The 114580-nt window shown below is 73.0% G+C and carries 90 protein-coding genes, 4 pseudogenes and 1 riboswitch (1 of these 95 only partly in view); of the genes and pseudogenes, 40 read left to right on the forward strand and 54 right to left on the reverse strand.

What is annotated here, in order from left to right; genetic code table 11:
- The 4 genes from ACFWZ5_RS00530 to ACFWZ5_RS00545 form a co-directional block, all read right to left on the reverse strand.
- Positions 1 to 638: the 5' portion of a hypothetical protein gene (locus ACFWZ5_RS00530; protein WP_384786922.1), read on the reverse strand. It extends 376 nt beyond the left edge of the window; only the first 638 of its 1014 coding nucleotides appear in the window; it begins with the start codon at positions 636 to 638; the stop codon falls past the left edge of the window.
- On the reverse strand, positions 635 to 1204 hold the full coding sequence (locus ACFWZ5_RS00535; RefSeq protein ID WP_384786925.1) for a hypothetical protein: 570 nt from the start codon (positions 1202 to 1204) through the stop codon (positions 635 to 637). The genes ACFWZ5_RS00530 and ACFWZ5_RS00535 overlap by 4 nt, the downstream gene beginning before the upstream one ends.
- A gap of 174 nt (positions 1205 to 1378) precedes the next feature.
- The gene (locus ACFWZ5_RS00540; protein ID WP_384786928.1) at positions 1379 to 2173 is read right to left on the reverse strand and encodes an alpha/beta fold hydrolase; all 795 of its coding nucleotides are present in this window, start codon (positions 2171 to 2173) and stop codon (positions 1379 to 1381) included.
- Position 2174: 1 nt separating this feature from the next.
- Positions 2175 to 3674: an acyl-CoA synthetase gene (locus ACFWZ5_RS00545; RefSeq protein WP_384786931.1), complete on the reverse strand. Its 1500-nt coding sequence runs from the start codon at positions 3672 to 3674 to the stop codon at positions 2175 to 2177.
- A gap of 189 nt (positions 3675 to 3863) precedes the next feature.
- Here ACFWZ5_RS00545 and ACFWZ5_RS00550 point away from each other — a divergent pair.
- Positions 3864 to 5237, forward strand: a pseudogene (locus ACFWZ5_RS00550) (penicillin acylase family protein); the annotation flags it as partial.
- Between the two features lie 495 nt (positions 5238 to 5732).
- Complete coding sequence (locus ACFWZ5_RS00555) at positions 5733 to 6272, forward strand: hypothetical protein (protein WP_384786934.1); 540 nt, start codon at positions 5733 to 5735, stop codon at positions 6270 to 6272.
- A gap of 35 nt (positions 6273 to 6307) precedes the next feature.
- Here the strand turns inward: ACFWZ5_RS00555 and ACFWZ5_RS00560 are convergent, their stop codons facing one another.
- Positions 6308 to 6589, reverse strand: a complete 282-nt coding sequence (locus ACFWZ5_RS00560) for a transposase (RefSeq protein ID WP_384786937.1) — start codon at positions 6587 to 6589, stop codon at positions 6308 to 6310.
- Positions 6590 to 6591: 2 nt separating this feature from the next.
- Between ACFWZ5_RS00560 and ACFWZ5_RS00565 the strand changes: the two genes are divergently transcribed.
- Together ACFWZ5_RS00565 and ACFWZ5_RS00570 are read left to right on the forward strand one after the other, a co-directional pair.
- Positions 6592 to 7026, forward strand: coding sequence for a hypothetical protein (locus tag ACFWZ5_RS00565; protein WP_384786940.1), 435 nt, complete (start codon positions 6592 to 6594; stop codon positions 7024 to 7026).
- A 345-nt stretch (positions 7027 to 7371) separates the two neighbouring features.
- Positions 7372 to 7539 carry a hypothetical protein gene (locus tag ACFWZ5_RS00570; protein ID WP_384786943.1) on the forward strand — a complete coding sequence of 56 codons (168 nt, stop codon included), beginning with the start codon at positions 7372 to 7374 and terminating at the stop codon, positions 7537 to 7539.
- 18 nt (positions 7540 to 7557) lie between these two features.
- Here ACFWZ5_RS00570 and ACFWZ5_RS00575 read toward each other — a convergent pair whose 3' ends face one another.
- Positions 7558 to 7890: a hypothetical protein gene (locus tag ACFWZ5_RS00575; protein WP_384786945.1), complete on the reverse strand. Its 333-nt coding sequence runs from the start codon at positions 7888 to 7890 to the stop codon at positions 7558 to 7560.
- 7 nt (positions 7891 to 7897) lie between these two features.
- On the opposite strand from ACFWZ5_RS00575, the gene ACFWZ5_RS00580 reads away from it, so the two are divergent.
- The gene (locus ACFWZ5_RS00580) at positions 7898 to 8188 is read left to right on the forward strand and encodes a hypothetical protein (RefSeq protein ID WP_384786951.1); all 291 of its coding nucleotides are present in this window, start codon (positions 7898 to 7900) and stop codon (positions 8186 to 8188) included.
- A gap of 417 nt (positions 8189 to 8605) precedes the next feature.
- Here ACFWZ5_RS00580 and ACFWZ5_RS00585 read toward each other — a convergent pair whose 3' ends face one another.
- The 6 genes and pseudogenes from ACFWZ5_RS00585 to ACFWZ5_RS00610 form a co-directional block, all read right to left on the reverse strand.
- Positions 8606 to 19411, reverse strand: coding sequence for an amino acid adenylation domain-containing protein (locus tag ACFWZ5_RS00585; protein ID WP_384890052.1), 10806 nt, complete (start codon positions 19409 to 19411; stop codon positions 8606 to 8608).
- Positions 19412 to 19414: 3 nt separating this feature from the next.
- Positions 19415 to 27643, reverse strand: coding sequence for an amino acid adenylation domain-containing protein (locus ACFWZ5_RS00590; RefSeq protein ID WP_384786961.1), 8229 nt, complete (start codon positions 27641 to 27643; stop codon positions 19415 to 19417).
- Entirely contained in the window at positions 27640 to 32400 is a 4761-nt protein-coding gene (locus ACFWZ5_RS00595; protein WP_384786964.1) for a condensation domain-containing protein, read from the reverse strand. The genes ACFWZ5_RS00590 and ACFWZ5_RS00595 overlap by 4 nt, the downstream gene beginning before the upstream one ends.
- Before the next feature lie 85 nt (positions 32401 to 32485).
- Complete coding sequence (locus ACFWZ5_RS00600; protein WP_384786967.1) at positions 32486 to 34390, reverse strand: amino acid adenylation domain-containing protein; 1905 nt, start codon at positions 34388 to 34390, stop codon at positions 32486 to 32488.
- A gap of 109 nt (positions 34391 to 34499) precedes the next feature.
- Positions 34500 to 35522: a 3-oxoacyl-ACP synthase gene (locus tag ACFWZ5_RS00605; protein ID WP_384786970.1), complete on the reverse strand. Its 1023-nt coding sequence runs from the start codon at positions 35520 to 35522 to the stop codon at positions 34500 to 34502.
- 383 nt (positions 35523 to 35905) lie between these two features.
- Positions 35906 to 36265: pseudogene (locus tag ACFWZ5_RS00610) on the reverse strand (alpha/beta hydrolase); the annotation flags it as partial.
- A 23-nt stretch (positions 36266 to 36288) separates the two neighbouring features.
- Here ACFWZ5_RS00610 and ACFWZ5_RS00615 point away from each other — a divergent pair.
- The 3 genes and pseudogenes from ACFWZ5_RS00615 (at position 36289) to ACFWZ5_RS00625 (ending at position 38885) form a co-directional block, all read left to right on the forward strand.
- Positions 36289 to 36507, forward strand: a complete 219-nt coding sequence (locus ACFWZ5_RS00615; protein WP_384786972.1) for a helix-turn-helix domain-containing protein — start codon at positions 36289 to 36291, stop codon at positions 36505 to 36507.
- Positions 36508 to 37200: 693 nt separating this feature from the next.
- Positions 37201 to 38103 (forward strand): annotated as a pseudogene (locus ACFWZ5_RS00620) (penicillin acylase family protein); the annotation flags it as partial.
- An 86-nt stretch (positions 38104 to 38189) separates the two neighbouring features.
- Positions 38190 to 38885, forward strand: a complete 696-nt coding sequence (locus ACFWZ5_RS00625) for an MBL fold metallo-hydrolase (RefSeq protein ID WP_384890054.1) — start codon at positions 38190 to 38192, stop codon at positions 38883 to 38885.
- Positions 38886 to 38944: 59 nt separating this feature from the next.
- On the opposite strand, the gene ACFWZ5_RS00630 is transcribed toward ACFWZ5_RS00625, so the two are convergent.
- Positions 38945 to 39637, reverse strand: a complete 693-nt coding sequence (locus tag ACFWZ5_RS00630; protein ID WP_384786978.1) for an NAD(P)-dependent oxidoreductase — start codon at positions 39635 to 39637, stop codon at positions 38945 to 38947.
- Positions 39638 to 39712: 75 nt separating this feature from the next.
- On the opposite strand from ACFWZ5_RS00630, the gene ACFWZ5_RS00635 reads away from it, so the two are divergent.
- The gene (locus tag ACFWZ5_RS00635; RefSeq protein WP_384786981.1) at positions 39713 to 40366 is read left to right on the forward strand and encodes a TetR family transcriptional regulator; all 654 of its coding nucleotides are present in this window, start codon (positions 39713 to 39715) and stop codon (positions 40364 to 40366) included.
- 38 nt (positions 40367 to 40404) lie between these two features.
- Here the strand turns inward: ACFWZ5_RS00635 and ACFWZ5_RS00640 are convergent, their stop codons facing one another.
- Together ACFWZ5_RS00640 and ACFWZ5_RS00645 are read right to left on the reverse strand one after the other, a co-directional pair.
- Entirely contained in the window at positions 40405 to 41955 is a 1551-nt protein-coding gene (locus tag ACFWZ5_RS00640; RefSeq protein WP_384786984.1) for an acyl-CoA synthetase, read from the reverse strand.
- A 128-nt stretch (positions 41956 to 42083) separates the two neighbouring features.
- On the reverse strand, positions 42084 to 43202 hold the full coding sequence (locus ACFWZ5_RS00645) for an NAD(P)H-dependent flavin oxidoreductase (protein WP_384786987.1): 1119 nt from the start codon (positions 43200 to 43202) through the stop codon (positions 42084 to 42086).
- 185 nt (positions 43203 to 43387) lie between these two features.
- Between ACFWZ5_RS00645 and ACFWZ5_RS00650 the strand changes: the two genes are divergently transcribed.
- Positions 43388 to 44632 carry an FAD-dependent oxidoreductase gene (locus ACFWZ5_RS00650; RefSeq protein WP_384786990.1) on the forward strand — a complete coding sequence of 415 codons (1245 nt, stop codon included), beginning with the start codon at positions 43388 to 43390 and terminating at the stop codon, positions 44630 to 44632.
- Positions 44633 to 44650: 18 nt separating this feature from the next.
- On the opposite strand, the gene ACFWZ5_RS00655 is transcribed toward ACFWZ5_RS00650, so the two are convergent.
- The 3 genes from ACFWZ5_RS00655 to ACFWZ5_RS00665 all read right to left on the reverse strand — a co-directional run bounded on the left by ACFWZ5_RS00655 (position 44651) and on the right by ACFWZ5_RS00665 (position 49020).
- Complete coding sequence (locus tag ACFWZ5_RS00655; protein ID WP_384786992.1) at positions 44651 to 45916, reverse strand: amidohydrolase; 1266 nt, start codon at positions 45914 to 45916, stop codon at positions 44651 to 44653.
- 86 nt (positions 45917 to 46002) lie between these two features.
- The gene (locus tag ACFWZ5_RS00660) at positions 46003 to 47790 is read right to left on the reverse strand and encodes a ribosome-inactivating family protein (RefSeq protein ID WP_384786995.1); all 1788 of its coding nucleotides are present in this window, start codon (positions 47788 to 47790) and stop codon (positions 46003 to 46005) included.
- 213 nt (positions 47791 to 48003) lie between these two features.
- Entirely contained in the window at positions 48004 to 49020 is a 1017-nt protein-coding gene (locus ACFWZ5_RS00665) for a YihY/virulence factor BrkB family protein (RefSeq protein WP_384786998.1), read from the reverse strand.
- A gap of 132 nt (positions 49021 to 49152) precedes the next feature.
- Between ACFWZ5_RS00665 and ACFWZ5_RS00670 the strand changes: the two genes are divergently transcribed.
- From ACFWZ5_RS00670 to ACFWZ5_RS00680, 3 genes are read left to right on the forward strand one after another with little or no spacing between them, the layout of a single operon-like run.
- Entirely contained in the window at positions 49153 to 49785 is a 633-nt protein-coding gene (locus ACFWZ5_RS00670; RefSeq protein ID WP_384787001.1) for a hypothetical protein, read from the forward strand.
- A 2-nt stretch (positions 49786 to 49787) separates the two neighbouring features.
- Positions 49788 to 50192 carry a phage holin family protein gene (locus ACFWZ5_RS00675; RefSeq protein ID WP_384787004.1) on the forward strand — a complete coding sequence of 135 codons (405 nt, stop codon included), beginning with the start codon at positions 49788 to 49790 and terminating at the stop codon, positions 50190 to 50192.
- Complete coding sequence (locus ACFWZ5_RS00680) at positions 50168 to 50722, forward strand: DUF3618 domain-containing protein (protein ID WP_384787007.1); 555 nt, start codon at positions 50168 to 50170, stop codon at positions 50720 to 50722. The genes ACFWZ5_RS00675 and ACFWZ5_RS00680 overlap by 25 nt, the downstream gene beginning before the upstream one ends.
- 42 nt (positions 50723 to 50764) lie before the next feature.
- Here the strand turns inward: ACFWZ5_RS00680 and ACFWZ5_RS00685 are convergent, their stop codons facing one another.
- From ACFWZ5_RS00685 to ACFWZ5_RS00695, 3 genes are all read right to left on the reverse strand, one after another.
- Entirely contained in the window at positions 50765 to 51337 is a 573-nt protein-coding gene (locus ACFWZ5_RS00685) for a hypothetical protein (RefSeq protein WP_384787010.1), read from the reverse strand.
- Positions 51338 to 51405: 68 nt separating this feature from the next.
- Complete coding sequence (locus tag ACFWZ5_RS00690) at positions 51406 to 51672, reverse strand: hypothetical protein (protein WP_384787013.1); 267 nt, start codon at positions 51670 to 51672, stop codon at positions 51406 to 51408.
- A 124-nt stretch (positions 51673 to 51796) separates the two neighbouring features.
- Entirely contained in the window at positions 51797 to 53023 is a 1227-nt protein-coding gene (locus ACFWZ5_RS00695; protein ID WP_384787016.1) for a cytochrome P450, read from the reverse strand.
- Between the two features lie 227 nt (positions 53024 to 53250).
- On the opposite strand from ACFWZ5_RS00695, the gene ACFWZ5_RS00700 reads away from it, so the two are divergent.
- Positions 53251 to 53655: a hypothetical protein gene (locus ACFWZ5_RS00700; RefSeq protein ID WP_384890056.1), complete on the forward strand. Its 405-nt coding sequence runs from the start codon at positions 53251 to 53253 to the stop codon at positions 53653 to 53655.
- 83 nt (positions 53656 to 53738) lie between these two features.
- Complete coding sequence (locus ACFWZ5_RS00705; protein WP_384785873.1) at positions 53739 to 54422, forward strand: DUF6766 family protein; 684 nt, start codon at positions 53739 to 53741, stop codon at positions 54420 to 54422.
- Between the two features lie 14 nt (positions 54423 to 54436).
- Here the strand turns inward: ACFWZ5_RS00705 and ACFWZ5_RS00710 are convergent, their stop codons facing one another.
- The 6 genes from ACFWZ5_RS00710 to ACFWZ5_RS00735 all read right to left on the reverse strand — a co-directional run bounded on the left by ACFWZ5_RS00710 (position 54437) and on the right by ACFWZ5_RS00735 (position 61466).
- The gene (locus ACFWZ5_RS00710) at positions 54437 to 55063 is read right to left on the reverse strand and encodes a TetR/AcrR family transcriptional regulator (RefSeq protein ID WP_384785875.1); all 627 of its coding nucleotides are present in this window, start codon (positions 55061 to 55063) and stop codon (positions 54437 to 54439) included.
- A gap of 94 nt (positions 55064 to 55157) precedes the next feature.
- On the reverse strand, positions 55158 to 56759 hold the full coding sequence (locus ACFWZ5_RS00715) for a phytoene desaturase family protein (RefSeq protein WP_384785878.1): 1602 nt from the start codon (positions 56757 to 56759) through the stop codon (positions 55158 to 55160).
- Between the two features lie 118 nt (positions 56760 to 56877).
- Entirely contained in the window at positions 56878 to 59154 is a 2277-nt protein-coding gene (locus ACFWZ5_RS00720) for a tetratricopeptide repeat protein (RefSeq protein ID WP_384785881.1), read from the reverse strand.
- Positions 59136 to 60071 carry an oxygenase MpaB family protein gene (locus tag ACFWZ5_RS00725; RefSeq protein ID WP_384785884.1) on the reverse strand — a complete coding sequence of 312 codons (936 nt, stop codon included), beginning with the start codon at positions 60069 to 60071 and terminating at the stop codon, positions 59136 to 59138. The genes ACFWZ5_RS00720 and ACFWZ5_RS00725 overlap by 19 nt, the downstream gene beginning before the upstream one ends.
- A gap of 22 nt (positions 60072 to 60093) precedes the next feature.
- Entirely contained in the window at positions 60094 to 60534 is a 441-nt protein-coding gene (locus ACFWZ5_RS00730) for a hypothetical protein (protein ID WP_384785887.1), read from the reverse strand.
- A 92-nt stretch (positions 60535 to 60626) separates the two neighbouring features.
- Positions 60627 to 61466, reverse strand: coding sequence for an ArsR/SmtB family transcription factor (locus ACFWZ5_RS00735; RefSeq protein ID WP_384786269.1), 840 nt, complete (start codon positions 61464 to 61466; stop codon positions 60627 to 60629).
- 201 nt (positions 61467 to 61667) lie between these two features.
- On the opposite strand from ACFWZ5_RS00735, the gene ACFWZ5_RS00740 reads away from it, so the two are divergent.
- A complete protein-coding gene (locus ACFWZ5_RS00740) occupies positions 61668 to 62078 on the forward strand; it encodes a VOC family protein (RefSeq protein WP_384785890.1) in 411 nt (136 codons plus the stop codon).
- Positions 62079 to 62088: 10 nt separating this feature from the next.
- On the opposite strand, the gene ACFWZ5_RS00745 is transcribed toward ACFWZ5_RS00740, so the two are convergent.
- Complete coding sequence (locus tag ACFWZ5_RS00745; RefSeq protein ID WP_384785893.1) at positions 62089 to 63267, reverse strand: acyl-CoA dehydrogenase family protein; 1179 nt, start codon at positions 63265 to 63267, stop codon at positions 62089 to 62091.
- A gap of 176 nt (positions 63268 to 63443) precedes the next feature.
- Here ACFWZ5_RS00745 and ACFWZ5_RS00750 point away from each other — a divergent pair, with 176 nt between their 5' ends.
- A complete protein-coding gene (locus ACFWZ5_RS00750) occupies positions 63444 to 64265 on the forward strand; it encodes a YoaK family protein (RefSeq protein ID WP_384785896.1) in 822 nt (273 codons plus the stop codon).
- Between the two features lie 147 nt (positions 64266 to 64412).
- Positions 64413 to 65354, forward strand: a complete 942-nt coding sequence (locus ACFWZ5_RS00755) for a hypothetical protein (protein ID WP_384785899.1) — start codon at positions 64413 to 64415, stop codon at positions 65352 to 65354.
- Positions 65355 to 65376: 22 nt separating this feature from the next.
- Here ACFWZ5_RS00755 and ACFWZ5_RS00760 read toward each other — a convergent pair whose 3' ends face one another.
- A complete protein-coding gene (locus ACFWZ5_RS00760; protein WP_384785902.1) occupies positions 65377 to 66825 on the reverse strand; it encodes an FAD-dependent monooxygenase in 1449 nt (482 codons plus the stop codon).
- Positions 66826 to 66900: 75 nt separating this feature from the next.
- Here ACFWZ5_RS00760 and ACFWZ5_RS00765 point away from each other — a divergent pair, with 75 nt between their 5' ends.
- Positions 66901 to 67560, forward strand: a complete 660-nt coding sequence (locus ACFWZ5_RS00765) for a TetR/AcrR family transcriptional regulator C-terminal domain-containing protein (RefSeq protein ID WP_384785905.1) — start codon at positions 66901 to 66903, stop codon at positions 67558 to 67560.
- Positions 67561 to 67629: 69 nt separating this feature from the next.
- Here the strand turns inward: ACFWZ5_RS00765 and ACFWZ5_RS00770 are convergent, their stop codons facing one another.
- The 5 genes and pseudogenes from ACFWZ5_RS00770 to ACFWZ5_RS00790 all read right to left on the reverse strand — a co-directional run bounded on the left by ACFWZ5_RS00770 (position 67630) and on the right by ACFWZ5_RS00790 (position 73469).
- On the reverse strand, positions 67630 to 68106 hold the full coding sequence (locus ACFWZ5_RS00770) for a VOC family protein (protein ID WP_384785908.1): 477 nt from the start codon (positions 68104 to 68106) through the stop codon (positions 67630 to 67632).
- 101 nt (positions 68107 to 68207) lie between these two features.
- On the reverse strand, positions 68208 to 69179 hold the full coding sequence (locus tag ACFWZ5_RS00775) for a universal stress protein (protein WP_384785911.1): 972 nt from the start codon (positions 69177 to 69179) through the stop codon (positions 68208 to 68210).
- 25 nt (positions 69180 to 69204) lie between these two features.
- Positions 69205 to 71592, reverse strand: a pseudogene (locus tag ACFWZ5_RS00780) (phosphoketolase); the annotation flags it as partial.
- A gap of 249 nt (positions 71593 to 71841) precedes the next feature.
- Positions 71842 to 72711: a universal stress protein gene (locus tag ACFWZ5_RS00785; protein WP_384785914.1), complete on the reverse strand. Its 870-nt coding sequence runs from the start codon at positions 72709 to 72711 to the stop codon at positions 71842 to 71844.
- 197 nt (positions 72712 to 72908) lie between these two features.
- Positions 72909 to 73469: a GNAT family N-acetyltransferase gene (locus tag ACFWZ5_RS00790; protein WP_384785917.1), complete on the reverse strand. Its 561-nt coding sequence runs from the start codon at positions 73467 to 73469 to the stop codon at positions 72909 to 72911.
- A gap of 75 nt (positions 73470 to 73544) precedes the next feature.
- Here ACFWZ5_RS00790 and ACFWZ5_RS00795 point away from each other — a divergent pair, with 75 nt between their 5' ends.
- Both ACFWZ5_RS00795 and ACFWZ5_RS00800 read left to right on the forward strand, forming a co-directional pair.
- The gene (locus ACFWZ5_RS00795) at positions 73545 to 74138 is read left to right on the forward strand and encodes a TetR/AcrR family transcriptional regulator (RefSeq protein ID WP_384785920.1); all 594 of its coding nucleotides are present in this window, start codon (positions 73545 to 73547) and stop codon (positions 74136 to 74138) included.
- 96 nt (positions 74139 to 74234) lie between these two features.
- Positions 74235 to 74513 carry a hypothetical protein gene (locus ACFWZ5_RS00800; RefSeq protein WP_384785923.1) on the forward strand — a complete coding sequence of 93 codons (279 nt, stop codon included), beginning with the start codon at positions 74235 to 74237 and terminating at the stop codon, positions 74511 to 74513.
- A 52-nt stretch (positions 74514 to 74565) separates the two neighbouring features.
- Here the strand turns inward: ACFWZ5_RS00800 and cobN are convergent, their stop codons facing one another.
- A complete protein-coding gene (gene cobN, locus ACFWZ5_RS00805) occupies positions 74566 to 78201 on the reverse strand; it encodes a cobaltochelatase subunit CobN (RefSeq protein ID WP_384890058.1) in 3636 nt (1211 codons plus the stop codon).
- A 46-nt stretch (positions 78202 to 78247) separates the two neighbouring features.
- Positions 78248 to 78360: riboswitch (cobalamin riboswitch) on the reverse strand.
- Between the two features lie 96 nt (positions 78361 to 78456).
- Between cobN and cobG the strand changes: the two genes are divergently transcribed.
- Genes cobG through ACFWZ5_RS00820 form a run of 3 tightly spaced genes read left to right on the forward strand, consistent with a single transcriptional unit; the run spans position 78457 to position 81934 of the window.
- Entirely contained in the window at positions 78457 to 79764 is a 1308-nt protein-coding gene (gene cobG, locus ACFWZ5_RS00810) for a precorrin-3B synthase (protein ID WP_384785929.1), read from the forward strand.
- Positions 79761 to 80450 (forward strand): precorrin-8X methylmutase, encoded by a 690-nt coding sequence (locus ACFWZ5_RS00815; protein WP_384890060.1) that lies wholly within the window; start codon positions 79761 to 79763, stop codon positions 80448 to 80450. Before cobG ends, ACFWZ5_RS00815 begins: the two co-directional genes overlap by 4 nt.
- Positions 80447 to 81934: a precorrin-2 C(20)-methyltransferase gene (locus ACFWZ5_RS00820; RefSeq protein ID WP_384785936.1), complete on the forward strand. Its 1488-nt coding sequence runs from the start codon at positions 80447 to 80449 to the stop codon at positions 81932 to 81934. Before ACFWZ5_RS00815 ends, ACFWZ5_RS00820 begins: the two co-directional genes overlap by 4 nt.
- A 114-nt stretch (positions 81935 to 82048) precedes the next feature.
- Here ACFWZ5_RS00820 and ACFWZ5_RS00825 read toward each other — a convergent pair whose 3' ends face one another.
- A complete protein-coding gene (locus tag ACFWZ5_RS00825) occupies positions 82049 to 82813 on the reverse strand; it encodes a cobalt-precorrin-6A reductase (protein ID WP_384785939.1) in 765 nt (254 codons plus the stop codon).
- 18 nt (positions 82814 to 82831) lie between these two features.
- Here ACFWZ5_RS00825 and ACFWZ5_RS00830 point away from each other — a divergent pair, with 18 nt between their 5' ends.
- The gene (locus ACFWZ5_RS00830; RefSeq protein ID WP_384785942.1) at positions 82832 to 84022 is read left to right on the forward strand and encodes a cobalt-precorrin-5B (C(1))-methyltransferase; all 1191 of its coding nucleotides are present in this window, start codon (positions 82832 to 82834) and stop codon (positions 84020 to 84022) included.
- A gap of 46 nt (positions 84023 to 84068) precedes the next feature.
- Here ACFWZ5_RS00830 and ACFWZ5_RS00835 read toward each other — a convergent pair whose 3' ends face one another.
- From ACFWZ5_RS00835 to ACFWZ5_RS00850, 4 genes are all read right to left on the reverse strand, one after another.
- Positions 84069 to 84614, reverse strand: coding sequence for a GNAT family N-acetyltransferase (locus tag ACFWZ5_RS00835; protein WP_384785945.1), 546 nt, complete (start codon positions 84612 to 84614; stop codon positions 84069 to 84071).
- Positions 84604 to 85353: a precorrin-4 C(11)-methyltransferase gene (cobM, locus tag ACFWZ5_RS00840; protein ID WP_384785948.1), complete on the reverse strand. Its 750-nt coding sequence runs from the start codon at positions 85351 to 85353 to the stop codon at positions 84604 to 84606. The genes ACFWZ5_RS00835 and cobM overlap by 11 nt, the downstream gene beginning before the upstream one ends.
- A complete protein-coding gene (gene cbiE / locus ACFWZ5_RS00845) occupies positions 85350 to 86618 on the reverse strand; it encodes a precorrin-6y C5,15-methyltransferase (decarboxylating) subunit CbiE (protein WP_384785951.1) in 1269 nt (422 codons plus the stop codon). The genes cobM and cbiE overlap by 4 nt, the downstream gene beginning before the upstream one ends.
- Before the next feature lie 177 nt (positions 86619 to 86795).
- The gene (locus ACFWZ5_RS00850) at positions 86796 to 87254 is read right to left on the reverse strand and encodes a nuclear transport factor 2 family protein (RefSeq protein ID WP_384786272.1); all 459 of its coding nucleotides are present in this window, start codon (positions 87252 to 87254) and stop codon (positions 86796 to 86798) included.
- 226 nt (positions 87255 to 87480) lie between these two features.
- On the opposite strand from ACFWZ5_RS00850, the gene ACFWZ5_RS00855 reads away from it, so the two are divergent.
- From ACFWZ5_RS00855 to ACFWZ5_RS00880, 6 genes are all read left to right on the forward strand, one after another.
- The gene (locus ACFWZ5_RS00855; protein ID WP_384785954.1) at positions 87481 to 88062 is read left to right on the forward strand and encodes a TetR/AcrR family transcriptional regulator; all 582 of its coding nucleotides are present in this window, start codon (positions 87481 to 87483) and stop codon (positions 88060 to 88062) included.
- 358 nt (positions 88063 to 88420) lie between these two features.
- Positions 88421 to 88699 (forward strand): hypothetical protein, encoded by a 279-nt coding sequence (locus ACFWZ5_RS00860; RefSeq protein WP_384785957.1) that lies wholly within the window; start codon positions 88421 to 88423, stop codon positions 88697 to 88699.
- Positions 88700 to 88768: 69 nt separating this feature from the next.
- Entirely contained in the window at positions 88769 to 88912 is a 144-nt protein-coding gene (locus ACFWZ5_RS00865) for a hypothetical protein (RefSeq protein WP_384785960.1), read from the forward strand.
- A gap of 10 nt (positions 88913 to 88922) precedes the next feature.
- Positions 88923 to 89324, forward strand: coding sequence for a hypothetical protein (locus tag ACFWZ5_RS00870; protein WP_384890062.1), 402 nt, complete (start codon positions 88923 to 88925; stop codon positions 89322 to 89324).
- A gap of 9 nt (positions 89325 to 89333) precedes the next feature.
- Positions 89334 to 89630 (forward strand): hypothetical protein, encoded by a 297-nt coding sequence (locus ACFWZ5_RS00875; protein WP_384785965.1) that lies wholly within the window; start codon positions 89334 to 89336, stop codon positions 89628 to 89630.
- Complete coding sequence (locus tag ACFWZ5_RS00880) at positions 89617 to 90807, forward strand: ATP-binding protein (protein WP_384785968.1); 1191 nt, start codon at positions 89617 to 89619, stop codon at positions 90805 to 90807. Before ACFWZ5_RS00875 ends, ACFWZ5_RS00880 begins: the two co-directional genes overlap by 14 nt.
- Before the next feature lie 99 nt (positions 90808 to 90906).
- Here ACFWZ5_RS00880 and ACFWZ5_RS00885 read toward each other — a convergent pair whose 3' ends face one another.
- The 5 genes from ACFWZ5_RS00885 to ACFWZ5_RS00905 all read right to left on the reverse strand — a co-directional run bounded on the left by ACFWZ5_RS00885 (position 90907) and on the right by ACFWZ5_RS00905 (position 94154).
- Positions 90907 to 91314 (reverse strand): hypothetical protein, encoded by a 408-nt coding sequence (locus ACFWZ5_RS00885; RefSeq protein WP_384785971.1) that lies wholly within the window; start codon positions 91312 to 91314, stop codon positions 90907 to 90909.
- A gap of 99 nt (positions 91315 to 91413) precedes the next feature.
- A complete protein-coding gene (locus tag ACFWZ5_RS00890; protein WP_384785973.1) occupies positions 91414 to 91587 on the reverse strand; it encodes a hypothetical protein in 174 nt (57 codons plus the stop codon).
- A gap of 128 nt (positions 91588 to 91715) precedes the next feature.
- Positions 91716 to 92459 carry a uracil-DNA glycosylase gene (locus ACFWZ5_RS00895; RefSeq protein ID WP_384785976.1) on the reverse strand — a complete coding sequence of 248 codons (744 nt, stop codon included), beginning with the start codon at positions 92457 to 92459 and terminating at the stop codon, positions 91716 to 91718.
- A 9-nt stretch (positions 92460 to 92468) separates the two neighbouring features.
- Positions 92469 to 93392 carry an NAD-dependent epimerase/dehydratase family protein gene (locus tag ACFWZ5_RS00900; protein ID WP_384785978.1) on the reverse strand — a complete coding sequence of 308 codons (924 nt, stop codon included), beginning with the start codon at positions 93390 to 93392 and terminating at the stop codon, positions 92469 to 92471.
- A gap of 120 nt (positions 93393 to 93512) precedes the next feature.
- Positions 93513 to 94154 carry a GntR family transcriptional regulator gene (locus tag ACFWZ5_RS00905; protein ID WP_384785981.1) on the reverse strand — a complete coding sequence of 214 codons (642 nt, stop codon included), beginning with the start codon at positions 94152 to 94154 and terminating at the stop codon, positions 93513 to 93515.
- A 162-nt stretch (positions 94155 to 94316) separates the two neighbouring features.
- Between ACFWZ5_RS00905 and ACFWZ5_RS00910 the strand changes: the two genes are divergently transcribed.
- Positions 94317 to 96716 (forward strand): collagenase, encoded by a 2400-nt coding sequence (locus ACFWZ5_RS00910; RefSeq protein WP_384785984.1) that lies wholly within the window; start codon positions 94317 to 94319, stop codon positions 96714 to 96716.
- 110 nt (positions 96717 to 96826) lie between these two features.
- Here ACFWZ5_RS00910 and ACFWZ5_RS00915 read toward each other — a convergent pair whose 3' ends face one another.
- Positions 96827 to 97552, reverse strand: coding sequence for a P-loop NTPase (locus ACFWZ5_RS00915; RefSeq protein ID WP_384785988.1), 726 nt, complete (start codon positions 97550 to 97552; stop codon positions 96827 to 96829).
- Positions 97553 to 97606: 54 nt separating this feature from the next.
- A complete protein-coding gene (locus tag ACFWZ5_RS00920; protein WP_384785991.1) occupies positions 97607 to 98593 on the reverse strand; it encodes a MarR family transcriptional regulator in 987 nt (328 codons plus the stop codon).
- A 236-nt stretch (positions 98594 to 98829) separates the two neighbouring features.
- Here ACFWZ5_RS00920 and ACFWZ5_RS00925 point away from each other — a divergent pair, with 236 nt between their 5' ends.
- The 3 genes from ACFWZ5_RS00925 to ACFWZ5_RS00935 all read left to right on the forward strand — a co-directional run bounded on the left by ACFWZ5_RS00925 (position 98830) and on the right by ACFWZ5_RS00935 (position 101046).
- Entirely contained in the window at positions 98830 to 99801 is a 972-nt protein-coding gene (locus ACFWZ5_RS00925; RefSeq protein ID WP_384785994.1) for an ABC transporter ATP-binding protein, read from the forward strand.
- Positions 99798 to 100706 (forward strand): ABC transporter permease, encoded by a 909-nt coding sequence (locus ACFWZ5_RS00930; protein ID WP_384785997.1) that lies wholly within the window; start codon positions 99798 to 99800, stop codon positions 100704 to 100706. The genes ACFWZ5_RS00925 and ACFWZ5_RS00930 overlap by 4 nt, the downstream gene beginning before the upstream one ends.
- Before the next feature lie 127 nt (positions 100707 to 100833).
- Positions 100834 to 101046: a hypothetical protein gene (locus tag ACFWZ5_RS00935; protein ID WP_384786000.1), complete on the forward strand. Its 213-nt coding sequence runs from the start codon at positions 100834 to 100836 to the stop codon at positions 101044 to 101046.
- 42 nt (positions 101047 to 101088) lie between these two features.
- Here ACFWZ5_RS00935 and ACFWZ5_RS00940 read toward each other — a convergent pair whose 3' ends face one another.
- The 5 genes from ACFWZ5_RS00940 to ACFWZ5_RS00960 form a co-directional block, all read right to left on the reverse strand.
- Positions 101089 to 102318 carry a DUF1015 family protein gene (locus ACFWZ5_RS00940; RefSeq protein WP_384786003.1) on the reverse strand — a complete coding sequence of 410 codons (1230 nt, stop codon included), beginning with the start codon at positions 102316 to 102318 and terminating at the stop codon, positions 101089 to 101091.
- An 84-nt stretch (positions 102319 to 102402) separates the two neighbouring features.
- Positions 102403 to 103695, reverse strand: coding sequence for an MDR family MFS transporter (locus tag ACFWZ5_RS00945; RefSeq protein WP_384786006.1), 1293 nt, complete (start codon positions 103693 to 103695; stop codon positions 102403 to 102405).
- On the reverse strand, positions 103692 to 104783 hold the full coding sequence (locus tag ACFWZ5_RS00950; RefSeq protein WP_384786009.1) for a PLP-dependent cysteine synthase family protein: 1092 nt from the start codon (positions 104781 to 104783) through the stop codon (positions 103692 to 103694). The genes ACFWZ5_RS00945 and ACFWZ5_RS00950 overlap by 4 nt, the downstream gene beginning before the upstream one ends.
- Before the next feature lie 128 nt (positions 104784 to 104911).
- A complete protein-coding gene (locus ACFWZ5_RS00955) occupies positions 104912 to 105376 on the reverse strand; it encodes a hypothetical protein (protein WP_384786012.1) in 465 nt (154 codons plus the stop codon).
- A 269-nt stretch (positions 105377 to 105645) separates the two neighbouring features.
- Positions 105646 to 106062, reverse strand: coding sequence for a hypothetical protein (locus tag ACFWZ5_RS00960; protein WP_384786015.1), 417 nt, complete (start codon positions 106060 to 106062; stop codon positions 105646 to 105648).
- Between the two features lie 396 nt (positions 106063 to 106458).
- On the opposite strand from ACFWZ5_RS00960, the gene ACFWZ5_RS00965 reads away from it, so the two are divergent.
- On the forward strand, positions 106459 to 107088 hold the full coding sequence (locus ACFWZ5_RS00965; RefSeq protein WP_384786018.1) for a hypothetical protein: 630 nt from the start codon (positions 106459 to 106461) through the stop codon (positions 107086 to 107088).
- A gap of 78 nt (positions 107089 to 107166) precedes the next feature.
- Positions 107167 to 107823, forward strand: coding sequence for a DUF3105 domain-containing protein (locus tag ACFWZ5_RS00970; protein ID WP_384786021.1), 657 nt, complete (start codon positions 107167 to 107169; stop codon positions 107821 to 107823).
- A gap of 452 nt (positions 107824 to 108275) precedes the next feature.
- On the opposite strand, the gene ACFWZ5_RS00975 is transcribed toward ACFWZ5_RS00970, so the two are convergent.
- Together ACFWZ5_RS00975 and ACFWZ5_RS00980 are read right to left on the reverse strand one after the other, a co-directional pair.
- Entirely contained in the window at positions 108276 to 108962 is a 687-nt protein-coding gene (locus ACFWZ5_RS00975; RefSeq protein WP_384786024.1) for a restriction endonuclease, read from the reverse strand.
- A 574-nt stretch (positions 108963 to 109536) separates the two neighbouring features.
- On the reverse strand, positions 109537 to 110106 hold the full coding sequence (locus ACFWZ5_RS00980; protein ID WP_384786027.1) for a TetR/AcrR family transcriptional regulator: 570 nt from the start codon (positions 110104 to 110106) through the stop codon (positions 109537 to 109539).
- Between the two features lie 208 nt (positions 110107 to 110314).
- On the opposite strand from ACFWZ5_RS00980, the gene ACFWZ5_RS00985 reads away from it, so the two are divergent.
- From ACFWZ5_RS00985 to ACFWZ5_RS00995, 3 genes are all read left to right on the forward strand, one after another.
- The gene (locus tag ACFWZ5_RS00985) at positions 110315 to 111622 is read left to right on the forward strand and encodes a flavin monoamine oxidase family protein (RefSeq protein WP_384786030.1); all 1308 of its coding nucleotides are present in this window, start codon (positions 110315 to 110317) and stop codon (positions 111620 to 111622) included.
- A 681-nt stretch (positions 111623 to 112303) separates the two neighbouring features.
- A complete protein-coding gene (locus ACFWZ5_RS00990; protein WP_384786033.1) occupies positions 112304 to 113290 on the forward strand; it encodes an ankyrin repeat domain-containing protein in 987 nt (328 codons plus the stop codon).
- A 532-nt stretch (positions 113291 to 113822) separates the two neighbouring features.
- Positions 113823 to 114419: a hypothetical protein gene (locus ACFWZ5_RS00995; protein ID WP_384786036.1), complete on the forward strand. Its 597-nt coding sequence runs from the start codon at positions 113823 to 113825 to the stop codon at positions 114417 to 114419.
- The last annotated feature ends 161 nt before the right edge of the window (positions 114420 to 114580 follow it).

The following is a 114580-nucleotide window of genomic DNA, read 5'->3' on the forward strand; positions in this document are numbered from 1 at the left end:
GCGCCGACCATCGACTGCGCCGTCGAGGGCGCGAGGCCGAGCCCCTTCAGGACGTACCCGAAGACCAGGCAGACGGCCGCGGTCGCTCCGGTGAAGGCCAGCGCGAGGACCCCGACCACCGCCGCCACTCCGGCCTCCTCCCTCGGGCCGGCCGCCCGCCCGCGCCCCGCCGCCGCGGCACGGCGCGGTGCGGCCTCACGGGCGCCGACGCCCAGGACCGCGGCGAGGAGGCGACGCCAGAAGGGCAGCCGACGCAGCCGGTTCCGGCTCCGGGTACGGGTCCGGTCCGCCGGGCCGACGCGGGGCTCTACGCCCAGTACGGCCCTCCGGACGCGCCGGCCGGACCCGTCCGCGCGCGGTCCCGGTCGTACCTCGGCGGCCGGTTCCCGACGACGGGGAGCGCCGAGGAGCGCGACCTCGCGCGCCTGCTCACGGAGCAGCACGAAGTCCTGGTACTCGGCCGCCGCCGCCCCCGTGATCAACGCGAGGGCGTTGAGCGCCATGGTGCGCAGCTGTTCCCGGTTCAGCCGCGTTCCCGTCGTTCCCCGTCCGGGCCGCCCCTCCACGGAGCGCAGCGCCTCGTCGAGGATCCGCTCGTACTCGTGGCGGTCCTCGGTCAGCAGGTGGGCGCTGTTCACTGGGTGCCCTCCTCACCTACGGCCGGTCGTCGCGGCAGCCGTCGCGCGCCGCGGCCCGGTCCGGGCGCGGGGTCGGCGGGCCTGCCGTTCGGCTGCGGCTCCCGCGCGGGGTCGTCGGGCGGCAGGCCGAGGGTGCGTACGTCGGCGATCGCGGGCCGGGCGGGGGCCGGCTGCGGGAGCTGCGCCGGAGGGGGTGGCGTCGCGTCCGCGGTCTGCGAGCCGCCGGTGACGGCGTCGCTCACCGACTGGATGCGGCCGAGCTGGGTGAGCAGCAGGGGCGCCGAGATCCCGACGACGAGGGCGGCGTACGCGCCGCTGATCTGCCCCGTCGTCCCGAAGAGCACGGCGGCGCCCGCGCCCATCACGCTGTGCACGCCCGCCGCGATGGGGTCGGCAACGGGGTCGAAGTGATCCTGGAACCGGGGTGCCGGGCCCGCCTGTTCGGCGGAGAGCTGCCGGTGGAGGCGGCGGTCCGTCTGCCAGTCCACGAAGCGCGTGTAGACGTCGAGGACACCGCGCAGCAGACCGCCCGCCGCCCCCAGCAGAACCAACGTCCACACATCCACGATTGCCCCCGGTAGCACGGCCGCGCCGGATCCGGGCGCCCGAGCACCGCACGAGCGTAGGGCCCGACGCGAGCTGGAGGGAAGGCCCACATCCGGCAGGAGACGGCGTTCAGCACCGAACCAGGGCCGCGTTCAGCCCCGAACCAGCCGCCTTCAGACCCGGACCAGCCGCCTTCAGACCCGAACCAGGAACGCACGGACCGCACCCGCAAAGCCCTCCGGGTCGGCCTCGTGCACGCTGTGCCCGGCGTCCAGCTCGACGAGCTGGACGTTCGGCCGCCGCGCGGCCATGGCCCTGGCCTGCCCGGCGCCGAGCACACGGCTGCGGAGGCCCCGCACGAGCAGGGCCGGACAGTCGCTCGCGAGCCAGTCCCGCCAGTGGTCGCCGTTCAGCCGACGCTGGGAGGCGACCATGTCCTCGGGCCGGAAGGCGAGCCCCCAGCCGTCGGCGTATTCCCGCACCGCACCGATGACATGCGGGCCGGACGCGCCGAGGGCACGCAGGAGGGCGGCGCGGGTGGGTGTCCGGCGGGGCCACGCAAGGGCGAAGGACAGGTCGCCGTCGGGTGCGGCGACGCTGTCCTCGATGACCAGGGCGCGTACGAGGTCCGGGTGCCATGCGGCCAGTTGGTAGGCGTTGACGCCGCCGAGGGAGTGCCCGAGGACGACGGCGTCGGTCACGCCCAGATGGGCCAGGAGCGCGGCGATGTCGTCGACGTATCCCCGCCGCGTGTAGTCGTCGGACCGGTCCGAGCGTCCGTGCCCGCGCTGGTCGGGCGCGATGACGCGCCACTCGCCCGCGAGTGCCGCGGCCAGGGGCGCGAAGGTCCTGCCGTCGCCGAAGTGGCCGTGCAGCGCCAGCAGGGCCGGGCCCGGGCCGCCGAAGTCGAGGTAGGACAGGCGGCGTCCGGCCAGGGTGAGGGCGGCGCGGGTCGGCTCGGGGCCGGATGAGGGGAGCCGCGAGCTCATGTCACGCGTCGCGGAAGCGGTCGCGGAGTTCTCTCTTGAGGATCTTGCCGCTGGCGTTGCGGGGCAGTGACTCGACGAAGACGACCCGCTTCGGGGCCTTGAAGGCGGCGAGGCGTTCGCGGGTGTGGGTGATGAGGTCGGCCTCCGTGACGTCCTGGGAGGGGACGACGACGGCGGTCACGGCCTCGATCCAGCGGGCGTCGGGCAGGCCGATCACCGCGGCCTCGGCGACCGCCGGGTGCTCGTACAGGGCGTCCTCGACCTGGCGCGACGCCACCAGCACTCCCCCGGAGTTGATGACGTCCTTCACGCGGTCGACGACGGTGAAGTAGCCCTCGGCGTCGCGCACGGCGAGGTCGCCGGAGTGGAACCAGCCGCCACGGAACGCCTCGGCGGTCTCCTCCGGCTTGTCCCAGTAGCCCTCGCACAACTGCGGTGAGCGGTAGACGACTTCGCCCTGCGTGCCGTCGGGCACCTCCTTGCCCGACTCGTCGACGACCCGCGCCTCGACGAAGAGCACCGGCCGCCCGCACGAGTCCATCCGCCCCTCGTGCTCGTCGGGACCGAGGACGGTGGCGAGCGGGCCGATCTCGCTCTGCCCGAAGCAGTTGTAGAAGGCGAGCCCCGGCAGCCGTGACCGCAGCCGCTCCAGGACCGGCACCGGCATGATCGACGCGCCGTAGTAGGCCTTGCGCAGCCCGCTCAGGTCCCGCGTGGCGAACTCCGGATGGTTGGCCAGGCCGATCCACACGGTCGGCGGCGCGAAGAGGCTGTCCGCGCGGCCCGCCGACACCAGGTCGAAGATCCGGTCGGCGGCGGGCGCGTCGAGGATCGTGTTCTCGGCACCGACGGCCAGGTACGGCAGCAGGAACACATGCATCTGCGCGGAGTGGTAGAGCGGCAGCGAGTGCAGCGGCCGGTCCGACGCGCGCAGGTCGAGGGCGTGCAGCGCGCTGACGTACTCGTGGACGAGGGCGCGGTGGGTCATCATCGCGCCCTTGGGCAGGGCGGTGGTGCCGGAGGTGTAGAGGAGCTGGACGAGGTCGTCCGCGCCCGGCTCCTCGCCGTCGTACGGGGCCGCCGCGGCCAGCCGCGACAGGAGCGAGTCGTCCGCGTCCCGCAGCGCCAACGCCCGGACGCCGTCCGGGAGTCGCCCCGCGATGTCGGGGTCCGCGAGGACGAGCGCGCTGCCGGACTGGCGGACGATGTACGCCAGGTCGGCGCCGGTGAGGTTCTGGTTGACCGGCACGTGGACGAGGCCCGCGCGGGCGCAGGCGAGGAAACCGATGAGGTAGGCGTCCGAGTTGTGGGCGTACGCGCCGACGCGGTCGCCCCGGGCCGTCCCCGCCTCGCGCAGGACGCGCGCCGCGCGTGACACCGCGTCGTCCAGTGCGGCGTACGTCCAGGAGCGGTCGCCGTAGCGCAGGGCGGTGTGGTCCGGTGTGCGGCGCGCGCTGCGCCTGAGGACCGCGTCGACCGTGTTGCCGCGTACATCCGTCATGGCGGTGATCCTGCGGTGCGCGCCGCACGCGGTCAAGAGCCGTGCCACCTCCCGGACCAGGGTGCTCACCCAGGCTGTACACGACGCCAGCCCCCGCCGCTTTCCGGCCACCGCCCCCAGCACACCCCCGGACAAGCCACATACCGCTTGGTACGCTCCAACGGCCCCTGCTCTCGCGCCACTTGGGAGTGGGCGCAGGCCGCCGACCAGGTGTGCACCCTCGCGGAGGGCATCGTCACCGTGCGCGGCGAGCGGTCGCGGTACTTCGGGCCCGACGGCGACCCGGGCGGCGACCTGTCGTCGGCGAAGACCAACCTCTCGAGCGATCTGTACTTCCGCGGCGTACGCGACGCGCGCACCGTCGAGCGGCTGATCGAGCAGCCCGCGCCCCGCGGTCCGAGCCACGCGTCGAAGGAGCTCATGCGCGGCTTCGCCGCGGGCTACAACGCCTGGCTGAAGAAGAACCGCATCACGGACCCGGCGTGCAGGAACGCCGACTGGGTACGCCCGGTGTCGACGCTCGACCAGGCGCGGCTCGGCTACGCGATCTCCGTGCTCGGCGGGCAGGGGCGCGGCATCGACGGCATCACCGGCGCACGGCCACCGGCTCCGGGGCCGGCTCGGGGGGACTCCGGCGCACGCGAGTCCGCCGGTCCGGCGGGCGCCGCCACTGCGGCCCGCACCGCCACAGCGACACGCACCGCCGCGGCGGCCCGCGCGATGTTCTCGCCGGACAACGCCGACATGGGCTCCAACGTCGTCGCCTTCCGCGGCACCACCACGGCCAACGGCCGCGGCCTGCTGCTCGGCAACCCCCACTACCCGTGGCACGGCGGCCGCCGCTTCTGGCAGTCGCAGCAGACCATCCCGGGCGAGCTGAACGTCTCGGGCGGCTCGCTGCTCGGCACCCCCGTGATCAACGTCGGCTTCAACAGCGACGTGGCGTGGAGCCACACGGTCGCGACCGGCGTCCCGTTCAATCTGCACGAGCTGACCCTGGACCCGGCCGACCCGACGACGTACCTCGTCGACGGCAAGCGCGAGCGGATGACCCGGCGGACAGTGACAGTGCCGGTCATGGGCGACGCCCCGGTGACCCGCACCCAGTGGTGGACGCGCTACGGCCCGGTCATCACCTCGTTCGGCAGGCAGCTCACCCTGCCCTGGACCGCGCGGACGGCGTACGCCATCAACGACCCGAACGCCGCGAACCTGCGCGCCGCCGACACCGATCTCGCCTCCTCCCGGGCCCGTTCCACCAAGGGCGTCGTGCGCGCGCTGCGCGAGACCCAGGGCCTGCCGTGGGTCAACACCGTCGCCGCCGACCGGAACGGGCACACGCTGTACACCCAGTCGCAGGTCCTGCCCCGCATCACCGACGACCTGGCCGCGCGCTGCTCCACGGCGCTCGGCAAGCTCACCTACCCTGCGGCGGGCGTGGCGGTCCTGGACGGCGCGCGCGGCGACTGCGCCCTCGGCTCGGACAAGGACGCCGTGCAGCCGGGCATCCACGGTCCGGCGCGCATGCCCACGCTCAAAGACGCGCCGTACGCGGAGAACTCCAAGACCATGATCAAGGCATGATTATTGCGCGGCTTTGACGTGTAAGCAGCAGGTCAGGTCGGGTGCGGGCATGACCGGGTGCTTGCTGGTCCTCGAAGAGTGTGAGCTGCTTGGCCCATCAGACGGGCTCTGCTCGTCGGTCCGGAACGCCTCGCACGCACCGATGGTCCGGGTCGCACTTGGCCTGTGACTCCTCCGGCATAGGCCTCCGGCTCCGATCTCCTTTCTGTCTCCGGTACTCAATCCCGACTCGAGGCCAGCATGCGTACCGACGCAGCCCAGCACTGGAAGGTCCGCCCGGCTGGTGAGCATCGTCGACGAGGAAGGAGTTCCCCACAGCGCGTTCAAGGCGGTGTGGGAGCGGGCGGTCCCACACGCCGGCTACAAGCCGACCTGGCCCGATCCACTGTGGCCGCGTCGCGGCGGCGGGCGCCGATCGCAGGCTCCCTGGCCACCACAGCGGGAATCCGCGGGTGGACGTTCGGAATCCTCACCTTGATCGCGCTCTCCGTGGGACGGATCGAGCGATTCGGCCAGCAAGGCACTCAGGTTTCCATCGTCGGCTTCTTCACATTCTCCTCGGGCCAAGGACGCATTGACTACATCGGCTACCTGGCCCCCTCGATGGCCCTCGGCGCGCTCTGCGGCCTCACCGCCCACCTCGTCCTCGCGCCCGCCCGCCACGTCCCCCACCGGCAACAAGCCGTCGCCGACCTCTACGCCGCGATGAGCCGCCGTCTCGACGACCTGGCCGAACTCCTGGAAGGAAACGATCCTGATACCCAGCGCATCCGGCACTGGCGCCACGACTGGCGCAACCTCGCCGCGCAATGCGAACGCATCCAGACCACCATCGACACCGAGATCGAGAACAGCCGCCTCCACCCGCGCCGAGCCATCGACGGCGAGCCACCGGTAGTAGCCCGAGCGCGAGACCTGCAGAACCCGGCATATCCGCTGAACGCCGAAAGTCTCGGCGTGGGCGGGGACGAAGTCCCAGCGGCAGGCCTTCACTTCATCTCCCTAGCGAAATAGGCCGCCGCCCGGCGCAGGATCTCCTGCTCGAGCTCTCACTCCTTCTCCGCCTCGCGCAGCCGACCGTTCTCCGCGCGCAACCGGACCAGCTCCTCATCCCTGCTTACCCCGGCCGGCTCGCCGCGGCCGTGATCGCGGCCCGCATGTTCTTCGGCCTGGCGCACCCAGCCCCGCAGCGTCTCGCCGGTCACCCCGACATCCGCCGCGACCGCCGCATACGTGCGTTTGTGAGAACCGGGTTCGGGAGGTCGGAACTTCGGCCGATTCCGATCGGTGAAATCAATTGCGTTCATCGTAATTTGTTGCGCACGCTGCATTCATGAGTGTCTACGACGAGATCGCCGCGATCCTCCATCCGATGCCCGAGCCGGACGACATCGACCCGGAGATCTACAACGACGTCTGCCACGACATCGACGCCGCCCGCAAGGAGACGGCCTTCAACCTCGAAGCCGCCTCCGACAGCGACCCGGAGGAGAACGAGCCGCTGCTGTCGGCCATCGGCATCGCCCGATCCCGCAAGGAGCAGGCCGAGGCCGAGATCCGCCGCCTGGTCGCGTACGGACGGGAGTTCACCCGCCCTCGCCCCTACAAGCTCGCCGACCTCGCCGCCGCCTCCGGCATGTCCGTCTCCGGGGTCCGCACCGCCTACGGGCACCAGGAGGTCGCCGACGTCGAGCAGGCCACCGGTCGCAAGCCGCGCGAGTGGCGGGCGACCTCCCCGGACGATCCGCCCGAGGACGGCGCCGAGTGACCGCCCCCGCCGAGGAGGCGTTACCGCCAGCCTGCGTCTGCCCGCAGCCGTGGGCGGAGCTGGTCACCGTCATCGAGGGGCACCGGTTCGCCGCCCGCCCGGCCGCGAGCCTCGGGCCTGCCGCCGCGCTCTTCCGCGCCCACTGCGCTATCTGCAGTGCCGAGTATGCGGGGCCGTGGCGGCTCATCCCCGGCCAGCGCCGGGCCTCGTGACGGTTTGTCGGTGGGCGGCGGCATCATGAAGGAGATGAGCGAGGAGATCATCGGTGACCAGGACACAGTCCGCGACGAGGACCGGGATGCCGGCGGGGATGACGACGACGCGTACGACCGGGACCAGTGACGCATGCCCAGCTACCACCGGACCAAGGGCGGCGCCGCCCAGCTCGGCGTCGCACCCGGCGAGCCGGGCCCCTTCGGTACGTACGAAGAGGACCCGGCTCCCCAGGAGGCAGACCGGGGCGGGACTGTCACGGATCTGTCCTCCCGCCCCGGAGACCAGTTCGGCGGCTGACGTACGGCCGCCCCTTCGTCAGCGGTGGTGGGCGAGGAAGACGCGGGCGCGTTCGTCGAGTTCGGCCGCTACCCGTACGCCGCGGGACCGGTACGGACGCAGGTCTGAGCGCAGGGTCCGGACGGCCTTGAGCGTGCGGGTGGACTTCACCCCGGCCATGGTGTCGATCGCCCGGCCCCAGGTGGTGCACGCCTGCGCGATGCCGCCCTGCTTGGCCTGCTGCTCAGCCTGTGCCACCAGGTCGAGGGCGATGATCCGCGCGTACGTCGCCCCGGGCCGGCTCGCGGCGGCGGTCGCATAACTGCGCGCGGAGTTCCCCGCGGTCGCCGAGCGTCTCGAAGACTTTCGCACTGCGACTGTGAACAGTGGCGACGGGCGGGCCCCACACCAGGGCCCAGAACGGGACGTCGTCGGCCGCCGCGCCGACGGCGAGGGCTGCGTGGGCGCGGTCGACGTCGGCGAGCGCGGCCTGGCGCTGGCCGGTCTTGGCGAGTACGTGCGCGTGCGTGACGGCGAACAGCGCCTCGACCTGGGAGTCCACCCGGCCCTTGGCACGGTCCAGCCGGTCTCGGCGAGCGCCAGGCAGTGCTCGGGCCGGTGCAGTTTCATGCCCTGCTGCGACATGGTCCGCATCACGAACCCGTCCTGACCTGGGATTCCGGACTCCCGGGCGAGCCCCAGCGACTGCATGTAGTACCGCTGCGCGAGACCCTGCTCACCGCTGTCGTACGCCTTCCAGCCGCACAAGTGAGCTGCCGCGGAGGCGACGGAAAGCGCCTCGGCGCGGGCTTCCTCGCTGCTGAAGCGGGCCCGGCACAGGTCACGGACGTCGGTGATCAGGTACTGCACGAACGCGGCCCGGCCGTGCTGGCCGCCATGTTTCTCGTCCATGTCCATGAAGAGCTTCACCATGTCGCGTACGGCCGCGACGTCGGCGTGCCCGGCGAGCGCACCGCCTGCGCACCTTCGCACCCTCAGACATCGACATCTCCTCATCTCCCCACGGATGAACCAGATGACTCTCTGCCCGCACGTGCCGCCGATCCGCGCGTCTGCCCTTGCGGACTCACCCTGCAACGCTCGGCAGGTGGTCGTCGACATTTCTGGTCATCGCCGTCAGGGCGCGGGAGACCTCGGCGCTGATGCGTTCCGCTGTCGCCCGGTCGAAGAGCTCGGTGGCGTAGATGAGGGTGCCGGTGATGCCACCCAGGTCGGGCTGCTCCGAGAGCTGGAACAGCAAGTCGAAATCGGTATGGGGTACGGGCACCGGGCGGACCTGGGCCGCGAGTCCCGGAAAGCCGAGGGTCTCGTGACCGCGCAGCGCGGTGTACGTGACGGCGACCTGGAACAGCGGGTGCCGCGCGAGCGACCGCTCCGGGTTCACCAGCTCGACGAGCCGGTCGAAGGGGTACTCCTTGTGGTCGTGCGCGGCGAGCAGGCGGTCCCGGACCTGCCCGATCAGTTCGCGGTAGGTCGGACGCCCGGAGGCATCGGCGCGCAGCACCACCGTGTGCACGGCACAGCCCACGAGGCCGTCCAACGCCTGCGTGTCACGGCCGCTGACGACGACGCCGACCGGAATGTCCTGACCCGCTCCCATGCGGGCGAGCGCGGCGACGAGTGCGGCGTGCCAGATCATGTAGCCGCTGGCGCCACAGTCGCGCGCGATCCGGTGCATCCGCTCGTGGGTCGTGGCGGTCACGGAGAACGTGACGCCGGCGGCGCGCTTGTCGGCCACCGCGGCTCGGGGGCGGTCCAGGGGCAGCGCCAACTCGTCCGGCAGGCCGCTGACGGCCGCGCGCCAGTACCCGGCCTGGGACGCGGCGAGACTGCCGGGCTCGGCTTCGTCGCCCATGCGGGTGTGGAGCCACTGGGCGTAGTCGGCGTACTGCGGGGCGGGCGCGGGCCAGGTGGGGGGCTCGTCCTGGAGCCTGCTGCCGTAGGCGGCTGCGAGCTCCCGCAGGAGGGGGACCAGCGACTCGCCGTCGACGGCGATGTGATGCATGACGAGGAGCAGCACGTGCCGGTCGCGGGCGACGCGCAGGAGCCGGACGCGCAACGGCGGTCGGCTCAAGAGGTCGAAACCGGTTCGGAGTTGCGCCTCGATCGCGGCGTCGAGTCCGTCCTCGGTCACGTGGGCCCCCATCAGGTCGAGGGGGGCGGACTCGGGCGGCAGGATCCGCTGGACCGGGCCCTGCTCGGTGTACGGGTAGACGGTCCGCAGGATCTCGTGGCGGGCCACGACGTCCTGCAGGGCGGCGCGGAGTGCGGCCGTGTCGATTTCGCCGCGCAGTTCGAGGGCCGCGGTGGTGAGGTAGTCCGGCTGATGGCCCGCCAAGTAGTGGATGGTCCACAGACGTTCCTGGGCGGGTGACAGCGGGGCCTCGGTGGGACGGGGGCTCGACGGCGACCGGGGCGGGAGTGCGGGATGTGCGGTCGGGGTCTGTGGGGTGTCGGCGAGGCGTCGGTCCAGCGCGCCCACGGTGGGCGCGTCGAAGAGGTCGCGCATCGTGACGCGTGCGTCGAGTGCGGCGCGCAGACGGCTCACCAGCCGCATGGCGGCCAGTGAGTTGCCGCCCAGCGCGAAGAAGTCGGCGTCGGTGGCGACGCTGTCGACACCGACGTCGAGGGCTTCGGCGAACAGGGCGGCGATGACCTCCTGGCGTGGCGTGCGCGGCCCGTGAGCACCGTTGGCTGCGGGCGCGGGCAGGGCGGCCGTGTCGACCTTGCCGTTGGCGGTCAGGGGAAGGGCTCCAACCGTGACGATCGACGCGGGGACGAGATAGCCGGGAAGACGGGCGGCCAGCCGCGCGCGCAGCTCCGCCGGGTCGACGGCGGTACGGGGGACGACGTACGCGGTCAGTGTCTTGCCGCTGCCCGCGGTGTGGGCGGCCACGGCCGCGGCGGCGACCTCGGGCTCGCGGCACAGCGCCGCCTCGATCTCGCCGGGGTCGACGCGGAACCCGTTCACCTTCAGCTGCCGGTCGACCCGGCCGAGGAAGTGCAGTCGGCCGCTCTCGTCCCAGCGCCCGAGGTCGCCGGTGCGGTACAGACGGGAACCGGGTGCGCCGTGCGGGTCGGCGACGAACCGTTCCGCGGTGAGGGCGGGAGCGCGGTGGTATCCGGACGTGAGTCCGGCCCCGGCGACGTATATCTCGCCGGGGACTCCGGGCGCGACGGGCCGCAGCGCCGCGTCGAGGAGCGAGACGGACGTGTTGTCGATGGGCCTGCCGATGGGCAGTGGCTGGTCGTCGAAGGGCCCCTCGGGGATCGGGTGGCCCAGGGCGAAGGTGGTCGTCTCGACAGGACCGTAGTAGTTGATGACCCGCAGGCCGGGGTTGGCCTGCCGGGCGCGGCGGACGGCGGCCGGCGAGACGACGTCGCCGCCGGTGGACACCTGGCGCAGCGCGCCGAGGATGCCGGGTGCCTGTTCGGTGATCAGGTCGAACAGGCCGGCGGTGAACCAGGCGGCGGTGACCCGGCCCTCGGTGATGACGGCGGCGTAGTCGTCGAGGCCGAGGTCACCGGCGGGCGCGAGCACCACCTGGCGGCCGGTGAGGAGGGGCATCCACAGCTCGTAGACCACTGGGTCCCAGGTGTGGGAGGAGTGGAAGAGCACCCGCTCGTGCGCGTCCCCGCGAAAGGCGCGGTCGTGTGCGCGCGCCACGATGTTGCCGTGGGTGACGGCGACGCCCTTGGACATGCCGGTCGAGCCCGAGGTGAACATCAGGCAGGCGGGTGCGTCGGGCGGAACGTGCAGACCGGGGTCGGTCGCGGGCTCGGTGGCCGCCTCGGCTTCCGCGTCCGCCAGTCCGTCCAGGAGCAGTTCCGCACCGGCGTGGTGGAGCAGTTCGCGGACGGCAGTGGGCGGCAGGTCCTGGCGCAGCGGGACGCAGACCGAGCCGAGCTTGGCGAGGGCGAGGAAGGCGACGGCGACCTCGACGGAACGCTCCAGGCGCAGGCCGACCGGCGTGCCGGGGCGCACGCCGCGGCGGCGGAGGTGGTGGGCGAGCCGGTTAGCACGGGAGTTGAGCCGTCCGTAGCTGATCGGCCGGTCGGCCGTCCACAGGGCGGGGCGGCCGGGGTCGGCGTGGACGATCGCTTCGAATGCCTGCGGGAGCGAGTGGGACGGCACCGGGGTGGCCTGACCACGGCCTCGGGCAAGGAGGCGGCCGCGGCGCTCGGGGCCGAGCAGGTCGAGGTCGCGGACGCGGAGGGTGCCCTGCTCCGCCAATGCCCGACAGGCGTCGACGACGAGCCGCCAGATGTCCCCGATGTCGCCGATGTCGCCGAACCGGGCGAGGCGCTCGGGTCGGAGGTAGAAGCGGAAGTCGAGGCGGCCGGCGCGGGGCAGCACCGCGACGGCGAGGGGGTAGTGGGTGGCGTCGTGGACGTCGACTCCGGTGACCCGCAGGCCGCTTCCCTCCTCGCTGAAGTCCTGCGACTCCAGGGGGTAGTTCTCGAAGACGAGCAGGGTGTCGAAGAGGTCGCCGGTGCCGGCCGCCGCCTCGATGGCGGCAAGGCCGAGGTGCTCGTGGTCGAGGAGGCGTACGCGGGCCGCCTGGACGGCCGCGGCGAGGTCCTGGAGCGGAGCGGCCGCGTCGATACGGACCCGGGCGGGCACGGTGTTGATCAGCAGACCGACCATCTGCTCGGCCCCGTCCAGGCCGACGGGCCGGCCCGCGACGGTCACGCCGAAGACGACGTCGTCCCGTCCGGTGAGGTGGCCGAGGACCAGTGCCCATGCCGTCTCGACCACGGTGTTGACGGTGAGCCCGTGCTGGGCGGCCCGGGCGGTCAGCGCGGCGGTGGTCTCCTGCGGCAGGGTGAAGGTACGCGGCGTCGATGGCTCCGGACGGGCGTGCGGCTGGGGGCGGGTGTGCGCGCCCGCGCCACCCACTCGGGTCGGCTCGGCCCCGTCGAGCTCCCGCCGCCAGGCTTCCTGGGCGCGGTCGCCGTCCTGGGATGCCAGCCATGCCAGGTGGCGCCGGTACAACGGCGCCGGTGGCAGCGCCGTTCCGTGGTACAGCGCGAAGAGTTCATGGAACAGGATCGGTACGGACCAGCCGTCGAGCAGTACGTGGTGATGGGTGAAGGCCAGGGACCAGCTCCGGGCTCCCGTGCGGGCCAGCGTGAACCGCAGCAGCGGTGGCCGATGCAGGGGGAACGGCCGCCGGTCCTCGGTGAGGTGCTCGCGGAGCCGGTCGGCGGGCACAGGACCCGAGGCCGGGTCCAGGGTCCGCCAGGGCAGTTCGACCCGAGAGGGAATCACGCACAGCGGGTCACCGCCGTCGTCCATGCGGAACGCGCCGCCCAGATGGGGGTGACGGCGAAGCAGGGACTCGGCGGCCGCACGGAGGCGTGCGGGGTCGACGTCGCCGTCCAGGGTGAGGACGAGTTGGACGACATAGGGGTCGTGGTGGTCAGCGGCGTCCGTCGGGGCGGTGTGGTCCACGGCGCCCGTGGGAGCGCTGTAGTCCGCGGCATCCGTGGGTGCGGTGAGCGAGTGGAACAGCAGACCTGACTGCAGCGGCGCGGTGGGAAGCAGCTCGGCCAGGGGCCCCATCTCGGCTTCGAGGTGGTCGATGTGCGCCTGGGTGACGGAGACCAACGGGAAGTCGGACGGAGTGTGTTCGCCCTCGGCGGTGTCCGCGTAGTGCTCGACGAACGTGGCGAGCACCGCCCGCCAGGCCCGCGCCAAGCCGTCGACCTCGGTCCGGTCGAGGACTCCCCCGGCCCAGGTGCAGGCGAAACTGAAGTGCGGACCGTGGTCACCGGGCTCGACGAAGGCGTCGATCTCCAGGGCGTGGGCGACGGGCAGCGCCGCGTCGGCCTCCCCGCGCAGCGAACCCGGCAGCGGCTCCCAGGCACCACCGTCGGCACCGGGGCCGTCTCCGGTGTCGAAGCGGCCCAGGTAGTTGAAGCCGATCGACGCGGCGGCGGCCAGGCGGGCGCGGACCTCGGGATCGGGGCCGTAGCGCAGCAGGCCGTAGCCGACGCCCTTGTGCGGCACAGTGCGCAGCCGCTCCTTCACCCGCTTCGCCGCGGCATCCAGGCCCGTACCGTGTGCCGTCATGCCGTCCCAGTCGTCCACCCGGGCGTCGAGCGGCACCGGGTGGATGACGGTGAACCAGCCGACGGTGCGCGAGCTGTCGAGGTCGGCCACCTCGTCCAGGTCGAGGTCGCGGCCGTGGCCCTCGATGTCGACGAGGAAGGGCCCGTAGGCGGACTGGTCGGATCGGTGGTGCAGCGCTACGGAGAGGGCGGCGAGGAGGATCTCCGGGACGCCTGCGTGGAAGCGCTGGGGGACGGCGGTGAGCAGGGCCCGGGTGGCCTCCGGACCGAGGGAGAAGCGGAGGGTGGTGGTGTCGCCGACGGTGTCCCGGGAGGGGTCGAGGGGCCGGTGGCCGAGGGGGGTGCACACGGTGGCTTCGGTCCACCATCGGGTCTCCTCCTCGGACGGGGTGACCCCGGCCAGCCTCCGGGCCCAGGTGCGCAGCGGCGTCGGTACGGGTGGCAGTACGGCGGGACGTCCGGCGACGGCGGCGGCGTGGGCGGCCGCCAGATCGGGGAGCAGGATGCGCCAGGACACGGCGTCGACCGCCAGATGGTGGATCACCAGCAGCAGAAGCCCGCGGGCTTCGCCGTCCAGCCAGACCGCGCGCAGCAGGGCTCCCTGACGGGCCGACAGGCGGCGCCGGGCCAGGGCCCGCTGGCGTTCCAACTCGGCCTGCACGTCATCGGTGGGCACACGGGAGAAGCACGCCTCGGCACGGACCGCTCCGGGGGACTGGATCCGGAGGGTGGATTCGGTGTCCTGGACGTCGGGCGCGACGAGCCGCAGGGCGTCGTGGTGGTCGAGGAGTGTCTGAAGGGCGGTGAGCAGGGTGGTCTCGGTGGCATCAGAGGGCACTCGGCAGACGACCGACTGGGCGAAGGTGTCGCCGGGTTCGCCCAGTTCGGCGAGCCGGCGCATGATGGGCGTGCGCGGGAACTCGCCGACGGCTTCCTCCGGGGTCCCGGAACGGGCGGGCAGGGACGAGGGCTCGGCGGCCCGCGCGAGCGCCGCCGGGGTCGGCTGTTCGAAGACGTCCCGGGGGCTGATCAGGACTCCGGCCGCCCTGGCACGGTTGACCAGACGAATGGCGAGGATGGAATCCCCGCCGAGCCGGAAGAAGTCGTCGTCCGGGCCGACGCGTTCGGTCCCGAGGAGCGCGCCGAACAGGGAGACGAGCAGGTCGGTGCCCGGCGCTTCGGCAGCACGGCCGGACCCGGCGGGCCGCGTGGCGGCGAGCGGGGCCGGTGCGAGCGGCGTCGCTGTAGGCGTCACCGGAGCAGGAGACGTCACCGGAGCAGGAGACGTCGCCGCGCGCAGGGCGGCGCGTTCTTCCGCGTCGAGGACGGCGACGGAGTCGAACGGCCGCTGCGGGGCGTCCAGTACGGCGTCGACGAGGCGTCTCAGAACACGCAGGAAGAGCTCGACGGTCCCCCGCTTGTACGCGTCGGCGTTGTACTCGAGTACGCCGTCGAAGCCGCCGACGGCGTTCTGCGTGAACTCGAAGAGCAGGTCGAACTTGGCCATCGACCGGCTGAGTTCGACAGGGGTGCAGCGCAGCCCGGGGAGAGCGGGCACGGCCTGTTCCCCGGAGTGGAGCATCACCATGACCTGGAACAGCGGGTGGCGCCCGAGCACACGGGGCGGCTGCACGGCGTCGACGACGCGGTCGAAGGGAACCTGGTGCGCGAACGCGCTGAGATCGGTCTGCCGTGCCCGGTCGACGACGTCGGCGAAGCCGGGACTGCCGGCCAGGTCGGTGCGCAGCACCACCGTTTCGGCGAAGAATCCGATGAGGTCGTCGACGCCTGCGGTGTCACGGCCCGCGGTGACGGTACCGACGGGGATGTCGGTGCCCGCGCCGAGCCTGCTCAGGAGGCAGGCGACCGCCGCGTGCAGCACCATGAACGGGGTGGCGCCGCGCGCGGCGGCCAACGCGGTGATGCGGCGCCCCAGTTCGGGTTCCCACGCGAAGGTGACGGCGTCGCCCCGGTGAGCGGGAGCGGGCGCCGGCTCGTGGTCCATGGGCAGACAGAGCGCGTCGGGCAGGCCGTCGAGCGTCCGCCGCCAGTGGTCCAGTTCGGTGGCGAGTCTGCTGTCCGGCTTCTCGGCGCTGCCCAGGCGCTCGCGTTCCCACAGCGCGTAGTCGGCGTACTGGACGGCGAGCGGGGGCCAGGCCGGGGCCAGGCCCTGCGTTCTGGCGCCGTAGGCGGTGGACAGGTCACGGGCCAGGGTGCGCAGCGAGTGCTCGTCGGCGACGATGTGGTGCAGGACGGTCAGCAGTGCGTGCTCGTCGGCTCCGGTGGTGAACAGGGTGGTGCGCCAAGGGAGTTCGGTGGTGAGGTCGAATCCCCGGCTCGCCTCGGCGCGCAGCTCGGCGTCGAGTGCGGAGGCCGGTACGGTGCGCACCGTGAACGGGGTCGTCGGTCGCTCAAGGACCAGCTGGGAGGGTTCTTCCCCGGTGTCGGGGAAGAGGGTGCGCAGGCTTTCGTGCCGTTCTTGGATGTCGTCGAAGGCGGCACGCAGCGCCTCCGTGTCCACCGGACCTTTCATACGGACGGCCAGCGGGACCAGGTAGGTGGCGGCCCGGCCTTCCATCCGGTGCAGGAACCACAGCCGGCGCTGGGCGTAGGACGCAGGGACGCGCGTGGGGCGGGGTACGGCTGTCAGGGGGCGGGCCGCCGCTGCGGTGCCGCTGTCGGGGTGCCTGACCAGGTCGGCGAGGCCCGTCACGGTCGGGGACGCGAACACGTCGCGTACCGAGACGGGTGTGCCCGAAGCGTCGGCGAGCCGCTGGGCGAGCCGGTTGGCCGACAGCGAGTCCCCGCCGAGAGCGAAGAAGCTGTCGTCGAGGCTCACCGTGTCGCCGCCCACGCCCAGGACGTCGGCGAACAGCCCGTGCACGAGCGCGTCGAGCTCATCGTCCGGTGCCGGGGCGGCCCGTTCCGTTCGCCCCGGTCGCAGGGCACGCAGCCGCCGCTGGTCCAGCTTCCCGTTGGAGGTGAGCGGAAGGGCGTCGACGAGGTGCACGACGGAGGGCACCATGTGGGCGGGGAGCCGGGCCGCCACGGCGTCGCGGATCACCCGCGGGTCCGGGGCCGCCGATCCGGTGGCGTCGGCCACGACGTAGCCGACGAGGCGCCGGTCGCCCGGCAGGTCCTCCGTGGCCAGGACGGCCGCGGCCTTGATGCCGGGCAGGCCGCTCAGTGCGGCTTCCACCTCTCCCGGTTCGATCCGGAAGCCGCGGATCTTCACCTGCCGGTCGGCGCGGCCCAGGTACTCCAGCCCGCCGTCCTCGCGCCGTCGGGCCAGGTCGCCGCTGCGGTACATCCTCTCCCCCGGCGCCGCGAACGGGTCGGCGACGAAACGCTGCGCGGTCAGGCCGGGGAGGCCGTGGTAGCCGCGCGCGACGCCGGCGCCCGACACGTACATCTCACCCGGCAGACCGGGCGGTACGGGCCGCAGCGCCGCGTCGAGCACATGGACGCGCAGGTCGGGCAGCGGCGTCCCGATGAGGCTCCCCGCGCCTGCCGCGGCGGCGTCGACGCCAAGAGGCCTCGCGGTCACATGGACCGTGGTCTCGGTGATCCCGTACATGTTGACCAGGCGGGGCGCGGTGTCGGCGTGCCGGGCGTACCAGTTGAGCAGCCGCCACGGTTCCAGCGCCTCGCCGCCGAAGATGACGTACCGCAGCGCGAGCCGGTCCCCCACCGCCGGGCGCCGGGCGTCGGCCTCGGCGAGCTGGGTGAACGCGGAGGGCGTCTGGTTGAGTACCGTCACCTCCTCCCGGACGAGGAGGTCGAGGAACTCGTCCGGGGAGCGGGCGGTGTCCTCCCCTACGACGACGAGGCGGCCGCCGTGCAGCAGGGCGCCCCACAGCTCCCAGACGGAGAAGTCGAAGGCCGTCGAGTGGAAGAGGGTCCACACGTCGTCGGCGCCGAACCGGAATTCCTGTTCGGTCGAGGTCAGCAGCCGGGCGACGTTGCCGTGCGTGACGACGGCGCCCTTGGGCCGGCCGGTGGAACCCGAGGTGAAGATGGTGTAGGCGGGATCGTCGGGTCGGGGGCGGCGGGCCGGCTGTCGTTCGCTGTCCGGGGCGGACGGCTCGTCGAGGCGCAGCACGGGGATGTCCGGGGCCGGTGGCGCGTCGTGGCCGCGGGTGATCAGCAAGGCGGGCGCGGCATCGGTGAGGGTGGCCAGGAGCCGCTCGTCCGGGTACGAGGGGTTCAGCGGCACATAGGCGGCACCGGCTTTGAGGACGCCCAGGATCGCCACGACGAGGTCGAGCGAGCGCGGCAGCGCGATGGCCACGGACCGGCCGGGCCGCACCCCGCGCCCCGCGATCCTGCGGGCCACCTCGTTCGCCCTGTCGTCGAGCTGCCGGTAGCTCAGGGCCTCGCCGTCGTGGACGACGGCCGTCGCGTCGCCCCTGGCACGGGCCTGCCGCTCGAACAGGTCGACGAGGGTCTCGGACGGTCGTGCCGCGCTTCCGGTGGGGCGGGCGGGCGCGTCGGTGAACGCGAGGCGGCCGGTCGTCAGCGCGTCGGGCGCGTCGGCGACGGCGGTCAGTGCCGTGAGGAGGCGCCTCTGGTGGGCCGTGATGTCCTGCTCGGTGTACTGGGTGGCGGAGGCGTCGATGTCGACGCGCAGCGCGGCCTCGCCGTTGTCGTACACGCCGATGGAGAGTTCGTCGCTCTGCCCGGGTGAGCCCTCGTGGACGGTCGCCCGGTGCCCGGCGAACTCCAGGTCGGTGTCCATGGACATGAGGTTGACCGTGGGCCCGACGATCCGGCGCCCGTCGGCGAGCGCGCCGGCGTCGCGGACGATGTCCTCCAGGCGGTACCGCTGGTGCCGGAGCACGGCCGTGATCTCCGTGCTCGCGGCCCGCGCGAGGTCCGCCACCGGGCGAGCGGGGTCGACGGTGAGGCGGAGCGGCACCACGTTGGCGACGGTACCGAGTGCGGCGCGGGCCGCCCTGCCGACCCGGCCCGGCACCGAGAGGCCGAGGACGACATCGCGTTGCCCGCTGTCGGCGTGCAGCAGCGTGGCGGTGGCCGCGCACACCAGGGAGGGCCATCGGACGTCCCACGCTTCGGCCTTCGCCCGCAGCCGCGCCCACTGGTCCGGGTCGAGGCGGGCGGAGCGCCGGAGGTGGCCGGAGGAGCCGGGCGGCACCGGCCCCTGGGCCAGGACGGGGGCGTCGTCCAGGCCGGCGAGTTTCTCCGCCCAGAACGCGGCGTCGTCGCGGAAGCGGGCGGAGGCGCGGTAGCGGGCGTCCTCGGTGAGCAGGGTCTCCACCCGGTCGAAGACTCCGTCGTCTACGGGCCGCCCCGAGCACAGCGCGGTGTAGGTGTCGGCCACGCGCCGTATGAACGTGGCGGTTCCGGTGCCGTCGAACAGCAGATGGTGCAGGCGCAGGCACCACAGGTGGTCCGTCGGCGAAGCCCTGATCAGAGAGTGCTCGAACAGCGGCGCCACGGAGAGGTCGAACGGCTTCTCGTACTGTGCCTCGATGAACCGCGCGGCGGCCTCCATCGGCCGTTCGGCGCCCGAGACGTCGATGCGGCCCAATGCCCAGTCGGGCACCGCCTCGACGAACTGGCGGGCCCCGTCCGGGGTGTGGGCGAACCGCACGCGCAGGGTCTCGCTGCCGTCGACCACGATGTGCAGCGCCTGTTCGAACCGGTCCGCGTCGACGGGGCCGTGGATGTGGACGTACTGGCCGACGACGTAGCGCAGGCCTGTCGGGTCCAGCTCCTGCCCGAACCACAGGCCCGCCTGCGCCGCCGACAGGTTCCATCCCTCTTCGCTGTGCACGGCCTACTCTCCCTCCAGCAGGCCGATTTCACCGGCGAGCACCTTGCCCACCTCGGCCAGTGAGTCGGGGTTGCCCATGTCGGCGTGGAGGAACCGACTGTCGACGACGCGGATCCGGCCGTCCTGCACGTAGGGCAGCCATGAGTCGACGGTCATCGGGACCGACGCGTCCTGGCGTCCCGCGAAGAAGAGGACATCGCCCCGGAAGACGTCCGGCCGGAAGGTCCGGCCCAGTTTCAGGTTGTTGCTGTACACGCTTCCCATGCCGATCAGATGCCGCTCGGCGACGCCGGACAGCACGCTGTCGGTGCTCTGTACGAGCTCCAGGAACCGCTCGGTGGTCAGCTCGTCGACGCGCAGTCCGGCGGGATGGACGCCGGCGAACGACAGCAGCGTGGCGAACATCGCGCGCGCTCCGCCGAACGCGTCCTCCGGCGGCAGCGACGGGTGGTCGGCGACGACGTACGAGTCGAGGAGCGCGAGCAGCCCGACGCGTTCCCCCGCCGCCTGCAGCCTGGTGGCCGCGGCATGCGCCACCATCCCGCCGAACGACCAGCCAAGGAGGTGGTAGGGCCCCTTCGGCTGGATGCTCCTGATCTGCGCCACGTAGTCGTCGGCCATGTCCGCGATGTCGCCGGGCAGCGGCTCGTCCCCGCCCAGGCCGCGGGCCTGGAGCGCGTAGACCGGGTGATCCGCACCGAGTTGGCGCATCAGCACCGAGTACATCCAGCCGACTCCGCCGGCCGGATGCACGCAGAACAACGCGGGGCGGTCGCCGGTGCGGCGCAGCGGCAGGACGACGTCGAACGCGAAGCGTTGGTCGTCCGTTCCCAGTCGCTCGGCGAGGGCCGCCACGGTCGGCGCGACGAACAGGGTCGCGGTGTCGACGCCGCTGCCCCAGGTCAGCTCGATCCGCCTGGCCAGCTGGGCGGCGAGCAGGGAGTGGCCGCCCAGGTCGAAGAAGTTGTCGTCGATGCCGACGGCCGACAGGCCGAGGGTCTCGGCGAACAGCTCGCAGAGGTGCTTCTCCAGCACTGTTCGCGGTGCCCGTCCCGCCGTCGTGTCGGGTGCCTCGGGGTCCGGCAGCGCGGCGTGGTCGATCTTCCCGCTCCGTGTGCGGGGCAGGTCGGGCAGGACGACGACGGCGGAGGGCACCTGATGGGCGGGGAGCACCTCGCGCAGTCGTCGGGGCAGCTCGGTCGGCAGCGCCGCCGCGACGCCCGCCGTGGCCGGTTCGTGCACGGCGGGGCCGTCGGGGGCCGCGGTGGGGGCGTACACGTCGCGGACCGGGGCGGCAGCCGAGGTGGGCAACAGGACGGCGTCGAACCGGCCCGGCGCGGCGGACGGCGCGGCGAGCACGCGGTAGCCGGACCTCTCCGCCAGGTCCTCGATGTCGGCCGGGCGGACGCCCGGGTCGTCGGGCACCGTCAGGTCGAGGGCGCCGATCGTGGTCGCCGGCGCCGCGGCGTCGAGGGCGCGTGCCGCAGCGAGGTCCGCGGCAAGGCGGGCGTCGGGAATGTCGGTGATACGCAGCGGCGTCGTGCCGCCGGCCGAGGACAGCAGGGCGGACAGCTCGGCAGGACCGCGGACGTCGGTGCCCCAGACGAGGGGCATGGCCGAAGCCGCCGAGGTGCTGGGCACCGGCGCCTTGTAGAGGACGGCGTCGTAGCGGTAGCGCGTCAGCTCGTTGTCGTGGCTGCCGGACTTCAGGCGGATGTCGGCCGCGTCGCCGAAGCCGCCGAAGAACTCCGGCGCGACCGCGAGCTCCTTGTCGAGGAGCAGCCTCCGTCCGATGGCGAGCCGGGCCTGGGCCACGGTCGTCACCGCACCGGCGGCACCGACACCGGCCGCGGTGAACAGCACGGAGCGGCTCCTGACGTCCCGGACGTCGCCGACGAAGACCGCACCGCCGGGCGCGAGGAGGCGCAGCGCACCGGTGAGCACCCGCTCCAGGTAGGCGCGCGAAGGGAAGTACTGCACCACGGAGTTGAGGATGATCGTGTCGAAGTGGCCCTCCGGCAGCCCGGAGAGGTCGTCGGCGGTCTGTTGGCTGACGGTGACCTTGCCGCTCAGTGCGGGCGCCGCCGCCACGTGCCGGCGGAGGGTGTCGACGGCGGTCGGGGAGATGTCGGTCGCGTGGTAGCTCTCGCAGTGCGGCGCGAGCGGGGCGAGGACCGCTCCGTTGCCCGCGCCGATCTCGAGGACCCGCCGGGGGGCCAGCTCGCGGACGCGGTCGACCACGGCGTCCCGCCACTCCCGCATCGCCTCGCGGGGAATGGGGGAGCCGTCGTAGGAACTGTTCCAGCCGACGAAGGAGTCGCCGAAGGGGGCTTCGTCCGGGGACGGGGACTCCCGGTCGACGCCGCCCTCTCTGTCGTAGACGCTGTCGTGCACCGCCACCCAATCGGCGAGGACTTCCTCCTCCGGCACGGCGCCCGGTGCGGCGGACAGCTCGGGCACCACGTAGGCGACCAGGCGTGAACCGTCGTCCCCCGTCGTCCAGACCCGCACCGCCGCCTGGGCCACGGCCTCGTGTGCGAGCAGCGCGGACTCCACCTCGCCGGGCTCGATCCGATAGCCGCGGATCTTGACCTGACGGTCGGAGCGGCCGGTGAACTCCAGCTCGCCGTCGGCGTTCCAGCGGCCGAGGTCGCCCGTGCGGTACATCCGCCGGCCCGGCGCCCCGAACGGATCGGGCACGAACCGCTCGGCGGTGCGGGCGAATTGGCCGACGTAGCCGCGGGCGAGGGCGGGGCCCGACAGGTACAGCTCGCCCTCGCGGCCGGGCGGTACCGGGCGCAGCGCGGCGTCCAGGACGTGGATCCGGGTGGTGGCGACGGGGCGGCCGATGGTGGTGCTCGCGCCGGTCAGCTCGTCGCTGATGGTGGCGCAGGCGGTGGACTCGGTCGGCCCGTAGCCGTTGAGCATGGGATGCCGAGCGGCCCAGCGGGCCACCAGTTCGGCAGGCAGTTCCTCACCCACGACGCGGATCAGGCAGCCGTCGGGCAGGCCCGCGTCGGGATCGAGCACGGCGAGGGCGGACGGGGGAAGGGTGAGGGTGGTGATCCGCTCCTCGTGGGCGAGGCGTTCGAGCCCGCGGCCGGGCAGCAGCCGCTCCGGAGAGGCGACGACCAGGGTCGATCCGCTGCACAACGTCTCGAACATCTCGTAGAGCGCGGCGTCGAAGGCCAGGGAGGCGAACTGCAGCACTCGGCTGCCCGGGACGATCCGGGACTGTACGGCGGTGCTGCTCAGCATCGCCGCCACGCCGGTGTGCTGGACGAGGACGCCCTTGGGCCGCCCGGTCGAGCCCGAGGTGTGGACGATGTAGGCCGCATGCGAGGGCAGCAGGGGGCAGGTCCGCTCCGCGTCGGCCACGGGACGGCCGTCGTGTCCGGCGATGCGCTGAGCGGTGTCCGGATCGTCGAGAACGAGGAGGTCGGCGGCTTCGCTCAGGGCCAGCCGCATGGCGAGGGCCCGATCGGTGATCACAGTGGCGGGCCGGGTGTCCCCCAGGACGAGCCGGAGCCGCTCCTCGGGGTGGTCGGGGTCGATCAGCGTGACCGCGGCGCCCGCGGCGAACGCCCCGAACACCGCCGTCACGGTCTGCACCGAGCGCGGCAGTGCGAGCGCGACCACCTGTTCCGGACCGACGCCGCGGGCGATCAGTTCCCTGGCGATGCCGTTGGCCGCGGCGGACACCTCGCGGTACGTGAGGTCCGTGCCGTCGGGTCCGGCGCTGCGGACGGCGGGCGCGTCGGGCGCCGCCGCCACCTGCTCCTCGAACAGGGCGGTGATCGTGCGGGGGGCCACGTCGGCGTCGCCGCCGCTGTACGCGGCGAGGGCCGCTCGCTCGTCGTCGTCGAGCAGGTCGAGGTGGGACAGGCGGGTATCGGGAGCGGAGGCCATCAGGTCGAGGAGGCGCAGCGTTCTGGAGAGGAAGCGCTCGGCCGTCGCCCGGTCGAGGACGTCCTCGCGGTGGAGCAGATGCAGCAGCATGCCTCCGGTCACCTTCGGCGCGGCCATCAGGGTGAGCGGATAGTGCCCCGCGGTCTCGTTGCGCGCGGCGTGGAACGACAGTTCGGGGACATCGCCCCAGGGGTCGCGGTCGACCGGGAAGTTCTCGAACACCATGCCGGTGTCGAAGAGCGTGTCCACGCCGACCGCGTGCTGGATCTTGGTGAGACCGAGGTGGTGGTGTGACAGCAGCCGTGTCTGCTCGCCCTGTACCCGCTGCAGCAGCTCGGCCAGCGACTCGGCCGGGGAGACGGTGACCCGCATGGGGATGGTGTTGATGAGGAAGCCGACGATCGACTCGACGCCGGCCACCTCGGGGGCGCGGCCGGATACGGCCACCCCGAACACCGCTTCGCTCCTGCCCGTCCACTGGGCCAGCAGCAGGCCCCAGCACACCTGGAACAGGGTGTTGACGGTGACACCGAGCCGGGCCGCCGACCGCGTGAGCGCATCGAGCTGTGCCACGCTCAGCTCATGCTGGAGCCGCGCCGGCCAGGCGGAACTGCGGTGCAGTCCGGCGGGGTCGATCAGGGTCGGCTGGACCGGACCCAGCGCCTCGCGCCATGCCCGTACGGACTCCTCCTGGTCCTGCTCCCCGAGCCAGGCGAGGAAGGTGCGGTGGCGCGGGGCGTCGTCGAGCGCGTCCAGGCGGTCCGGGTCGGCGTAGAGCTGGAACAGGTCACGGGCGACGATCTGCACCGACCAGCCGTCGAACAGGATGTGGTGTGCGGTCATCAGCAGCCGGAACTGTTGCTCCCCCTGCCGGATCAGGGTCAGTCGGAGCAGCGGCGGTTCGGCCGGGTCGAAGCGTGTGGTGCGGTCCGCCTCGGTGAGCCGCGCGGTCTCCTTCTGCTGCTCTTCCTCCGGCAGGTGGGTGAGGTCGATCTCGGTGAAGGCCGGTTCGGCGTCGGCGCTGACGACCTGCACGGGCCTGCCGGAGGGCAGCCGGAGGAAGGCCGCCCTGAGCCCGGTGTGCCGTCGGCACAGCAGCGCTGCGGCGCGGCGCATCGCGCCCGCGTCGAACGGGCCGGTGAAGTCCAGGGCCGACTGCAGCACGTAGACGTCCTCGTCGAGGCGGTCGTGGCTGTTGTGGAAGAGCAGTCCCTCCTGTACGGGCGTGAGCGGCAGGACGTCCTCCGCCCAGGGGCAGGTCGCCGCCAGCCAGGCGCGCTCCGCGGCGTCAAGATCGATCAGCGGCGCCTCGTGGTCCGCGGCCGGTGGCTCGGCATCGGGGGTGCTCTGCGGTACGGCCACCTCTGCCAGGAGGGCGGGGGTCTTGCGCTCGAACACATCCTCGACGGAGATGACAAGGCCGGCCTGGCGGGCACGGCGTACCAGCTTGATGGAGGAGATGCTGTCGCCGCCGACCGCGAAGAAGCTGTCGTCCGGCGCCACGTCGGGACGGCCCACGACCGTGGCGAACACCTCGCGCAGGATCTCCACCGGGCCTCTGGTGACCGGCGCGGGCGCGGGCGTCGCCTCGTCGCTCTCGGCCCGGGCGGCCAGCGCGAGCCGGTCCACCTTGGCGTTGGGGTTCCGGGGCAGGGCGTCCACCGCACGGATGGCGGCCGGAACGTACGGCTCGGGCAGTTCGGCCCGCAGCGCGTCGGCCAGCGCCTCCGGCACGCACGCGGCGCCCTGCGGCACGACGAAGGCGGTGAGCCGGCGGTCGCCCTCGCCGTCGTCGGTGGCGACGACGACGGCCTCGGCCACGCCCTGCTGCCTCAGCAGAGCAGCCTCGACTTCGCCGAGTTCCACTCTGTGGCCGCGCACCTTGACCTGGTTGTCGACACGGCTGACGAACTCCAGTTGCCCGTCCTCGGACCAGCGCGCGAGGTCACCCGTGCGGTACATCCGCCCGCCCGGCCGGTCGGAGAACGGGTCCGCGAGGAACCGCTCCGCGGTCAGCGCGCTGCGGTGGGCGTAGCCGCGTGCCAGATAGTCCCCGGCGAGGTAGAGCTCGCCGACGTCCCCGAGCGGCACCGGGCGCAGCGCCGCGTCGAGGACGTGGCAGCGCACGTTGGTCGCGGGGCGGCCGACCGATGGGTTTCCGGCGGCCTGCGGGTCGCACTGCCAGGCGGCGGCGTAGACGGTGACCTCGGTCGGCCCGTAGAGGTTGAACACGCGGGTTTCCGGGAGGCGTTGACGCAGCTCCCTGACCAGCTCGGCGGGGAGCGGCTCGCCGGAGAAGCCGTAGTTCGCCGAGCGCTCGGCCACCCACTCCGCCTCGTGGACCCGCCGGTACAGCGAGGGCACCGCGGTGATCAGGCTGCCGTTCCAGTCGGGGGCGTCGAGCAGCGACAGGACGTTGGGCACCAGGTCGATGCTGCCGCCGGTCATCAGGGGCACCAGGATCTCGAGGACCGACATGTCGAAGCTCAGCGAGGTGGCGCCGAGCACCCGCTCGAACGCCGAGGCGCCCATCTCGGCCACCGCCCAGGCGGCGAAGTTCACCACGTTCCGGTGTGTGATCACCACGCCCTTCGGGTTTCCGGTCGAGCCCGAGGTGTAGATGACGTAGGCGGCGTTCTCCGGTGCGGGCTTCGCCCGCGTCGGTGCCAGCCCCTCCCGCGCCGGTGCGTCGACGGGGGCGGCCGGCTCGGCGCCGGTGGCGGCATCGTCCAGTACCAGGACCGGTGGCGCGTCCGCCGCGGGGAGTTGGCCCACCAGCGCGGCCGTGGTCAGCACGGCCGCGGGCCGCGCGTCGTTCAGGAGATAGCGGATCCGGCCGTCCGGGTACTTGGGGTCGATCGGCACATAGGCCGCGCCCGACTTCAGTACGGCCAGTAGGGCGACCACCATCTCGGGGGTCCGGGGCACCATGACGGCGACCAGGCGCTCCGGTCCCGCACCCCGCTCGGCAAGGAGCCGGCACACACGGTCCGCCCGCTCGTCGAGTTCGGCGTAGGTCAGCTCGCTCCCGCGGTGGCGCACCGCCACCGCGCCGGGAGCACGGCGGACCTGCTCCAGGAACGCCCCGGACACGGTCCCCTCCGGCACCTCGCGCGCGGTGTCGTTGAACTCCTCGCGGTACCGCGTGAGTTCCTTCTCGTCCGCGAGGTCGAACCGGGCGACGGGCAGGTCCGGTTGGCGTGCCATCCGCTCGAGGAGAGCCACGAACCGGCGCTGGTGGTCGCCCGCCTCGTCGGCCCGTACCTCCGTCTCCCACTCGCCGTCCGCGTCGACCCGCACGTCAAGACCGGTTGCCGGGGCCCAGACCGACACCACCGCGGCCTCGCAGGATCCGAACGGGACGGTCCGGTTGTGATCCACCAGCTCGCACGCGAGGACCTGGTCTGCGTCCGCGGGCTTCGACGACGGCTCGTCCGACGCGGCGAGCCCGCCGCTTCGCCCCGCGTGGCGCAGTTGAGCGCCCGCCGCGCGCGCCACCTCGGCGAAAGTGAGGCGCGGGTTCATCGCGAGCCGGACGGGAACGGTCGTGCCGGATCTCCGGTACCCGATCACCAGGTCGTCCGATCCGAACCTGCGGTGCGCGTAGACGGCGACTGCCGCAAGGAGCACTGCTCCTGGACCCCCGCCGCTGCGTCGGGCGGCCCTGGCCAGGGCCGCGCCCGCCGTGACGCGGGTCCGGTCCGACGCGTCGAAGCGGGCCATGCGCGCGGGCCCGACGACCTGGGGCCCGGGCCCGACCGCCCGGGGCGCGGACTCGCCGGTGGTAGCGGCCGCGCGCTGGTCTCCCGCCCGGTCGGCTGCGGTGTCCGTGCGCTCGTCGGCGGGGACCTCGGCGGCGCCGGACGCCGTGGCGTACCGGGTGGCGACGCGGCGCAGGGTCGCGTCCATCGCCTCCTCCGCCGCCGGACCGTGGTGCAGCTGGAACCAGCCGTATCGCTCCGGGCTCAGGCGGAAGAGGAGGTGAACGGAGCCCGGTGCCTGGTCCGCATCGGGCGCGCGGTCGAGTTCCGCCTCGACCCGAGCCCTGACCAGGGCATCCGAATCGGCCGTGCCGGTGGCGTCGATCATCTCGAACCCGGCGCCCGAGCCTGCCATCGCGGCGCGCAGCGCCGCCTCCCGCACCGGGCCGCGCAGGCTGACGTACTGGGCGGCGTACGGTGCGGAGCCCTGGGCGCCGTCGGTGTTCCCGGCGTCGGACGCGCCGCGTCGGGGGTTCTCAAAGGCAGCGGCCCGACCGCCGGGCTCGACGGCCCCGCCAGGACCCGCTCCTCCCGGCTCACGGCCGTGGGTGTACGTGTTCATCGCGCCGTCTCCTCCAGCATGGCAAGGTCGTCCGACCGGTTGTCCTGGATGATGTGGTCGAGCGCCACCTCCTGCACGGACGCCTCGGGGCAGTCCGTCAGCCCGGTCAGCAGACGCGTCAGGTCGGTGGCCATGGTCAGCACGGTGCTCTCGTCGAAGAGCTCCGGTGCGTAACCGATCACGAGTGTCAGTCCCGCGTCCGACCGGGACCAGGACAGGCTGAGCTCGGCTCCGTGCCCGTCCGCCGTGGTGCTGTTCCCGGCGTATCGCACGGGGAGCGGCCCGGCCTCGGGGGCGAACGGCTCCGCAGGCGTGCGGTGGAGCCGGTCCCGCAGTGCGGTGAAGCCCGGTTCGTCGGACAGGTCGGCGCGCACCGCGACCGGCCCGTGCGGGGTGTCGGCCAGGACCGCTACCTCGTCCTGGCCGGTGTACCAGCCGAGCAGGACCAGCCAGGCGGCGAGCAGGGCGCCGTCAAGCTCGCTCCGTACGTCGCCGGCCGCCGACTCCGGCTCCACAACCGCATCCGCATCGACATCCGGCCCCGGCCCCACGAGGAGACCGCCGTCGACCACCACGGTGGCTGTGGCCGACGCGTGGACCGGGCCGGAGGAGCGCGGCCGGTCGGCCGGAACCCGCATCCGCGGCAGCGGCGCGGAGTCCGCGGGCGCGGACCGTTTCGGTGGTACCGACCCGCCCTGGAGACCGGGTACGGGCTGGAGACCGGGTACGGGACGGTCGGTGTCCCTCGTTCCTGCGAGGTCGTCGAGGATGCCGAGATAGGCCGCGGTCAGCTCCGCCGCAGTCTCCTCGGTGAACAGCTCGGTGCTGAACTCCAGGCAGGCCACCATGTCCTCGTCCCCTTCACGGTCGTTGGTGAGGAGGGTCAGATCCCACTTGGCGGTACCGGCCGGCATCCCGCCGAACCTGTTGGCGACGGTGTCGCGCTGGTCGAAGAAGTCACCCACCGCGGTGCCGAGCGCCTGGATCGGCGGCAGTTCCTGATGCACGAAGGACACGTCGAACAGCGGTGCCCGGCTCAGGTCCTTCTCACCGCCGAGCGCGTTCACGACCCGGTCGAAGGGGATCTCCTGGTGCTCCAGCGCGCCGAGCACCACCGACCGGACCTGCCGCAGGAGTTCGCGCACGCTGGGTTCGCCCGACAGGTCGGCGCGCAGTGCCACCGTGCTGTTGAAGAAGCCGATGAGGCCCTCCAGTTCGGGACGGTTACGACCGGTCGTCGGAGAGCCGACCACGATGTCGCGCTGTCCGCTGTACCGGGCGAGCAGCACGTACAGAGCGGTGAGCAGGACGACGAACAGGGTCACGGACTCGCGGCGGGCCAGCTCTCTGAGCGCCCTCAGGACCGGCGCCGGGACAGTGAACGGACACAGATCGCCGACGAATCGTCTCCGTGGGGGTCGCGGGTGGTCCGTGGGCATCGTGAGCACGGGCGCGTCACGCAGCGTGCTGACCCAGTAGGCGAGTTCGTGATCGAGCGCGGAGCGTGCGAGCAGATCACGCTGCCAGCCGGCGTAGTCCCGGTAACGGATAGGAAGCGGGTCGAGTTCCGCCCGCCGCCGCTCCTGGCGCGCGGCGTAGAGAATCGGCAGCTCGCGTTGGAAGATCTTCGGCGAGTGTCCGTCATTGACCGCGTGGTGAACCGTGACCTGGAGGACGTGCTCGTCGGGGCCGAGCCGGACGACGAGCACCTGCAGCAGGGGGTCGTGCTCCAGGTCGAACCGCACTTGTGCCACCTCGCGCACCAACTCCCGCGCCGCGGCCACCGGGTCGCGCTCCGCCGCGACATCGGTGAAGCGGAAGAAGTCGCCGAGCGTCGGCCGGATCCGCAGCATCGGAGTGCCGTCCACGTCGACGAAGTTGGAGCGGAGCACCTCGTGCCGCTCCGCCAGGTCCTCCCACATGCCGCGCAGCGCGTCCACGTCGAGGGGACCGCGGATGTGGCTGACCATCGGCAGGTTGTAGAGCGTGGTGTCGGGGTCGAGCTGGTGGTGGAACCACATGCGCTCCTGGCCGAACGACAGGACCAGTTCGTCCCTGGGGGTGATGGGCGGCAGGGCCTCGGACGCCGCGTCCGCCGGTGTGATCAGCTCGGCGAGGTCGGCCACCCGGGGTCGTTCGTACACGTCGATCAGCTTGGGCCGGACGCCGTACCGGGACTGGATCCGGTCGACCAGTTGCAGCGCGATGAGGGAGTTGAGGCCGAGGTCGAAGAAGTCGTCATCGGGGCTGATGGGCCCTTCGGCGTGCAGCAGTTCCCGCAGCGTGCTCTGCAGCCAGTCGACGCCGTCCAGCGGCTCGGTGCTCTCCTCAGGTCCCGCCGCACCGGCCGTGACAGCCGCGACGGCCGTCGGTGCGGCCGGGTGCGGGGCATCGCCGGACCGTTCCGCGCGCAGTTCCGCGGCGGCCGTGGGCACGGCGGCAGCGAGGGCCCCCGCCGACGGTACGGGAGTGGCGGGGACCGCCGGGGGCGGCGATACGGAGGCGTCAGGCACCGCTGGAGGCGGCGGAACCACTGAGGTCGGCGGCACGAACGTGGCGCGCACCGCTGAGGACGGCGTTACGGGCGCGGGCCAGCACGGCGAACCGAGCAGGGGATGGCCGGGCAGCCGCACCCGCGCGGCGTACGCGGGCGCCGACTGCACCTGAGCCCAGTCCACGTCGATGCCGCTCTCGTACAGCAGGCGGGCCACGTCCGTGAGCCCGTGGGCAACCCGCACCCGGGCCCCCGCGTCGCCGGCGAGGCGCTCGGCGAGCAGGCTGCCGAGGACTCCTTCCGGGCTGGGTTCGAGGAAGAGGACCGGACCGTCGGCGAGGAGGGTCCGGGCCGCGCGGACCAGTCCGTCGGCGTCGATCGGCGCGGCCTGTACGGCGGCGAACTCCGCCGGGTCGCCGAGGGTCGAGCGGCCGAGGACGTACCGCGCCGCGAACCGGGACGTGCCGCTGCCCAGAACGGCGTCGAACGCGATGCCGCGGAGCCGGAGCGCGTCGTACAGGGCGATCTGCGCCGCGAGGATCTCGGCCGCCCTCCCGGTCGCGGGAAGGGCGGACGGCAGTTCACCCCCGCTGATGCCCGCGGGCATCGCATCTTGCGAGAGCAGCAGGGCCACGGCCGGAGGCTTGCGGCCGTCGCGTGCCCGGCCGTCCTCGGCCCGCAGCCAGGTCGCCTGAGCCGCGAGCTGAACGGCCAGGTCCGGGGTGCTCCGCGCCGTCACCGCGACGCGGTACGCGTGGTGTGTGCGGCCCTGGTTGAGGGTGTACGCCACGTCGTCCAGGGCGAGTTCGCTGTTCCGCAGGGCAAGCGCCAGGTCCCCGCACAGTTGGGTCAGCGCCTCGTGGGTGCGGGCCGAGACTCCGACGAGCCGCGGTTCCCCGGCAGGCGCCCGCGGTCCTGCGGGGCGGGCCGGCTCCGGCGGCTGCGCCACCACGCAGTGCGCGTTGACGCCGGCGAGGCTGAACGAACTGACTCCGGCGAGCCGGGGCTCGCTGCCCGCCGACGGCCATGGGCGCGTCTCGGTGAGCACCTCGATCCCGGCCGCGGCCAGATCGATGTCCTGTGTCGGCCGCTCGAAGTGGAGCGAGGGGTAGAGCTCGCCGTGGTGCACGCTGAGCACGGCCTTCACCAGTCCGGCGATACCGGCCGCGTGGTCGAGATGGCCGATGTTGGTCTTCACCGAGCCGATCGGAAGGGGATCCTTGCGGCCGGAGAACGCCTCGGCGATCGCCTCCAGTTCGACGGCGTCGCCGAGGCGGGTCCCCGAACCATGGGCTTCCAGGTAGCCGGCCTGCTGCGGGTCGGCGCCCGCGGCGGCCCACGCCTTGGCGATGACGCGCCGCTGTGCCGCCGCGCTCGGGGCGCTGATGGTGCTGGCGGTGGCCCCGTTGTGGAGCGTGGCACTGCCCCGGATCACGGCATGGACCGGTGCACCGTCCGACAGCGCGCGGCGGAGGGTGGTGAGCAGCAGCACGGCCCCGCCTTCACCCGAGACGGTTCCGTCGGCGTCGGCGTCGAAGGCCCGGCACCGGCCGCTCTGCGACACCAGTTCGGTGAAGCCGACCGCCTCCGCGACCGGGATTCCCTCCACCCGGAGGCTGACGCCCCCGGCTAGGGCGTACTCGGCGTCACCGGCGGCCAGTTCGCGGCAGGCGTGGTGTACGGCGATCAGGGAGCCGTTGCACCCGGTGTCGACCGCGTAGCACGGTCCCGCGAGGCCGAGGGTGTGCGCGATGCGTGCGGGAAGCCCGAACGGGGCGTTGCCCAGAGCGCCGAGCGCCCCCTGTTCGCCGATGAGGGTGTGATAGCCGGACGCCGAGGCGCTGCACACCACCGCTGTCTCGCTGCCATGGAAATCCGCCACCGAGTAACCGGCGTCCTCGATCGCCCGGTGGGCCAGGGTCAGGGCCATCCGGTGCTGGGGGTCGATCAGCGCGGCCTCACGCCGGGAGATGTGGAAGAAGGCGTGGTCGAACGTGTGGATGTCCTCGACATGCCCCATGGGGAGACGGTTCACGGCCGCGTCCAGGCCGGTCGCCTCGGCCCGCTCCGGCGGCATCGGACCGACCCGGTCCCGCCCCGCGGTGAGGCCGGAGCGGAACTCCGCCAGGCTCGACGCCCCGGGGAAGCGGAGGCCGATGCCGACGATCGCGATGTCCTCTCCGCGCCAGGCGTTCTCACCACGCCTGATGTCCGCGCCGTCCGGTCTGTCCGCGTCAGCCGGTCCCGGACGTAAGCCGGTCATGCTGGCTCCCCTCGTCACACCTCGGGTCATTTCTCGGGTCATTTCTCGGGGCGCACCTCGGGTCGTAGCCGGGGCGCGCCTCGGGTCATATCTCGAAAAGAACAGGGCCGTCGGTCCCCGTGCCAGGGCTGTCAGCCACGTCGTCGTCCGGCCGTGGGCGCCCTTGCTGCTCCGCCCTCGTTGCCCGGCCCGCTTCCAGGGCCTCGGCCTGCTCCGCCACGGTCCGCAGATCGAACAGCTGGCCGACCCGCAGCACGCCGGGCCAGACGCCCTCCATCCGCACGTGCAGCTCCACCACCCGCCGGGAGTTGCCGCCCACCTGGAAGAACACGTCGTCGAGCCCGAAGTCGTCGTGCTGGAGCACCGCCGCCCAGATCTCGGCCAGCGACCGCTGAACCGGTGTCCACCGCTGCCGCCCTTCGGCGGCGGCACCCGCCAGGGGGTCGGTCAGCAAGGCGCGGAGCGCCGCCTCGTCCACCTTGCCGCTCGGCGCCAACGGGAACGCCCCGAGCGCGATGAGACGTTCCGGCACGGCCTGGGCGACCAGGCGCTCCGCGCAGTACGTCAGCAGCTCCCTGGTGCCGGGCAACACGGCGGCCGCCTCGGCCGGTGCCCAGAACGCGGCGAGGGTGGTCTCCCCGTGCTCGCTGGGCACGCCGAGCACCACCGCCTGGCTCACGGCGGGATGGCTCTCCAGTACGGACTCGACGGCACGGCGCTCGATGCGCGCCCCTCTGACCTTCATCTGGCCGTCGGCCCGGCCGCGGAACTCCACTTCCCCGTCACTGTTGACCAGCGCCAGGTCACCGGTGCGGTACATGCGCTCCCCCGGCTGTCCGGTGAACAGGTCGGCGACGAACCGCTCCGCGGTCTGTGCGGGGCGCGCCGCATATCCGGCGGCCACGTGTGGGCCGCCGATGTACAACTCGCCCACGCGGCCCGGCACAACAGGCATCAGGCGCTCGTCCAGCACGTACGCCGTGCAGGCACCGAAGGGTCGGCCGATCGGCACTACCGACCCGGCAGCCTCCCGAACGGGGTGCGCCAGACTGATCACGGTGGTCTCCGTGGGGCCGTACACATTCCTCAGGTCGACCCCGGGGAGCACCTCGCGGTGGCGTTCGGCCAGGGGGACCGGCAGGGCCTCGCCCCCGAGGACGACAAGGCGCAGGTGCGCGCCGAACGACGCCATCCCGGGCAGCATGAGCCGGTAGAACGACGGTGTGGCCGCCAGGTGCGTGGCCCGCCAGGTGCGGGCCAGGCGGGCCGCGGCGTCCGCGTCGGACAGCTCGTCCTCGCCGGGCAGTACGGCTGTTCCGCCAAGAATCAGGGGCCGCAGGGTGAAGTGCAGTGATCCGTCCCATGTGAGCCGCATCGCGGAGAACGCGACCAGGTGTGACTCGTCGTAGGGGTAGTCCCAGAATTCGAGCAGCGCGGCCAGGTTGTCCACCGTGATGACCACGGCCTTCGGAACGCCCGTCGATCCCGAGGTGGTGATCACATATGCCGGTGCGTTGCCCGGCACGGAGACCACGTCATCCGCAGGCGGGCCGGCCGGTCGCGGCCCACCCTGTTCCAGCAGCACCGGAGCGGCCCCACGGGCGCGGGCGCCGAGCGCCGCGACCGCGTCGGCCGAGGTCGCCGGGTCGGCGGGATCGAAGACGACGGCCCCGCAGTCGACGTCGTCGAGCAGTGCGCGCAGCAGCTCCACCGGATGCCCGGGATTCACCACGCACCAGGCCGCACCGATCCGTGCCGCCGCGACCATGCCCACCACGACTTCCACGGTCTGTCGCTGGTACAGCACGGCGGTCCGGCCCGGCCGGACGCCGGCGGCCGTCAGGCGTGCGGCGAGCGCGGCGCTTGCTTCGTCCAGCTCCCGATAGGTCAGTGCCCGCGGACCGACCACGATCGCTGTGCGGTCGGGCACCCGCGTGAAGTGCCGTACGACCGCGGACAGCGCTCTGTGCCCGGTAGGCGTCCTTGTCACCCGAGTCACCCCCTACCTCCTCGACGACAGTGCCGTGCTGTGCGCTTCGGCTCGGGTGGTCCAGCACGCCCGGGTGCCGCCGTCGTCGGCCATGGCGAGGCGGCCGGGGTCAACGGACCACGTCCCCGGCTCGTTCTTCTTGTTCTCCGAGACGGCGCAGCAGCCAGGTGCTCCATGCCGCGACGGGGCTGCTGTTCATCACCAGGCAGTGCTCGCCGGGGGCTTGGGTGGCCGCGGCGTCCGTCATGTTGATCAGGACGTCCACGGACCCGAGGTGTCCGTAGGCCGCCAGGTTGCGCCGGCAGACGGGATGTATCTCCGTGTCCAGCGCCTCCTCCCAGAAGGCGAACGCCCCGGCGGCCAGGTTCTGGGTCAGATGGGTGCCGATCCGCTCCTGGCCGAGTCCGTTGCGGGCCAGCAACTCCGCGTTGAGGGCGGCGAAGCGCTTCCGGCTCTCCACGGCGAGCCGGAACGAGTACGTCGGCTCGTCCGCGCACTCCTCGGCCCAGTCGGGCTCGGGGATGTGGCGGTAGTCGATGAAGAACAGGTCGGCGTACTTGCCGTCGCTCCGCACGGTCTGGTCGACGAGTTCATGGGTACCGGTGCCCGACGTGGTGAGGAGGACCGCGCCTGCTCCGTCGCCGAGCAGGGTCATCGGCGGACGGTACCTGTTGGGGGTCGGGGTCCGCGCCGCGGCCACGACCAGGACGTTGCGACAGCGCGGGTCCCCGCGCAGCAGGGCGGAACCGAGGGCGAAGGCAGCCGAGACCGAGACGCAGCCAAGGTCACCGACCGCGGTCGTGAACGCCCGGTGCGCGCCGAGCCGGTGCTGGAGGCGGGTCGCCTCCGAGGCCAGGAGATACTCCGGGACACGGCCCTGCACCAGCAGCAGCGCGTCGAGATCGGCGGCGTCGAGCCCCGCGCGGCTCAGCGCGATCCGGGCCGCGTGCTCCGCCATGTCCACCTCGGACGCCTCGCCGGCGTCCCGGACGGTGTCGACGCCGAGCCCCAGCGCGTGTTCACGCCGCGCCGCCGGAAGCTTGTCCAGCTCCGGCAGCGCGGTGACGGCGATCTCCCCCTCCGGGAACCAGGTGGCGACAGGGCCGATGACAATGCGCCGTTGCGTGCTCACCGTGACAGCCTCCTTGCGGACGGCCCCAGCAGCTGGCTGCTGTGGGAGGCCTCGGCGACCTCGTCCGCTCCCTCGATGGTTTGCATGACCTTGGCGTGCCTCAAGAACCGGTCGGCCCTGCTGCTCTGCGCTCAGCCTCCGCCCGTTCAACTCCTGCGCCTGCCACGGCCTTTGTACGCAGCCGACGCACCGGACGAGCACGCAGGGACCAACCCCTCGGGCCAACGGCCCAGGGACGCGGAGGGCTCCGCGATCGCCCACCTTCACGGACGTGGATCAGCCGGTCAAGACCACTTGGTGCCGGGTGCGGGCAAGTGGTTGTCCAACCTGTGGTGTCCTTCCGAGCCGTGTCCTTCCAACAGGACACGGCGGGAAGGGAGGCATCAATCCACGGAGACGTCGCCGGCGCCGTCGAGGACCTCACAGGGCCTGAGCGCGAAAGCGGCGGGCTGCCCGGCGTAGCCGAACTCGCCGTCGAGGAAGCCGCCGTGGTGGCTGGGGAACACCACCGTCTGCCGGCCGAGCAGTCGGGCCGTCGCCACCGCGGTCCGCCCGGTGAAGACGTCCTCGGACTCCTCCCCCACCGCGATCACGACCCGCGTCGGCGCCGCCAGCAGCGCGTCGGCCTCGGGGCGGTAGCTGCTGACCGCCCACGAGCGGTCGGACAGCAGCGGATCGTCACAGCGACCGTCATCCCCGGTCGGCATCCCGAACGCGGCGGGATCGGCTGCGGGCCTGCCGAAGCGCGTGCGGGCCTGATGGCCTTGTGTGTGGGGCGTGCGACGGCCTGGCCGCCGCCCGCTCCCGCAGCCGCACCGGCGGCCGGACACCCAAGCTCGGCCCCCGCCAGGTGCAGCTCGCCCGGGAGATTCACGACTCCGGCGACTACACCGTCCAACAGATCGCCGACGAATTCGGCGTCACCCGCCCCACCATCTGCCGCCACCTCAGCAAGGTCGCCAGCGAGCCCACTGAGACCGGGTAGCCGCCCATCATCCCAGGCCAGGGGCTACGCCGTTGTTTTCTCGACGAGTACTACTGGGACCCCAATAAGCCAGCAGGATCGGTGACACGGTTCTTACCGGCACCCCTACACCTCGGCGACCTCGGTCAGTCCCGGCGCCGTCTGCCCGTCTCCCGCAACGGCGCGGCACCGTACGGCTCGTGCAGTTGAACAACGGCTGCCTGACGTTCTCGCCGTTGGTGGCTTGCTCGCGCAGGCGCTCGATCTCGTCGTACTGGGCAGCCAGCCGGGAGATCGCCAGGACCTTGAACTCGGTCAGCTCGGCCAGCTGCTCATCTCGGTGGCGATCCGCTTTCTCAGCTCGTCGACCTGTTGCTTGAGCCGGTCTACCTGGGCGTCCCTCGGGGCGACAATCTCTCCGGCGGCCCGGAGTTCCTGCAGCCGCCGTTCGAACTCTTCGGCGAGGTGCTGGTAGAGCCCGGGCCTGGGGGTGCCGTCGCGCGGCGTCCGATCCTGACCTCTTCGGCGATGTCTCCCACGCGGCGGTCAGCAGGAACAGAGTGCCGAGGAGCATGCCGAGGTCTTTGAGGACCCAGTGCCGCGAAAGGCGAAGGTCGTCGTGGAGGAAGGTGATAACGACCCGCAGAAGAGCCCATTCGGTGACGTGGAAGCACCATTTAACAGCTAGGTTGACCAGCGTCCTTCTCCACGCCCCCTACCTTGGCCAACTCCAACGACAGTCCCTGGCTGTCCAACGCCGACCGGCCGCTCACCGGGTACGAGCGGATCTTCGGCACCGTCGGCACCCAGCGCTCGATGCGTACGCGCGGAGCCATCGAGGACGTCGCGAAGATGGCGGACCGCGGCGGCCTGACGGTCGCGGACCTGCAGCGGCAGCAGTTCGCGAACCGCGCGCCCGCGGGCGACCTCGCCGCGGCCGACGCCGCCCGGGCCTGCGCCGCACTCCCGTCGGGGTCGGCGACGACCAGTGACGGCAAGGCCGTCGACGTGACCGGGGCCTGTGCGGTACTGAAGTCCTGGGACCGCACCATGAACACGGACAGCAGGGGCGCGCTGCTCTTCGACCGGTTCTGGCGTGCCCTGACGGCGAAGGTGCCGAACGCGCAGCTGTGGAAGGTGCCGTTCTCCGCGTCCGACCCGGTGCGCACGCCGCACACGCTCAACACGGACGCGCCGGGCTTCGCCACGGCACTCGCCGACGCGGTCACGGAGCTGACGGCGGCGGGCATCCCGCTCGGCTCCCGGCTCGGCGACCACCAGTTCGTCGTCCGCGGCGGCAAGCGGCTTCCGATCCACGGCGGCACCGAGTCCCTGGGCGTCTGGAACAAGCTCGACCTCGACTGGCACCCGCAGAGCGGCGGCTACACGGAGGTCAGACACGGCTCAAGCCACATCCAGGCCGTCGGCTGGGGCCCGTCCCCGTGCCCGAAGGCCCGCACGCTCCTGACCTACTCCCAGTCGTCCGACCCCAACTCCCCGCACTACAGCGACCAGACCCGCCTGTACACCGACGAGCGCTGGGTGACCTCGCGGTTCTGCGAGAAGGACATCCGCACGGCACCCGGCCTGAAGGTGGTGAAGGTGCGCGAGCGCTGACGCGGCGTCCCGGTCCAGGTCTGCCGTCAGCAGACCGGACGGGCGGCGGGGTACCCCTCTGTCAGGCTGCCCCTATGGGAACGACCATGGCGATACGCCGACTTGACCTGGGGTACTTCTTCCGGCCCGCGTCCGAGACGGGCGGACCGCAGCCGCGCGTGGAGCCCGCGCTCGCCTATCTGGTCCGGCACGAGCGGGGGCTGCTCCTCTTCGACACCGGCATCGGCGACGCGGGCGCCGACACGGAGGCGCACTACCGGCCCCGGCGCCGCCCGCTCCCGGACGCCCTGGCGGCGGCCGGGGTGGCGCTCGCGGACCTCTCCGTCGTCGTGAACTGCCATCTGCACTTCGACCACTGCGGCGGCAACCCCTCGCTGAGCGGCACGCCCGTCCTGGTACAGAGCGCCGAACTCGCCGCGGCCCGCCAACCCGGTTACACCGCCGAGCAGTTGGTCGACTTCCCCGGCGCGGTGTACGAGGAGTTCACCGGCGAGGCCGAGATCTGGCCGGGCGTCCGGATCGTCCCGACGCCGGGGCACACTCCGGGGCACCAGTCGCTGGTCCTGGACCGCGGGGACGGTGCCGTGGTGCTCGCGGGCCAGGCGCACGACACCGCGTCCTCCTTCGCGTCGGACCAGCTGGCCCGCGAGGCCGCGCGGGACGGCGCGGCACCGCCCCTGCCGCCGTACCCGGACTGGCTGGACCGGCTCGCCGACTTCGCGCCGCGGCGCGTGTGCTTCGCCCACGACCACTCGGTGTGGGAGCCGTCGGACGCCGGGTGAGCCGGTTCGGGGACCGGCGCGCCGGCCCATAGCCGCCGGGTGTTCGACGATCCCCCGGCTCACTTCTTCTTCACGCCCTCGTTCCAGATCAGCTTGGCCAGGTTCGGCTTCACGGCCGTGGTGATGACGCCCATGGCCGTACGGACGTACCGCCGCTCCGCCAGCTCGTCCAGCATGCTCGCGGCCAGGTCGGCGCGGGCCGTGAAGACGCCGTCGGCGCTGGTCTCCGCGGTGTGGAAGTCCGTGACGACGGGGTGCTCGAACAGGCCCGACGGCCGGACGAGGGTCCAGTCGAGGTCCGTCTGCCGGATCACCGCCTCCATGCGGCGCATGTCCTCGTGGAGGGTGCGGCCGAGGCGCCGGTTCACCAGCGGGTCGAGCACGTGGTTGAAGAAGTGCGCGCCGGTGGGGCGCCAGGCCGGGTCGGCGATGCTGGAGCTGACGGCGAGCAGCCGCTTGACGCCGTGGCGGGCCATGGCCCCGGTGATGGCCGCGGCGCTCGCCGAGTACGTGGTGATGGTCTCCTTGCTGAAGCGCGCGCCGAGGGCGGACAGGACGGCGTCCGTCCCGCTGATCGCGGCGTCGACGGCCACCGGGTCGGTGGCGTCGGCGACGGCCACGGCGAGGCCGGGCCGCGCGGACAGGGAGCCTGGGCGGCGGGTCACGGCGACGACCTCGTGGCCGGCGGCGAGTGCCTGGTCGGTGAGGTGGCGGCCGGTCGGTCCGTTGGCGCCGAAGACTGCGATACGCATGAGGGCGGGGATCCTTTCGTACGACTCCTGGAACGCCCTTGACAGTGCCGATCACAAAACGCAGGCTCAACGCCGATGAATATCGCCGCCCCCGCTCCCTCCCGCACCCGAGGCCGCCCCCGCGGCAACCCGCCGACCCGCGAGTCGATCGTCTCGGCGGCCCGTGCGCTGTTCCTGGAGCACGGCTACCGGCGCACCACCCTGCGCGCGGTGGCCGGGGCCGCCGGGGTCGACCCGGCGCTCATCTCGTACCACTTCGGGTCGAAGAAGGGCCTGTTCGCGGACGTGATGCAGTTCGCGTGCGCCAACGCGCTCGCGGTGGACGACGTCCTGGCCGGCGACCCGGCCACCCTCCCCGACCGCCTGGTCGACGCGGTGACGGGCCTGTGGGAGGACGCGGACTTCCGGCAGCTCACCGCGCAGGGCGACGAGGCCGCCGCGGCGATCCGCGAGTATCTGGAACAGGAGCTGCTGTCCCGGCTTGTTGAATTTCTCGGCGGCCGGGACGCGGCCGCCCGCGCCACGGCCGTGGTGACGATCCTCGGAGGGCTCATCTACATCCGCTACCTCAACCCCCTCCCCACCCCCGCCACCCTCACGCCGTCCGAGACCCGCCGCGTCCTCACCCCGGCGCTGCGCGCGGCACTGGCCCCGAGGCCGCGCACCGCGGCAACCACGGCAGCCACGGCAGCCGCGAGGAGGAGACGGGGAGTTCACGTGACGAGCTGAACTGAGCTGAGCTGAGCCGGGCTGGGCCGGGCCGGGCGTCACACCGCCCGCTCGCGGCCCTCCCAGTACGGCTCGCGCAGCCGCCGCTTGTACAGCTTGCCGTTCGGGTCGCGCGGCATGGCCGCGATGAAGTCGACGCTCCTGGGCCGCTTGTAGCCCGCGAGCTGGCGCCCGCAGTGGCGCAGGATGTCCGCGGCGAGCGCGTCGTCCGGCGCGTGCCCGTCGGCGGGCTCCACGACCGCCTTGACCTCCTCGCCCCAGTCGTCGTGCGGGATGCCGAACGCGGCGGCGTCGGCGACCGCGGGGTGGGCGAGCAGCGCGGCCTCAATCTCGGCCGGGTAGATGTTGACACCGCCCGAGATGATCATGTCGATCTTGCGGTCGCGGAGGTAGAGGTAGCCGTCCTCGTCGAGGTGGCCGAGGTCGCCGACGGTGAAGAAGTCGCCGATGCGGTTCTTCCGCGTCTTCGACTCGTCCTTGTGGTACGAGAATCCGCCGGTGTTCATCTTCATGTAGACGGTGCCCAGCTCACCGGGCGGCAGCCGGTTCCCGTCGTCGTCGAAGACGGCGAGCTCGCTGATGGGCCAGGCCTTGCCGACCGTGCCGGGCCGCTTCAGCCAGTCCTGCGCGGTCGCGAACGCGCCGCCGCCCTCGCTGGCCGCGTAGTACTCCTCGACGCACTCCCCCCACCACTCGATCATCGCCCGCTTCACCTGGTCCGGGCAGGGCGCCGCCCCGTGGATGGCGTGCCGCATCGACGACACGTCGTACGCGGCCCTGGTCTCCTCGGGCAGCGCGAGGAGGCGGTGGAACTGGGTCGGCACCATGTGGGTGTGCGTGCACCGGTGGGCGTCGATCAGGCGGAGCATCTCCTGCGGGGTCCACTTGTCCATGAGGACGAGGGGGTGGCCGATGTGCAGGGCGGCGCCCGCGAACTGGAGCACGGCCGTGTGGTAGAGCGGCGAGCAGACCAGGTGCACGTTGCCGTCGAAGGGGCGGATGCCGAAGATGCCGAGGAATCCGCCCAGGGAGGCCTCCTCCGGCGGCCTGCCCGGCAGCGGGCGGCGGATGCCGCGGGGCCTGCCGGTCGTCCCCGAGGTGTAGTTCATGACCCAGCCGAGGGTGCGCTCGGACGGCGCCGACTCGGGCTGCCCGGCGAGGAGTTCGCGGTAGGGGCGGAAGCCGGGCACGTCGCCGACGGCGTAGCGGCGCGCGGCCGGGAGTCCGGCCTCGTCGGCCGCGGCGGTGGCCCCGTCGGCGAACCGCTCGTGGGCGATCAGGACCTTGGCGCCGGAGTCGGCGACGATCCAGGCGATCTCCGGGCCGACCAGGTGGTGGTTGACGGGGACGAGGTACAGGCCCGCCTGGGTGGCGGCGAGGTACGCGGTGAGGAGCTCCACGCCGTTGGGCAGCACGACGGCGAACGCGTCACCGCGGTCGAGGCCCGCGGCGCGCAGTCCGTGCACCAGTCGGTTGACCTCCGCGTGCAGGCGGCCCGCGGTCCACCGCTCGCCGTCCGGCGCGGTGAGGACGACGCGGTCCGGGTCGGCCGTGGCCTGGGCCCAGAAGCCGTTGGGCGCTGGGGACATGGTGTCGGCTCCTTCTGCTGGTCGGCTCCTGCTGCGACTCGGTGGCTCCTGCCACGGCTCGGTGGCCTGCCGCGGCTCAGTGGTTCCTGCCGCGGCCCGGTGGCCTGCCGCGGCTTGTCGGTGGCGGATCAGGCGCGGCCCGCGACGCGGTTGAGGCGGTCGATGGCACGCTCGAAGCCCCGGGTGAGATCGTCGAGGACCGCCCGCACGCTGCGCTCCTCGTTCATCCGCCCGACGATCTGCCCGACGGGCGTACCGAGCAGCGGCTCCACCTCGTGCTTCTGGATGCGCGACACGGCATCGGCCACGAGGAGCCCCTGCAGCGGCATCGGCAGCGCGCCCGGGCCGCTCGGGTCGTCCCAGGCGTCCGTCCACGCGGTGCGCAGCTGCCGCGCGGGCTTGCCGGTCAGGGCCCGCGAGCGGACCGTGTCACCGGAGCCCGCCGCCAGGAGCTTGGCCGTGAGCGCCCGCGAGTGCAGCTCGGCCTCGGTGGTGGTCAGCCAGATGGACCCCGTCCACACGCCCTGGGCCCCCAACGCCAGTGCGGCGGCGGCCTGTTCGCCGCTGCCGATGCCGCCCGCGGCGAGCACGGGCAGCGGGGCGACGGCGTCGACGACCTCGGGCGTGAGGACCATCGTCGCGATCTCGCCGGTGTGGCCGCCCGCCTCGTAGCCCTGCGCGACGACGATGTCGATGCCCGCGTCGGCGTGCTTGCGCGCGTGCCGGGCGCTGCCCGCGAGGGCGGCGACGAGGACGCCGTGGTCGTGGGCGCGGACGACGACGTCGGCGGGCGGCGAGCCGAGCGCGTTGGCGAGCAGCTTGATCGGGTAGTCGAAGGCGACGTCGAGCTGACTGCGGGCGACCTGTTCCATCCAGCCGGTGATGCGCCAGCCGGACGCCTCACCCTCGGCGAGCTCCGGCACTGCGAACTTGGCGAGGGTGTCCTGGACGAACTGCCGGTGCCCCGCGGGAATCATGGCCTCGACGTCGGCCTCGGTCAGTGCCTGCCCGTCCGGTGCCTCGACCTTCTTCGCGGGCATCACCACGTCCAGGCCGTAGGGCCGGCCGTCTACGTGCTCCTGCATCCAGTCCAGGTCGCGCGCGAGGTCGTCGGGTGCCGCGTACCGCACCGCGCCGAGCACCCCGAACCCCCCGGCCCTGCTGAGGGCGGCGGCGACAGCGGGGAACGGGGTGAACCCGAAGACGGCGTACTCGACACCCAGGCGCTCGCTCAGCTCCGTCTGCATGCGCGCAGGATGCCGCAGCGGCCCGGACGACGGAAGAGATTTTCTGATGCGGTGTCAGATTTCCTGGTTGCGACGCCTCGGATGCGATCCCTCGGATGTGACCTGCCGGATGTGATCTAACCGACCGGTCAGACTTCTGACCGGTCGGTTAGAGTGCTCGTACACGACAAGGGAGGACGTGCACGATGAAGCGCACGACGTGCTGTGTAGTGGGGGGCGGCCCCGCGGGGATGATGCTGGGACTGCTGCTCGCCCGTGGCGGGGTGGACGTGACCGTGCTCGAGAAGCACGGGGACTTCCTGCGGGACTTCCGCGGGGACACCGTGCACCCGTCGACCCTGCGGCTGCTCGACGAGCTGGGGCTCGGCGAGGCCTTCGCCCGGCTCCCCGCCCGCAGGCTGCACGAGATGCGGATGCACATCGAGGGCACCACCGTCATCGCGGGCGACCTGCGCCGCATCCCGGGCCGGCACAAGTACATCGCGATGGTCCCGCAGTGGGACTTCCTCGACCTGCTCGCGACCGCGGCCGCCGAGGAGCCCCGGTTCACGCTGCGGATGCGCACGGCGGTGACGGGGCTGCGCAAGGACGCGGCGGGGAAGGTCACCGGCGTCACGTACACGTCCGAGGACGGCGACACCGGCGAGCTGGACGCCGAGCTCGTGGTCGCCTGCGACGGGCGGGACTCGGTGGTGCGGGCCGCCGCCGGGCTCGTGCCCGACTACGTCGACGTGCCCATGGACGTCTGGCAGGTGCGGGTGCCCGCGCCGCGCGACGCGACCAAGAACGGCCGCGTCTTCATGAGCGTACGGGACGGCCAGATCGCCGCCACGATGGACCGCGGCGACTACTACCAGACCTCCTACCTCATCGAGAAGGGCGCGGACGAACGGCTGCGCGCCCACGGCATCGACTGGTTCCGCGACCGGCTCGGCGACCTGCTCGACTGGGACCGCGACGCGCTGCGCGAGATCCGCTCCTGGGACGACGTGAAGCTCCTCGACGTCACGATGGGACGGCTGCGCCGCTGGTACGTGGACGGGCTGCTGTGCATCGGGGACGCCGCGCACATCATGTCGCCGGTCGGCGGGGTCGGCGTCAACCTCGCGGTCCAGGACGCGGTCGCGGCGGCCCGCATCCTCGTGACGCCGCTGCGGCGCGGCGACGTCGGCATGGACGACCTGCGGCGCGTGCAGAAGCGCCGCCGGCTGCCCACCGTCGTGACGCAGCGGTCGCAGCTCGCCGAGCACGACACGCTGCTGCGCCCCGCCCTCGCCGGGACGCTCCGCGGCGACCGGCTCCCGACCCCGTTCAAGCTCCTGCAGAAGGTGCCCGCGCTGCGGACGGTGGCCGGGTACATGGGCGGGGTGGGGGTCCGCCCGGAGCACGCGCCGGGGTTCGCGCGGCGGCGGGCGGCCAGGGCGGGCTGACGCTCACGAGGTGCCCGGCTACCCTTCGGGGTGCCCGAGCCACTCCAGGGCCGCCGTCGTCAGCGCGGTCACGCCGGTGGTGACGGCCGGTTCGGGCTCCGGGGCGAACCGGGGCGAGTGGTTGGAGGGGATGTCCCGCTCCACGGTCCCTGCGGCCGCCGCCGCGGCGTACGCCTCCGGGTCGCAGCCCCCGAACAGCCAGTAGCAGACGGGCGCGCCGGCCGCCGTGCCGAGGATCCCGACGTCCTCGCTGCCGGTCACCGGGCCCGGGTCGACGACCGTGCCGTCGCCGAGCACCGCCTCGACGGCGCCCATGGTCCGGGCGACCGCGGCCGCGTCGTTCTCCACGACGGGGAACGCGTCGAGCACGGTGAACTCCGGCTCCCGCTCCGCCCCGGCCACCAGCGCCTCGCCCCGCACGATCCGCTCGACGGCGGCGCGCACCCGGGCCCGTACCTCTTCCTTGTACGTACGGATGCTGAGCCGCAGCTCGGCGCGGTCCGGGATGACGTTGTCCACCGTGCCCGCCTGCAGCGCGCCGACGGTGAGCACCGCCGTCTCGCCGCCCGGGACCTCCCGCGAGACGACCGTCTGCAGCCGCATCACCGTCGCGGCGGCCATCACCACCGGGTCGACGGACGTCTCGGGCCGTGAGCCGTGCGCGCCCGTGCCGTGCATCACCACCTTCAGCGAGTCGGAGGCCGCGAACGCCGGTCCCGGGTGGCAGGCGACCATGCCCGCGGGCAGCGGCGCCACATGCTGCCCGAGGACCACGTCGGGTGTGCCGAATCGCTCGAAGAGCTTGTCGTCGACCATGGCCCGCGCGCCCTGCCCGGTCTCCTCGGCGGGCTGGAAGACGGCGACGATCCGCCCGCGCCAGTGGTCCCGGGCGTCCGCGAGCAGCTTCAGCGCGCCGAGCAGACAGGTCACGTGCATGTCGTGGCCGCAGGCGTGCATGACGCCTTCGGTGCGCGAGGCATAGGGCAGCCCGGTCAGTTCGGTGACCGGCAGCGCGTCGCAGTCGGCCCGCAGCAGCACGGTGGGGCCCTCACCGTGGGCGAGGACGGCCACGACGCCCGTACGGCCGACGCCGGTCGTCACGTCGTACCCGTACGCCTCGGCGTGCCGGGCGATCTCACGCGCCGTCCGGTGCTCCTCGAAGGCCCGCTCCGGATGGGCGTGCAGGTCCCGGTACAGCGCGGTCAGGTCCCCGCGGATGCCGTCGAGTCCGGCCAGTGCCGCCCGGTTCCGGGAAGCGGCTGACGGGGTCCGGGAAGCGGCCATGTCTGCCATGCGACTCCTTCGCTGCTACGGCGTGCCTCCCTCTGCTGCCCAAGATCGCTGCCGTACACACCTTTATCGACGGCCGCTCACTGCCACGGTCCGCGCAGGATCGCGACGCCCGCCGCCGTCCGGCTCGCCACGCTCCGCACGAGCTCGGCCGGCGCGGTGGCGGATCGAGCGGCACGCGGGACGAACTTCCGGTCGGGCAGCATGAAGTAGCCCGCCTCGCGCAGGGACGGCCACTCCGCGGCGATGTCGGCCGGTCCTTCGATGAGGCGGTCGTCATTGCTCCCTGGTGTGGGCGCGATCCGCACGTACTGCGATCCGCTGAAGAAGTACGCCTCCTTGCCGCCCGTGCCGGGCACCGTGGCCGCCCCCGTGAGGGAGGACGTGAAGTGGGTGGGGACGTCCGAGTTCGGGGTCGAGTCGGCCTGGGAGAGGGGGCCCCAGGAGTCACGGATGCGGCCGGGCCCCGAGAGGAGTTCGTCGCCCCGTCCGCCGACGTCGAGGCGGACCTTGATGAACTGGTCGCCCTTGAAGAACCACGCCTGGCGGCCGCCCGAGCCGGGCACGACGAGCGCCGCGTCGATGTCACGGTCGAAGCCCGCCTCGGCCAGGGAGGGCCAGTTGTCCTTGATGGAGCGCCTGCCGACGATCACGTGCTGGCCGTTCGGCGAGGCGGCGGGTGTCGTCTCGATGCGCGCGTACTGGTCGCCGCTGAAGAACCAAGCCTGTGCGGTGTCGGTGTTCGGCACCGGCAGGGCGGCGTCGACCCGCTCGGAGAGACCGGTTTCGTCGAGTGCGGGCCAGGTCCCGGTGGTGGGCGTCGGGCCGTCGAGGATCCGGTCCTCGCCGGAGGGCGGGGCGTCGACCGCGGTGTACGTGGCGTAGCTGAAGAAGTTCATCCGCTCCGTCGCGCCGGTGCCGTACGACGTGGTCAGCGGGACGAGGCTGGTCGCGCCCGGATCGCAGGTCGGCGTCGGGGTGGGGCGCGAGCCCGACGGCGTGCACGATCCCTCCGCATCGGCCGCGCCGCCCTGGGCGATGGCCAGGTCGTTGCCCGACAGCGACTGCCGGTTCCTGATGGCTTCGGCGGACAGGGGTTGCCAGCTGTTCTCCAAGCCCACCGACGTGTAGGGGAGGTTGTACGCGTCGGCGTTGGACCAGTTGTCGCGGATCTGGTTCTCGATGACGGAGAAGCGGGTCGCCTCGGCGATCATCTGCGCCAGGACGAGCAGCGCTCGCGGGCCACCCACGCCGTCGTCGGGATCGCTGCGAGCCAGGTCCCGGACAGCGTTGGACAGCGCCATACCGCCCGATCCGGAGGCGGTCACCTGACCACGGGCCCGGTCCGCCCGCCTTTCGATGTCTCCGTAGCTGCTGCCGTACCGCAACGCGCGCGCCCCGCCCGGCATGTTGCCCGGGGGCGGAAGGTCGGTGTGGTCGGAGAAGTAGTAGTACACGTCGCCGATCCAGAACCCGACCACGTACAGATCGCTCGCCCGCAGCCGGAGCGTCACTTGTTCGCCGGTCATCGCGGTCAGCCGCAGGGGCAGGAAGTCCATGGTGCGCGCGGGGTCCGTGCGGCGCGGGTCTGAGTACCGGTCGGGGGACCTCCCGTCGCGTATGCGGACGGCGGCCCAGCTGCGGATGTCCCGCAGCAGGCGCACGTACTCGCGCTCGGCGACGCGACGGCCGTTGCTCGAGTACTCATCGGTGTACTCCCAGGACATGGGAGTCGCTTCGGCGGCAGCGGACCGGCCCGCCCCGGTGACGCTCAGGAGCCCGGCGAGCAGGGCACACACCAGCAGGTGCGCGGCGAGCCGCAGTCGGTTCGGCCGCGGGGCGCGACCGGGCAGGGGCAGGGGTCTCACGTTCACCATCTCGTCCTCGTCGTACGGATCTCTCGTGCCGTCCGACACTGTGGTCAGCGGCGCTCCGCACTCTGCGGGGCCACCGACGCGATGATCAACAGTGCCCGGCCGATCCGGGACACTGGAACGGTTTCACCCCTGTGACCAGGCGAAACGGGTGGGCCTGGAATGCCGGGACGGGATGGAGGTGCCGGCTGGAACGGGCCCGTCCGGTCATGTGCCCGGACTGCGGTGCCGCGGCCACTTGCGGGTGTCGCGTGGTTCCACGTACGGCTCCTGCGTCTCCGGCATGCCGCCGCTGATCGCGCGCTGGCGGGCGAGTTCGGCGTCGAATTCCAGGCCGAGCAGGACGGCCAGGTTCGTCAGCCACAGCCAGGCGAGGAAGATGACGACGCCCGCGAGGGTGCCGTACGTCTTGTTGTACGAGCCGAAGTTGGCCACGTACACCGCGAACCCCGCGGACGCGGCGAGCCACAGGACGACGGCGAGCGCGCTGCCGGGGCTGAGCCAGCGGAAGCCCGCGGTCCGGGCGTTGGGCGCGCGCCAGTACAACAGCGCGATCATCAGGACCACGAGGACGAAGAGGACCGGCCACTTGGCGAAGGACCACGCGGTGACCGCGGCGTCCCCCGCCCCGACGGTGTCTCCGGCGCGCTCGGCGAGGGGGCCGGTGAACACGACGATGACCGCGCTGACGGCGAGCAGCAGCATCAAGGCCACGGTGAGGCCGACGCGCAGCGGCGTCCGCTTCCACACGGGGCGGCCCTCCGCCATGTCGTAGACGGCGTTGGCCGCGCGGATGAACGCGGCTACGTAGCTGGACGCAGACCAGAGCGCCGCCGCGAGGCCGAGCAGGGCCACGACACCGCTGACGCCGCCCTTGTCCTGCAACTGCCGTACCGCGTCGGTCAGCAGGTCGCGCACCGGCCCGGGAGCGAGCGTGTCCAGGTTGTCCAGGACGGCGCGGGTGGCCGACTCCCCGATCACGCCGAGCACGGACACCAGGACGAGCAGCGCGGGGAAGAGCGACAGGACTCCGTAGTACGTGAGGGCGGCGCGGTCGGGCAGGTCGTCGTCCAGGAACTCCGAGACCGTGCGGCGCAGCACCGCCCACCAGGACCGGGCCGGCAGTTGGCCCGGCTCGTCCGGGGCCGCCTCCTCCACTTCGGGGCCGGGGCCGAGGTCCCGCCCGTCGTCCCGTTCGTGCGTTCGCTTGTCGCTGTCCGTCATACCGGCGCGGGTTACCCGGGGCGTCCACACCATTCCGCCCCGTACACGGGCCGGGCGCGGGGCGGTGTTCCGATCGGACCGGCGGGTACCCGGCGCCGCGTCCGACGTCAGCACTCTGCACGAGGAGAAACCATGGATCGGACCCAAGAGCCGGGCCGCCGGGGCCGGGTGACAGGGCACGGTGCCGCAGGCGCCGCCCGGGAGGGCGCGACCGATGTGGTCCAGGAGTCCGTCGCCCAGGGCCGCGACCTGTACGAGCGGCTGCGGGAGCAGGCCGTCGACGAGACCGGGGTGCAGTTGCGGCGCCTGGCCACCCACATCCGGTACCTGTCGACGGACCTGCGGCACATGGGCGACAGCGCCAAGCCGGACTCCCCCGCCGCCCCGCTCGTGCGCCGCGTCGCCGACGGCGGGCACGGCTTCGCCGACCACCTGGAGCGGCGCGGTGCCGGTGAGCTGCTCGACGACGTACGGCAGTTCGCCCGGCGCCGCCCGGGGCTCTTCCTGGCCGCCGCGGTGGCGGCCGGGTTCGCCGTGTCCCGCGTCGGCCGGGGAGTCGGCGCGGCCGAACCCGGCACGACGGGTGCGCCCGTGGACGAAGGACCACAGGCCGCCGTACCCGCGTACGCGCCCGACCCCGCCCTGGAAACGGGCGAGGGCCCGCCGCCCATGCCGCGGCTCGGCACCTCGGCCACCCCGGCGCCCGGACCCCCCTCGCCGGAGCCCCCGAGGGTGCCGCCGCCCGAGACCGGCAAGGGGTGGTGACCATGGCGGATCCGTACGCCGACCGCACTCACGACGCCTCGATCGGCGAGCTCGTCGGCGACATCACGAACGACCTGTCCCGCCTCGTGCGCGCCGAGGTCGAGCTGGCCAAGGCGGAGTTGAAGGAGCAGGGCGGGTCCGCGGGGCGGGCGGCGGGCCTGTACGGGGGCTCCGGGTACGCCGCCGGCCTCGCCCTCGCCCTCGCGAGCCTCGCGGCCGTGTTCGGCCTCGACCACGTCATGGACCGCGCCTGGGCCGCCCTGGTCGTCGCCGCGGTGTGGGCCGTCGTCGGCGCGGTCCTGTACGTGACCGGACGCAGGCGGCTGCGCGCGGTGGAGCTCACCCCCGAACGCTCGCTGGATTCGCTGAAGGAGGACGCGAAATGGGCGCGACACCCGACCAGTTGAGGCAGGAGACCGAGGAGACCCGGGCGCAGCTGTCCCACAGCGTGGACCGGCTCGCCGAACGGATCAGCCCGCCGCGGATGGTGCGCCGCCGGGCCGCGGCCGCGCGCCACCGCCTCACCACCGCCGGGCACCGGGTCATGGGCACGGCCCGGACGACCGGCACACAGGTCGGCGGCGCGGCCGGGGACGTACGGGAACAGGCGGGGCAGCTGCCCGAGCAGATGCGTGCGCAGACCCAGGGCAGCCCGCTGGCCGCCGGGATGATCGCGTTCGGGGCGGGGCTGCTCGCCGGAGCGCTGTTCCCGGCGACCGGCGCCGAGGCCCGCGTCGGGCAGCGCGTGCGCGATCACTCCGCGGAGCTGATGGAGCCGGTGAAGGAGACCGCGCAGGAGGCGGCACGCGAAGCCCGGCACGAGCTCCGTGAACCCGCGCGCCAGGCCGCGTCGTCGGTGAAGGACACGGCCCAGGATGCGGCACGGTCCACGAAGCGGCAGGCCGCGCGCCCGAGGAAGCCGGATACGCCCCTGTAGGCCACGGCAAGTGAGCTCCGTAGGCCCGGTCGAGCGGTGCCCTCAGCGCGTCCAGAGCGTCAGGTCGCTGCTCGTGGCCACCGCCAAGGTGCGGCCCGACGGGGAGAACCCGGTGGCCCGCAGCTCCGAGTAGTCGGCGTGGAAGACATGCCACCACGTGCCGCCCGCCGGGCCGTGGTGGCGGCCTCCGTCCTCCGCCAGGACGACGCGGTGGTGCGGCCACTCGGGGCTCACGGCGTCGACGGTCCAGCCGTCGGACGTGGTGCTGTGCAGGCCGCCGCCGAAAAGCCCCGCAATGCGGACCGGGGTGCCGTGGACCGGGCCGATGCCGGGGCAGGTGAGGTCCGGGTGCGCGTCGGGCGTGCTGGTCTCGGGGTCGGGGTCACGGTCGCGGGCGATCTTCTCTCCGGTGACCGCGTCGAAGAGCCCGTGCCCGCCGCTCGACACCACGAGGACGAGGTCCCGGCCGCTGTCCGGATGGACGGCGAAGCCGATCCCGAGGAGCCCACCGATCGGGGTCCTGTTGTCCAGGACCGGCCGCCACGGCTCCGGGGCGGCCATGACGGGGGCCGCGAGGTACCGCTCGCGCAGGCGCTGCTGGTAGTCCGTGATCAAGTCGTCTCCTCGGCGTGGCACACGTCGGAGGATCCTCGCACGGCACCCCGCGCGGATTCGAACAGCCGTCAGGTCCCGCCCGGGACCCCACCGCTCCCGCCCGGGTCCCCGCCTCCCGCCTCGCCTCCCGGCTCCCAGACGTCCGGCCCGCCCCCGCGCCAGTCGATCAGCGGCAGCACCGCCACTTCGACGGGGTCGACGTCGAGTCCCGCGCGGCGCAGGAACTCGGCGACGTCCGCCAGGTTGTACGCGACGCCGACCGGCTGGCCGCGCACCTCCACCCGCCGACCGCCCTCCGGGGACGGCCGGTGCACGACTATCTGTGCTGCTGCCATGCCACCAGCGTGCGCCCGCCCCGCGCGCCGCGCAGGTCGGCACGCCGGAACGCGGGCCGCTCAAGGACGGCTCGCACCGCGCCCCGCCCGGCTGCCGTCAGCTGATTCCTGGCATCGGCTGCCGTCAGCTCACTCCTGTCATGACGAAGCCGCTGCGCGGCATGGTCGGGACGCGGCGCAGTGTGATGCGCAGGTCCTGCTCCGGCACGTCGTAGGCAAGCCGCGCGAGGCGGGGAAGCAGGGTGCTGAGCACCGCGAGGGTGATGTCCTCACCCGGGCACCGGTGCCCCTGCGACGCCTCCCCGCCGCCCTGCGGGACGAGTTCGTCGCGGCCGGGCTCACGGCCCGCGAACCGGTCGGGGTCGAACCGGTACGGGTCCTGCCACAGGTCGGGATCGTGGTTCTGCCCGTAGAGGTCGAGGAGGACCAGCGTGCCCTCCGGGATCGGCTCGCCCTGCCAGTGCACGTCCTTGGGGGCGAGCCCGGCGACGAACGGCGCGAACGGGTAGAAGCGCCGCACCTCGTGGGCGAACGCCCGGGCGTAGTCCTCGCCCTCCTCGGCGAGGCGGGCCCGCAGCGCCGGATGGCGGTGCAGCGCGTGGGCGCCGAACACGGTGTACCAGGTGACGGCGACCGTCGGGCGAATGACGTTGAGGATCTCGACGGCGGCCGTGTGCGGATCGAGCACGGCGCCGTCGGCGTCGAGGTGCGTCGCGACGGCGTGCACCACGCAGGACAGCGACGGCGCGGCACCGGGTGACCGGACCTCCTCGACCAGCCGGGCCAGGCGTTCCTCCTGGCGTCGCCGGGCGCGCCGGGCCCGCCGGTGCCGCGGCCCCGCGGCGGCGAAACCGTCGACCATCGCCACCAGGTCGTGGGCCGTCCGCCGCGCCTCGTCGTCCGGCTGCTCCACGAGGGGGACGCCCGCCCAGGCGCACACGGCGCGCGTGATGAGGACGCTCACCGCGTCGAACAGCGTCACCTGGGAGCGGCCTGCCCACTCCTTGCGGGACCGCTCCCACTCCTGCGCGACGTGCTGCGTCAGCGCGGCGATGCCGGACGCGTCCTTGAGGAGCGACACGAACAGGGCCTTGCGCGTCCGGTGGCTCTCCCCGTCGAGCGTGTGCACGGCCCCCTCTCCGAAGAGGGTGCTCAGCACGGGTTCGGGCAGGGCGGCGCGGCGTTGTACGTGGTTCTCGTCGTAGAAGAACGCGACCGCGGCCGGACCGCGCAGCGCGACGGCTGGCTTCCCGAGGAGCCGGGTGCGGACGGGCCCCGGCCCGCGGCGGCGGCTCAGGTCGGGAAGCCACGCGTACCCCTGGAACAGCAACGGCAGAGTGTGGTCGAACATCGGATCCTCCCGGGCGATGACGGTGGACGGGTGCCCCGGGGACGCCCGGACGAATCAGGGGCGGCCGAACAGCCGCGCCCCGTTCGGGCGCACGCCCGCGTGTCGGTCGCGCGGCTTCCGCTCCCCGTGACGGCGTACGGCATCGTCGGGGTGCTCGCACCCGCGCGGACCGCGTCCGTGGTGCGGCACCTCAGGTATCGGCGGGCCCGCGAAGGGGAGCGGATCTGGTGCGAGGCAGGAACGCGGGGCTGCTCGCGGCGGTGCTCCTGGGGGCGCTGACCGCCTGCGGCGGCGTCCAGGAGCGCGAGCGGGCCGCCGCCACCGTGGCGGCCCGCTTCCAGGAGAGCCTGGGCACCGAGGGCGCCGCGCGCGGCTGCGCGGCCCTCGCGCCCGGGACCCGGGACGAGCTGGAGCGGTCCGCCGAGCTGCCGTGCGTGCGGGCCCTGCCGGACGCGGGCCTGCCCGCGGGCAGCGGGGTGCGGTCCGTCGACGTGTACGGGCTCCGGGCCCGGGTCGTCACCGACCGCGACACGCTCTTCCTGTCGTCGTTCCCCGACGGCTGGAAGGTCACGGCCGCGGGCTGCACTCCGCGCGCGGAGAAGCCGTATCAGTGTCTGATCAAGGGTGGTTGACGGGTGCGGACGTTGTTCACGCTGTATCTGGTGACGGTGGTCGGCGGGCTCGCCTACTGCATGGCGCTCGGGCTGGCGCAGCGGTGAAGCGGTTCGTGCGGTTCCTGCGCAGCAACGGGCTGACCCTCGCGTTCGGCGCCGGATTCCTGCTCACCCTGGCGGGGCAGGCGATCGCCGGGCACGCCGAGTTCAACAACCGCCTCGTCACCGAGGAGCTGCACCCGCTGAGCTTCGGCGGCTACCTGCTGACCTCCGACTTCGCCGTGGACGTCACGGAGAACTGGCAGTCCGAGTACCTGCAGTTCTTCCTCTACATCTTCGGCACGGTCTGGCTGCTCCAGCGCGGGTCGCCCGAGTCCAAGTCCCTGGACAAGGCGGGCCCCGAGACGGACGAGGAGCAGAAGGCAGGCCGGTACGCGCGGGCCGACTCGCCGCGCTGGGCGGGCGTCGGCGGCGTCCGTCAGGCCTGGTACTCCCGGTCCCTGGGCATGGTGATGTGCACGCTGTTCCTGCTCTCCTGGCTCGCGCAGTCCGTCACGGGCGTGGCCGCGTACAACGAGGAGCACCTGCGCGAGCTCCAGGCGCCGATCAGCTGGTCCGCGTACCTGACGGCCGCCGACTTCTGGGACCGCACCCTGCAGAACTGGCAGTCCGAGCTGCTCGCCGTGGGATCGATGGCGATCTTCTCGGTCTATCTGCGCCAGCGCGGCTCGCCGGAGTCGAAGCCGGTGGGCTCGGCGCACACGTCGACCGGCGTCGAGGGCTGACGTCCGGACCGGGCCTAGGGCGTCCGGTCGATCGCGTTCAGTGTGAACGTCACCAGTTCGTCGGCCGCCGCGTCCAGGTCGAGGTCGGGGTGGGCCAGCCAGTGGCTGATCACGCCGTCGATGGCGCCGCCGACGGCCAGGGACACGACGGTCGGGTCGAACGCACGGAAGCGGCCCGTGCTCCGGCCCGCGGCGAGCAGGTCGGCCAGGGCCTGCCAGCGGCCCGCCGTATCATGGCTTCCGGGGGTCTTCAGGCGGGTGCCGCCGCCGTCGTCCAGGAGCATCTCGGTGATGACGCGGACGTGACGGCGGTTGGCCTGCTGGTAGCCGACCATGGCCCGGACGTAGGCGATCACGGCGTCGCGCGGGTCCTCCTCGGCCGCGACGCGCTCGGTGACGTAGGCGCCGAACTGGTCGAGGACGTGGGTCAGCGTCGCCTGCGTGAGGTTGTCCTTGGACGTGAAGTGGTAGAGGACGGCCGCCTTGGACAGGCCCGCCTGGTCGGCGATGGCGGCCAGGGACGTCGCCGGGTAGCCCCGGGTGGAGATCAGGTCGATCGTGCACTCGATGAGCTGGGTGCGGCGGGCCTGTTCGGTGAAGGTGAGGGTGTCCGCGCGGCGGCCGTCTCGTCGGGAAGCCATGGTGAGCACCTCTCGTCTTTCTCACGCACGCGTGCGGTACGTTCCGCGCGTTGCGGCCGGTGTCCGACCGTACACCAGCGCGGATGCGGCGTGATCAGCGCTCCCGCGCCGACTCGGCCTCCAGGACGGCCATCGCGGCGTTGTGCCCGGGGATGCCGCTGACTCCCCCGCCGCGGACGGCGCCCGCACCGCACAGGAGGACGTTGGCGTGCGCGGTCGCCACGCCCCAGCGGCCCCCGGGCGCGTCGGCGCCCTCGTCGGCGCCCTCGTCGGCGCCCTCGTCCGCGTACGGGAAGGCCAGGTCGCCGTGGAAGATGTTGCCGCCGGGCAGGCGCAGGTCGCGTTGCAGGTCGAGCGGGGTCTTCGCCTCGACGCACGGCCTGCCGTCGGCGTCGGTGGCCAGGCAGTCGGCGATCGGCTCCGCGAGGTGCGCGTCCAGCTGGGCGAGGGTCGCGGCGAGCAGCTGCGTACGCACCGCGTCGTTGGTGTCCTCGGTGAACAGGCGGGCGGGGGTGTGCAGGCCGAAGAGGGTGAGGGTCTGGTGGCCGCTGTCGACCAGGTCCTGGCCGAGGATCGTGGGGTCCGTGAGCGAGTGGCAGTAGATCTCCGACGGGGGCGCCGCGGGGAGCCTGCCCGAGGCCGCGTCGGCGTGGGCGCGCGCCAACTCCTCGTAGCTCTCGGCGATGTGGAAGGTGCCGGCGAAGGCCTCACGGGGGTCCACGTCCGGGTCGCGGAGGCGCGGAAGCCGCTCAAGGAGCATGTTGACCTTCAGCTGCGCTCCCTCGGCGGGGGCCGGCGGGAGCCCTCCGGTGAGGGCGGCCAGTTCGTGCGGCGAGGTCCCCACCAGGACGTGCCGGGCCGCGACGGTCCCTTCGTGGTCGGGGGTCCGGTACGTCACCTCGGCGCGGCGTCCGTCGGTGTCGACGCGGACGGCCTCGTGACCGGTCATCAGCTCCGCGCCGGCCGCGCGGGCGGTGTCGACGAGGGCGCGGGTGAGGGCGCCCATGCCGCCGACGGGGACGTTCCAGTCGCCGGTGCCGCCGCCGATGACGTGGTAGAGGAAGCAGCGGTTCTGGCGCAGCGTCGGGTCGTGGGCGTCCGTGAACGTGCCGATCAGGGCGTCCGTGAGGACCACCCCGCGGACCAGGTCGTCGGCGAAGCGCGCCTCGATCGCCTTGCCGATCGGCTCCTCGAAGAGGGTGCGCCACACGGTGTCGTCGTCGACGGCGCGGCGCAGCTCCGCCTTGGTGGGCAGCGGGTCCGTGAGCGTCGGGAACACCCGGGTCGCGGCGTGGGCGGTCAGGGCGGAGAAGTCGCGCCAGGCCTCGTACTCCCGGTCGTCGCCGGTGAGCCGGGCGAAGGACTCCCGGGTGCGGGCCTCGCCGCCGCCCACCAGCAGGCCCGTGGGACGGCCCGCGCGGACGGTGGGGGTGTACGAGGAGACCGTGCGGGCGCGCACCCGGAAGTCCAGGTCCAGGTCCCGGACGATCTTCCTCGGCAGCAGGCTGACCAGGTACGAGTAGCGGGAGACATGGGCGTCCCTGCCGGGGAACGGGCGGGTGGACACGGTGGCTCCGCCCGGTTCGCCGAGGCGTTCCAGGAGGAGGACGGAGTGGCCCGCCCTGGCCAGGTAGGCCGCGGCCACCAGGGCGTTGTGGCCGCCGCCGATCACGACGGCGTCGTAGCTGGGTCGCATGGTTCTTCGTAGCACGGATCGGTTTTCGAGCGCGCGCTCTTCGCGCGGCGCTTTCGACGGGGGCGCTCTCGTCGGGGGCGCTCTCGACGGGGCTGCTCTCGACGGGGTGCCGGAGGCGTCAGCGCTGTCCCGTGGCCCGCTGCTGCCGCAGCGCCGCCACCCTCCGGTACAGCTCCACCGCTTCCGTGCCACGCCCCAGTTGCTCCAGGCAGTGGGCCTCGTCGTTGCGGCTGGCGAGGGTGTCGGGGTGGTCGGTGCCGAGGACCTGGTCGCGGGCCGCGGCCACGCGGCGGTACTCGGTGAGGGCGTCCGCCCAGCGGCCGAGCCAGCCGAGGCCGACGGCGACCTCGCGGCGGCTGACCAGCGTGTCCGGGTGGTGGGGGCCGAGGACCCGCTCGCGGATGGCGCACACGTCGCGGGCCTCGGCGAGCGCCTCCTCCCAGCGGCCCTGCCGGCCCAGGTTGACGCCGAGGCCGTGGCGGGCGCGGAGGGTCTCGGGGTCGGCGGGGCCGTTGACGCGGGTGCGGTCGTCGATGAGGCCGCGGTAGAGCTCGAGGGCCTCGGCGCTGCGGCCGAGGCGGCCGAGGCTGATGCCGACCTCGTAGCGCGCGGCGAGGGTGTCGGGGTGGTCGGCGCCCAGCGCCCGGGTGCGCGCCTCGGCCACGTCGCGGTACGTCTGCAGCGCTTCGGGCCAGCGCCCCAACTGGCCGAGCGCGTACGCGACTTCGTACCGTGTGACCAGGGTGTCGGGGTGGGCGGGGCCGAGGACGCGGGCCCGGGCCGCGGCCACTTCGCGGGCCAGGCGGTAGGAGTCCTCCAGGCGGCCGAGGCGGCTGAGGTTGAACGCCAGGTTGTGGCGGCAGCGCAGCGTGTCGGGGTGGTCGGGGCCCGCGGTGCGCTCCCGCAGCGCGAGGACCGAGGTGTACACCTGGTGGGCCTCGAAGTGCCGCCCGAGCTGGCCGAGTACGTACGCCATCTCCTGGCGCACGGCGAGCGTGTCCCCGTGCTCGGCGCCGAGGGCGCGCTCGCGGCCCTCGGCGACGCGGCCGTACTCGCGCAGGGCGTCGGCGGGCCGTCCGGTGCGGCTGAGCGTGAAGCCGACCTCGTACCGGCTGGCGAGGGTGTCGGGGTGGTCGGGCCCGAGGACGTGTTCGCGCTCGGCGGCGACGGCCCGGTGCACCTCGCCCGCCTCCGCCCAGCGGCCGAGCCGGGCGAGGCTCAGGCCCGCGTTGTGGCGGCTGACGAGGGTGGCGAGGACGTCCGGCGGCGGCGTGGGGCGCTCGGGCGGGCGCGGCGGCACGACGGTGTGGCGGCCGGTGGCGCGCGGGATCCACTCGCCGGTGAGACCGGCGGCCGCGTCGGGCGGCGCGGTGTGCAGGGCGGCGGCGCCGGTCGCCTTGTGTCCGGTCGTCATGCCCCGGGTCCAGGACGGCAGGAGCGGCTCGCGGCGCTCAGTCGGGGGGTGGCCCGTGCGGCGCAGCGACGGGCTGACGACGGTGGGGACGTACGTGGGATGCGGCCCGGCCGCCCCGGACGCCCCGAGCGCGGTGCGGCCCGCGGTGATGCGGCGGCCCAGCTCGCGGGCGTCGCGCGGGCGTTCGTCGGGGCGCTTGGCGAGCAGGTCGAGGACGATCCGCTCGAAGTACTCCGGGATCTCGCCGCGGCGGCGGCGCGGCGGCTCGGGCTGGGTGTCGCGGTGTCCGACGAGGATCGCCCAGGCGTCCTCCAGGTCGAACGGCGGGGCCCCGGTGGCCAGTTCGTACAGGACGCAGCCGAACGAGTACAGGTCGCTGCGCTGGTCGACCTCGGCGCCGCTGATCTGCTCGGGCGACATGTAGTGCGGGGTGCCCATGGCGATGCCGGTGCCGGTGAGGCGGGAGGTGAAGCCGATGTCGTGGCCGAGGCGGGCGATGCCGAAGTCGCAGATCTTCACCGTGCCGTCGGCGAGCCGCATGATGTTGGCGGGCTTCAGGTCCCGGTGCACGATGCCCTGTTCATGGGTGTACGCGAGGGCGGACGCGACCTGGTCGGCGATGTCCACGACGTCGGGGACGGGCAGCGGGTGCTGCCGGGTGTCCTCCAGGAGCTGGCTGAGGTTGCGGCCCTCCAGGAGCTCCATGACCAGGAACAGGACGCCGTCGGACTCGCCGAAGTCGTGCACGACGGTGACCCCGCGGTGCTGCAGCGCCGCCGCGACCCGCGCCTCGCGCCTGAAGCGCTCCCGCAGGACGCGGGTGAACGCCGGGTCGTGCTGCGGGCCGAGCGGCTTGAGGCACTTGACGGCGACTCTGCGGCCGAGCGACTCGTCCCGCGCCCGCCACACCTCGCCCATGCCGCCCCGACCGATGAGGTCGAGCAGCCGGTACCGGCCCTGGATCAGCCTGGTGTCCCCCACCTCTGGCATGTCGCGCCATCGCCCCCGTCGCCTCGCTCCGCCCTCCCCGGCCCGTCCAGTATGGCGTCCTGTCTGTCGACTTTGTACGGGGCCGGACGGCTCCCCGGGCCGAGCCTCGCCATGGCGCGCAGGATGTGTTTCGGCGGGAGCTGCCAGCGCACCCTGGCCGGTATCCGGCGCAGCAGGGTGCCGGTGAGGAGCAGGCGGCGGGTGACCGTGGCGGGCGGCGGGGCGGGCCTGCCGTACAGCTCGTGGGCGTAGCCGGGCAGCGAGGCGTAGGCGAGGTTGGCCACGCGCCGCCACAGCAGGTCGCGCGCCGGAACCAGCAGCGGTTGGGTGGGCGGCCGTTGCAGGAAGTCGTCGACGGCGCGCGCCTCGGCGCCGGCGGCGAGTTCGGGCGCCACTTTCTCGAAGTACGCGGCGAGTTCCGCCGTGGACGCCGGTACGCGGTCGGGGTCGAGGCCCACCAGGCGTGCGCTCTCGCGGTGTTCGGCGACGTAGCGGTCGGCGGCCTGCTCGCTCAGGCGGAAGCCGGAGCGGCGGACGACGTGGAGGTAGGAGTCGATCTCGGCGCAGTGCACCCAGAGCAGCAGTTCGGGCTCGTCGACGCCGTACCGCTCCCCCGTGTCCGGGTCGGTGGCCGTCAGCATCGTGTGGATCTTGCGGACGCGGGCGCCCGCCTTCTCGGCCGCGTCGGTGGTGCCGTACGTGGTCGTCCCCACGAAGCGCGCGGTGCGCATCAGGCGGCCCCAGGCGTCCCTGCGGAAGTCCGAGTTCTGCATGACGCCGCGGACCGCGCGCGGATGCAGCGCCTGGAGGTACAGGGCACGCACCCCGGCCACCCACATCATGGGGTCGCCGTGCAGCTGCCAGGTCACCGACGAGGGGCCGAAGAGCCCGGGGTCCGCAGCGCGCATGCCCTCACCTCCTTGGAGCAGGCTACGCACACTTGGGCGGCTCGTCCTTGGTGGGGGCGAAGTCCATCGAGGGCAGGCCCGCGGCTTCGAAGGAGGCGGCGCCGGGTCCGATGAGCGCCATGTAGCCCGGCTGGACGTTCGTGCCCCGCACGGGCTTTCCCCGCACCTGGCCCCCGGACGTGGTGCTGACGCTCTCCAGTTCCCACCAGCGCCCGCCGAAGCGCGCGTACTGGATGCCGCAGTGCGCGGGCATGTCGTACGGGTACCACGTGCCCTCTTCCGGCTTCGCGGGCCCCTCCTGCCAGTCGTCCGCGTCGACGCCGCGCGCGGGCAGGGTGGCTCCCGCGTCGTCCGGCCCCTTGTCGCGCTCGTCGTCCTTCGAGGAGGAGTCGCATCCCACGGCAAGGACGGCGGCGACGAGGAGGGCCGGGGCGAGCAGGGTGGTGTGTCGTGTGATGTTCATGGCCGTACGACGCGGAAGGCGCCCCGCGCGTTCACCGCGCGCGACGCCTCCGCTGCCGTGGCGACCGAATCCCCCTTCAGCCCTTCTCCCCTTCAGCCCTTCTTCTCTTCCGGGTCCGGGAGGGTGTCGCCGGTCTCCAGGAGGGTCTTGAGGCCGGAGATGAGCAGGGTCCACCCCTCGTCGATCATCGCGCGGAGCGTGCTGCCGGGCTCGAAGCCGTCGTGGACGACGGTGAGCTTGACGGTCTCGCCGAGCGGTTCGATGTCGAACGACACCTTCGTGCGCGGCTCGGCGGCGATCTTGGCGAGCGTCGCTTCGTCGAGCTCGACCGCCTTGGCGAACGCGGGCGTGAAGGTGTGCCAGGTGTAGGAGAGCCGACGGTAGGGGTCGGACTCCAGGACGACCTGCTCGGGGTCGGCGCCGGTCAGGCCGTGCCCCTCCCAGGCCATGACCGATCCGGGCTGCCAGTCGGTGACGAACTCCAGGTTCCAGTACCGGCGGGTGAAGGCAGGTTCGGTCAGGGCCTGCCAGAGCTTCTGCGGGGTGGTCTTGATGTAGGTGGTGTAGACGAACGCGTTGCCGTCGACGCGGTCTGCGCTGTCCGTGCTGTCTTTGCTGGTCATGGGACTGCTCTCCAGTGCGTGCTTCAGGTCGGCGAGTGCGTGCACCCGCGCGCGGTCGTAGTGGCTGATCCAGCGGTCGGCGATGGCGTTGATCGGCTCGGCGTTGAGGTAGTGCAGCTTCTCCCGGCCGCGCCGGACGGTGGTGACCAGGTTGGCCGCCTCCAGCAGGGCGAGGTGCTTGCTGACGGACTGCCGCGCCATGTCGAGGCCGGAGCACAGCTCCCGCAGCGTCTGCCCGTTCCGGACGTTCAGGCTGTCCAGCAGCCGCCGCCGGCTGCCGTCCGCCAGCGCCTTGAAGACCTCGTCCATCTCCGTGCCCATCCCCGACCCCTCGAATATGCAGCCGTTCAGCTGCCTAAAACGATAGGCAGCCATTTGGCTGCATGTCAACCGGAGGACCCGCGGAAGGCGCCCGTCGGCAGATCTTCTTCCGCCCTGCGGTCACATTCCCCCGCCACCACTCGTCAGTGAAGTGACCAAGGAACACCGACCACGGAAAAGGGCGACACGATGTTCACCAACGTCATGTACACAACGATCTACGTCAGCGACCAGGAGCGCGCGCTGACGTTCTACAGGGACCAGCTCGGCCTGGAGATACGCGTCGACTACCCGGGACCCGACGGGCGCTTCCTCACCGTGGCCGTCCCCGGCAGCCCGCTCGAGATCATCCTGTGGCCGCACGCCGCGGCCGCCGGACAGCCCGCCGAGGTGCAGCCGGGCGGCACACCCGGTCTCCTCTTCCTCGAATCGGACGACCTGCACGCCGCCTTCGAGGTGCTGCGCGACCGCGGCGTGACCTTCGCCGAGGCGGAGCCGGAGGACTACCAGTTCGGCGTCCGCATCGAGGCCATGGACCCGGACGGCAACCGGATCTCCCTGCGCCAGCGCGCGGCCTGGCAGAAGCGGGACGACGACTGACGGTTCCGCGTCAGCGCCGCACCCGCGGCATCCCCAGGCCGATCCACGCGATGATTTCGCGTTGGATCTCGTTGTTGCCGCCGCCGAAGGTGAAGATGACCGCCGAGCGGTAGCCGCGTTCCAGCTCTCCGTGCAGGACCGCGCCCGCCGAGTCCTCCTTCAGGGCGCCGGCGGAGCCGACGACCTCCATCAGCCATGCGTACGCGTCGCGCCGTGCCTCCGATCCGTAGACCTTGACTGCGGAGGCGTCCTGCGGGGTGAGGGTGCCGGTCTGGAGGGCGTGCACCATCTGCCAGTTGAGGAGCTTCATCGCGTCCAGCCTGACGTGGGTCCGCGCCAGGCGGCGGCGCACCCACGGCAGGTCGATGACGCGGCGGCCGTCGGCGAGCTTGGTCCCGGCCGCCCAGCGCTGTACGTCGTGCAGGGCGCGGATCGCCATGGTGCCGTGGGCGGCGAGGGTGACGCGCTCGTGGTTGAGCTGGTTGGTGATGAGCCGCCAGCCCTTGTTCTCCTCGCCGACGCGGCGGCCGACGGGCACGCGGATGTTCTCGTAGTAGCTGGCCGTGGTGTCGTGCGAGGCGAGCGTGTTGATGAGGGTGCAGGAGTAGCCGGGGTCGGACGTCGGCACGAGCAGCATGGTGATGCCCTTGTGCGGTGGCGCGTCCGGGTCGGTGCGCACGGCGAGCCACACCCAGTCGGCGGTGTCGCCGTTGGTCGTCCAGATCTTCTGGCCGTTGACGACGTAGGTGTCGCCCTCCCTGACGGCCCTGGTCCTGAGGGCCGCGAGGTCCGTGCCCGCGTCGGGCTCGCTGTAGCCGATCGCGAAGTCGATCTCGCCGGAGAGGATCCGGGGCAGGAAGTACGCCTTCTGCTCGTCGGTGCCGAACTGCATGAGCGTCGGGCCGACGGTGTTGAGCCCCATGAGCGGCAGCGGGACGCCCGCCTGGGCGGCCTCGTCGAAGAAGATGAACTGCTCCATGGGCGTGAGCCCGCGCCCGCCGTACTCCTCGGGCCAGCCCACGCCGAGCCAGCCGTCGGCGCCGAGGCGGCGGATCGTCTCGCGGTAGAACCGCTTCTGGGCGGCGGGTTCGGCGTACCGGGCGGAGGTGTGGTCGGGCACGAGCCCGGTGAAGTACGTACGCAGCTCGGCGCGCAGCCGCTGCTGCTCAGGCGTGTATGCGAGGTGCACGGCCCCTCCTGACGGTCCCTGCGCCGCCCCCGGTCGCGGCGTCCCGTTCTGACGGCGCACACAGTAGAACGTGTTTCAGTAAGGGGGAAGGGAGGCGGCGCGGCCGCCCGGCGGCGCGCGGTGATCGTCGACGCGCCGGTCGCGTCCTCGGCGGATCTCCATTGAGAGGCTGAGGCATGACGACTCATCAGCCCGAGGACGGGGAGCGAGGGCCGGAGGGCGGTCCGGAGGACAAGCCAGGGCCAGGGCCGGAGGGCGGTGCGGCCGCGGCGCCCGCCGACGCGCTCGCCGACCTGCCCGCCGCGCGGATCGGCGACGCGCACCCGCTGTCCCTGACCCTCGTCACGCTCACCGTGGTCAGCGGATTCATCGACGCCATCAGCTATCTCGGCCTCGGCCGGGTGTTCGCGGCGAACATGACCGGCAATGTCCTGGTCATCGGGTTCGCCGCGGGCGGGGCGCCGGGGTTCTCGGTCGTCGGGTCGCTGGTGTCGCTCGGCGCGTTCCTCGCGGGCGCGGTGGTGGCGGGGCGGCTCGCGCGGGTGTTCCGCGGGCGGCGCCGGGTGCCGTGGGTGCGGACCGCGCTGTACGGCGAGGCGCTGCTCCAAGGCGTCGCGACCGCCGTCGCGTTCGCGTTCCCGGGCGGCGACCTGACGTACCTCCTGATCGCGCTGCTCGCCCTCGCCATGGGGCTGCGCAACGGCACGGTCCGGACCCTCGGCGTCCCGGACATCACCACGACCGTGCTCACCCAGACCCTGACGGGCCTCGCCTCCCAGTCCCGGCTCGCGGGCGGCGCCGATCCGCGCGCGGTGCGCCGCCTCACCGCCGTCGCCGCGATGGTCGCGGGCGCGCTGCCGGGCGCCTGGCTTGTCGTGCACCACGGGATCGCCTGGCCGCTCCTGGTGAGCACCGCGATCGTGGCGGCGGCCGCGGTCGCCTACCGGGAGAAGCCGGAGCCCCCACCCCGCAAGACCAACTTTCAGACAGAGCACTGATTTAGACATTGTCTCGGTTTGGTCACGGTCCCCGAAGCGCTGAACGGGGCCGGTCGCGACGCCCGTACTCACGCCTCGAAGGCACACGACAACCCAGCGTCCACGACCGGCCCGGCACCCCGGTCGGCCGAACCCAAGGAGACCGCCATGCTCAGCAGGAACACCAAGCCCGCCCTGCTCCTCGCCTCCCTCGCCACCGCCGGAGCCCTCGTCCTGACCGCCTGTGGGGGCGGCGGCAGCGACGACGACGCGAGCAAGCCCGCGGGCAACGCCCCGGCCGCCAACGCCGACCGCGACGGCCAGGCCGCCGGCGGCTCCGACAACTCGATGGACCTCTCCCTGCGCTCGGGCACGGCGCGGCAGAACAACGCGCCCCAACAGACCGGCGACTGGGCCAACGCGCCCGGCAAGCCCGCCACGAAGCCCGTGCAGCGCAAGTGGGTCCAGCTGTCGGCGAGCCGGGCGGGCGCCCTGAACCCCGTGGTCGTGAACGGCTCCGGCTTCACCCTCTACCGCTTCGACAAGGACACGGCCCGGCCGTCGAAGTCGAACTGCTCCGGCGCCTGCGCCACGACCTGGCCCCCGGTCCTCGTCGACCCGGGCAGCAAGATATTCGTGGACGGCGTGAAGGCGTCCGACGTCGGCGTCATCCGGCGCGACGACGGCACCCGCCAGGTGACGATCGGCGGCTGGCCGGTCTACCGCTTCAGCAAGGACCTCAAGCCCGGCGACACCAACGGCCAGGGCGTGGGCGGCACCTGGTTCGGCGTCACGCCGAACGGCCAGAAGGCCGGGCAGGGCGCCGGGGGCGACACGGGCCAGGGCGGCGACCAGGGCCAGGCCTCCCCGGCCACCAGCGCGATCCTGTTCGACAACGCCAACTTCCAGGACCCCGCGCAGGGCGTGGCGGGCCCCGGCTGCCAGAACGTGGCGCGCCCCAAGGTCGCCTCGTCCCTGTCGGCCGACGGCTCCCTGAAGCTGTGGTCGCGCCCCAACTGCAAGGGCGAGTCCAAGGTGGTCGCCGGTGACGTCGCGGACCTGGGCAGGGTCGGCTTCGACAACAAGGTCAGCTCGATCGCGTTCGGCTGACCGACGGCACGGGCGGCGCCGGTCAGGCCCGGGCCCAGCCCACGTGCCCGTCGGGGCGGATCAGCGCCGAGCCCACGCCCACCCAGTCGGGACGGTCCCCGACCGGCGGCCCCTGGTGGACGACCACGTCCGCCGAGGGGCCGTCGGCCTGTCCGGCGAAGTCGAGCAGCACGGGACGGCCCACGCGCAGCAGGTCGAACAGGGTCAGATCCGGGGCGAGTTGAAGGTTCGGCGCGCGGCGGCCCGTCAGCGGGTGCGCGTCGTCGTCCGCGACGCGGGTCTCGTACGCGGCCGTGTGGGCCGTGTCGTACGCGACCCCGAGGCCCGAGAGCCCCTCGGCGAGCCGCCGGGAGAACGCGGGCACGGTGGCGATGGCCCCGCTGAGCACCTCGCGCAGGGCGAGGCCGTCGCTGGAGTAGGCGGCCATCAGGGCCGTCTGGGCGCGGGTGGTGGTGAGCAACTCGGCGCCGACCGGGTGCCGTTCGCGGTGGTAGGTGTCGAGCAGCGCCTCCGGGGCCGCGCCGCGCAGGACCGCGGCCAGCTTCCAGCCGAGGTTGGCGGCGTCCTGCACGCCGACGTTGAGGCCGACGCCCCCGGCGGGGAAGTGCATGTGGGCCGCGTCGCCCGCGAGCAGGACGCGGCCCTTGCGGTACGTCGCCGCCTGCCGTGCCGCGTTGCCGAACCGCGAGAGCCAGCGCGGGTCGCGCATGCCGAAGTCGTCCCCGGCGATGCGGACGACGTGGGCGCGCAGCTCGTCGAGGGTGAGCTCGCCGGGCCGGTCGGCCCCGTGGCCGTCGGGCGCGTGGCCGACGAGGCGGTGCACGCCGCCGGGCAGCGCGACGCACATCAGGCCGCCGTGGGCGGTGGACAGGCTCAGCAGGGGCGCGGCGGGCGGCGCGTCGAGGACGACGTCGCCGAGCCAGGCCCAGAGCGTGGCGTCGGTGCCGGGGAAGTCGATGCCGGCGGCGGCGCGCACGGTGCTGCGGGTGCCGTCGCAGCCCACGACGTACGCGGCTTCAAGGGCGCACGCGCCCTCGGGGCCCGTGGCGTCGACGCGGACGCCGGACGCGTGCTCGGCCAGGCCGGTGAGGCGGTGGCCGCGCCGGATGTCGGCGCCCGCGGCGCGCGCGTGCTGTTCGAGCAGGGCTTCGGTGCGGGCCTGCGGCAGCGCGAGCGTGAACGGGTACGGGGTGTCGAGGACGCGGAAGTCGAGGCGGTCGTCGAGTCCCGCGAAGTGCCCGTCGGGGATGCGCAGGCCCTCGGCGAGGAACGGTTCCACGGCGCCGCGGAGGGCGAGGACCTCCAGGGTGCGCGGGTGCACGGTGAGCGCCTTGGAGTGCGGTGACGGTGCGGCTCGCGGCTCCAGGACGGTCACCGGCACGCCGCCCAGGCGCAGTTCGGCGGCCAGCCACAGGCCGACCGGGCCTGCTCCCGCGATGACGACGTGCTTGCTCGGGTGGTCTGTGTGCACGGGCACTCCTCCGTTACGTCCGCCAGGCATACTTGGTCACTGACCAAATAGGGATGGCGTCAGTAGACTAGGTCAGTGACCAAAAAGCAAGCGCCCGCCGTGCGGGCCGCGACCCCCTCACGGACCGAGAGCGGCTACCGCGCGGGCCTCACCCCCCACGCCGTCGCCCGTGCCGCCCTCGGCCTGCTCGCCGACAAGGGTGCCGACGGCGTCTCCGTGCGCGGCACGGCGGAGCGGCTCGGGGTGCGGATGAACACCGTGCTGTGGCACGCCAAGACCAAGACCCGGCTGCTCGAGCTCATGGCCGACGCGATCGTCGGGGAAGTGTCCCTCGACGGGCTGCCCGCGGAGTGGGACGCGCGGGTGCGCGAGCTCATGCGCCGCTACCGTCGGGTGCTGCTCGGCCACCGGGACGGCGCCCGGATCGTGACCGGCACCTACGCGGCCGAACCGGCCACGCTGCGCTTCGCCGAGACGCTCACCACGGCGCTGCTCGACGGCGGGCTCGCCCCCCGCGAGGCCGCGTGGACGGCGTGGAACCTCCAGTACTTCGTGCTGGGCCTGACGCAGGAGGAGCAGTCCGTGCCGGACGCGGGCGACCAGCGCTTCGTGCGGGCGCTCGCGGAGGGTGACTATCCGTCGCTCGGCCGTCTTGCGGCGCACCTCGGCGACGCGTCGTTCGACGGCCGGTTCGACCACGGCCTCGGCCTGCTGCTGGGGCCTGGGCGTCCCTGACGCCCGCCGGGGTCCGGGCGTCCCTGACCCCCGGACCCGCGTCCGTCCGCTGGGCCTGCCCGGCGCGCCTCAGGCGTCGTCGGCGGCGGCCCGCAGCGCCGCGATGTCGAGCTTCTGCATCGTCAGCATGGCCTGCATCGCCCGCTGGGCGCGGGCCGGGTCCGGGTCGGCGATGAGCGCGCCGAGCCCGTCGGGGACGACCTGCCAGGACAGGCCGTACTTGTCCTTGAGCCAGCCGCACTGGCCCTCGGCGCCCCCGTCCGCCGTGAGCTTCGACCAGTAGTGGTCGACCTCGTCCTGGTCCGCGCAGGCGATCGACAGCGAGATCGCCTCGTCGAAGGTGAACTCGGGCCCTCCGTTGATCGCCGTGTAGGGCTGGCCGTCCAGCTCGAAGTCGACGGTCAGGACCGTACCGGCCGGGCGGGGCGCGCCTTCTCCGTAGTACGACACGTTGGTGACCTTGGAGTTCGGAAACACCGACACGTAGAACTCGGCGGCTTCCAGGGACTGCGTGTCGAACCAGAGGTTGGGGGTGATCCTGGGCATGGTGCTCTCCTGTCGTCCGGGCGGTGGCACGCCGGCGTGTCCTCCGTCACCTGTACGACCGTCGCCCCGGCGCGAACTCATCGCCACCGGAGCGGCCCGCCTCAGTCGTGCGGCACCACCGCGATCGGGCACGGCACGTGGTGGACGGCCGAGTGCGCCGTCCGGCCCAGGTGCGGGCCCGTCGCGGAGCGGCGGCCGACGACCAGGAGCGAGGCCCCGGCGGTGGCCTTCAGGAGGTGGTGGCCCGGACGACCGAAGACCGCCTGCTCCACGACGTCGACCTGCGGGTACTTGTGCCGCCAGGGCTCCAGGGCGGCACTGAGCCGCCGCCGGGCGCGCGTCTCCGCGTCGGCCACGTCGGTCAGCTCGTCCGGGATCACGAGGCGCGGCACCTGGGCGGAGAGCGGCGGCACCGCCCAGGCGTGCACCACGTGCAGCGGCGCCCGGCGGACGGCCGCCGCGTCGAAGGCGTACGCGATCAGCGCGTCCCCCGGACCGGCCGGATCGAGGCCGAGGACGACCGGCCGGTAGGGCGTGGTGTGCGAGGGCGCGCCGTCGGGGTCCGGCGCGTGCGCGTCCTCGGGCCGCTCCCCCGCGCGCACGAGCACCACGGGCCGCTCGGCGCGGGCGGTGACCGCCGTGGCCACCGACCCGACGAGGAACCCGGCGAAGCCGGTCAGGCCGCGGGAGCCCAGGATCAGGGACTCGGCCTCGGCGTTGGCGGCGAGCAGCGCGGGCACCGCGGGCCCGGCCGACTCCTTGCCGTGGATCTCGAGGGCCGGATGGGCGTACGACAGGCGGATCGCCGCCCGGTCGAGGGCGCCGCGCGCCTGGTCCGCCGCTTCCGTGAGGCGGCGGACCCGGGCGGGCTCGGCGGGGCTGACCCCGGCGTGCAGCAGGCGCAGCGGCACCCCGTGGCGCAGCGCTTCGAGGGCCGCCCAGCCCGCGGCGTCCATGCTCGCGCGGGAGCCGTCGATGCCGACGGTGACCACGCGCGGCGTCGCGCCCCGGGCGGAGCGGCGGCGGGCGCGCGGGCCGGTGCGGGCGGGGGGCGGTGTGCGGTCACGTGTCATGGCGTGTCCAGCGCTCGGTGAGCGGTCAGTAGGGCCACGACCAGTCCGCGACCTCCGGCAGGTCCGTGCCGTGCTCGCGGATCCAGGCGTGGTGACGCGTGCGCGTGTCGGCCATCTGCTGGCGCAGGCCGGTGGCGCGCACGGACAGGTCAGGTACGCGGTCGATGACGTCCATGACCAGGCGGTACCGGTCGAGGTCGTTGCGTACGACCATGTCGAAGGGCGTGGTGGTCGAGCCCGTCTCCTTGTAGCCGCGCACATGCAGCTGGGCGTGGCCCGCGCGGCGGTAGGCGAGGCGGTGGATCAGCCACGGGTAGCCGTGGTACGCGAAGATCACCGGCTTGTCGCGGGTGAACAGCGCGTCGTACTCGAAGTCGGCCATGCCGTGCGGGTGTTCCTCGCGCGGCATCAGACGGGCGATGTCGACGACGTTGACGACCCGCACCGCGAGCTCGGGCAGGTGCTCGCGCAGCAGGGCCGTGGCGGCGAGCACTTCCTGCGTCGGCACGTCGCCCGCGCAGGCGAGGACCACGTCCGGGTCGCGCAGGCCGTCGTCGGTACCGGCCCACTCCCACACGCCGGCGCCGCGCGCGCAGTGGGCGCGGGCCGCGTCCAGGGACAGCCAGTCGAAGCAGGGCTGCTTGCCCGCGACGACGACGTTCACGTAGTCCCGGCTGAGCAGGACGTGTTCGGCGACGGACAGGAGCGTGTTGGCGTCCGGCGGCAGATAGACGCGGACGACCTCGGGGCTCTTGTTCAGGACGTGGTCGACGAAGCCGGGGTCCTGGTGCGAGAAGCCGTTGTGGTCCTGGCGCCAGACGTGCGAGGTGAGCAGGTAGTTCAGGGACGGGATCGGGGCCCGCCACGGCAGCGCGCGGGCGGTCTTCAGCCACTTGATGTGCTGGTTGACCATGGAGTCGACGATGTGCACGAACGCCTCGTACGAGGAGAACAGGCCGTGGCGGCCGGTGAGCAGATAGCCCTCCAGCCAACCCTGGCAGAGGTGTTCGGAGAGCACTTCCATGACGCGGCCGTCGGCGGCGAGGTGTTCGTCGGTGGGCAGCTCCTGCGCCTGCCAGGCCTTGCCGGTGACGGTGAAGAGCGCGGCGAGGCGGTTGGACTCGGTCTCGTCCGGGCCCACGACGCGGAAGTCGCGGCGGTCGGCCGTGTCCGCCATGACCTTGGCGAGCAGACCGCCGAGCACCCGGGTCGGCTCGTGCAGCGCGGTGCCGGGCTTGTCGACGGGGACCGCGAAGTCCTCCAGGGGGCGCAGCGGCAGGCTGCGGGTGAGCAGGCCGCCGTTGGCGTGCGGCGTCGCGCCCAGGCGGCGGTCGCCTTCGGGGACGCACTCCAGGACCTGCGGGGTGGGGCGGCCGTCGGCGTCGAACAGCTCCTCGGGCCGGTAGGAGCGCAGCCAGGCCTCCAGCTGCCGCAGGTGGTCGGGGTTCTCGCGCACGCCGGGGAGCGGCACCTGATGGGCGCGCCAGGTCCCCTCGACCGGAGCGCCGTCGACGCTCGCGGGCCCGGTCCAGCCCTTGGGCGTGCGCAGCACGATCATCGGCCAGGGCGCGTGCCGTCCGCGGGACTTGGCGGAGCGGGCCTCCCGTTGCACGCGGGTGATGCGGTCCACGGCCTGGTCGAGCGCCTTGGCGAGGTCGCGGTGGACGGTGCGGGGGTCGTCGCCGCCGACGTGCAGGGGCTCGTGGCCGTAGCCGCGCAGCAGGGAGTCGAGTTCGGCTTGGGGGATGCGGGACAGGACCGTCGGGTTGGCGATCTTGTAGCCGTTCAGGTGCAGGATCGGCAGGACCGCGCCGTCGTGCACGGGGTCGAGGAACCTCGCCGAGTGCCAGGACGCGGCCAGCGGTCCGGTCTCCGCCTCGCCGTCCCCGATGACGCAGGCGACCAGCAGGTGCGGATTGTCGAACGCGGCGCCGTAGGCGTGCGCGAGCGAGTAGCCGAGCTCACCGCCCTCGTGGACGGACCCGGGCGTCTCGGGCGCCACGTGGCTGGGCACGCCGCCGGGGAACGAGAACTGCCGGAACAGCCGCGCCATGCCCGCCGCGTCCCGCGTGATGTCCGGGTACGTGTCCGTGTAGCTGCCCTCCAGCCAGGAGTTGGCGAGCACCGCGGGCCCGCCGTGCCCCGGCCCCCACACGCACAGGGCGGCCAGATCGCGCTCCTTGACGATCCGGTTGAGGTGCGTGTGCACGAGGTTCAGGCCGGGCGACGTGCCCCAGTGGCCGAGGAGCCGCGGCTTGATGTGCTCGGGCTTCAGCGGCTCGGTCAGGAGCGGGTTGGCGAGCAGATAGATCTGGCCCGCCGCGAGGTAGTTGGCGGCACGCCAGTGGGCGTCGAGGGCGGAGAGGTGGTCCTTGGCCATGGGAGTACCTCTTTTCTGACGGGGGTGGGATGGGGTTCTTTTCTGACGGGGTACGGCGGGATTCTGCGACGACGTGGTCCGGCTCCGGGAGAGTCGGCTTCTCGGGGTGCGGGCTTCACGGAATGAGGGGTGCGGGCTTCACGGAGTAACGGAATAGGGGATTCCCGGAGTGTGGGCGGGTTCCCCGGAGAGGCCGGATCAGACCGGCCTCTCCGGAGAGGGCGCCACAGACGGCAGGGCGCCTCGGAGGGCGCGGGGCCCGGCCGGGGCAGCCGGGCCGCGTCAGCTGTGGGGCACCACGGCCACCGGGCACCGCGCGTGGTGCAGGACCGTGTGGTTCACCGAGCCGAGCTGCATGCCGACGGTGCCGGTGCGGCGGCGGGCGCCGACGACGAGCAGGTCGGCGGTGGCGGCCGCGTCGAGCAGGGCCGTGCGGGGGCTGCCCTCGACGGCCCTGCGGTGGACGGCGACGCCGCTGGGGGGACGTATGGCGCCGCTGAGCGCCCGCTCCAACTCCCGTTCCGCGCGCAGCTGATGCGGGTCCTGTTCGTCGGCGGCACGCGGCCGGTCCGGCACCTCGTGCGCGGGGCAGCGCCAGGAGTGCACGGCTTCGAGGTCGGCGCCGCGCTGCCGCGCCGCGCGCACGGCGAAGGCCAGGGCCGCACCCGCGTCCCCCGCCTCGTCGACGCCGACGACGACACGTCCGAAGCCCCCGCTGACGTTGCGCTCGTCGCCGCGCACCACGTGCACCGGGCAGTGGGCGTGGCCGGCGACCGACAGGCTGACCGAGCCGAGCAGCAGCCCGGCGAGTGTGCCGCGGCCCCGGCTGCCCACGACCACGCCGCTCGCCGTGCCGCTCTCGCGGATCAGAGCGGCGGCCGGGTCCTCGTCGAGCACCTGGCTCGTGACCTTGGCGGAGGTCGAGCGGCTGTAGACGCGCTCGGCCGCGTCGGCGAGCACGCGGTCCGCCTGGGCGCGCACGGAGGCGCGGTTGATGCCGAAGGACGGTTCGCGCCCCTCGTACCACTCCCAGCTCGACGCGTGCACGATCCGCAGCGGCACCGCCCGGCGCACGGCCTCGTCGACCGCCCAGTCCAGGGCCCGCAGGCTCGGCTCGGAGCCGTCGACGCCCACGATCAACGGTTGCTCCACGGGTCATCTCCCCTTTCGTCGTCCACCTGGCCGCCCCGGTGCTCCCGCACAGCCGGGAACCCGCGGCACCTGTGGCCACGACGGTGGCACCGAGCCGACGACGACGGGAGGGGCGAACAGGCCGGTGTGCGAGGGCCACCCGGCCCCTGTGCGCACGCCCGCACGCCCCCGTGCCCGACATGGAACGCCGTGCGCCCCTACTTCCGGGCGTGCACGCCCCCGGTCCACTCCTCGGCGAGGACGGACCACACCTCGCTGTCGTGCCGGACGCCCCGGTACGCGTACTGCTGCCGCAGGACGCCGTCGCACGTCATCCCGAGCCGGCGGGCCGCCTCGCCGCTGCGCTTGTTCGCCGGGGTGGTCCGCCACTCCACGCGGCTCATCCCGCGCTCCCGGAAGGCCCAGTCGATCAGGATCCGGCTCGCGCGGTGCACCAGGCCGTGCCCCTCCCCCGCCGCCTCCAGCCAGCAGCCGACCTCGCAGACGCCCTGGGCTGCGTCGAAGCGCGTGAACATGACCCCGCCCACGAGGACGCCGTCGCGCCAGATGCCGTAGATGCGGGCGCCGTCCTCGGCCTGGCCGTCGGCGAAGCCCTGCAGGACCTTGGTCGCGGACTCCAGGTCGGTGCTGCGCGTCGCCCACGGGATCCACGGGTCCACCGTGGGCCGGGCGCGGTCGATGTGGTCGAGGAACTCCTGTGCCTGCCAGGGTTCCAGGGGGCGCAGCTGGGCGCTGTCGTCGAGGGGCAGGGCGAACACGGGATCCTCCGTCGGGGTGTGCCGCGCCCGGGGGCGCGATGTGCATAACGAGCGTTCGGTACGTATCGTAGCCCCATGCCTCCCGCTCCTGTCGATCATGAATCCCGCCGCGAGGACGTCTCCCAGGCGGTGTGGCGCATCCTGGCCGCCAAGGGGTTCGGCGGCCTGACGCTGCGCGCCGTGGCGGCCGAGATGGGCGTCTCCACGGGGCTCCTGATGCACTACTTCCCGACCAAACGCGCCCTGGTCGCCCACGCCTTGGAGCTCCTGGAGAAGAGCAGCGCGGAGCGCCCCCGGCGCGACCGCCCCCAGGAGGGCCTTGCCGCACTCCGCGCGGTCCTCCTCGACACCCTGCCGCTCGGCAAGGAGAACGCGGCCCGCAACCGGATCTGGGTCAGCTCATGGGACCAGGCCCTCGCCGACGACGGCCTCCGCGCGGACCAGGCGGAGCGCTACGTCCGCATGCGGGCCGCGCTCCGCCCCCACCTGGTAGCGGCCCGCGCCCTCGGCGAGATCCCCGACGCACCGGATGTCGACCGGCTCGCCACGGCTGCCGTCGCCTTCATCCACGGCCTGGTGGTCCAGGCGCTTTTCGACCCGCGGCGCTTCCCCGCGGACACGCAGACCGAGATGGTCGACGCCTTCCTGGCCACGCTCCGCAAGGGGTGAGCGCCCCGGGAAAAGCCCGCACCGTGACGAGGTGACGGTGTGTGAGGTCCCGCCGAACGCCGGACGGGGCGGCGTGTGCGCCGGATAATGGTGAACATGCCAAACAACGAGGGTGGATGGCGGCCCCGGGGATACGACGGGCCGGGGTGGGAGCCACCGAAGAACCCGCCTCCGGGCCCGCCCCGGAACGACGGCGGCGGCCCCGGAGGGCGCTCCCGCTGGAGCGTGCCGGGCGTGATAGCGGTGATCGCGGTCGCGATCTGGTCCCTCCTGGCCTACCAGTGGACCGAGCAGAACGACTGCGAGCTGGCGGAGTCGTTCGGCCTGGTCCTCTCCCACGGCACGCCGGATCCTTGGGAGCGGTGCGGAGACTAGGAGGCGGGGCTCCAGGGGCGCGGGCCGCCCCTGGACCTGAGAGGGCCGCGCGTCACTCCCCTTCGAGGTTCCCCTCCGTCTCCAGGTACGCCTGCCGCAGGGCGTCGAGCACCGCCGGGTCGGGCTTGGCCCACATGCCCCGCGACTCGGCCTCCAGGAGGCGTTCGGCGATGCCGTGCAGGGCCCAGGGGTTGGCCTGCTGCAGGAACTCCCGGTTCTCGGGGTCGAGTACGTAGGTCTCGGTGAGCTTGTCGTACATCCAGTCGGCGACCACGCCCGTCGTCGCGTCGTAACCGAAGAGGTAGTCCACGGTGGCGGCCAGCTCGAAGGCGCCCTTGTAGCCGTGCCGGCGCATCGCCTCGATCCACTTCGGGTTGACGACCCGGGCGCGGAAGACGCGGGAGGTCTCCTCGACCAGCGTGCGGGTGCGGACCGTCTCGGGCCGCGTGGAGTCGCCGATGTACGCCTCGGGGGCCGAGCCGCGCAGCGCGCGGACCGTCGCGACCATGCCGCCGTGGTACTGGAAGTAGTCGTCGGAGTCGGCGATGTCGTGCTCGCGGGTGTCCGTGTTCTTCGCCGCGACCGCGATGCGCTTGTACGCCGTCTCCATCTCGTCGCGCGCGGGGCGGCCGTCGAGCTCACGGCCGTAGGCGTAGCCGCCCCACACCGTGTAGACCTCGGCGAGGTCGGCGTCGGTGCGCCAGTCGCGGGAGTCGATGAGCTGGAGCAGTCCGGCGCCGTAGGTGCCGGGCCGGGAGCCGAAGATGCGGGTGGTGGCGCGGCGTTCGTCACCGTGAGCGGCCAGGTCGGCCTGGACGTGGGCCCGCACGCGGTTGGCCTCCGCCGGTTCGTCGAGCCCCGCCGCCATGCGCACGGCGTCGTCGAGCAGCCCGATCGTGTGCGGGAAGGCGTCGCGGAAGAAGCCCGAGATGCGCAGGGTGACATCGATGCGGGGGCGGCCGAGCTCCTCGTACGGAATGGGTTCGAGGCCGGTCACCCGGCGCGACGCGTCGTCCCAGACCGGGCGGATGCCGAGCAGCGCGAGGGCCTCGGCCACGTCGTCGCCCGCCGTGCGCATGGCGCTGGTGCCCCACAGGGAGAGCCCGACGGACGTCGGCCAGTCGCCGTGGTCGGTGCGATAGCGCTCCAGGAGGGAGTCCGCGAGGGCCTGGCCGGTCTCCCAGGCGAGGCGCGACGGCACGGCCTTGGGGTCGACGGAGTAGAAGTTGCGGCCGGTCGGGAGCACGTTGACCAGGCCGCGCAGCGGCGAGCCCGAGGGGCCCGCGGGGACGAAGCCGCCGTTCAGGGCGTGGACGGCGTGGTCGAGCTCCGCGGTGGTCGCGGCCAGGCGCGGGACGACCTCGCGGGCCGCGAAGTCCAGGATGCGCGCCACCTGTTCGCCCTGGTCAGCCGGTACGGCAGCCGGGTCCCAGTCGGCGGCCTCCATCGCCTCGACCAGGGCGCGGGCCTGCTCCTCCGCCGCGTCGGCCGTCGTGCGGGTGGCCGCCGACTCGTCCAGTCCGAGGGCCTCGCGCAGGCCGGGCAGGGCCGTGGTGCCGCCCCAGATCTGGCGGGCGCGCAGGATGGCGAGGACGAGGTTGACGCGGTCGGCGCCGGCGGGCGGGGCGCCGAGGACGTGCAGGCCGTCGCGGATCTGCGCGTCCTTGACCTCGCACAGCCAGCCGTCGACGTGCAGCAGGAAGTCGTCGAAGCCGTCGTCGTCGGGACGGTCGTCCATGCCGAGGTCGTGGTCCAGCTTCGCGGCCTGGATGAGGGTCCAGATCTGGGCGCGGATCGCCGGGAGCTTGGCGGGGTCCATGGAGGAGATCTGGGCGTACTCGTCCAGGAGTTGCTCCAGGCGCGCGATGTCGCCGTAGGAGTCGGCGCGGGCCATCGGCGGGACCAGGTGGTCGACGAGGGTGGCGTGGACGCGGCGCTTGGCCTGGGTGCCCTCGCCCGGGTCGTTGACCAGGAACGGGTAGACGAGCGGCAGGTCGCCCAGGGCCGCGTCCGGGCCGCAGGCCGCCGAGAGGCCCGCGTTCTTGCCGGGCAGCCACTCCAGGTTGCCGTGCTTGCCGAGGTGGACCATCGCGTCCGCGCCGAAGCCGCCGTCCTCGGCCGTAGCGGCGATCCAGCGGTAGGCCGCCAGGTAGTGGTGGGAGGGCGGCAGGTCCGGATCGTGGTAGATGGCGATCGGGTTCTCGCCGAAGCCGCGCGGCGGCTGGATGAGGATCAGCAGGTTGCCGAAGCGCAGGGCGGCGAGGACGATGTCGCCCTCCGGGTTGCGGCTGCGGTCGACGAACATCTCGCCGGGCGCCGGGCCCCACTGCTCCTCGACGGCCACGCGCAGCTCCTTGGGCAGCGTGGCGTACCAGCGCCGGTAGTCCGCCGCCGGGATCCGCACCGGATTGCGGGCCAGCTGCTCCTCGGTGAGCCAGTCCTGGTCGTGGCCGCCCGCCTCGATCAGCGCGCGGATCAGCTCGTCGCCGTCACCGGACGCGAGCCCCGGCACCTCGGCGTCGGTGCCGAAGTCGTAGCCCTCGTCCCGCAGGCGGCGCAGCAGGGCCACCGCGCTCGCGGGCGTGTCGAGGCCGACCGCGTTGCCGATGCGGGAGTGCTTGGTCGGGTACGCGGAGAGCACGAGGGCGAGGCGCTTCTCGGCGGCCGGGATGTGCTTGAGGCGGGCGTGGCGCACGGCGATGCCTGCGACGCGGGCCGCGCGCTCGGGGTCGGCGACGTAGGCCGGGAGGCCGTCGGCGTCGATCTCCTTGAAGGAGAACGGCACGGTGATGAGGCGGCCGTCGAACTCGGGCACGGCGATCTGGCTCGCGGCGTCGAGCGGCGACACGCCCTCGTCGTTCTCCTCCCACGCGGCGCGCGATCCGGTCAGGCACAGGGCCTGGAGGATCGGCACGTCCAGGGTGGTCAGCGCGCCCGCGTCCCAGGACTCGTCGTCGCCGCCCGCCGAGGCCTCGGCGGGCTTGGTGCCGCCCGCGGCGAGGACGGTGGTGACGATGGCGTCGGCGGTGCGGAGCGCGTCGATCAGCTCGGGCTCGGGGGCGCGCAGGGACGCGACGTACAGCGGCAGCGGGCGGGCGCCCGCGTCCTCGACGGCGTCGCACAGGGCGGCGACGAAGCCGGTGTTGCCGCTCATGTGGTGGGCGCGGTAGTAGAGCACGGCGACGGTCGGTCCTTCGACGCCCTCGCGGGGCGTGCGCTCCAGCGGTCCCCAGGTGGGGGCGGGCGCGGGCGGCTCGAAGCCGTGGCCGGTGAGCAGGACCGTGTCGGAGAGGAAGCGCGCGAGCTGCTCCAGGTTGGCCGGGCCGCCGTGCGCGAGGTAGGCGTGGGCCTCGGCGGCGATGCCGACGGGGACGGTGGAGGCGGCCATGAGCTGGGCGTCGGGGGCCTGTTCACCGGTGAGGACGACGACGGGGCGGCCGTCGGCGAGGAGCAGGTCGAGGCCCTCCTGCCAGGCGCGGATGCCGCCGAGGAGGCGGACGACGACGAGGTCCACGCCGTCGAGCAGCGCGGTGAGGTCGTCGAGGGCGACGCGGGCCGGGTTGGCGAAGCGGTAGGTCACGGGACCGGTGGCCGCCCGGGCGCTGAGCAGGTCGGTGTCGGACGTCGACAGGAGCAGGATGCGGGGAGACGAAGCGTCGGGGGTGCGGTCCCCGGATGCAGGCAGCATGCGGCGTCTGGCCTTCCTCGGGGTCCGCGCCCCGGGCGGTGTGTGACGGCGGGAGTTCCTGGCTCGTCCGGCCCCTGGGGGCCGGACTCACAGTGGCGGGACCGCGCCGGATTCACACCGGGCTTCCTCCCCTGTCGCCGTCATAGCGATGGCGGACCGGATGGTCCACCGAGCAGCATAGTAAGGGGCACCGCGACGGCGCGGGGCGGCTGGCCCGTGTGATCCACGGGACGTGGGGCCGGTGTGATGGTAGGTATGCTCGCCGCCGTGACCACGCCTCCCCTCCCCTCATCGCCCCAGGCCACGGTGGCCGCACGGGACCGCGGTGACGCCTGCCCGGGGGCCCTGCGGCTGCACTCCGCGCACGACGGCGCGCTCGCCCGCGTCCGCCTCCCCGGCGGCGTGCTGACCGTCCGGCAGGCGGAGGCGCTCGGCGACGCGGCACGGCGCCTGGGCGACGGTGAACTGCATCTCACCTCGCGCGGCAACGTACAGCTGCGCGGTCTGGGCGACGCCTGCGGCACGGACCTTGCCGCGCTCCTGGACGCGGCCGGGCTGCTGCCCTCGCCCGCGCACGAACGGGTGCGCAACGTCGTCGCCTCGCCCCTGTCCGGTCTCGACGGGCGCGGCCTGCGGGACGTACGGCCGTGGCTCGCGGCCCTCGACGCGTCGCTGTGCGCCAGCGCGGCCGCGCAAGCGCTGTCGGGGCGGTTCCTGTTCGCCCTGGACGACGGGCGGGGGGACGTGGCCGGGCTCGGTGCCGACGTGACCCTGCGGGCCGTCGCGGACGGTGCCGCGCTGCTGAGCCTCGGGGCGGCCGACGAGGCGCTGCGCCTTGCCGGTGAGGACGCGCCCCGCGCCGCGCTCGTGGCCGCCGAGACGTTCCTGCACGCGGCGCGCGAGAGCGGCGCGCAGGCCTGGCGCGTGGCGGACCTTCCGCTCGCGGACGGCGCGTTGACGCGTCTGGTCCACCGTCGCCTGACGGCGGAGGGCATCAACTGCGCCCGCGGGGACACCACTTTGCCCGGCGCCGACGGCGGACCGGCTCCCGGCGTCGTCGGCGACGCCCTCTCCGTGCACGCCCCCCTCGGCCGCCTCTCGCCGCTCCAGTGGCGCGAGTTGACGTACCTCGCCGCTCGGACCGCCACCGGCGAGGTGCGCCTGACTCCCTGGCGCGGCGTCATCGTCCCCGCGCCGGGCCTGAGTTCCGTCCGGGCGCGCGAGGCACTCGACCGCCTCGCCGCCACCGGCCTCGTCACGGACCCGGCATCGCCGTGGCTGCGGGTCGGCGCCTGCATCGGCCGGCCCGGATGCGCCAAGTCCCTTGCGGACGTGCGGGCGGACGCGGCCCGGACCCTCGCCGCGGTCCCCTCGGCCGGGCTGCCCCTGTACTGGTCCGGCTGCGAACGCCGCTGCGGGCACCCCACGGGTGATCGGATCGACGTCGTGGCCGCCGCCGAGGGCTACCGGCTTTCGGTCACCGCGCGGGGGCGCGACCCGCGCACCCTTTCCCTCGACGCCCCCACTCAACTCGCCACCGCCCTGGCGGCGATCACTTCATGACCCCTCCAACGACTACGCCGACTACGACGACCGAGAGCAGCGAGAACAGCACCGTGACCACGTACGACTACGAGAAGGACGGCGCGGCCATCTACCGCCAGTCCTTCGCCACCATCCGGGCGGAGGCGGACCTCGCGGCCCTGCCCGCCGACGTCAGCCAGGTCGCGGTCCGCATGATCCATGCCTGCGGGATGGTCGACCTGGTCCGCGACCTCGCCCACACCCCGGACGTGGTGGCCCGGGCCCGCGAGGCCCTGCGGGCGGGCGCGCCCATCTTCTGCGACGTCCAGATGGTGGCGAGCGGCGTGACCCGCAAGCGGCTGCCCGCGGACAACGACGTGCTGTGCACGCTCTCCGACCCGGCCGTGCCGGACCTCGCGGCGAAGCTCGGCACCACGCGCAGCGCCGCCGCCCTCGAACTGTGGCGCGACCGCCTCGAAGGCTCCGTGGTCGCCGTCGGCAACGCGCCCACGGCCCTGTTCCGCCTCCTGGAGATGATCGAGGACGGCGCGCCCCGGCCCGCCGCCGTCATCGGCGTGCCCGTCGGCTTCGTCGGCGCCGCCGAGTCCAAGGACGCCCTGGCCGCGCACCCCTCGGGCCTCGAGCACCTGGTCGTACGGGGCCGCCGAGGCGGCAGCGCCATCGCCGCCGCCGCCCTCAACGCGATCGCGAGCGAGGAAGAATGAGCGCCAAGCTGTACGGAGTGGGGCTCGGCCCCGGCGACCCGTCACTGATGACCGTGCGGGCCGTCGAGGTCATCGCCGAAGCGGACGTGATCGCCTACCACAGCGCCCGGCACGGCCGGTCCATAGCGCGCTCGATCGCCGAGCGGCACCTGCGCGCCGACCACATCGAGGAGCCGCTGGTCTACCCCGTCACGACGGAGACCACCGACCACCCCGGCGGATACCGGGGCGCCATGGAGGAGTTCTACGCCGAGGCGGCGGCCCGGCTCGCCGTGCACCTCGACGCGGGCCGCACCGTGGCGGTCCTCGCGGAGGGCGATCCGCTCTTCTACGGCTCGTACATGCACATGCACAAGCGGCTCGCCGACCGCTACGAGACCGAGGTCATCCCCGGGGTCACGTCCGTGTCCGCCGCCGCGGCCCGCCTGGGCGCCCCGCTCGCCGAGGGCGAGGAGGTCCTCACCATCCTGCCGGGCACCCTGCCCGAGGAGGAGCTGACCGCGCGGCTCGCCGCGACGGACTCGGCGGTGGTCATGAAGCTGGGGCGCACCTTCCCCAAGGTGCGCCGGGCCCTTGCGGATTCGGGGCGCCTGGGCGAGGCCCGGTACGTGGAGCGGGCCACGATGGCCGGGGAGCGCACCGCCGAACTGGCGGACGTGGACGCGGAGTCGGTGCCGTACTTCGCGGTGGCGGTGCTGCCGAGCCAGGTCGACGCCGCGCCGCCGGAGCGGGAGCGCGGCGAGGTCGTCGTGGTCGGGACCGGTCCGGCCGGTCCGCTGTGGCTGACGCCCGAGTCGCGCGGCGCCCTGGCCGCCGCCGACGACCTGGTCGGCTACACCACCTACTTGGAGCGGGTGCCCCGGCGCCCGGGTCAGGAACGGCACGGCTCGGACAACCGGGTGGAGTCGGAGCGCGCCGAGTTCGCCCTCGACCTGGCCCGGCGCGGGCGGCGGGTCGCGGTGGTCTCCGGTGGCGACCCCGGCGTCTTCGCCATGGCGACGGCCGTCCTCGAAGTCGCCGCGCAGCCGCAGTACCAGGACGTGCCGGTGCGGGTCCTTCCGGGCGTGACCGCGGCCAACGCGGCCGCCGCCCGCGCGGGCGCCCCGCTCGGCCACGACTACGCCACGATCTCCCTGTCCGACCGGCTCAAGCCGTGGGAGGTCATCGCCGGGCGGCTGCGCGCGGCCGCCGCGGCGGACCTGGTGCTCGCCCTGTACAACCCGGGATCGCGCAGCCGCACCTGGCAGGTGGGCAAGGCGCGCGAACTGCTCCTTGAGCACCGGGCGCCGGACACCCCGGTCGTGGTCGCGCGGGACGTGGGCGGCCCGGGTGAGCGCGTGCGGATCGTCCGGCTCGTGGACCTGGAGCCGGACGAGGTCGACATGCGCACCGTCCTGCTCGTCGGGTCCTCGCAGACGCAGGTGGTGCGGCGCGGGGACGGCCAGGAGATCGTCTGGACGCCGCGGCGGTATCCCGAGGCGTGAGGGGGCCGTGCGTCGGGGGGCCGCGCCTCGCTGTCACGGAAGGACGTGTCCCCCTCCCGGGGCGGCGCAACTCCGCGTCGCGAAGGCGCGGCCCGGCCGCCCCGGAAGCCGCGGTCAGCCCGTGGAGGTCATGCCGCCCCAGTCGATGCGCCCGGTGACCCAGCGGACGGCGTCCGCCGGATCGGCCACGACGGGGACGCCCTCGGGCATCGGCGGCCTGCGGACCACGACCACGGGCAGTCCGGCCTCGCGTGCGGCCGTCAGCTTCGGCGCGGTGGCGGCGCCACCGCTGTCCTTCGTCACCACCACGTCGACGCGATGGCGGCGGATCAGCTCGCGTTCCGCGTCGAGCGTGAACGGGCCGCGGTCGAGCAGCACTTCCATCCGGGCCGGGTGCGGGGCCTCGGGCGCGTCGACCGACCGCACGAGGAACCACAGGTCGTCCAGGGCGGCGAACGCGGCGAGGCCCATGCGTCCGGTGGTGAGGAACACCCGTCGGCCGAGGGCGGGCAGCAGTGCGGCGGCCTCCTCCAGGGAGCCGGCCTCGTGCCAGTCGTCGCCCGCGACGGGGACCCAGCCGGGGCGGCGGAGGGCGAGCAGGGGAACATGGGCCGCGGCGGCGGCCCGTGCCGCGTGGAAACTGATCGTCCCGGCGAAGGGGTGGGTGGCGTCGATGAGCGCGTCCACCCGGTGCTCGCCCAGCCACGCGGCGAGCCCTTCGGTCCCGCCGAAGCCGCCGACGCGGACCTCGCCCGGGGGCAGCCGCGGGCTCGCGACGCGCCCGGCGAGGGAGCTGGTCAGGCGCAGGCCCGGCGTGGCGTGCAGCAGTTCGGCAAGGCGGCGGGCTTCCGTGGTTCCGCCGAGTATCAGTACGTGCATGGAAGTCCAGGTCCGTTCATGAGCAGCGAAGTACAAGGCGTCGGCGACGTACAGGGCGCAGGTGCCGTACGGGGCGCAGGTGCCGTACAGGGCGTGGGCGAGGCGAAGGGCGGCCGCGGCGCCCAACTCAAGCACACCGGCCTGCGGCCCGGCTGGACCACCGGCGCGTGCGCGACCGCGGCCACGACGGCCGCGTACACCGCCCTGCTGACCGGCGACTTCCCCGACCCGGTGACGATCACGCTGCCCAAGGGGCAGACGCCGTCGTTCGCGCTCGCGGCCGAGGAGCTGACGGGCGCGGCCGCGACGGCGGGGGTCGTGAAGGACGCGGGCGACGACCCGGACGTCACGCACGGCGCGCTGGTGCGGGCCACGGTGCGGCGGCTGCCCGCCGGGTCCGGCGTGGTCTTCAGGGCGGGTCCGGGCGTCGGTACCGTCACCCGCCCCGGGCTGCCGCTGGCCGTCGGCGAACCGGCGGTCAACCCCGTCCCCCGCCAGATGATGCGCGACCACGTCGCCCGGGTCGCCGCGCTGCACGGCGGCAGCGGTGACGTCGAGATCACCGTGTCCGTCGACCACGGCGAGGAGATCGCCCGCTCGACGTGGAACCCGCGGCTCGGCATCCTCGGCGGCCTCTCCATCCTCGGGACGACGGGGATCGTGGTGCCGTACTCCTGCTCGGCGTGGATCGACTCCATCCGGCGGGGCGTGGACGTGGCGCGGGCGGCCGGGCGCACGCACGTCGCGGGCTGCACGGGCTCGACGTCGGAGAGGACGGTCGTCGCCGAGTACGACCTGCCCGAGGACGCCCTGTTGGACATGGGCGACTTCGCGGGCGCGGTCCTGAAGTACATCCGCCGCCACCCCGTGGACCGCCTGACCGTCTGCGGCGGCTTCGCCAAGCTCTCCAAGCTGGCCGCCGGGCACCTCGACCTGCACTCCGCCCGCTCCCAGGTCGACAAGGGCTTCCTCGCCGAACTCGCCCGGCGCGGCGGCGCGGACGAGGCCCTGGCCGCCGAGGTGGCCGACGCCAACACCGGGCTCGCGGCGCTCCAGCTGTGCCTGGCCGCCGGGGTGCCGCTCGGCGACCTGGTCGCGGTGGCGGCCCGCGACGAGGCGCTCGCCGTCCTGCGCGGGGCGCCGGTCGCCGTCGACGTGATCTGCGTCGACCGGGCGGGGACGGTGGTGGGGCGCAGCGCGGTGGCCTGAGCGCCCCTGCCCGGCCGACGGGGGTCCCGCGGCCGGATCCGGTTCGTCAGGCGACGGTGAACCACAGGTCCGGGCGTTCCCAGGTGATCTTCGGCGGCGCCGGGGCCACCGTGCCCACTCGCTGGGCGCCCATGCTCCGGTAGAACCCCTCGGCCGGAGGGTTGGACACCACGCGCACACCGGTCAGCCCCGCCTCCCGGGCCCCGTCGAGCATGTGATCGATCAGGAGCCGTCCGATGCCCTGGCCCTGGAGGTCGTCCGCGACGAACGCCAGGTCCAGCTCCGGCGGGTCGAGGACCAGCGAGTAGAAGCCGAGCAGGCGCCCGGCTGCGTCCTCGGCCAGGTGGACCGCGTGGCGGGCGATGTAGTCGGCCTCGACGCGGTAGCCCGCGATGATCCGGGCGTACTCCCCCTGGTAGGCGGCGGAGGCGTGGATCAGCGCGGTGAGCCGCTCCGCGTCCGGCGCGGCGGCGCGCCTGATCTCCACGGATGCCCGCTCGGTTCCCACGGATGCCCGCTCGGTTCCCACGGATGCCTGCTCGGTCCCCACGGATGCCTGCTCGGTCCCTATGAATGCCCGCTCAGCAGACATGGCGCTCCCTCTCCGGCGAGTACAGGTGGCTGTCGCGGAACTGCTCCGCGCCCAGGGTCCGCCCGACCATGATCACGGCGGTGCGCACCACTCCGGCGTCCTTCACCTTCGCGGCGATCTCGTCGAGCGTGCCGCGGATGACCAGTTCGTCGGGGCGTGAGGCGTAGGCGACGACCGCGGCGGGGCAGTCGGCGCCGTAGTGCGGGCGGAGCTCGTCGACGACGCGGTCCACGAACTTGGCCGCCAGGTGCAGCACGATCAGGGCGCCGCTGCGGCCGAGCGTGGCCAGGTCCTCGCCCTCGGGCATGGCGGTGGCGCGGTGGGCGACACGGCTGAGGATCACGGTCTGGCCGACGGTCGGCACGGTCAGCTCCCGCTTCAGCGCCGCGGCCGCCGCGGCGAAGGCGGGCACTCCGGGCACGACCTCGTAGGGCACGCCCGCCGCGTCGAGACGTCGCATCTGCTCGGCGACCGCGCTGAACACGGACGGGTCCCCGGAGTGCAGCCGGGCCACGTCGAGCCCGGCCTCGTGGGCGCGGACCAGCTCGGCGGTGATCTCGTCGAGGGTGAGCTGCGCGGTGTCCACCAGGCGTGCGTGCGGCGGGCATTCGGCGAGGAGCTCGCGCGGCACCAGGCTGCCCGCGTACAGGCAGACCTGGCACGCGGCGAGCGTCCGGGCGCCGCGCACCGTGATCAGGTCGGCGGCGCCGGGTCCGGCGCCGATGAAGTACACGGTCATCTGTCTGCTCCTACGGGGTCAGCGGGTCGTTCGGCCGTCTTCTGCACGGCCCATTGGGTCACCGGCATCGCCTGCCGCCACCCGGTGAAGCCGCCCACCGGCACCGCGTGCGCGACCGCGAGCCGCACCAGGTCGCCGCCGTGGCGACGGTGGGCGGCGGCGAGCACCGCTTCGGACTCCAGCGTCACGGTGTTGGCGACCAGGCGCCCGCCGACGGGCAGCGCCTCCCAGCAGGCGTCGAGCAGGCCGGGGGCGGTGAGCCCGCCGCCGATGAACACCGCGTCGGGCGGCGGGAGTTCGGCGAGGGCCGCGGGTGCGGCGCCGGTGACGACGCGCAGGGCGGGGACGCCGAGGCGGTCGGCGTTGCGCGTGATGCGTGCGGCCCGTTCGGGGTCGCGCTCGACGGTGACCGCACGGCACGAGGGGTGGGTGCGCAGCCACTCGACGGCGATCGATCCGGAGCCGCCGCCGACGTCCCACAGCAGTTCGCCCGGGGCGGGGGCGAGCGCGCCGAGCGTGGCGGCGCGGATGTGCCGCTTGGTGAGCTGCCCGTCGTGCTCGTACGCCGCGTCGGGGAGCCCCGGCACGGCGCCGAGCCGCAGGGCGTCCGGCGCGCGGCGGCACTCGACGGCGACGACGTTCAGGGCGGCGCCGGGCTCCTGCGACCAGTCGTCGGCCGCGGCCTCGTCGGTGAGGCGTTCCGCCGCGCCGCCGAGCTGTTCAAGGACCCGCATCCGGCTGGGCCCGAAGCCCCGGTCCCGCAGCAGGGCGGCGACGGCGGCGGGCGTGCCGGCGTCCGCGCTGAGCACGAGCAGCCTGCGGCCCTGGTGCAGGGCGGCGGCGAGGCGGGCGGCCGGGCGCCCGACGAGCGTGACGACCTCCACGTCCTCCAGCGGCCAGCCGAGGCGAGCGCAGGCGTGGGAGACGGAGGACGGGTGCGGCAGGACGCGCAGCGCGCCGGCCCCGAGCTCCTCGGTGAGCGCCCGCCCGATGCCGTAGAACATCGGGTCCCCGCTGGCGAGGACGGCGACGCGGCGTCCGGCGTGGGCGGCGAGCAGCCGGGGCACGGCGGGGCGCAACGGCGAGGGCCAGGCGACGCGCTGCCCGGCGCACTCCGGGGGCAGCAGGTCCAGTTGCCGCGGCCCGCCGATCAGCACCTCCGCGTCGCGCAGCGCCCGGCGGGAGGCGTCCGGTATCCCCTCCCAGCCGTCGGCCCCGATGCCGACGACGGTCACGGCGGACGGTCCTGGTCGTGCGGTGTTCACTGCTCGGTACCTCGGGGTTCGGGGGCGAAGGAAGCGCACTCTACTGGGCGCTGACCAGGGCGCCTTCGGTCGGGTGGGGTGCCGGAGCACCGGCAGCCGGTGCCGGTGCCTCTGCCGGCCGGGGCTCCGCCCGCGTCCGGCGCCCACCCGCGTACGGCACCCACCCGGGTACGGCACCTACTGCACCGGCAGCCGCTGCCCCCGCTCGGCCTCGGGCCGCGGGCCGAAGATGCGTCGCTCCGCGGCCGTGATCGGCACTTCGTTGATGCTGGCCTCGCGGCGGGCCATCAGGCCGTCCTCGGTGAACTCCCACAGCTCGTTGCCGTACGCGCGCCACCACTGGCCGTCCGCGTCCTGGTACTCGTACTGGAAGCGCACCGCGATCCGGTTGCCGCGGAAGTCCCACAGCTCCTTGCGCAGGGCGTAGTCGCGCTCGCGGGTCCACTTGTCGTGCAGGAAGTCCACGATCGCGGCGCGGCCGGTGACGAACCGGTCGCGGTTCCGCCAGACCGAGTCCTCGGTGTAGGCGAGGGCCACGCGCTCGGGGTCGCGGGTGTTCCAGGCGTCCTCGGCGGCCTGCACCTTCTGCAGGGCCGTCTCCTCGTCGAACGGGGGGAAGGGCGGGCGTGGCGCCATGTCGGGCTCCTTCTCGTTGTCGTCACCCATGGAGAACCGTGGAGAACCATCGTTCTCCCGGTGCTCACCACCCTAGAGAACGCACGTTCTCCTGGCTAGTGCTTTTGCCACCGGGGCACGGCGCCGGCGCCCTGCGGCGCGCGGCCCACCGCCGGGGCGCTCCCCCGGCCGCCCGGGACCGGAGAGGTACGGTGGCTCCTCGGATCAGTGAGGAGGGCTTCGGCCGATGGACAGCACAGTCGCCAGGGAGCGGGCGTTGGACGCGGCTGAGGGGCTGTTCTACCAGCGGGGCATCCAGACCGTGGGCATGGACGACATCCGCACGGCATCGGGCGTCTCGCTGAAGCGCCTCTACCAGCTGTTCCCCGCCAAGGAGCGGCTCGTCGAGGCGTATCTGGAGCGACGCGACGTGCGGTGGCGGGAGCGCCTCACCGCGTACGTGGAGGCGTACGAGGACCCCGAGCGGCGCGTCCTCGCGGTCTTCGACTGGCTGGGCGAGTGGTTCGCGGAACCCGACTTCAACGGCTGCGCCTGGATCAACTCGTACGGGGAGCTCGGCGCCACGTCGGAGCCGATCGCCCGCCAGGTCCGGCTGCACAAGGCGGCGTTCCAGGACCAGGTGACGGAGCTCGTGGTGCGGGCGGGGCTGCCCGCGGGCCTGGGCGGACAGGTCTTCCTGCTGGCCGAGGGCGCGATGGTGACCGCCGCGATCACCCGCAGCGCCGAGCCCGCCGCGCAGGCGGCGCGGGCCGTCGAGCTCCTGATCGCGGCCTGCCGCCAGGGCGAGGCGACCGCTCCGCGCGCCTGAACGACCACCGGCACCGGTCGACCTCGCGGTGGTGACGAAGGCCGAGGGCGCCCCCCATCGTCACCGCAGCCCCCGCAACCCCCGCAGCCCCATAAGGAATCGCACAATAATTCCCTCGAAAAAGACGGGTACAGGAAAGGGCTTTCGTCGCTACACTCGCTCACCTGGATATCCAGACTTGGGGGTTCTGGAGTCCTGGGGGGTTGATGACATGACGGATGATCCGTCTTCGTATGACTCACATTCTCGGCGTACGCGCCGTCTTCGGCCGTGGTCACCGGAAGTTCAGCCGGACGCCACGGAACTCATCGTAGGAGTTCTCGAACTGCTCGGCAGCGCGGCGATCAAAAGGGCACAGGTGCCACGCCCGCTGCATGTGGACGTCCTCAGCTTCGACGAGATAGTCCGCTATTTCGTCGAGGAGCGCCCTCCGGTGCCGCAGGTGCACCACGGCGCCCTCCTCACCCAGGCGGGGTCCCCTTCCAGGATTCCCTGCCTCCAGTTGTTCGTCGACCGGGCGAACCGGCCGTGCCTGATGCCCTCAGGGGCGCCGTACGGCAGGTACGTGGTGGCGCGGCAGCTGGACGTGGAGCTCAGGAACATGCTGGCCGGGCGGAAACTCATCATCTTCGAGTAGCTCCACGGAGATCCACGCAGGTCCAGGTAGATCCAGGTAGATCCACGTAGCTCCGCGCAGGAGGAATCCATGTGGAAATGGGTGGCTCTGGCCGCCGGGGCGGCCGTCGCGGCGACCCTGCTTCTCGCCGCCCTGCGGGCCCATAACAAGCGCCGCGCCGACCGGCGGATCGACAGCGCAGAACTGAACCGGTGGTTCCGGCGCCACGGGTGAGCAGAAGCACATGAAAAACAGTCAGAAACGAACAGTGTCGAAGGCGGAAAAAATGGATCCACTCTCCCTCATCGCCGCGATCGCCTTCTTCGGGTATATCGCAGTGGTGATCGTGTCCATCACCGTGGAAATCATCACGGAATGGTTCCGGGCCCGTGGCAGGATCAAGGCGTCGAGCTCGAATGCGATCGCCTTCTCGCTCGCGGAGCGCATCGCCAACAAGGACTACGCGAAGGTGAGCGGCGTCTTCGACAAGACGCCCGCGAGCGCGACCACCCGCATCGTGCAGGGCTTCTTCGACGAGCGCACCGGCCGGGTGATCGAGGCCCGCGCGCTCGCCAGCGCACGCCAGCCCGACGCCGATGTGGTGTACAACCACCAGGCGGGCCGCGGCCTCGTCGTCTATACGTGAGGGACGCCGGTGGAACCCATCAGCCTCATCCTGCTCCTCATGGCGGGCGGTTTCGCCGCGGGAGCCGTACTGGCCCAGGTGACCTGGGACATGGTGGACTCCTGGGTCTCCGCGCAGGCCATGCGGGGCGGCTACGCGGAGATCCTGTCCAACCGCCTGGCCACCGGTGACTACCACGTCGTCGGCGGGGTCTTCGCACCGAACGGCGTCATGACGGCCACGCAGATCTGGGACGCCCACGCCCTCGATCCCGAACTCGCCCGCAGGCTCCGCACGTCGGGGGGCGTCATCCGTGTCCACACCTGAGCAGGGCCGGAAGGCGCCCGACGGTGACTCCTGGTCCGCGCCGCGGCTCTTCCTGAGCGGCTTTCCCGCGCACGTGCCGGAGCAGGAGCTGGTGAAGTTCCGGGTGCGGCTCTTCGCGCTGCTCGGCGACGTCATCAGCCGGTACCGGCCCGGCCCGTTCACGATCAGCGCGGGATACGGTGACCTGCCCGCCGTACCAGGGCAGTTCACGCCCGGACAGCCCGCTCCGGGACAGCTCGCCCCGGGGCAGTCCGCGCCGGGACAGTCCGCGCCGGGACAGGAACCGGACGAGCACGAGCACCGCCCCGCCTTCTCGACGGTCGAGCCGCTCTACCGCTTCGACCAGCTGGTGCTGCCCGAGGCGACCACCAGTCGTCTGCTCGACTGCGTCTCGCTCGTCGAAGTGGCCCCGCTCGTCTTCGACACCTGGAACCTCCGCTCGATCGAGCCCAACCCGTCCACGGCCGTCAACTTCCGCGGCCCGCCCGGGACCGGGAAGACCATGGCCGCGCACGCCATCGCGCACCGCCTCGGCCGGCGCGTCCTGTCCTGCCGCCTGTCCGACCTGGAGAGCAAGTACCACGGCGACGGGCCCAAGAACCTGTCGGCCCTGTTCGCCACGGCCAAGGAGCAGAACGCCGTCCTGTTCATCGACGAGGCCGAGTCGCTCCTGTCGCGCCGGTTCGCCCAGCCCCAGCAGGCCGCGGAGAGCGCCATCAACTCGATGCGCACGGAACTGCTCATCGCCCTCGACACCTTCCAGGGCCTGGTGATCTTCGCCAGCAATCTGCCGCACAGCTACGACACCGCGGTCGAGTCCCGGCTGCTGCACGTCGACTTCGACCTGCCCGACCGCGAGGCGCGGCGCCAGATCTGGCGGACCCATCTGCCCGCCGAACTGCCGGTCGCCGACGACGTCTCGCTCGACGAGCTCGCCGATGTCGCCGACGTCTCCGGGCGGGACATCAAGATGGCGGTCATCCTCGCGGCGGTCAGCACGGCGAGGCGTCACCACGACGCCCTCACCCGCGACGCGCTGCTCGCCGCCCTCAAGGAACAGCGCGCGCCCGCGCCACCGGATCCCGCGGCGGCCGTGGAGGCGGAGGAGTCCGAACTCTCCGCGGAGGACAAGGAGTCGGTCGGCGAACAGCTCCGCCAGCGACTGGCCGACCGCTGACCCCGTGCGGCGAGGCCCGCGCTCCGTGCGACGCCCGCTGCCCCGCGCGGCCGAGGCCCACTGTCCGTACGGCCGCGGCCCCACACCCGGCCGACCCGCTCAGCCGCCGAGCAGGTCGGCCACGCGCAGGGCCGCGGCCGTACGGAAGCGCACCTCCACCCGCCCCGACCGGGTGTCGTCCAGCGCCCCGGCGTCGTAGGTGAGGCAGAGTCGGCCCGGATCCTCGGCCGTGGCCTGGACCAGCTTCCGGTACGGGCCGTCGAGCGGGATGTCGATGTGCTTGCTCCTCTTGACCCACACCACCAGGCGGCCGCCGGTCACGGCGATCGCGCCGGAGATCAGCTCCTTGCGGTACGAGATCCGGGTGAGCCGCGCCCGGTAGTTCCGGAAGGTGATCGACCCGAGCAGCCCTTCCTCGAGAAGCACGAGCCCCTCGGCCTCCAGTTCGGCCCGCAGCGGGGCGGCCATCCTCCCTGGGCCGAGCAGCAGGCGGAGTACGCGGTTCACGATGCACCTCCAGGGTGCGTGCCCGGGCATGTCATCAGAGCGCAGTGTGGTGGTGCCCTCCGGCGCGGCGGAACATACCCATCCGGGCCCGGCCCCCGCCTATTCCGTGAAGGCCGACAGGGGGAGCTGCGCGGTCCGCCCGTCGCGGTGGCGCAGCAGGACGCTTCCGCCCGACAGGTCGGCGATCACGGTGCACAGGGTCATCAGGGGGTCGGTGCCTGCCGCGGTGCGGTGGACGCCGTGCGGCAGCGGAGCCGAGGTGAGGGCACCCATGAGCCAGTCCGCGGTGACGGCTCCCCCGGGCGGCTCCAGGGCGGCCAGGACCCGCCCTCCGCATCCTGCCCACCGTGGTGCCGTCCAGTGACGGCGGCGCGGTGCGATGCGTCAGCCGGGGGGCACCTTCAGGTCACCGCCGTGGCCGGAGGCGCGTACGGCGGAATGCGTGCCTCGCCCGCCGCCTCCCTCAGGACGTCCCTGAGCATGGCCGGGGTCAGTCGGCCCGTGAACGTGTTGCGTTGGCTGACGTGGAAGCAGCCGTACAGGGTGACGGGGCCGGGAGCCCCGGACTCGACGGCGGGCTCCAGGGTCACCCGCGCCCCGTGCCCGAACCGCGGCCGTGGTCTCGGCACCCGCCATCCCGCCTCCGCGAACGCCGGCAGCGCCGCCTGCCATCCGAACGCCCCCAGGACCACCGCCGCCCGCAGCCGCGGCCCGAGCAGCTCCAACTCCCGTACGAGCCACGGTCGGCAGGTGTCCCGCTCCCCCGGCGTCGGCTTGTTGTCGGGCGGGGCACAGTGCACCGGCGAGGTCACCCGTACGCCGCGCAGCGTGAGGCCGTCGTCGACGGACACCGACACCGGGCTCGACGCGAGGCCCAGGTCGTGCAGCGCCGCGTACAGCACGTCGCCGGACCGGTCGCCGGTGAACATCCGGCCCGTCCTGTTGCCGCCGTGTGCGGCCGGGGCGAGCCCGATGACCAGCAGCGGGGCGTCCGCGGGCCCGAACCCGGGCACCGGCCGGGCCCAGTACGTCCAGTCCTGGTAGGCGGCCCGCTTGACCCGTCCCACCTCCTCCCGCCAGGCCACCAACCGCGGGCAGGCGCGGCAACCGGTGACGCGGGCGTCCAACGCGGTGAGCGGGTCCATGCCTCCACGCTAGATCGGCGGCGCCTGGATCGCGTGGGCTCGGATCCACTCCACCGCGGACGGGTGGCGCGGCTTCCAGCCGAGCTCCGCGCGGGCCCGGGCGCCCCGGACCCGGCTGTTGGACCCGAGGGCGTACACGGCGACCTCGTACCCCCACTCCTGGATGGCCGCGTCGATGCCCCAGGGCTCGGCGGCACCGATGCCGAGGGCGTCGGCGACGGCCTGGGCCAGGTCGGCGAACGACGCCTCGCCGTTCTCGACGAAGTAGAACGATCCGGCCGGGGCCGCACTCAGAGCCAGGGTGTAGAGGTCGGTGACGTCGTCGATGTGGACGGTCGACCAGATGTTGCGCCCGGGTCCGACATGCCGGGCCACTCCGGTGGCACGGGCCTGGCGGACGAGCCGCGGGAGCTGCACGCTGTCGCGCGCCATCCCGCGACCGTGGCCGTAGATGAGGGTGTTGCACAGGACCACGGACCGGATGCCGCGCTCGGCGGCGGCGAGCACGAGCCGGTCGATGGCCACACGCGGGGCTTTGTCCGGCTCGGGCCGCCATGCACCGTCCGGGGTGATGTCGGCCTCGGTGAAGGTGCGGTCCGCGGCCTCGCCCCGGGCGTCGTCGCCCACGATGCTGGAGCCACTGGTGTGCAGCAGCGGCTTGTCCGTGCCGGCGAGGGCCTCGATCAGGCTCTCGGCGGCGCCGCGGTGGTCGCTGTCCGCCGCGTTGACCACGGCGTCGGCGTCACGGGCCGCCCCGGCCAGGGCTGACGCATCGTCAAGAGTGCCTCGCACAGGGGTGATTCTGCGCGCGCGAAGGGCTCGCGCCTTCTCCTCCGTGCGCGCGAGGCCCGTCACGTCGTGGCCCTCCTCGATCAGGCGGGCGGCGAGGGAGCCGCCGATGTAGCCGGTGGCTCCGGTGATGAAGACGCGCATGTCAGGCCTCCAGGGCAGCTGGCGAGACGATAATACTTGCATGCGCCGCCTATCTTTTATCACAATATGCCGCGTGCGCAAGTATTGATATCGGAGCCCTCATCGGGGCCCTCCCCGCCGTCAGACTTCGAGGCGCTTCAGGATCCGCTCCATACCGTTCGTCCAGTTCTCCTTCAGGGCCGCCACCGCTCCCGGGACGTCGTCGCGCAGCAGGTGGTCGGCGATGCGCTCGTGCTCCGCGGCCGAGCGCGCGAGCAGGTCCCGGTCGCCCGCGACCAGGCGCTGGTAGCGGCGCGTGGTCAGCTTCAGCGACGCGATGTGGTCGCGGAGCCGTCCGTTCGGGCAGCCGGACAGGAGCAGGTCGCGCCAGGCGTCCTCGTAGCGCTCCGCGGCGTCGCCCGGGGCCCCCGGTTCAGCGATGGCGCGTGCGTCGGCGCGCAGCCGGGGCGCGATCGACCGCAGGTGCGCGGGGTCGCTGAGCTCCAGGGCCAGCGCCTCCAGGGCGGCGACGATCACCGTGAGGTCGCGGAACTCCTCGGGGCTCATGGCGGTGAAGCGGAATCCCTTGCCGCGCTCGCTGGTGATCACGCCCTCCCGCTCCAGGGTGATGAGGGCCTCGCGCAACGGGGTGCGGCTGACGCCGAGTTCGGCGGCGAGCTGGAGTTCGTTGACGGTCTCACCGGTGACGAACTCGCCACGGGCGAGGCGCTCCAGGAGTTCCTCCTTGACCTGCTCGCGCAGCGGGCGCCGTTCGATCGGCATGCGGGTGTGCCTCCTGTAGTTGGCTTGAACGCTCGTTCCCCGTCGGGGAGTTGAGTCCTAGCTTGTGCGGGCGTCGCTGTCATTCAGTGTTCTGAATACAGCATCACGCATCCAGACCTCCCACGTCCCAAGAAAGCCCCCACCAAGGAAAGAGGAGGCCCCATGCCCGGATCGAGACGTCGTCACCTCCGCCTGAGACGGAGGATCGCGCTCACCGCGCCCGCGCTCGCCCTGCTCGTCGGCCTCGGGCACGCGCCCGGCCAGGCGCTGGCCGCGAGCCCCGCGGACACCGCTCGCCCCTCGCGTACGACCGCAGCACCCGCACCCGCACCCGCACCCGCACCCGCACCCAAGCTCGCAGCCGTACCCGCACCCGCACCACCGCACGAGCGCAACCACGCCGACCGGCTCGCCAAAGCCCCGTCCGTGTCCCGCACCACGGTCCCGGCGCCGGTCACCCCCGAGGGCAAGTCCCTCGGCGCGGCACCGCGCGGCAAGGCCCCGGGCCGGAGCGGACCGCGGACCACGGCCGTGCCCTGCACCCGCGCCGAGGTGGGCAGGCTGACGCCCGCTCAGCTCGTGGACTTCCTGTCCGACCCCGCGGTCACCGTCGACACCTGCCTGCGCCAGCTGGTGTGGACGTACGACGCGGACCTCGCGCGCGTCCTGACGCCCGCGCACGCACGGGCCGTCCTCGACCGGATCACGCAGGTCGCGCCGGGCAACGACGACAGCAACTCGGGTCATCTGTACGAGCTGTGGTGGTTCCTGCACGCCGCCGTGTACCACGACTGGTACCACGACGAGATCGACCTGGGCGGCGCGGACTTCCGGGCCGCGCTGCGCCGGGCCGCCGACGCGTTCACGGCCGACCCGCACGCCTTCGACGACAGTGCCACGGCCGGCGGCACGATGCACGAGTTCCTGATCGTTCTCGACACCGACGGCGTGCGCGAGCACTATCTGGGGCTGTTCACCAAGCTGCTGCGCGCCATGGACGGCTCCACCGACAAGTGGCGCAGCAAGGTCCACCGCACCAGCGCCCTGGACGCCCTGGTCATCAACTACCGCGGCCTGACCAACTCCGACCGGGGCTTCGCGGCCGCCGTCGGATCCGACGCCGCCTACCGCTCGGCGCTGCGCGGCTTCGCCGACTACGGCCATCTGAAGGCCGACCACTCCTGGCTGGTCCGCGACGGGCTCGCCGAGTACGGCAGGCTGAGCACGCTGGCGCCGCTCAAGGACCAACTGGTGCGCGACCTCGAGGAGTTGTTCCCCGGCGTCGAGAAGCGGTTCGGGCGGCTCTCGACGCCCTGGCTCTCGCTCGCGTCCTGGCTGGAGTACCACAACGAGTGCGCCGCCCTCCGCGCCTGCCGCTCGCACGTCGAGGCCGAGGTCTTCCCGCGCGGCTACGCCTACGAGGACGGCGGCATCAAGGTCCGCACCGCCCTGGACAGCGCCACCGTGCGACCGCTCTACTACGCCTCCGCCCAGGTCAAGGCGCAGTTCCACCGCATCCTCGGCACCGCGGCGCCACTGACCGGCGACCCCAACACCAGCCTCACCATCCGCCTGTACGCCTCCCGCGCCGACTACGAGAAGTTCCACCCGTACCTGTACGGCATGGGCACCGACAACGGCGGCATCTACATCGAGAAGGGCGCGACCTTCTACACGTACCAGCGCCGCGTCCCCGAGGACTCGCGGCTCACGCTCGAAGAGCTCTTCCGCCACGAGTACGTCCACTATCTCAACGGCCGGTGGGCGGTGCCCGGCTTCTTCGGCGAGGGCCCGTGGTACGAGCGCGACCGCACGACCGCCTTCGACGAGGGCATGGCCGAGTACCTGGCCGGTTCGACGCGGGGCGACGGCGTCCGGCTCCGCAAGGACCTCATCGGCTCCGTCATCCGCGACACGCAGGGCGGCGGGCCGCGCATGACGGTCGATCAGCTGCTGCACGCGGAGTACGACCGCGACGGCTTCCGCTTCTACGGCTACGCGGGCGCGTTCTTCGCCCAGCTCGGCGCCCAGCGGCCGGACCTCCTCGAGGAGATGTACGGGTATCTGCGCGCCGGTGACGTGCCCGGCTTCGACGCCTTCCGCAAGCGGCTCGGCGGGGACGCGGGGCTCCAGCGGGCCTACGACACGTATCTGGACGAGCAGATCGCCCACTACGACGACCTGTTCGTGCCGAGGACGCAGTACGCGGACCCGGCCGGCCTCACCGCCGCCACCCCGCAGGACGTCCAGAGCGCGCTGCGCGCCGCCACCTCGTCCGACGCGGTCTGCCGCACCGGCGCGCTGGCGAGCCTGCCCCGCTTCGTCTGCACCGGCCGGATCACGGCCCGGCTCGACGACGGCAGCTCTCCGGAGCAGGTGAGCCGGTCCATGGCGGGCACCGTCGACTACTTCCTCCTGGAGCGGGCCCGCCCGGCGCTCGACAACCTCGCGGACATGGTGTGCCACTACGACCGGCCGGTCGTGTGGGACGACGAGCGCGCGGCGACCGCCGCGTTCTCGTGCGCGGGACCGCTGCGCGGCGGGAGCGGGGCGCGCGGCTAGCGTCTCCGGCATCGACCCGGTACCGCACCGGGCTCTCCGCCCGTCGACCCGGCGCCGACCGTCCGGCCGGGTCGACGGGGTGCGCGGGACCGAGGGCCTGCGTCTTCGTCTCAGGCCGCGAAGTGGTCGTCCGCCGCGTCGAGCACGAGGGCGAGGCGGGCGCCGTCGATGCTCGCGTCGGGCCGGAACGGAAGGCGTGCGAGGCAGTCGACTCCCTGGGCCCAGAGGGTGCGCTCCTCGGGCGCGGCCTGGTGCAGGGCGGTCCGCTCGCCGCAGCAGGGGCACTCGAAGTGCTCCATGTTCTCCACGCCTCCCAGGACGGGCACCCGCAGCTCCCGCAAGGTGCTGAGCGTGCGGCTCGTGTCCTGGTGGGCGGTCTCCGCGGGCGTGACGACGAGGACGACCGCGACGTCGCCCACGGCGCCGAGCACCCCTTGCTGGGTGTGCCCGACGCCGGGCGGCAGATCCACGACGAGGACGTCGACATCGCCCCAGTCGGTGTCGTTCACCAGGCGGCTGAGCAGCAGGTCGCCCATCTGCGAGCCGAGGGCGAGCCCTTGGTGGCCCGCCATCAGGAACCCCGCCGACGCGACCTTGAGCCCGTCGACCTCCACGGCCTCGATGCCGGAGCTCCGCCCGTCGCGCGCCCAGCGGGCGATGGTCACCGACCTCGCCGGGACGTCGCGCCGCAGGCCGAGGATGCGCGGCACGTCGGGGCCCGACAGATCGGCGTCGACCAGGCCGACCTTCCGCCCGGCGCGCACCAGTTCACGTCCGAGGGCCACCGCGACGGTGGACTTGCCCACGCCGCCCTTGCCGCTCGCGATCGCTATCACCGGTAATTTCACGGGCGGTTGCCGCCCGGAACCGAGTGCATTCATACGGTCATCCTAGGCACCGGTTCGCGTGGCCGACTGCCCTTCAGAGCGTTCGGGGGCGCGCCGCCGCAGGGCCGCGCGCTGGGCCGCGGTGAGCCGCTCCCGCCGCGCCACCACCGTGTACGTCCCGTCGTCGTTCCGTCGGGGTGTCACCGGGTCGGCGACGTCCGGGTGCTGCCCGGCGTCGTACAGGGCCGTGGCGACCCGGTCCTCCGACCAGCCGAGTGCCGCGGCCACCTCCTTTACGGCCAGGGGGACTTCGGCGTGCACGAGGGCGGCGAGCACCGTCAGGGCGTCGGCGAAGGCGGCCGCGGTGGTGCCCCCGGCCATGTCGTCGCTGAGGCTCGTGAAGAACCGCCGCATATGGTCCAGGCGGGCGCCCGCGGGTGTGGTGGCGTCGAAGACGTCGGCGCCGAACCGGGCGGTGTCCGCCATCATCGCGTGGGCCTTGGCGCTCGTCACCCAGGTGCGCAGCCATACGTCGTCGTCGATGACGTACCGCTCGCGCCGCTCGCCGGAGCCCCGCTCGCGCCGCACCAGTTCCAGGCGCTCCAGGTACGCGACGGCCTTGGAGACCGACGCGGGGCTGACCCGCAACCGCCGCACCAGGTCGGCGGCGGTCAGCACCCCGGAGTCGGTGGTGACGAGGCACGCGAGCACGCGGGCCGCCATCCGCGGCAGGCCGGTGTGCACCATCAGCTCGGCGAACTGCTCCACGAAGGCGCGCACCGACTCCGGGTCGCGCCCGTGCGCGTCGACGGCGGCGGGCGGCGCGACGGGCGGTCCGGCGGGGGACGCGGACCGGCGGGCACGGCGGGCGGTGGCGTGATGGGCGTGGTCGGCCCGATAGGCGCGGGGGCCGCCGTTGCGCGCCACTTCCCTGCTGACGGTCGACGTCGGCCTGCCGAGCCGCCGCGCGATCTCCGCGTACCCGAGCCCTTCGGCGAGCCCGGCCGCCACCCGCTGCCGCTCCTCGTGGGTCAGCCTGCCACCGGGCATCCGCCTCCGCCTTCCGTGCGCACCGCCGCCCACCGGCCGCCTGCTGCCGGTCCGGACAGTATGCGTTCACGATCAGCTCATTGCAACGGCTGCGAGGGCGCATTGCGTTCACGCACAACTCCATTGCAATGAATGGGTGGTTCTGCGCAGCATGAAGTCGTTCAGGCCCTTCAGATTGATTGCCTCGCCTGTAAACGCAACGTAGCTTTCGAAGCCGTTCAAAGGACGGTGGACTCATGACGACGAACGGCGAAGACGCAGGCGCCGTCGCACACGACGTCGCGCTCGATGCCGCACTCGATGTCGGCGGGCTGCGCATGCGCTACGGCACGACCGACGTCCTGCGCGACGTGACGTTCCACGCCCGCCACGGCGAGGTGCTCGCCCTGCTGGGGCCGAACGGCGCGGGCAAGACGACCACGATCGAGATCCTGGAGGGCTTCCGGATGCGCTCGGCGGGCCGGGTGCGGGTGCTCGGCACCGATCCGGCGGGCGGCGACGAGCGATGGCGGGCCCGGCTCGGCGTCGTCCTGCAGTCGTGGCGCGACCACGGCAAATGGCGCGTGCGCGAACTGCTCACGCACCTCGGTACGTACTACGCCCCGTACGCCACGGCCACGCTGCCCCGCCCCTGGGACACCGGCGAACTCCTCGCGTCCGTGGGCCTGTCGGAGCTTGCCGACCACAAGGTCGGGACGCTCTCGGGCGGCCAGCGGCGCCGCCTCGACGTGGCGATCGGGCTCGTGGGCCGCCCCGAGGTGCTGTTCCTCGACGAGCCCACGGCGGGCCTCGACCCGCGCGCCCGCTACGAGTTCCACGCCCTGGTCCACGGTCTCGCGGCCGACCATCGCACCACGATCCTGCTCACCACGCACGACCTCGCCGAGGCGGAGAAGCTCGCCGACCGCATCGTGATCCTGTCCGGCGGCCGGGTCGTCGCGGACGGCACCGCCTCCGACCTCGCGCGGCGCATCGCGGGCCGGGACGAGGTGCGCTGGACGTGCGGCGGGCGGCCGTTCGCGCACGCCACCTCCGATGCGACCGCGTTCGTACGGGGGTTGTTCCACGAGCACGGCGAGGCGATCGGCGGCCTCGAAGTGCGGCGGGCGTCCCTTGAGGACACGTACATGGCTCTGGTGCGCGAGGCACAGGAGGCGGCGTACGGCCCCGCCGATGCCGACGAGCCGAGGGAGGTCACGGTCCGATGAGGCTGCTCAAAGCGACTCCGGTCACATCGGCTCCGGTCAAGGCGACTCCGGTCAAGGCGACTCCGGCCGTCACGGCGCTGCGGGCCGGGGGCCGCCGCGGTGTGATCGAGCTCCGTCAGTCGTTCACCAACGGCGGCGACCTGGTGTCGCACCTGCTGTGGCCGACGCTGATGCTGATCACCCTGTACTTCCTGCGTGACCGGGAGTTCGGGGCGAGCGGGCTGCTGCTCGGCACGCTGGCGCTGCCCGGCATCCTCGGCATGAACGCCGCCATGGGCATGGTCAGCATGAGCCAGATCCTCACCGCCGAGCGCGAGGACGGCACGCTGTTGCGCGCCAAGGCGACACCGAACGGCATGCGGGGCTATCTGGTCGGCAAGGTCATCTCGGTCGCGGGCGGGCTCGTCGCCGACCTCGCGATCCTGCTCGTACCCGGCATGCTCCTCATCGACGGGCTCGCCGCCCGCAGCGCGGGCTCCTGGCTGACGCTGGTCTGGGTGCTCGTCCTCGGTCTGGTCGCGACCCTGCCGATCGGCGCCGTCCTGGGCTCCCTCTTCCCCAGCGCCCGCAGCCAGGGCCTGATCCAGCTGCCGGTGCTCGGCCTGATCGCGGTCTCCGGCATCTTCTACCCCGTCACCTCGCTGCCCGACTGGCTGCAGGCGGTCGCCCAGGTCTTCCCCGTCTACTGGCTCGGCCTCGGCATGCGCTCGGCCCTGCTGCCGGACGCCGCGGCCGAGGTCGAGATCGGCGGCGCCTGGCGCCATCTGGAGACCGTCGGCGTGCTCGGGGCCTGGGCGGTGCTCGGGCTGCTCGTGGCGCCGGTCGTCCTGCGCCGGATGGCGCGGCGCGAGTCGGGGTCGAGCGTGGCCAAGCGGCGCGAGAAGGCGCTGCGGCGAGTGGGGTGAGAAGCCCGTCCGCACGGCAGGGCCGCCCCTCGTACGAGGGACCGCACGCATCCGCCGGAGCCCGCGTGGGCAGCCATCTCGGCGCCCCGGCTCTCCCGGGGAACCCCGCACGGAAGAAAGGGACTTCATGCCCCGTCGCCTGACCGCCGTCCTGTTCGCCACCCTCGCTCTCACCGCGGCGATCACCGCCCCGGCCGCCGCCGTCAGCCACGCGCCGACCGCGGCACACGCCCCGGCGAACCCGGCACCGCTCGTGCCCGCCCCCGAATCCCTCATCACCGAGGGCATCACCATCGAGGGGCCCCTCGTCAACAACCTCGGTCTGCCCAAGCTGATCTGAGGACCACGCCCCCCTTGGCCGGGCCAGGGGGGCGTGCACCGCTCAGCGGTGGGCCGCGGCCTCCGCGACGCGCAGGGCGAGTCCGGACGCGGGCTTCGGCCCGAACGCGGTGGACTTCCGGGGCAGCAGGACGCCCTGGGCCGCGACCTCCCACACGGTGGGCTCGCCCAGCGGCGGCAGCAGGAGCGCGGTGCCGCCGTCGGGCGGTGCCACCGCCGCGATCGCGCGCTCGACGCCGTGTACGTGCCGTATCGCGCCGGGCAGATCCGGCACCGCGAGGGCCCGGCCGATCAGGAGGTGGTCGGCCGCCGCGACCGGGAGACGGTGCCAGGGCTCCGGCTGTCCGGCCAGGGCCTCGCTCAGCGCACGCGGTTCGATATCGGTGACCGCCCAGGCCCTGCCGCCTCCGGTGAGGACCAGTTCGCCCGGGCGCGGTTGCCGTGGGCCGTCCGGCAGTCGCCGTACGCGCGCCACGTCGGCCGCCGCGACGGCGGCCTTCGCCGCGTCGAGTCCGGGCAGCACCCGGTGGATCGCGGTCAGCCGCAGCGGATGCGCCACGGTGTCCACGACGAGGGCGAGCGCCCCGCCGAAGAATCCGGTGAACTCGGGCCTGTCCCCGTCCACGAGCTGGCGGGCCGCGGCGTGCCGGTGGTGCCCGTCGGCGATGAGGGCGGGCCCGGCGGCCAGGCCCCGGACGAGGGCCTGCTGTGCGGACGGGTCCGTGCAGGCCCACAGCCGGTGCGTGACGCGGCCGGTGCGGGCCACGGCGTGCGGCGGCCTGCGGACGAGGCGGTCCGCCAGGTCGGACAGCGTACGGTCCGCCGGACGGCACGCGATCAACAGGGGTTCCAGCTGGGCGCGCAGCCCCGCCATCAACGCGGCGTGCCTGCGCACCTCGTGGGGCCGCACCGCTTCGTGGGGCAGCAGCGGTGCCGCGGGCAGCCGCAGCTCCCCGATGAGCCCGCGCTGCACGACCTGTCGGTCGTCGCGCTGTTCGTAGAGGTAGAGGGCGGGGGTGTCGTCGCGGCGCAGCACGCCGCGGCCCAGCCAGCGGCGCAGCTGGCCGAGCGCGGCGCGCGGGTCGTCCGCGTACAGGAGCCGGCTGACGTGGTGGGGGCGGACGCGCAGGGAGCGGGCGTGGGCGGGCGGCAGGTCGTCGTACGGCGGGCAGATGACGCCGGACAGGTCGCCGACGTGTTCGGGGTTGTAGCGGACGGCGCGGAACGGCCTGAGGTCCAGGCCGGCCGGGCCCGGTGGGGCGGCGTTGAACATGCGGTCTCCAGGGATGCGGGCGCGCTCGGGACGGGGACGGGTGGCGCGGGTGCCACCCGCCCCCGTCGCGCGGACGAGAGAAGGTCAGGCCGTCGCGGGGCGCGCCTCGGCGGGCTCGGGCAGCGCGAGCCGGCCCCCGCGGTGCAGGCCGTACAGGGATGCCGCGCAGGCGAGGCCCACGACGAGCAGCGCCAGCCAGGGCAGCGCGGACATGCCCGCCGAGCGGGCCGCGTCGAGGGCCGCCCCGGTGAGCAGATTGCCCAGGGTGATGCCGATGCCGCAGATGGTGTTGTACAGGCCGTAGTGGGTGGCGACGAGGCGGTCGCCGGAGAGCCGGACGATGGTGTCCATCTCGAAGGGGTACGCGATCATCGTGCCCACGGCCAGCATGAGGGCCGCGAGGACCGGCGGGACGGCGGCGAGCAGCCAGCGTCCGGCGCCGTCGTCGGGCACCGTGAACGGCGTCGCCGCGAGCAGCGGCAGGAACGCCGCACCCATGATCACAAGTCCCCAGGTCAACGCCTGGCCGGGTTCCAGGCGTTGCTTGCACCAGGCGGTGACCCGGGTCTGGCCGAGGATCGTGGTGAGGCCCGACGCGGCGAAGAGCAGCGCCACGGCGACGGTGCCGGACTCGCCGTCGCCGCCGACGCGGCGCGCTTCGAGCGGCAGCGCGAGGTACACCTGGAAGGACAGGACGTACGAGCCGATCATGGCCGTGGAGAAGAGCAGGAACGACCGGTTGGCGAGCACCCCGCGCCACTGCGAGAGGACCGTCTCGCGCGCGCCGCCCGCCGGTGCCTCGGCCTTGCGCTGCGGCAGGGACCGGATCTGTACGGCGCTCAGGACGGCGAAGATCGCCGCCGCCACGAGGCAGGTGATCTTGAAGTCGACGCCGGTGAGCAGCATGCCGACGAGCGGGCCGAGCAGGATGCCCGCCTGGTAGAAGACGTTGAACAGCGCGAAGGCCTCGACCCTGCGCTCCCCCGCGTCCGCGGCGAGGTAGGCCCGTACGGCGGGGTTGAACAGGGCGCCCGCGAAGCCGGTGGCCGCGGACGCCGCGAGGAGCGCGGGCACCGAGTCCACCAGGCCGAGCGTGGCGAAGCCGACGGTGCGCAGGACGCAGCCCGCGACGATCAGCGGTTTGTAGCCGAACCGGTCGGCGAGGGTGCCGCCGACGAGGAACATGCCCTGCTGGCTGAAGTTCCGCACGCCGAGCACGAGTCCGACGACCCAGCCCGCGAGGCCGAGCGAGCCGGACAGGTGCTGGGCCAGATACGGCATCAGCATGTAGAAGCCGAGGTTGATGGTGAACTGGTTGGCCAGAAGCAGCTGGACGCTCCGGTCGTAGGAGCGCACCTGCGCGACGGTCCCCTTCATCGGTCGCCGCCTTCCGTGGCACGCAGCGGGTCGATCACGCGCGTGCAGCGTGACCAGCGGGTGACCTCCTTCTCGTCCGGGCGGCCCACCACGTCCGGCTCGGGCGCCGGGGTGGTGCCGAGGAGGCCGTGCGCGGCGCAGTACTCGTCGTTGTAGACCGTCTCCAGGTACCGCTGGGGGCCGTCGGGGAAGACCGCGGCGATCCGGGTGTCGCGGGGCTCGGTCCGGGCGACCCACCCGGCCACGAGGGCGACCGCGCCGACGCTCCAGCCGCCGGTGGCGTAGTGCGAGGTGGCCAACTGGCGGCACGCCCACACCGATTCGGCGGGCGCCACCCAGTGCACCTCGCTGAAGTTCCCGTACGCCACGTTCCGCGGGTAGATGCTGGAGCCGAGGCCGCGCATGAGCCGGGTCCTTGCGGGCTGTCCGAAGATGGTGGAGCCGACGGTGTCGACGCCGACCAGGCGCAGGTCCGGGTAGAGCTGGCGCAGGACGCGGGAGATCCCGGCGGAGTGGCCTCCGGTCCCGACGCTGCACACGAGGACGTCGATGTGGCCGAGCTGGGCGGCGATCTCCAGGGCGAGCGGGGTGTACGCGGAGACGTTGTCGGGGTTGCCGTACTGGTCGGGGCACCAGGCGCCGGGCTCGCGCGCGAGGTGTTCGGCGACCCGGTCGCGGCGGGCCTGCTGCCAGCCGCCGGTGGGGTGCGGCTCGGGCACGACGTCGACGGTCGCGCCGTACGCGGCGAGGAGCCGGGTCATCGACGGTTCGAGGCCCGGGTCGGTGACGAGGGTGACGGGGTGTCCGTGGACCATTCCGGCCAGGGCGAGGCCGAGGCCGAGGGTGCCGCTGGTCGACTCGACGACGGGGCGTCCGGGCCGCAGTTCGCCGCGGGCGCGGGCCCGTTCGACCATGTGGAGGCCGGGCCTGTCCTTGATGCCGCCCGGGTTGAAGCCTTCGAGTTTGGCCCAGAAGCCCCGGTCGGGCGGGGTGAAGGGCTGGGAGACGCGCAGGACGGGGGTGTTGCCGACGAGCCCTTGCAGGCCGGGGCCCGCGGGCGTGAAGTCACTCGTGGTCGCGGAGTGCATCGATTCGCTCTCATTCGCTGACGAAGCGGTGTGGGATGTCGTCTCGCGCGGCGCGCGTCGCGGCGCGCAGGGGCGCGCGTCGGGGCGCCGCGCGGCGGACCGGCCGGGGCCGGCCGCTGAGGCGGCTCCTAGATCAGCCACCTGCAGAGGGCCTCGGGTACGGTGCGGCCGACGTCCGGTATCCGGCCGCGCGCGGCGCCGGTCGGCAGTGTGTCGACGGGACGTCCGGCGGGGAGCGCGGGGACGGCCGTCGGGGTCGCGTGCGGCAGGGCCCGGGCGGACGTGGGCGTGGTCCCGGCACCGGGCGAGTCGGTGACGGAACAGCCGCCGGGCGCCTCGGTGAGGTCGAGGGCCTGCGCGGTGCGGTGGTCGTCGGGCGACGACAGTGATCGGGGCGTACCGGCGACGCCGCCGGTGGGCGGCGCCGTCACGTGCGTCAGCTCACCGACGCACTGCGCCGACATCAGGATCAGGACGGCCAGGACGGCCCAGGCCAGGGCGCATACCGGCCGCGTCCGGGCGCGGGTGGGCGGCCGGTGGGAGGGGGCGGGCCGTGGCACGTGGGCCCGCGGGGCAAGGGGGCAGGACGACACAGGTCCTCCGGGCGGCGACTGCACCCGCGCGTGAGAGCCGGAGAGCGCCGGAGGGGACCGGCGCCGACCGGGGCGGGGCAGGACGGGTGGGGGGTGAGGAAGCCGCCGGACCACCCCCGCACCGCACGCGGCGGGAAGCACCGCACGCAACGGCACGTGAGGGAGGCCGGACGCCGGGGAACCGGTCCGTCGCGGAGGCATGACCGCGGCGCAAGGCAGCACGGAGGGTCAGGTCTCAGCGGGCTTCGGACGGTTCCCGGGTCACCGGTCTAGATGCGCAGTACGGGGGATTCCGCCGCATGTGGTTGCGGCACGGCCGAGTGCCGTACCGCCGAAGGGTGCCCGCGCTCGGCGTGCGGGTCGCCGTCCGCCACGGGCACGTCGAGCGGCGAGGCGCAGGGCAGCTCCAGGTCGGGGCCCTGCGTGGGCTGGCCCACCGCGCACTCCTCGAAGGCGTGGTGGTCGCCGTGGCCGCGCCGCAGGTCGTGCGACGGCTCGGCGTCGTCGTGGCCGTGCACGGCGCCCGCGGCCCAGGGCACGGGAGCGGAGTGCATGGCTTCGGCGCCGGGGGCCGAGAGGCCCTCGGCCGCGGTGAGGTGTCCCACCGTGGCGTCGGGGCTGGCCGCGTGCGTGTACAGCAGGCCGAGGAGGATCAGGCCGAGGCCCAGCAGGCGGAGCGGGATCACCGAGGCGCGCACCCACCGTGCGGGCGCGGACGGGCGCCCGCGTCGCGTGCTGAAAGGTGACCTGGCCGTCATCACGCCGTGATCTTAGCGTCGGCTCGTCGGAGCGGCGTAAGGAGCCACGGGGGCCGGTGCGCGAACCAGCCACGCGACGGCCGCCGTTCGGGCCCGTCCGTCGGCCACGGTCGCGCCCGCGCCGCCGAGTTCACGGAACGCGATCCCCCGTTTCATGCGGCTCGTCCGGGCGGTGCGGTGGGTCCGCCGGACATCTCCTGTGCGTTTCCCGCCGGTCGCGTGTTGTCCGGTTCCGGGCGTCGGCCGGGTCGCCCGGCGCGGCGGCCGGCCGCCCTCCTGAATCCGCATCAGGTGAGCGCGGAGGCACCGCATAGCATCTCCGTGATGAGCAACCGGCCCCAGCCGTCGCACCCGCCCCGGCTGCCGCAGCGCACGGACTGTGCCGCGTCCTGGACGACGCGGGCCACGGCGCTGTGCCCTGCCCTGGCCGTGCTGCTCACTGTTCTGGTGCTGTGCCTGGGGTACGTGGCGCACGGGGCCGACCGGCCGCTTGCCGCCGCACCCGCGGGGTCCAAGGCCGCAGCCTCGACGGGGGCCACGGTCACCGCTTCGACGGGGTTCACGGGCACCGCTTCGACGGGGTCCATGGGCATCGCCCCCACGGGGTCCCCAGCCACCGCCACCACGGAGCCCCCAGCCACCGCCCCCACGGGGGCCACGCCCATCGCCGCTCCGACGGCCATGGGCGCGACACACCACGAGGCTGCCCCACCGGCCGCCAGGCACAGCCACCCGGTGTCGGTGCACCCGGTCGACTGCCCGCCCAAGGACATGTGCTGCGACGCGGGCGCCCACGGCGTGCACGCCGTTCGCGCCGCCTCCGTCCAGCCGCAGCCCGGCATCCTGACCCGCACGCCGGGGCTCCCCCGGCCCGCCACGCCCGCCCACTCGGCCGCGCACGCCCCGATCCGGGGCTCGCCCGACCTCCATGTCCTCCAAGTGCAGCGGATCTAGGCCGACTTCCCTCCCTCCGGCCTGCCATCCGTCCACCCTCTGCACGCGCCGCCGCCTGGCGGCGAGGAGGTCACACCCATGAGCAAGACCAGCAAGAAGTCGGCCGCGCTCGCGCGCAAGGCCCGCATCGAGGAGCTGCGCCGCACCGAGCGGGCGCGCGAGCGACGCAACCGCGTCATCACCATCACCGTCAGCACCGTCCTCGTCGCCGGGCTCGTCGGCTTCGGCGCGTACGCCCTCAACAACGCCGACGAGAAGGAGGAGCGGAAGAGCGCGGCCGCCGCGAAGCCCGTACGCGGCGAGAAGAGCTGGGACGCCGGGAAGCTCGGCCGCAACCACGTGGCCAAGAAGGTGAACTACCCGATGCATCCCCCCGTCGGCGGCGACCACCACCAGGCGTGGATGACCTGCGACGGCAGCGTCTACACCAAGGCGATACCGAAGGAGAACGCCGTGCACTCCCTCGAACACGGCGCGGTCTGGGTCACCTACAACGGCAAGGCGGCCGAGGCCGACGTCAAGAGACTCGGCGAGCGGGTCGCCAAGACGCCGTACAGCCTGCTGAGCCCGGTCGACGACCAGTCCGGCACCATCACGCTCTCCGCGTGGGGCCACCAGCTCACCGTCGCCAAGGCGTCCGACCCACGGGTGGAGCAGTTCTTCACCAAGTACGTCCAGGGCGCGCAGACTCCAGAGCCCGGCGCGGCGTGCACGGGCGGACTCGACGCGGCGTGACGTAACGGCGTATCAGCGGCTTTCAGGCGGCGGGCACGAGCAGGCGCCCGCCGCCGTGGTCGTCACGGCTCCCTCTGGCGTCCTGCACGCATACCGCCGCGCCTCCTCCCGCAACCAGCAATCTGCACCCTGCCCGACAAAGACGCAGGTCAGAACCTCACCACAGGGTCGGTTCCGGTGAAACCGTAGGAGGCGGCTGAGGAACTTGCGCCCCTGACAGCGCTTCCTCGCATGCTCAGACCAGCTCGGCATACGGCAGGTGTGCCGCCCCGACGCGAAGGAATCCGAGGTACCTCATGGACGGCCAACTCGATACCCGCACCGCCGTGCTGCTGCTGGCGGGTGGCGAGGCACACCTCCGCGCTGTACGGTGACGGGCTGACTGCCCGTCACAGAGTGACCGTCTCCGCACCTGTGCGCCGTTCACGGCCCGCGCCGCAGACCGCTCCCCGTCAGGCAGGCGGGCGCCGCGTGGTGCCGCCGCCGCTTCCGTTCAGCGGGATCAGCGTGTCCAGACAGGCGCCCTTGACCCAGGAGCCCAGCAGGTCGCGGTGCAGGGCCACGATGTCCTGGCGCACCGCCAGCCCGAGGGCGGCCTCCGTGAACGTACGGCCCGTGGTGACGAACAGGGCGACGTCCGCGCCGTGCTCGGGGCGGGCGGTGCCGACGAACTTCTGCATGTCCTGCGAGGACACGCTGCGGTGCGGCGCGTATTTCTTGCACTGGACGACGAGTTTGCGGCCGTCGGGGAGACAGCCGATGACGTCCGCGCCCAGGTCACCGCTCCTACCGCTGACGACGACCTTGGTGCAGCCGTCCCGTCGGCACAGATCGGCGATGTAGCGTTCGAATTCTTGCCAGGAAAGCGCGTCGACCTCCGTCATCGACAGCTCCCGCGCCCTCGCTTCCTCCTGTGCCCGCCACTGCCGGTCCCTGCCGACCGCGAGCCGGTGCGCGCGCCACAGGCCCCAGCCGGTCCCGCCCACCACGGATGTGGCGAGCACGGCCACCAGGACGGGCCACACCGCCGCCCAGTTCCCCGCCACCCACACCCCGGCGGCCAGCGCCGCCACGGCGCCCCAACCCTGCAACTGCCTGCGCGTCCGCTTCCGCAGCCGCCGACGCCGTCGTGCCGCCATCGTCTCTTCCCCCCCCCACTCCCCTGCGCCCGTGAACCGCAGTGTGAAAGCGCTGCTCGGCCCCGGCAAGAGGGGTGCCATCAGAACGGCCGCGAGCATCCGCACGCGTGACCTTCGCCGCCGCACGGCCGATACTGCGTCAAGCTGGGGCACGTCTGCCGATCTCTTCAGGAGGTACCCGTGAAGATGCTCATCAACGTCTCGTAGCTATCGCGATGCCTCCGGCAGGCAGCGCGAGGAGAGTGGCTGCGCGACGCAAACAGCGGCCCTCGACCGGCTGACCAAACTCTACGAGGAGAAGCGGAACACTCCCCGCACCCTGGCTGCTCTGGAGCAGGAGATAGGGAAACAGCGGTTCGGCGAGTACGCCTCCACCTGGCTGACCCGTCAGCGCCATGACGCTCCCGGCAGCGTGCGCTCGGTCACGCAAGTACTCAACAGCCAGATCCTGCCCGTGATCGAGTCGCGCCGGATCAATACGTTTACGGCAACGGTCGTCGATGACTTCATCCTGTCTCAGGGAGACCACCTTGCCGAACTCCGCCGCCTTCGACCAGCACTCAGGTGCTGTTGCTCAGGCGCCCGAGGGGGCGTACGTCGCGAGGTAGGCGGTGATGACGCGTCGCGCTTCGCCGATCGTGGTCTCGTCCCCGGCCGGGGTGCTGCGGAATGCGATGTCGAGGAGCCGGTTGCCCACCTCGAAGGCGAGTCGCAGGACGTGGCGGGGGGTGTCGACGCACATCAGGCCACGCTCGGCGAGGAAGTGGTGGAGCCGCTCGGCCTGTGCCCTGTCGAAGGCCGGGACTGGGTCGTCGGCGGTCGTGCTCCGCCGTGCGAACCACAGCTCGGTGCAGCTCGGATGCGCGCGGAAGTAGTCGCATACGGCGTCAAGGACGGCGTCGACGGTATCGCGCAGCGTGTGCGGTCCGGGGGCCTCCAGCGTGGCACCGATGCGCGCGTCGAGCTCGCGCACGTGGCGCTCCAGCAGTTCGGCCTCGACCTCGTACCGGTCGGAGAAGTAGTGGTAGATCGAGGCTACCGGGATGCCTGCCCGCTCACTGATCGCCTTGAGTGTCGTGGCCTCGTAGCCCTGCTTGCCAAGCAGCGCCTCGGCGGCGTCGAGAATAGCGCGCCTGCGTGCCATCCCGCGGCGCTGCACCGCCGGGCGAGACGGTGCCTGGCTGGTCGGTTTTCCCTCGGACACGATGCCAGAGCGTATCAATCGCGCCCCCGCCCCCCCTTGCTGACGATCAGTTATGGCCGCTGCCCGCACACCATACTCAAACTCGATTCGAGTTCGAGTATGGTGTGTGGGAACGAGTGAACCGACTCAAGGGAACGGGAGAAGACTCATGGCCGACTGCTCGTACGACGTCGCGGTGATCGGTGCCGGATTAGCCGGAGTGACCGCGGCACGGGACCTCAGCTCCGAAGGCCACTCGGTGGTCCTGCTCGAAGCCCGCGACAGAATCGGCGGACGGACCTACACGGGCGAAGCCTTCGGCCGCCAGGTCGAGTTCGGCGGCACCTATGTCCACTGGACCCAGCCGCATGTGTGGCACGAACTCCAGCGCCACGGCATCCCGTTGGCGCCCCCGCTCGCCATCGAGACGATGTACTGGCTGGCCGACGGCGCGGTGCACTCCGGCAGCCCGGCCGCCTACACGGACACCGTCGCCCCTCTCGCGGCCCGGTTCTTCGCCGATGCCCGGACACAGTTTCCGATGCCCTTCGCCGCCACCGCGGTCGACAACCGCGCGGTCGAGAAGGAGACCCTGGAAAGCCGCCTCGACTCGCTGGACCTGTCCGGATACGACAGGGACGTCCTGGAAGGCACGCTGGCCACACTTGTCCACTCCTACAGCGAACAGGGCCTCGCACAGGCCCTGCACTGGGCGGCCACGACCTTCGGAGACTGGGGCGCCTTCCTGGAGACCGCCGGCTTCTGGCCGATCGAGGGCGGGACCAAACGGCTCATCGAAGCCATCCAGAGCGAATCAAGGGCCGATCTGCGGCTGTCGACACCCGTGAGCGCCGTCGAGGACAAGGGACCCGCGGTCGTCGTCACCACGCGCGCCGGCGAGCGGATCCGGGCCCACTCGGCCGTCATCGCGCTGCCGCTCAACACCCTGGGCGATCTCACCATCTCCCCCGAGATCGCCCGGCCGGCGCGCACGATGATCGACCAGAAGCATCCGGTGCGTACCGCCAAGATCTGGGCGCGGGTCAAGGGCGAGGTCGAGCCCTTCTGCGCCTTCGCACCCGTCGGCAAGAACCCCGTCAACACCGCGAAGGTGGAGTACCGGCACGACGGCGACACCCTCGTCGTGTGCTTCGCCTCCGGCCCCTCGGCCGTCGGCGCCGGGGACCGCGCGGGAGTCGAGGCCGCGCTGCGCACCTTCGTCCCCGACATCGACGTGCTGGAGACGGCCGGCCACGACTGGGCCGGTGACCCGTACTCCCAGGGATCCTGGGTCCACCACCGGCCCGGGAACCTGACCCAGGCCGCCCCGCTGCTGCGCGAGCCCCACGGGCGCATTCACTTCGCCGGAGGCGATATTGCGGCGGTGGGCGTCGGAGGGATCGACGGCGCCTTGGAGACGGGCGCCAGCGCCGCCCGAAGTATCGCCGCGGTACTGGCGGCCGACACTCTCGTCTAGGCACCCTCGCTTGGACGCTTCGCCTGCCGCAGCGCAGCAGGGCAACGGGGCAGCGAGGGGCCTTCTCGGCCGCGAGGGGCACCGGTATCGCCGGATACGTCGGTATGGGCGGTGGCCTCACCGAACAGGACATGGCATCAGGTCCGGTCACGGCCCTCCGCGAGGTCGAGTGTCGCCTCGATGCCCCGTCCCACGAAAACCGCCCCGCTGATCGGCGGTTATCACCACGAGTGATCAAGTTCGAGGAACGATTCAACCCGCGAGGATAAAAGCCAAGCTCACGCAAGCCCAACTTCCGCAAAAGCCGCATTGTTTGGGAACACAGGACTCCTGCGATCTCAAACAGTGTGGCACCCCAGCAGGTCAGAGGCCCATCATCCGACAGGCTCGCTGCGACAGGACAGCAGGTCGGCGCGTGCATTCTTTCGGGCTACCTGGTGTCCCGTCTCCGCCGAACTGGTCCCCATCTCAAGCGACCTGGTCCGATTCGCCTCTGGTCTCAAGCGGTCCGGTTCAGCGACAGGCCGGGTGTCGCCGAAGTCGGGGAACTCTTGCGTGGACTGGTCGATCACGGCAGCTGCAGCGCGCGCTCTGGTGGGCGGGGGTGTTGTCAGACCTGTGTGCGAGCGTGTGGCAGTGAGGGCTCATGTGGAGCAATCCGGACCGATGTTGGAGGGGAACATGCTGCCGGCAGCAGAGGACGGCCGTGGGGGGCACGGCTGGGACGGCATAGGCTGGGACGACTGGGAGGACCTTGGCGCAATCCGCCGTCGCCTCGACCAGGGCGCGGATCCCGAGGCCTGGCATAGTTCACGGCCCCTGCACCAGGCGGCGGAGCGCGGCTCTGCGGAGGTCGTCGCAGAGCTGGTCCGGCGCGTTGCGGACGTGGACGCCCTGGACTACGAATACTTCGAGTGCGGGGTAACGGCGCTGTGGGTGGCCGTCATGTCCAGGCAGCCCGGTAACGCGCGTGCCCTTGTCGCTGCGGGGGCCGATCCCTGGCGGGAGGTTATCGGTGGCTGGTCTCCGGGGCGGCTGAGTCTGGCAGGGCCGACGCCAGACCTGTTCACTGTCCCGCCCGACCAGCGGCTGACCGACACGGAGCGCGCGGCGGCCGAGGAGGCCGTGCGGCTCATCGGGGCGCTCGGCAGGTTTCATTACGAGGGCACGGGGCTGGCCTGCGTGAGCGGGATCGACACGGCCGAAGCGGTGCGCCGCCTGGAGGCGACGCCGGTGCCTGACGAGGACATCGCCGATCTGCTCGAGAACCCGTACGACGTCGACGAGCGCATGCAGATCGTCGGTGTGACGTCCGTACCGGGCGGCTGCGTCGTGACCCAGCCCTGGGGATACGCGCCAGAGATGCCGGGCGTACTCACCCGGCTGTCCGCCGGCACTGTCTGCTACGGCCTGTACGCCAACGCCAAGAGCGGCAACCAGGGCAGCATCGCCCGTGACGGTTCCATCATCGGCTCGGATCTCCACCCGGGCGGCGGACCGGACGAGGACGACACCTCAGAGGAGGTCCTGGCCTCCTACCTCTATCAGCACAACGCGGTGGCCTTCGCCTGCGCCTTCGCAGGGCTGCGCCTGCCTGATGCGCGCGCGGTCGTGGGGGCCCCTGATCTATGGGTTCAACTGCCACAGCGCAACTACTGGGAGCATTGACACCAGCGAGACCGATTATCGCCATTGGCCCCGCCCAGACCTCGATGGCGCACGCTCAGCCTTGGCTGCCAACACCACGTGGGGCCGGGCCAGCCCGGCCGAGACGGCATCTGGCATTCGCTCGCTCGGGACCAGGGCGACCGAGATACGCAGTATCCGCGCATCTCAACTGACCTGGTCGCCGCAGATCACGGGCACGAACAGGGGCCAGATCATTTACAACGGGACACCTGGCTCCCAGCTCAGGCATCTGCTCTCGACGGCGGGCAGTCTGGTCGTACGGACCATGGTCTGGGAGTGCACCACGGAACACAGAGCGCTGAGGTGAGATGGGGCCGGGCTGACAGGCTGCACTCGTGGCCCTCAACGATGCCTGGACGCCGGTTGGGCCGAAACCACCCCCGAGCAGACCAGGGAGGCTGCCGTTTTCCGGTGCTGGCGGCCTCGGGACCGGCCCCATCTCGCCGCACTCTAAGCGCAGGGTCTGACAATTCGGACCGGGCAGCACGTTCATGTGGTCGACAATGAGCGCATGGACGTCCCCGAGTTGCTCGAAGCAGCTTCTCTGCTGGTGCCGGAAGAGGCTGCCACCGAGAACGACATCACGGTGCGGGACATCTGGGACTATCTCGTCCACGACGAGTGGGAGATCGCCCTGGGCCTGCTGGAGGAGCTCGGGGACGCTCGCTCGCTCCCTCTGGCCTTCTGGGAGCAGCTCGCCGAAGCAGCTGAGCAGCTCCGGCTGGAGCGGAGCGCGACGTGGTGCCATTGGCGATGCTCCGAACTCCGCAACGGTGTGATCCGGGCGGATCTGACGCTCCGCCCTGCCGCCGAGGCGCGACGCACGACGCCAATCTCCGGCGCCGGTGTTCTGCGGCCCATGTGGGACATCGGACACCTCTCACCCACCGGCGGACGCGCGGTCAGCATCGCTAGGCTCTGGGTTGAGAACATGCCCATGCTGGAGCCCGGCGGGCGAGCCACGGTTCGCCTTGTGCCCCTCACTCCCTCCCACTGGACGCACGTCCAGCCTGGCCAGCAGATCACCATGCACGAGGGCCGAGCCGTGGCCGGCACCGCAGTCATCTTGGAGGTTCGGCGCCCTGCCACCACCATGCCCGCGCGATGACATGAGCCGCTGGTGCACGTATCTCCGTACGTGGTGGTGCACCCAGACCGGGTATGCGGACAGGCGGTGCAGCCTGCTGGACAGTCTGAGGACATGACACCGATCTGAGACAGCCGTCGGTCGACACCGCGTGAGACTGAAGAGGGACGTCCAGGTCACAG

The sequence above is a fragment of the Streptomyces sp. NPDC059003 genome (assembly GCF_042740445.1).
Classification (GTDB): domain Bacteria; phylum Actinomycetota; class Actinomycetes; order Streptomycetales; family Streptomycetaceae; genus Streptomyces.

Excerpts from the sequence above, each read along its gene's own strand:
- ACFWZ5_RS00540 (WP_384786928.1), bottom strand. The coding sequence starts at position 2,173 with ATGAGCTCGCGGCTCCCCTCATCCGGCCCCGAGCCGACCCGCGCCGCC.
- ACFWZ5_RS00545 (WP_384786931.1), bottom strand. The coding sequence starts at position 3,674 with ATGACGGATGTACGCGGCAACACGGTCGACGCGGTCCTCAGGCGCAGC.
- ACFWZ5_RS00560 (WP_384786937.1), bottom strand. The coding sequence starts at position 6,589 with ATGCAGCGTGCGCAACAAATTACGATGAACGCAATTGATTTCACCGAT.
- ACFWZ5_RS00565 (WP_384786940.1), top strand. The coding sequence starts at position 6,592 with ATGAGTGTCTACGACGAGATCGCCGCGATCCTCCATCCGATGCCCGAG.
- ACFWZ5_RS00570 (WP_384786943.1), top strand. The coding sequence starts at position 7,372 with ATGCCCAGCTACCACCGGACCAAGGGCGGCGCCGCCCAGCTCGGCGTC.
- ACFWZ5_RS00590 (WP_384786961.1), bottom strand. The coding sequence starts at position 27,643 with ATGAACACGTACACCCACGGCCGTGAGCCGGGAGGAGCGGGTCCTGGC.
- ACFWZ5_RS00595 (WP_384786964.1), bottom strand. The coding sequence starts at position 32,400 with ATGACCGGCTTACGTCCGGGACCGGCTGACGCGGACAGACCGGACGGC.
- ACFWZ5_RS00625 (WP_384890054.1), top strand. The coding sequence starts at position 38,190 with ATGGCGATACGCCGACTTGACCTGGGGTACTTCTTCCGGCCCGCGTCC.
- ACFWZ5_RS00630 (WP_384786978.1), bottom strand. The coding sequence starts at position 39,637 with ATGCGTATCGCAGTCTTCGGCGCCAACGGACCGACCGGCCGCCACCTC.
- ACFWZ5_RS00635 (WP_384786981.1), top strand. The coding sequence starts at position 39,713 with ATGAATATCGCCGCCCCCGCTCCCTCCCGCACCCGAGGCCGCCCCCGC.
- ACFWZ5_RS00640 (WP_384786984.1), bottom strand. The coding sequence starts at position 41,955 with ATGTCCCCAGCGCCCAACGGCTTCTGGGCCCAGGCCACGGCCGACCCG.
- ACFWZ5_RS00645 (WP_384786987.1), bottom strand. The coding sequence starts at position 43,202 with ATGCAGACGGAGCTGAGCGAGCGCCTGGGTGTCGAGTACGCCGTCTTC.
- ACFWZ5_RS00650 (WP_384786990.1), top strand. The coding sequence starts at position 43,388 with ATGAAGCGCACGACGTGCTGTGTAGTGGGGGGCGGCCCCGCGGGGATG.
- ACFWZ5_RS00655 (WP_384786992.1), bottom strand. The coding sequence starts at position 45,916 with ATGGCCGCTTCCCGGACCCCGTCAGCCGCTTCCCGGAACCGGGCGGCA.
- ACFWZ5_RS00665 (WP_384786998.1), bottom strand. The coding sequence starts at position 49,020 with ATGACGGACAGCGACAAGCGAACGCACGAACGGGACGACGGGCGGGAC.
- ACFWZ5_RS00670 (WP_384787001.1), top strand. The coding sequence starts at position 49,153 with ATGGATCGGACCCAAGAGCCGGGCCGCCGGGGCCGGGTGACAGGGCAC.
- ACFWZ5_RS00675 (WP_384787004.1), top strand. The coding sequence starts at position 49,788 with ATGGCGGATCCGTACGCCGACCGCACTCACGACGCCTCGATCGGCGAG.
- ACFWZ5_RS00680 (WP_384787007.1), top strand. The coding sequence starts at position 50,168 with ATGGGCGCGACACCCGACCAGTTGAGGCAGGAGACCGAGGAGACCCGG.
- ACFWZ5_RS00690 (WP_384787013.1), bottom strand. The coding sequence starts at position 51,672 with ATGGCAGCAGCACAGATAGTCGTGCACCGGCCGTCCCCGGAGGGCGGT.
- ACFWZ5_RS00695 (WP_384787016.1), bottom strand. The coding sequence starts at position 53,023 with ATGTTCGACCACACTCTGCCGTTGCTGTTCCAGGGGTACGCGTGGCTT.
- ACFWZ5_RS00710 (WP_384785875.1), bottom strand. The coding sequence starts at position 55,063 with ATGGCTTCCCGACGAGACGGCCGCCGCGCGGACACCCTCACCTTCACC.
- ACFWZ5_RS00715 (WP_384785878.1), bottom strand. The coding sequence starts at position 56,759 with ATGCGACCCAGCTACGACGCCGTCGTGATCGGCGGCGGCCACAACGCC.
- ACFWZ5_RS00725 (WP_384785884.1), bottom strand. The coding sequence starts at position 60,071 with ATGCGCGCTGCGGACCCCGGGCTCTTCGGCCCCTCGTCGGTGACCTGG.
- ACFWZ5_RS00730 (WP_384785887.1), bottom strand. The coding sequence starts at position 60,534 with ATGAACATCACACGACACACCACCCTGCTCGCCCCGGCCCTCCTCGTC.
- ACFWZ5_RS00735 (WP_384786269.1), bottom strand. The coding sequence starts at position 61,466 with ATGGACGAGGTCTTCAAGGCGCTGGCGGACGGCAGCCGGCGGCGGCTG.
- ACFWZ5_RS00740 (WP_384785890.1), top strand. The coding sequence starts at position 61,668 with ATGTTCACCAACGTCATGTACACAACGATCTACGTCAGCGACCAGGAG.
- ACFWZ5_RS00750 (WP_384785896.1), top strand. The coding sequence starts at position 63,444 with ATGACGACTCATCAGCCCGAGGACGGGGAGCGAGGGCCGGAGGGCGGT.
- ACFWZ5_RS00755 (WP_384785899.1), top strand. The coding sequence starts at position 64,413 with ATGCTCAGCAGGAACACCAAGCCCGCCCTGCTCCTCGCCTCCCTCGCC.
- ACFWZ5_RS00770 (WP_384785908.1), bottom strand. The coding sequence starts at position 68,106 with ATGCCCAGGATCACCCCCAACCTCTGGTTCGACACGCAGTCCCTGGAA.
- ACFWZ5_RS00775 (WP_384785911.1), bottom strand. The coding sequence starts at position 69,179 with ATGACACGTGACCGCACACCGCCCCCCGCCCGCACCGGCCCGCGCGCC.
- ACFWZ5_RS00795 (WP_384785920.1), top strand. The coding sequence starts at position 73,545 with ATGCCTCCCGCTCCTGTCGATCATGAATCCCGCCGCGAGGACGTCTCC.
- ACFWZ5_RS00800 (WP_384785923.1), top strand. The coding sequence starts at position 74,235 with ATGCCAAACAACGAGGGTGGATGGCGGCCCCGGGGATACGACGGGCCG.
- cobN (WP_384890058.1), bottom strand. The coding sequence starts at position 78,201 with ATGCTGCCTGCATCCGGGGACCGCACCCCCGACGCTTCGTCTCCCCGC.
- cobG (WP_384785929.1), top strand. The coding sequence starts at position 78,457 with ATGCTCGCCGCCGTGACCACGCCTCCCCTCCCCTCATCGCCCCAGGCC.
- ACFWZ5_RS00815 (WP_384890060.1), top strand. The coding sequence starts at position 79,761 with ATGACCCCTCCAACGACTACGCCGACTACGACGACCGAGAGCAGCGAG.
- ACFWZ5_RS00820 (WP_384785936.1), top strand. The coding sequence starts at position 80,447 with ATGAGCGCCAAGCTGTACGGAGTGGGGCTCGGCCCCGGCGACCCGTCA.
- ACFWZ5_RS00825 (WP_384785939.1), bottom strand. The coding sequence starts at position 82,813 with ATGCACGTACTGATACTCGGCGGAACCACGGAAGCCCGCCGCCTTGCC.
- ACFWZ5_RS00830 (WP_384785942.1), top strand. The coding sequence starts at position 82,832 with ATGAGCAGCGAAGTACAAGGCGTCGGCGACGTACAGGGCGCAGGTGCC.
- ACFWZ5_RS00835 (WP_384785945.1), bottom strand. The coding sequence starts at position 84,614 with ATGTCTGCTGAGCGGGCATTCATAGGGACCGAGCAGGCATCCGTGGGG.
- cobM (WP_384785948.1), bottom strand. The coding sequence starts at position 85,353 with ATGACCGTGTACTTCATCGGCGCCGGACCCGGCGCCGCCGACCTGATC.
- ACFWZ5_RS00850 (WP_384786272.1), bottom strand. The coding sequence starts at position 87,254 with ATGGCGCCACGCCCGCCCTTCCCCCCGTTCGACGAGGAGACGGCCCTG.
- ACFWZ5_RS00855 (WP_384785954.1), top strand. The coding sequence starts at position 87,481 with ATGGACAGCACAGTCGCCAGGGAGCGGGCGTTGGACGCGGCTGAGGGG.
- ACFWZ5_RS00865 (WP_384785960.1), top strand. The coding sequence starts at position 88,769 with ATGTGGAAATGGGTGGCTCTGGCCGCCGGGGCGGCCGTCGCGGCGACC.
- ACFWZ5_RS00870 (WP_384890062.1), top strand. The coding sequence starts at position 88,923 with ATGAAAAACAGTCAGAAACGAACAGTGTCGAAGGCGGAAAAAATGGAT.
- ACFWZ5_RS00890 (WP_384785973.1), bottom strand. The coding sequence starts at position 91,587 with ATGGGTGCCCTCACCTCGGCTCCGCTGCCGCACGGCGTCCACCGCACC.
- ACFWZ5_RS00895 (WP_384785976.1), bottom strand. The coding sequence starts at position 92,459 with ATGGACCCGCTCACCGCGTTGGACGCCCGCGTCACCGGTTGCCGCGCC.
- ACFWZ5_RS00900 (WP_384785978.1), bottom strand. The coding sequence starts at position 93,392 with ATGCGCGTCTTCATCACCGGAGCCACCGGCTACATCGGCGGCTCCCTC.
- ACFWZ5_RS00905 (WP_384785981.1), bottom strand. The coding sequence starts at position 94,154 with ATGCCGATCGAACGGCGCCCGCTGCGCGAGCAGGTCAAGGAGGAACTC.
- ACFWZ5_RS00910 (WP_384785984.1), top strand. The coding sequence starts at position 94,317 with ATGCCCGGATCGAGACGTCGTCACCTCCGCCTGAGACGGAGGATCGCG.
- ACFWZ5_RS00920 (WP_384785991.1), bottom strand. The coding sequence starts at position 98,593 with ATGCCCGGTGGCAGGCTGACCCACGAGGAGCGGCAGCGGGTGGCGGCC.
- ACFWZ5_RS00925 (WP_384785994.1), top strand. The coding sequence starts at position 98,830 with ATGACGACGAACGGCGAAGACGCAGGCGCCGTCGCACACGACGTCGCG.
- ACFWZ5_RS00930 (WP_384785997.1), top strand. The coding sequence starts at position 99,798 with ATGAGGCTGCTCAAAGCGACTCCGGTCACATCGGCTCCGGTCAAGGCG.
- ACFWZ5_RS00935 (WP_384786000.1), top strand. The coding sequence starts at position 100,834 with ATGCCCCGTCGCCTGACCGCCGTCCTGTTCGCCACCCTCGCTCTCACC.
- ACFWZ5_RS00940 (WP_384786003.1), bottom strand. The coding sequence starts at position 102,318 with ATGTTCAACGCCGCCCCACCGGGCCCGGCCGGCCTGGACCTCAGGCCG.
- ACFWZ5_RS00945 (WP_384786006.1), bottom strand. The coding sequence starts at position 103,695 with ATGAAGGGGACCGTCGCGCAGGTGCGCTCCTACGACCGGAGCGTCCAG.
- ACFWZ5_RS00950 (WP_384786009.1), bottom strand. The coding sequence starts at position 104,783 with ATGCACTCCGCGACCACGAGTGACTTCACGCCCGCGGGCCCCGGCCTG.
- ACFWZ5_RS00965 (WP_384786018.1), top strand. The coding sequence starts at position 106,459 with ATGAGCAACCGGCCCCAGCCGTCGCACCCGCCCCGGCTGCCGCAGCGC.
- ACFWZ5_RS00970 (WP_384786021.1), top strand. The coding sequence starts at position 107,167 with ATGAGCAAGACCAGCAAGAAGTCGGCCGCGCTCGCGCGCAAGGCCCGC.
- ACFWZ5_RS00975 (WP_384786024.1), bottom strand. The coding sequence starts at position 108,962 with ATGGCGGCACGACGGCGTCGGCGGCTGCGGAAGCGGACGCGCAGGCAG.
- ACFWZ5_RS00980 (WP_384786027.1), bottom strand. The coding sequence starts at position 110,106 with ATGGCACGCAGGCGCGCTATTCTCGACGCCGCCGAGGCGCTGCTTGGC.
- ACFWZ5_RS00985 (WP_384786030.1), top strand. The coding sequence starts at position 110,315 with ATGGCCGACTGCTCGTACGACGTCGCGGTGATCGGTGCCGGATTAGCC.
- ACFWZ5_RS00990 (WP_384786033.1), top strand. The coding sequence starts at position 112,304 with ATGCTGCCGGCAGCAGAGGACGGCCGTGGGGGGCACGGCTGGGACGGC.
- ACFWZ5_RS00995 (WP_384786036.1), top strand. The coding sequence starts at position 113,823 with ATGGACGTCCCCGAGTTGCTCGAAGCAGCTTCTCTGCTGGTGCCGGAA.